Annotated in this window: 109 protein-coding genes and 4 pseudogenes (2 of these 113 only partly in view); 99 read left to right on the forward strand and 14 right to left on the reverse strand. The window is 41.1% G+C overall.

All coding sequences use genetic code 11. The features are described 5' to 3' along the window. Positions 1-637, forward strand: the 3' portion of a protein-coding gene (locus NMM13_RS04280; RefSeq protein WP_254727929.1) for an Rpn family recombination-promoting nuclease/putative transposase. Its footprint begins 434 nt before the window's first position; only the last 637 of its 1,071 coding nucleotides appear in the window; its start codon lies off the left edge, out of view; its stop codon occupies positions 635-637. Positions 638-953: 316 nt separating this feature from the next. Next, positions 954-1,493: an NADPH-dependent FMN reductase gene (locus NMM13_RS04285; RefSeq protein WP_254727928.1), complete on the forward strand. Its 540-nt coding sequence runs from the start codon at positions 954-956 to the stop codon at positions 1,491-1,493. Positions 1,494-1,523: 30 nt separating this feature from the next. Here the strand turns inward: NMM13_RS04285 and NMM13_RS04290 are convergent, their stop codons facing one another. Then, complete coding sequence (locus NMM13_RS04290) at positions 1,524-2,219, reverse strand: VIT family protein (RefSeq protein ID WP_254727926.1); 696 nt, start codon at positions 2,217-2,219, stop codon at positions 1,524-1,526. A gap of 558 nt (positions 2,220-2,777) precedes the next feature. Next, a complete protein-coding gene (locus tag NMM13_RS04295) occupies positions 2,778-4,172 on the reverse strand; it encodes an MFS transporter (RefSeq protein ID WP_254727924.1) in 1,395 nt (464 codons plus the stop codon). Positions 4,173-4,502: 330 nt separating this feature from the next. Here NMM13_RS04295 and NMM13_RS04300 point away from each other — a divergent pair, with 330 nt between their 5' ends. The 6 genes from NMM13_RS04300 (at position 4,503) to NMM13_RS04325 (ending at position 11,563) form a co-directional block, all read left to right on the forward strand. Next, a complete protein-coding gene (locus tag NMM13_RS04300) occupies positions 4,503-5,795 on the forward strand; it encodes a PTS transporter subunit EIIC (RefSeq protein ID WP_201089387.1) in 1,293 nt (430 codons plus the stop codon). After that, positions 5,782-6,639, forward strand: a complete 858-nt coding sequence (locus tag NMM13_RS04305; RefSeq protein ID WP_251458062.1) for an alpha/beta hydrolase — start codon at positions 5,782-5,784, stop codon at positions 6,637-6,639. The genes NMM13_RS04300 and NMM13_RS04305 overlap by 14 nt, the downstream gene beginning before the upstream one ends. A gap of 83 nt (positions 6,640-6,722) precedes the next feature. After that, positions 6,723-7,841, forward strand: coding sequence for a DUF4767 domain-containing protein (locus tag NMM13_RS04310; RefSeq protein WP_254727922.1), 1,119 nt, complete (start codon positions 6,723-6,725; stop codon positions 7,839-7,841). A 213-nt stretch (positions 7,842-8,054) separates the two neighbouring features. After that, positions 8,055-8,618: a hypothetical protein gene (locus tag NMM13_RS04315; RefSeq protein WP_254727920.1), complete on the forward strand. Its 564-nt coding sequence runs from the start codon at positions 8,055-8,057 to the stop codon at positions 8,616-8,618. 175 nt (positions 8,619-8,793) lie between these two features. Continuing rightward, positions 8,794-9,561 (forward strand): ABC transporter ATP-binding protein, encoded by a 768-nt coding sequence (locus tag NMM13_RS04320; protein ID WP_254727917.1) that lies wholly within the window; start codon positions 8,794-8,796, stop codon positions 9,559-9,561. Further along, the gene (locus NMM13_RS04325) at positions 9,554-11,563 is read left to right on the forward strand and encodes an FtsX-like permease family protein (RefSeq protein WP_254727915.1); all 2,010 of its coding nucleotides are present in this window, start codon (positions 9,554-9,556) and stop codon (positions 11,561-11,563) included. The genes NMM13_RS04320 and NMM13_RS04325 overlap by 8 nt, the downstream gene beginning before the upstream one ends. A gap of 96 nt (positions 11,564-11,659) precedes the next feature. On the opposite strand, the gene NMM13_RS04330 is transcribed toward NMM13_RS04325, so the two are convergent. Beyond that, complete coding sequence (locus NMM13_RS04330; RefSeq protein WP_254727914.1) at positions 11,660-13,624, reverse strand: peptide ABC transporter substrate-binding protein; 1,965 nt, start codon at positions 13,622-13,624, stop codon at positions 11,660-11,662. A 258-nt stretch (positions 13,625-13,882) separates the two neighbouring features. On the opposite strand from NMM13_RS04330, the gene NMM13_RS04335 reads away from it, so the two are divergent. The 38 genes and pseudogenes from NMM13_RS04335 to NMM13_RS04525 all read left to right on the forward strand — a co-directional run. Further along, the gene (locus tag NMM13_RS04335) at positions 13,883-14,212 is read left to right on the forward strand and encodes a PadR family transcriptional regulator (RefSeq protein WP_045759205.1); all 330 of its coding nucleotides are present in this window, start codon (positions 13,883-13,885) and stop codon (positions 14,210-14,212) included. Further along, positions 14,206-15,006, forward strand: a complete 801-nt coding sequence (locus NMM13_RS04340; protein WP_254727912.1) for a hypothetical protein — start codon at positions 14,206-14,208, stop codon at positions 15,004-15,006. Before NMM13_RS04335 ends, NMM13_RS04340 begins: the two co-directional genes overlap by 7 nt. Further along, positions 15,003-15,833 (forward strand): annotated as a pseudogene (locus NMM13_RS04350) (hypothetical protein). Before NMM13_RS04340 ends, NMM13_RS04350 begins: the two are co-directional and overlap by 4 nt. Positions 15,834-15,910: 77 nt before the next feature. After that, positions 15,911-17,302 (forward strand): APC family permease, encoded by a 1,392-nt coding sequence (locus tag NMM13_RS04355; protein ID WP_254727906.1) that lies wholly within the window; start codon positions 15,911-15,913, stop codon positions 17,300-17,302. 104 nt (positions 17,303-17,406) lie between these two features. Next, a complete protein-coding gene (locus tag NMM13_RS04360) occupies positions 17,407-17,643 on the forward strand; it encodes a DUF2829 domain-containing protein (protein WP_000141913.1) in 237 nt (78 codons plus the stop codon). Further along, a complete protein-coding gene (locus NMM13_RS04365) occupies positions 17,636-18,334 on the forward strand; it encodes a 3-oxoacyl-ACP reductase (protein WP_003006171.1) in 699 nt (232 codons plus the stop codon). Before NMM13_RS04360 ends, NMM13_RS04365 begins: the two co-directional genes overlap by 8 nt. Before the next feature lie 27 nt (positions 18,335-18,361). Further along, positions 18,362-18,694: a hypothetical protein gene (locus NMM13_RS04370; protein WP_003006173.1), complete on the forward strand. Its 333-nt coding sequence runs from the start codon at positions 18,362-18,364 to the stop codon at positions 18,692-18,694. 178 nt (positions 18,695-18,872) lie between these two features. Then, positions 18,873-19,442, forward strand: a complete 570-nt coding sequence (locus tag NMM13_RS04375; protein ID WP_003006179.1) for a PepSY domain-containing protein — start codon at positions 18,873-18,875, stop codon at positions 19,440-19,442. A gap of 89 nt (positions 19,443-19,531) precedes the next feature. Next, positions 19,532-20,206 carry a response regulator transcription factor gene (locus tag NMM13_RS04380; protein WP_003006182.1) on the forward strand — a complete coding sequence of 225 codons (675 nt, stop codon included), beginning with the start codon at positions 19,532-19,534 and terminating at the stop codon, positions 20,204-20,206. Further along, entirely contained in the window at positions 20,178-21,536 is a 1,359-nt protein-coding gene (locus NMM13_RS04385; RefSeq protein ID WP_003006185.1) for a cell wall metabolism sensor histidine kinase WalK, read from the forward strand. Before NMM13_RS04380 ends, NMM13_RS04385 begins: the two co-directional genes overlap by 29 nt. 211 nt (positions 21,537-21,747) lie before the next feature. Further along, positions 21,748-22,167 carry an SMI1/KNR4 family protein gene (locus tag NMM13_RS04390; protein WP_254727904.1) on the forward strand — a complete coding sequence of 140 codons (420 nt, stop codon included), beginning with the start codon at positions 21,748-21,750 and terminating at the stop codon, positions 22,165-22,167. 18 nt (positions 22,168-22,185) lie between these two features. Further along, complete coding sequence (locus tag NMM13_RS04395) at positions 22,186-22,524, forward strand: hypothetical protein (protein ID WP_254727902.1); 339 nt, start codon at positions 22,186-22,188, stop codon at positions 22,522-22,524. 45 nt (positions 22,525-22,569) lie between these two features. After that, entirely contained in the window at positions 22,570-22,956 is a 387-nt protein-coding gene (locus NMM13_RS04400) for a hypothetical protein (protein ID WP_254727900.1), read from the forward strand. 43 nt (positions 22,957-22,999) lie between these two features. Next, positions 23,000-23,407: a hypothetical protein gene (locus tag NMM13_RS04405; protein ID WP_254727898.1), complete on the forward strand. Its 408-nt coding sequence runs from the start codon at positions 23,000-23,002 to the stop codon at positions 23,405-23,407. Then, positions 23,404-23,964, forward strand: a complete 561-nt coding sequence (locus NMM13_RS04410) for an immunity protein (RefSeq protein WP_254727897.1) — start codon at positions 23,404-23,406, stop codon at positions 23,962-23,964. The genes NMM13_RS04405 and NMM13_RS04410 overlap by 4 nt, the downstream gene beginning before the upstream one ends. A gap of 31 nt (positions 23,965-23,995) precedes the next feature. Beyond that, on the forward strand, positions 23,996-24,622 hold the full coding sequence (locus tag NMM13_RS04415; RefSeq protein ID WP_254727895.1) for a hypothetical protein: 627 nt from the start codon (positions 23,996-23,998) through the stop codon (positions 24,620-24,622). A gap of 542 nt (positions 24,623-25,164) precedes the next feature. Beyond that, positions 25,165-25,704: a hypothetical protein gene (locus tag NMM13_RS04420; RefSeq protein WP_254727893.1), complete on the forward strand. Its 540-nt coding sequence runs from the start codon at positions 25,165-25,167 to the stop codon at positions 25,702-25,704. A 13-nt stretch (positions 25,705-25,717) separates the two neighbouring features. After that, entirely contained in the window at positions 25,718-26,158 is a 441-nt protein-coding gene (locus NMM13_RS04425; RefSeq protein WP_049491595.1) for a hypothetical protein, read from the forward strand. Between the two features lie 85 nt (positions 26,159-26,243). Continuing rightward, on the forward strand, positions 26,244-26,528 hold the full coding sequence (locus NMM13_RS04430; protein ID WP_023917559.1) for a hypothetical protein: 285 nt from the start codon (positions 26,244-26,246) through the stop codon (positions 26,526-26,528). Positions 26,529-26,582: 54 nt separating this feature from the next. Then, the gene (locus NMM13_RS04435) at positions 26,583-27,146 is read left to right on the forward strand and encodes a hypothetical protein (RefSeq protein ID WP_049514868.1); all 564 of its coding nucleotides are present in this window, start codon (positions 26,583-26,585) and stop codon (positions 27,144-27,146) included. A gap of 33 nt (positions 27,147-27,179) precedes the next feature. Further along, entirely contained in the window at positions 27,180-27,869 is a 690-nt protein-coding gene (locus NMM13_RS04440; RefSeq protein WP_254727891.1) for an SMI1/KNR4 family protein, read from the forward strand. A 162-nt stretch (positions 27,870-28,031) separates the two neighbouring features. Beyond that, the gene (locus tag NMM13_RS04445; RefSeq protein ID WP_254727889.1) at positions 28,032-28,772 is read left to right on the forward strand and encodes a hypothetical protein; all 741 of its coding nucleotides are present in this window, start codon (positions 28,032-28,034) and stop codon (positions 28,770-28,772) included. 83 nt (positions 28,773-28,855) lie between these two features. Continuing rightward, positions 28,856-29,254 carry an NTF2 fold immunity protein gene (locus tag NMM13_RS04450; RefSeq protein ID WP_254727887.1) on the forward strand — a complete coding sequence of 133 codons (399 nt, stop codon included), beginning with the start codon at positions 28,856-28,858 and terminating at the stop codon, positions 29,252-29,254. A gap of 89 nt (positions 29,255-29,343) precedes the next feature. Continuing rightward, positions 29,344-30,273: a hypothetical protein gene (locus NMM13_RS04455; protein ID WP_254727885.1), complete on the forward strand. Its 930-nt coding sequence runs from the start codon at positions 29,344-29,346 to the stop codon at positions 30,271-30,273. A gap of 134 nt (positions 30,274-30,407) precedes the next feature. Then, positions 30,408-30,587, forward strand: a complete 180-nt coding sequence (locus NMM13_RS04460; RefSeq protein WP_254727883.1) for a DUF4304 domain-containing protein — start codon at positions 30,408-30,410, stop codon at positions 30,585-30,587. Positions 30,588-31,022: 435 nt separating this feature from the next. Next, positions 31,023-31,628, forward strand: coding sequence for a DUF6707 family protein (locus NMM13_RS04465; RefSeq protein WP_049491603.1), 606 nt, complete (start codon positions 31,023-31,025; stop codon positions 31,626-31,628). A gap of 40 nt (positions 31,629-31,668) precedes the next feature. Beyond that, positions 31,669-32,148: an NUDIX hydrolase gene (locus NMM13_RS04470; RefSeq protein WP_254727880.1), complete on the forward strand. Its 480-nt coding sequence runs from the start codon at positions 31,669-31,671 to the stop codon at positions 32,146-32,148. A gap of 7 nt (positions 32,149-32,155) precedes the next feature. Beyond that, positions 32,156-32,884 (forward strand): GNAT family N-acetyltransferase, encoded by a 729-nt coding sequence (locus NMM13_RS04475; RefSeq protein WP_037599263.1) that lies wholly within the window; start codon positions 32,156-32,158, stop codon positions 32,882-32,884. A 41-nt stretch (positions 32,885-32,925) separates the two neighbouring features. Next, the gene (locus NMM13_RS04480) at positions 32,926-33,828 is read left to right on the forward strand and encodes a putative PEP-binding protein (protein WP_023917579.1); all 903 of its coding nucleotides are present in this window, start codon (positions 32,926-32,928) and stop codon (positions 33,826-33,828) included. Continuing rightward, complete coding sequence (locus tag NMM13_RS04485; RefSeq protein WP_023917581.1) at positions 33,770-34,210, forward strand: ASCH domain-containing protein; 441 nt, start codon at positions 33,770-33,772, stop codon at positions 34,208-34,210. The genes NMM13_RS04480 and NMM13_RS04485 overlap by 59 nt, the downstream gene beginning before the upstream one ends. Before the next feature lie 381 nt (positions 34,211-34,591). After that, on the forward strand, positions 34,592-35,971 hold the full coding sequence (gene glmU / locus NMM13_RS04490) for a bifunctional UDP-N-acetylglucosamine diphosphorylase/glucosamine-1-phosphate N-acetyltransferase GlmU (protein WP_254727878.1): 1,380 nt from the start codon (positions 34,592-34,594) through the stop codon (positions 35,969-35,971). Between the two features lie 9 nt (positions 35,972-35,980). After that, the gene (locus tag NMM13_RS04495; protein WP_031574455.1) at positions 35,981-36,526 is read left to right on the forward strand and encodes an NUDIX hydrolase; all 546 of its coding nucleotides are present in this window, start codon (positions 35,981-35,983) and stop codon (positions 36,524-36,526) included. A gap of 11 nt (positions 36,527-36,537) precedes the next feature. Then, a complete protein-coding gene (gene macP, locus NMM13_RS04500; RefSeq protein ID WP_003006241.1) occupies positions 36,538-36,873 on the forward strand; it encodes a cell wall synthase accessory phosphoprotein MacP in 336 nt (111 codons plus the stop codon). 24 nt (positions 36,874-36,897) lie between these two features. Then, a complete protein-coding gene (locus tag NMM13_RS04505; RefSeq protein WP_254727876.1) occupies positions 36,898-37,590 on the forward strand; it encodes a 5'-methylthioadenosine/adenosylhomocysteine nucleosidase in 693 nt (230 codons plus the stop codon). A gap of 22 nt (positions 37,591-37,612) precedes the next feature. Beyond that, complete coding sequence (locus NMM13_RS04510; protein ID WP_049483430.1) at positions 37,613-37,921, forward strand: hypothetical protein; 309 nt, start codon at positions 37,613-37,615, stop codon at positions 37,919-37,921. A gap of 104 nt (positions 37,922-38,025) precedes the next feature. After that, on the forward strand, positions 38,026-38,649 hold the full coding sequence (gene nth / locus NMM13_RS04515; RefSeq protein WP_003006251.1) for an endonuclease III: 624 nt from the start codon (positions 38,026-38,028) through the stop codon (positions 38,647-38,649). Between the two features lie 265 nt (positions 38,650-38,914). Continuing rightward, positions 38,915-40,882 (forward strand): peptide ABC transporter substrate-binding protein, encoded by a 1,968-nt coding sequence (locus NMM13_RS04520; protein ID WP_254727873.1) that lies wholly within the window; start codon positions 38,915-38,917, stop codon positions 40,880-40,882. Between the two features lie 169 nt (positions 40,883-41,051). Continuing rightward, positions 41,052-41,255, forward strand: a pseudogene (locus tag NMM13_RS04525) (PaaI family thioesterase); the annotation flags it as partial. A 106-nt stretch (positions 41,256-41,361) separates the two neighbouring features. Here NMM13_RS04525 and NMM13_RS04530 read toward each other — a convergent pair. The 3 genes from NMM13_RS04530 to NMM13_RS04540 all read right to left on the reverse strand — a co-directional run bounded on the left by NMM13_RS04530 (position 41,362) and on the right by NMM13_RS04540 (position 43,351). Continuing rightward, a complete protein-coding gene (locus NMM13_RS04530) occupies positions 41,362-41,955 on the reverse strand; it encodes a helix-turn-helix domain-containing protein (RefSeq protein ID WP_031577145.1) in 594 nt (197 codons plus the stop codon). A 170-nt stretch (positions 41,956-42,125) separates the two neighbouring features. After that, positions 42,126-42,512, reverse strand: a complete 387-nt coding sequence (locus NMM13_RS04535) for a VOC family protein (protein ID WP_254727871.1) — start codon at positions 42,510-42,512, stop codon at positions 42,126-42,128. Between the two features lie 11 nt (positions 42,513-42,523). Beyond that, the gene (locus NMM13_RS04540) at positions 42,524-43,351 is read right to left on the reverse strand and encodes an exodeoxyribonuclease III (RefSeq protein ID WP_254727869.1); all 828 of its coding nucleotides are present in this window, start codon (positions 43,349-43,351) and stop codon (positions 42,524-42,526) included. 135 nt (positions 43,352-43,486) lie between these two features. Here NMM13_RS04540 and NMM13_RS04545 point away from each other — a divergent pair, with 135 nt between their 5' ends. The 15 genes from NMM13_RS04545 (at position 43,487) to NMM13_RS04615 (ending at position 59,642) form a co-directional block, all read left to right on the forward strand. After that, entirely contained in the window at positions 43,487-43,939 is a 453-nt protein-coding gene (locus tag NMM13_RS04545) for a DUF3290 family protein (protein ID WP_049486395.1), read from the forward strand. Next, positions 43,936-44,568, forward strand: coding sequence for a DUF421 domain-containing protein (locus NMM13_RS04550; RefSeq protein WP_134974714.1), 633 nt, complete (start codon positions 43,936-43,938; stop codon positions 44,566-44,568). Before NMM13_RS04545 ends, NMM13_RS04550 begins: the two co-directional genes overlap by 4 nt. A 140-nt stretch (positions 44,569-44,708) precedes the next feature. Continuing rightward, positions 44,709-46,760, forward strand: a complete 2,052-nt coding sequence (pbp2b, locus tag NMM13_RS04555; RefSeq protein WP_254727867.1) for a penicillin-binding protein PBP2B — start codon at positions 44,709-44,711, stop codon at positions 46,758-46,760. Between the two features lie 10 nt (positions 46,761-46,770). Beyond that, on the forward strand, positions 46,771-47,367 hold the full coding sequence (gene recR, locus NMM13_RS04560) for a recombination mediator RecR (RefSeq protein ID WP_021152853.1): 597 nt from the start codon (positions 46,771-46,773) through the stop codon (positions 47,365-47,367). 76 nt (positions 47,368-47,443) lie between these two features. Then, complete coding sequence (locus NMM13_RS04565) at positions 47,444-48,490, forward strand: D-alanine--D-alanine ligase (RefSeq protein ID WP_254727865.1); 1,047 nt, start codon at positions 47,444-47,446, stop codon at positions 48,488-48,490. A 277-nt stretch (positions 48,491-48,767) separates the two neighbouring features. After that, entirely contained in the window at positions 48,768-50,138 is a 1,371-nt protein-coding gene (gene murF / locus NMM13_RS04570; protein ID WP_254727863.1) for a UDP-N-acetylmuramoyl-tripeptide--D-alanyl-D-alanine ligase, read from the forward strand. Beyond that, entirely contained in the window at positions 50,128-50,739 is a 612-nt protein-coding gene (locus NMM13_RS04575) for an NUDIX hydrolase N-terminal domain-containing protein (RefSeq protein ID WP_254727861.1), read from the forward strand. The genes murF and NMM13_RS04575 overlap by 11 nt, the downstream gene beginning before the upstream one ends. Before the next feature lie 30 nt (positions 50,740-50,769). Next, positions 50,770-51,471 (forward strand): TIGR02206 family membrane protein, encoded by a 702-nt coding sequence (locus tag NMM13_RS04580; RefSeq protein WP_214255112.1) that lies wholly within the window; start codon positions 50,770-50,772, stop codon positions 51,469-51,471. A gap of 25 nt (positions 51,472-51,496) precedes the next feature. Next, a complete protein-coding gene (locus tag NMM13_RS04585; protein ID WP_254727859.1) occupies positions 51,497-52,183 on the forward strand; it encodes a TIGR02206 family membrane protein in 687 nt (228 codons plus the stop codon). 13 nt (positions 52,184-52,196) lie between these two features. Continuing rightward, on the forward strand, positions 52,197-52,877 hold the full coding sequence (locus NMM13_RS04590; RefSeq protein ID WP_254727857.1) for a TIGR02206 family membrane protein: 681 nt from the start codon (positions 52,197-52,199) through the stop codon (positions 52,875-52,877). A gap of 184 nt (positions 52,878-53,061) precedes the next feature. Beyond that, positions 53,062-54,609, forward strand: coding sequence for a peptide chain release factor 3 (locus NMM13_RS04595; protein WP_254727855.1), 1,548 nt, complete (start codon positions 53,062-53,064; stop codon positions 54,607-54,609). 78 nt (positions 54,610-54,687) lie between these two features. After that, positions 54,688-55,068: a PH domain-containing protein gene (locus NMM13_RS04600; protein ID WP_003015210.1), complete on the forward strand. Its 381-nt coding sequence runs from the start codon at positions 54,688-54,690 to the stop codon at positions 55,066-55,068. Between the two features lie 40 nt (positions 55,069-55,108). Continuing rightward, positions 55,109-56,017 (forward strand): magnesium transporter CorA family protein, encoded by a 909-nt coding sequence (locus tag NMM13_RS04605; RefSeq protein ID WP_070666301.1) that lies wholly within the window; start codon positions 55,109-55,111, stop codon positions 56,015-56,017. 804 nt (positions 56,018-56,821) lie between these two features. Continuing rightward, positions 56,822-58,393: a DEAD/DEAH box helicase gene (locus NMM13_RS04610; RefSeq protein WP_254727853.1), complete on the forward strand. Its 1,572-nt coding sequence runs from the start codon at positions 56,822-56,824 to the stop codon at positions 58,391-58,393. A gap of 355 nt (positions 58,394-58,748) precedes the next feature. Further along, entirely contained in the window at positions 58,749-59,642 is an 894-nt protein-coding gene (locus NMM13_RS04615) for an aldose 1-epimerase family protein (protein ID WP_254727851.1), read from the forward strand. Between the two features lie 16 nt (positions 59,643-59,658). Here the strand turns inward: NMM13_RS04615 and NMM13_RS04620 are convergent, their stop codons facing one another. The 3 genes from NMM13_RS04620 to NMM13_RS04630 all read right to left on the reverse strand — a co-directional run bounded on the left by NMM13_RS04620 (position 59,659) and on the right by NMM13_RS04630 (position 63,079). After that, positions 59,659-59,922: a GIY-YIG nuclease family protein gene (locus NMM13_RS04620; RefSeq protein ID WP_049472126.1), complete on the reverse strand. Its 264-nt coding sequence runs from the start codon at positions 59,920-59,922 to the stop codon at positions 59,659-59,661. Beyond that, positions 59,912-60,658: a tRNA1(Val) (adenine(37)-N6)-methyltransferase gene (locus NMM13_RS04625; RefSeq protein WP_254727849.1), complete on the reverse strand. Its 747-nt coding sequence runs from the start codon at positions 60,656-60,658 to the stop codon at positions 59,912-59,914. The genes NMM13_RS04620 and NMM13_RS04625 overlap by 11 nt, the downstream gene beginning before the upstream one ends. An 81-nt stretch (positions 60,659-60,739) precedes the next feature. Beyond that, positions 60,740-63,079: a cation-translocating P-type ATPase gene (locus NMM13_RS04630; RefSeq protein WP_254727847.1), complete on the reverse strand. Its 2,340-nt coding sequence runs from the start codon at positions 63,077-63,079 to the stop codon at positions 60,740-60,742. Between the two features lie 173 nt (positions 63,080-63,252). On the opposite strand from NMM13_RS04630, the gene NMM13_RS04635 reads away from it, so the two are divergent. The 14 genes from NMM13_RS04635 (at position 63,253) to NMM13_RS04700 (ending at position 79,674) form a co-directional block, all read left to right on the forward strand. Continuing rightward, positions 63,253-63,999 (forward strand): 1-acyl-sn-glycerol-3-phosphate acyltransferase, encoded by a 747-nt coding sequence (locus NMM13_RS04635; RefSeq protein ID WP_003006324.1) that lies wholly within the window; start codon positions 63,253-63,255, stop codon positions 63,997-63,999. A 65-nt stretch (positions 64,000-64,064) separates the two neighbouring features. Continuing rightward, positions 64,065-64,733: a helix-hairpin-helix domain-containing protein gene (locus NMM13_RS04640; RefSeq protein WP_254727845.1), complete on the forward strand. Its 669-nt coding sequence runs from the start codon at positions 64,065-64,067 to the stop codon at positions 64,731-64,733. After that, a complete protein-coding gene (locus NMM13_RS04645; RefSeq protein WP_070595127.1) occupies positions 64,714-66,960 on the forward strand; it encodes a DNA internalization-related competence protein ComEC/Rec2 in 2,247 nt (748 codons plus the stop codon). Before NMM13_RS04640 ends, NMM13_RS04645 begins: the two co-directional genes overlap by 20 nt. 75 nt (positions 66,961-67,035) lie before the next feature. Beyond that, the gene (locus tag NMM13_RS04650) at positions 67,036-67,638 is read left to right on the forward strand and encodes a DUF805 domain-containing protein (RefSeq protein WP_070595129.1); all 603 of its coding nucleotides are present in this window, start codon (positions 67,036-67,038) and stop codon (positions 67,636-67,638) included. Positions 67,639-67,661: 23 nt separating this feature from the next. Continuing rightward, the gene (gene holA, locus NMM13_RS04655; protein ID WP_070595131.1) at positions 67,662-68,696 is read left to right on the forward strand and encodes a DNA polymerase III subunit delta; all 1,035 of its coding nucleotides are present in this window, start codon (positions 67,662-67,664) and stop codon (positions 68,694-68,696) included. Between the two features lie 88 nt (positions 68,697-68,784). After that, on the forward strand, positions 68,785-69,390 hold the full coding sequence (gene sodA, locus NMM13_RS04660; RefSeq protein ID WP_061455362.1) for a superoxide dismutase SodA: 606 nt from the start codon (positions 68,785-68,787) through the stop codon (positions 69,388-69,390). A gap of 210 nt (positions 69,391-69,600) precedes the next feature. Continuing rightward, complete coding sequence (locus NMM13_RS04665) at positions 69,601-71,073, forward strand: helicase HerA-like domain-containing protein (RefSeq protein ID WP_254727843.1); 1,473 nt, start codon at positions 69,601-69,603, stop codon at positions 71,071-71,073. Between the two features lie 98 nt (positions 71,074-71,171). Beyond that, the gene (locus tag NMM13_RS04670) at positions 71,172-72,239 is read left to right on the forward strand and encodes a serine hydrolase (RefSeq protein ID WP_037599267.1); all 1,068 of its coding nucleotides are present in this window, start codon (positions 71,172-71,174) and stop codon (positions 72,237-72,239) included. Positions 72,240-72,398: 159 nt separating this feature from the next. After that, positions 72,399-73,088, forward strand: coding sequence for a Crp/Fnr family transcriptional regulator (locus NMM13_RS04675; protein ID WP_254727841.1), 690 nt, complete (start codon positions 72,399-72,401; stop codon positions 73,086-73,088). Positions 73,089-73,325: 237 nt separating this feature from the next. Beyond that, complete coding sequence (arcA, locus tag NMM13_RS04680; RefSeq protein WP_254727839.1) at positions 73,326-74,555, forward strand: arginine deiminase; 1,230 nt, start codon at positions 73,326-73,328, stop codon at positions 74,553-74,555. An 84-nt stretch (positions 74,556-74,639) separates the two neighbouring features. Beyond that, a complete protein-coding gene (gene argF / locus NMM13_RS04685) occupies positions 74,640-75,656 on the forward strand; it encodes an ornithine carbamoyltransferase (protein ID WP_003006350.1) in 1,017 nt (338 codons plus the stop codon). Between the two features lie 85 nt (positions 75,657-75,741). Beyond that, positions 75,742-76,686: a carbamate kinase gene (gene arcC, locus NMM13_RS04690; RefSeq protein WP_049490504.1), complete on the forward strand. Its 945-nt coding sequence runs from the start codon at positions 75,742-75,744 to the stop codon at positions 76,684-76,686. 124 nt (positions 76,687-76,810) lie between these two features. Continuing rightward, on the forward strand, positions 76,811-78,322 hold the full coding sequence (locus NMM13_RS04695; RefSeq protein ID WP_254727837.1) for a YfcC family protein: 1,512 nt from the start codon (positions 76,811-76,813) through the stop codon (positions 78,320-78,322). A gap of 17 nt (positions 78,323-78,339) precedes the next feature. Continuing rightward, the gene (locus tag NMM13_RS04700) at positions 78,340-79,674 is read left to right on the forward strand and encodes a dipeptidase (protein WP_254727835.1); all 1,335 of its coding nucleotides are present in this window, start codon (positions 78,340-78,342) and stop codon (positions 79,672-79,674) included. 29 nt (positions 79,675-79,703) lie between these two features. Here NMM13_RS04700 and NMM13_RS04705 read toward each other — a convergent pair whose 3' ends face one another. Beyond that, positions 79,704-80,174 carry an arginine repressor gene (locus tag NMM13_RS04705; protein ID WP_003006364.1) on the reverse strand — a complete coding sequence of 157 codons (471 nt, stop codon included), beginning with the start codon at positions 80,172-80,174 and terminating at the stop codon, positions 79,704-79,706. Positions 80,175-80,185: 11 nt separating this feature from the next. Next, on the reverse strand, positions 80,186-81,214 hold the full coding sequence (gene queA / locus NMM13_RS04710; protein ID WP_003006367.1) for a tRNA preQ1(34) S-adenosylmethionine ribosyltransferase-isomerase QueA: 1,029 nt from the start codon (positions 81,212-81,214) through the stop codon (positions 80,186-80,188). A 306-nt stretch (positions 81,215-81,520) separates the two neighbouring features. Between queA and NMM13_RS04715 the strand changes: the two genes are divergently transcribed. The 17 genes and pseudogenes from NMM13_RS04715 to NMM13_RS04795 form a co-directional block, all read left to right on the forward strand. Further along, positions 81,521-82,228: a glucosamine-6-phosphate deaminase gene (locus NMM13_RS04715; protein ID WP_195311302.1), complete on the forward strand. Its 708-nt coding sequence runs from the start codon at positions 81,521-81,523 to the stop codon at positions 82,226-82,228. 188 nt (positions 82,229-82,416) lie between these two features. Further along, the gene (locus NMM13_RS04720; RefSeq protein ID WP_254727833.1) at positions 82,417-83,763 is read left to right on the forward strand and encodes a DUF1958 domain-containing protein; all 1,347 of its coding nucleotides are present in this window, start codon (positions 82,417-82,419) and stop codon (positions 83,761-83,763) included. 70 nt (positions 83,764-83,833) lie between these two features. Next, positions 83,834-85,006, forward strand: coding sequence for an MFS transporter (locus NMM13_RS04725; protein WP_254727831.1), 1,173 nt, complete (start codon positions 83,834-83,836; stop codon positions 85,004-85,006). A 167-nt stretch (positions 85,007-85,173) separates the two neighbouring features. Next, positions 85,174-85,755 carry a lipoprotein gene (locus NMM13_RS04730; protein WP_254727829.1) on the forward strand — a complete coding sequence of 194 codons (582 nt, stop codon included), beginning with the start codon at positions 85,174-85,176 and terminating at the stop codon, positions 85,753-85,755. A 74-nt stretch (positions 85,756-85,829) separates the two neighbouring features. After that, positions 85,830-86,780: a competence protein CoiA gene (locus NMM13_RS04735; protein WP_254727826.1), complete on the forward strand. Its 951-nt coding sequence runs from the start codon at positions 85,830-85,832 to the stop codon at positions 86,778-86,780. Positions 86,781-86,852: 72 nt separating this feature from the next. After that, positions 86,853-88,655 (forward strand): oligoendopeptidase F, encoded by a 1,803-nt coding sequence (pepF, locus tag NMM13_RS04740; RefSeq protein WP_254727824.1) that lies wholly within the window; start codon positions 86,853-86,855, stop codon positions 88,653-88,655. A gap of 1 nt (position 88,656) precedes the next feature. After that, positions 88,657-89,376: an O-methyltransferase gene (locus NMM13_RS04745; RefSeq protein ID WP_118228360.1), complete on the forward strand. Its 720-nt coding sequence runs from the start codon at positions 88,657-88,659 to the stop codon at positions 89,374-89,376. A 72-nt stretch (positions 89,377-89,448) separates the two neighbouring features. Further along, positions 89,449-90,390, forward strand: coding sequence for a peptidylprolyl isomerase PrsA (gene prsA, locus NMM13_RS04750; RefSeq protein WP_254727822.1), 942 nt, complete (start codon positions 89,449-89,451; stop codon positions 90,388-90,390). Next, a pseudogene (locus tag NMM13_RS04755) lies at positions 90,389-90,514 on the forward strand (spermidine/putrescine ABC transporter substrate-binding protein); the annotation flags it as partial. The gene prsA and the pseudogene NMM13_RS04755, both read left to right, overlap by 2 nt. Before the next feature lie 243 nt (positions 90,515-90,757). Further along, a complete protein-coding gene (locus NMM13_RS04760; RefSeq protein ID WP_254727820.1) occupies positions 90,758-93,526 on the forward strand; it encodes a DNA methyltransferase in 2,769 nt (922 codons plus the stop codon). After that, complete coding sequence (locus NMM13_RS04765; protein WP_151191479.1) at positions 93,523-95,448, forward strand: DEAD/DEAH box helicase; 1,926 nt, start codon at positions 93,523-93,525, stop codon at positions 95,446-95,448. The genes NMM13_RS04760 and NMM13_RS04765 overlap by 4 nt, the downstream gene beginning before the upstream one ends. Further along, positions 95,441-96,595 (forward strand): GIY-YIG nuclease family protein, encoded by a 1,155-nt coding sequence (locus NMM13_RS04770; protein WP_151191480.1) that lies wholly within the window; start codon positions 95,441-95,443, stop codon positions 96,593-96,595. Before NMM13_RS04765 ends, NMM13_RS04770 begins: the two co-directional genes overlap by 8 nt. 288 nt (positions 96,596-96,883) lie before the next feature. Next, positions 96,884-97,369, forward strand: a complete 486-nt coding sequence (locus NMM13_RS04775; protein WP_223141211.1) for an LURP-one-related/scramblase family protein — start codon at positions 96,884-96,886, stop codon at positions 97,367-97,369. 24 nt (positions 97,370-97,393) lie between these two features. Then, positions 97,394-100,012 (forward strand): alanine--tRNA ligase, encoded by a 2,619-nt coding sequence (gene alaS, locus NMM13_RS04780; protein ID WP_151191481.1) that lies wholly within the window; start codon positions 97,394-97,396, stop codon positions 100,010-100,012. A 456-nt stretch (positions 100,013-100,468) separates the two neighbouring features. Next, positions 100,469-100,642: a CRISPR-associated endonuclease Cas2 gene (locus NMM13_RS04785; protein WP_254727818.1), complete on the forward strand. Its 174-nt coding sequence runs from the start codon at positions 100,469-100,471 to the stop codon at positions 100,640-100,642. Between the two features lie 531 nt (positions 100,643-101,173). After that, positions 101,174-101,500, forward strand: coding sequence for a hypothetical protein (locus NMM13_RS04790; RefSeq protein WP_151191482.1), 327 nt, complete (start codon positions 101,174-101,176; stop codon positions 101,498-101,500). A 148-nt stretch (positions 101,501-101,648) separates the two neighbouring features. Next, positions 101,649-102,080 (forward strand): annotated as a pseudogene (locus NMM13_RS04795) (DHHA1 domain-containing protein); the annotation flags it as partial. Positions 102,081-102,190: 110 nt separating this feature from the next. Here NMM13_RS04795 and nrdF read toward each other — a convergent pair. The 3 genes from nrdF to nrdH form a co-directional block, all read right to left on the reverse strand. Continuing rightward, complete coding sequence (nrdF, locus tag NMM13_RS04800) at positions 102,191-103,150, reverse strand: class 1b ribonucleoside-diphosphate reductase subunit beta (RefSeq protein ID WP_003011591.1); 960 nt, start codon at positions 103,148-103,150, stop codon at positions 102,191-102,193. A gap of 123 nt (positions 103,151-103,273) precedes the next feature. Beyond that, positions 103,274-105,433 (reverse strand): class 1b ribonucleoside-diphosphate reductase subunit alpha, encoded by a 2,160-nt coding sequence (nrdE, locus tag NMM13_RS04805; protein ID WP_254727816.1) that lies wholly within the window; start codon positions 105,431-105,433, stop codon positions 103,274-103,276. Positions 105,434-105,554: 121 nt separating this feature from the next. Next, positions 105,555-105,773: a glutaredoxin-like protein NrdH gene (gene nrdH / locus NMM13_RS04810; RefSeq protein ID WP_155125655.1), complete on the reverse strand. Its 219-nt coding sequence runs from the start codon at positions 105,771-105,773 to the stop codon at positions 105,555-105,557. A gap of 476 nt (positions 105,774-106,249) precedes the next feature. Here nrdH and NMM13_RS04815 point away from each other — a divergent pair, with 476 nt between their 5' ends. From NMM13_RS04815 to NMM13_RS04845, 7 genes are all read left to right on the forward strand, one after another. Then, on the forward strand, positions 106,250-106,513 hold the full coding sequence (locus NMM13_RS04815) for a phosphocarrier protein HPr (RefSeq protein ID WP_003006411.1): 264 nt from the start codon (positions 106,250-106,252) through the stop codon (positions 106,511-106,513). Positions 106,514-106,517: 4 nt separating this feature from the next. Beyond that, the gene (ptsP, locus tag NMM13_RS04820; protein ID WP_003006414.1) at positions 106,518-108,251 is read left to right on the forward strand and encodes a phosphoenolpyruvate--protein phosphotransferase; all 1,734 of its coding nucleotides are present in this window, start codon (positions 106,518-106,520) and stop codon (positions 108,249-108,251) included. Between the two features lie 329 nt (positions 108,252-108,580). Continuing rightward, a complete protein-coding gene (glgB, locus tag NMM13_RS04825) occupies positions 108,581-110,488 on the forward strand; it encodes a 1,4-alpha-glucan branching protein GlgB (protein ID WP_254727814.1) in 1,908 nt (635 codons plus the stop codon). Between the two features lie 50 nt (positions 110,489-110,538). Continuing rightward, positions 110,539-111,681: a glucose-1-phosphate adenylyltransferase gene (locus NMM13_RS04830; protein ID WP_070586547.1), complete on the forward strand. Its 1,143-nt coding sequence runs from the start codon at positions 110,539-110,541 to the stop codon at positions 111,679-111,681. Further along, complete coding sequence (gene glgD / locus NMM13_RS04835; RefSeq protein WP_223325358.1) at positions 111,671-112,807, forward strand: glucose-1-phosphate adenylyltransferase subunit GlgD; 1,137 nt, start codon at positions 111,671-111,673, stop codon at positions 112,805-112,807. Before NMM13_RS04830 ends, glgD begins: the two co-directional genes overlap by 11 nt. Next, positions 112,807-114,234 carry a glycogen synthase GlgA gene (glgA, locus tag NMM13_RS04840; protein WP_003006424.1) on the forward strand — a complete coding sequence of 476 codons (1,428 nt, stop codon included), beginning with the start codon at positions 112,807-112,809 and terminating at the stop codon, positions 114,232-114,234. Before glgD ends, glgA begins: the two co-directional genes overlap by 1 nt. Before the next feature lie 233 nt (positions 114,235-114,467). Further along, a protein-coding gene (locus NMM13_RS04845; RefSeq protein ID WP_254727812.1) for a ZmpA/ZmpB/ZmpC family metallo-endopeptidase crosses the window boundary here: on the forward strand, positions 114,468-115,343 show its 5' end (the start). The gene runs 5,079 nt beyond the window's last position; only the first 876 of its 5,955 coding nucleotides appear in the window; it begins with the start codon at positions 114,468-114,470; the stop codon falls past the right edge of the window.

A 115,343-nucleotide genomic window follows, 5' to 3' on the forward strand; every position in this document is an offset into this window, starting at 1 on the left:
AATGCGTCATACGGTAGATGGGACACCTCTTTATAGCTCTCGAAAGGATGGAGTAGCGCACAATATGTTAAAGGTTGCCTTTTTAGAGTTGGATAAGTATAATGAAAGTAGAGATACGGAGTTGAATGCTCACTGGAGACAATGGCTTGAATTTTTTGGCAATCGCCCATTCAGTCATCAACCAGACCAAGTGATCGAGCAGGCAGAATCACTCCTGATCCCATCAAACTGGACAAGGGAGGAAAAAGAAATGATTGATGAACGGATTCGTATCAGAGAAAATTGGGAAATGAGCATGGATACCTTTCGGAAAGAACAACTGGAAGCCGGATTTCAGAAAGGGTTGAAAAAAGGTCTTGAACAGGGACTCGAACAAGGTCTCGAACAAGGTCTTGAACAGGGACTCGAACAGGGACTCGAGCGTGGTCTTGAACAAGGTCTCGAGCGTGGTCTTGAACAGGGATTGGAACAAGGCAGACAAGAAGGCATGGAGTTGGGAGTTCAAGCTGGTCAGCAGTCTCTGATTCAAAAACTATCTTTGAAGGGGATGAGTATCGAGATGATTGCTGAAATGACGGATTTATCCAGCGAATCCATCAAAAAAATGTTGGCTACGGATTCGTCTGACGAGGAGTAGTAGCGTGAACAGAATTTTGGGAACAATGAAACTTCGAGAATTACCTTGCTGAGAAAAAAGTAGTTCTAAAATGGATTGTAAAGATCGTCAGGAGTTCGTTATTTTTGGATCTTGATCCTCTACAGATTTATACGGTTATGATTTATTGAAGGTTGGAAACTTTTATCCAACCTTTTTTTCTCACTCCTCTTGCCCCTCCCTTAGTGAAATGGAATAAAAGTTTAAAATGTCCGAGTTGTAACCCTTGACATTACATTATGATCGTGTATAATAGCTATTGTAACAAAAAATCTTACAACAGAAAGAGGAAACAACTATGAAAAACATTTTATTTATCGTCGGATCTCTTCGTCAAGGATCTTTTAACCACCAAATGGCTAAGAAAGCAGAAAGCCTTCTGGAAGGAAAAGCAACGGTGACTTACTTGGACTACAAGGACATTCCAATGATGAACCAAGATTTGGAAACACCAACCCTGCCTGCTGTGCAGGCAGCGCGTGATGCGGTTCTTGCTGCGGATGCCATCTGGATCTTCTCGCCAGTCTATAACTTTGCTATTCCAGGTGTAGTGAAAAACCTGATCGACTGGCTGAGCCGTGCCCTTGACCTGTCAGAAACTCGTGGTCCATCTGCCCTTCAAGATAAGATCGTAACGGTTTCTTCAGTAGCCAATGCCGGACACGAACCAATGTTTGCGGCATACCAAGCGCTTTTGCCATTCGTTCGAACTCAAGTAGTTGGAGAGTTCACTGGAACAACCGTAAACCCAGAAGCCTGGGGAACAGGCGAATTAATCTTGACAGATGAAGCGGTCGCAGGACTGAAAAAACAAGCACAAGATCTATTAGAAGCATAAGAAAAAGCTGAGACAAAATTCTCAGCTTTTTTAGATACTAAAGAGTTGTCCGAAGAAGTAAGTCACACCCATGGTGAGAAGTCCAATGATGAGGTTGCGAAGCATGGCTGGCTTGGTTGGTGCTTTTCCCAGTTTTGCACTGGTATAGCCAGTGAAGATCAAGGATAGTCCAACAACGAAGACTGTCACCGGAATGCGATAGGCAGCTGGAAAGAGAATGATAGAGAGCATTGGAGGAAGGGAACCAACCGAAAAAGCAAGGAAGCTAGATGCAGCAGCATGCCAAGGATTGGTAAACTCCTCGTATTCAATACCATATTTCTCTTCGACCAGGGCTTTGAGGGGATGTTTCAGAAAGGCTCGTTCTGTCAAAATCTTTGCGGAAGTTTCGCATTCTCCATTTTGAAGATAAGCGTGGTAGAGAGATTCTCTCGCTAACTTGGGATCGCGATCCAACAAGGCTTGTTCGCGGTTCACAGCGGCTTCTTCCGTGTCTTTTTGTGTGGAAACAGAGACATACTCACCGCCCGCCATCGAAAAGGCACCTGCCAGAATCGCCGATAAGCCAGATAGGAAAATGATCCAGATGTTTGGTGTAGCACTGGCTACCCCAATCACCACCCCAGCAATAGAAATAATCCCATCATTGGCCCCGAGAACAGCGGCTCTCAAGATATTCAATCGATCGCTAAATGATTCATCTACTCCATGTTTCATTTCAGTCATACAATGTCTCCTTTATCTTATTTAGAATGATTATAAATAAAATACAAAAAGAAAGCAAGGATTTTAACTCAAATGATAAAAGTTCGACAATTTAATGAAATTTAAGTTATAATCTTTGGCATTGCAAGCAAAAAAGAAAGAATAGGGCATACGCCTATTCTAGCAAGGTTTATTTAGCGGAAGTGACTTTACCTTTGAAGATCCTGATGGCATTGTCACACGGGTCAGAAAAGGATAATAAAAAGGGAATGGGAAAGAACTCCTAAAATTAAAAAGTTTGAAAAGGTTCCCCAAACCTTTTCAATTTTCCCTCCCCCGCATAGCTTCAACAGTCTGGGAGACTGTTGAAGGTTGTAGATAAAGGAAACTTTGTTTCCATCATTAGGTCTTCTTTGGAGCTTAATCAAGCGAACAAATACTTAGGAAACTTGCTTCGCAAGTCCTATCTACCACCTCAAAGCAGTGCTTTGAGCAATCAACCACTGCGTCATACAGTTATTTCTATCAAAGATCGAAGGTTGGACAGTTTTTTGCCCAACCCTTTTTTAATGAGATAAATTAGTTGGTTTCATTTTCTTTTCCGACAACCCAAAATAAGAGAAGGAGTTGGAAGATGCCTAAGGCAAATAGGACCATAAAACCGTTGCGACTTCCTTTAGCAGTGGCTTGGGTGAAGTCCATCTTTTGATTAGCTTGGCTCATGGCAACGATCAAGGAAGCCAGGGTTGTTCCGACAGCGCCTGCAAATTGTTGCAGGGTGTTAAAGATCGCGTTCGCATCGGGTTGCTCTTCCAGAGAGAGTTGTTTTTGTCCGTTGGTCATGATATTGCCAAAGGCAAGTCCCATACCGGTCATGAAGATCATGTAAAAGATGAGAATCAAGCCATTTGTCAGCTTCAGGGCAAAAAGGGTGAAGTGGAAATGGGCTAGAAGGATTAAAGCAGCTCCAAGGAGAATCGGTTTGCGGGCGCCTAGTTTATCTAGAATGAGACCGGAGAAAGGAGCAAAGCCAGCTCCGATGATGGCTCCTGGAAGCAGCATCAAAGCTGCAAGTGTGGTGTTAGAGTGGTTGACCAACTGGATATAATTGGGCAAGAGGAAACTCATGGCCAGAGAACCTAGTTGGAAAGTGAAAAAGGCAAGAACATGGCCAGTGAGGAGATGGTTCTTTAAGATGGAAAGGTTGATAATGGGAGTCTCCAACTGATTGGACCGCCAGACTAAGAGAACCAGTCCCAAGATTCCGATCATCAGCCAGCCAAGGACAGAAAAACTAAAGAAAGCATGGTCAGAGAGACCGTGAATGCCTAGAATCAAGCCTAAAAATGAAGCAATAATGGCGAGAAGGCTCATGATATCAAGCGTTTCCCGCTTGACTGTACTGATTTGCTCAATGGAGCGAAGCCCTGCAACCAGTGAAGCCAAAAGGATCGGGAATTGCACTAAAAAGATGGACCGCCAACCGAAGTTAGCCGTCAAGAGACCACCGACAGTAGGTCCAATAGCGGGAGCGATAGCTGTAATCAGGGTCCCCACTCCCATCATGAGACCGATCTTGCGTTTTGGGACCTGCTCTAAAATGATATTAAACATCAGAGGAAGAGCAAAACCAACCCCCATTCCTTGAACCAATCGACCCAAAACCACAAAGCCAAAACTTGGAGCTAGAAAGTCAATGAGAACACCTAAAACAGACAGGAGATTTCCAACTAAAAAGATGGACTTCATTTTGAAGGAGCGTTTGAGGTAGGCAGATAAGGGGACTACACAGGCAACCACTAGAAGATAGATGGTGGTGACCCACTGAACGGTTGCGGTATTGATTTCAAATTCCTTCATCAATATTGGGAAGGTGATATTCATGGCAGTTTCTCCAGCCACCCCGCAAAAGGAAAGGATCCCTGTCGCAAAAATAGCGTATAGGACCTTGGCTGAAATTTTTTCTTGTGACATCGGTGTCTGATTCCTCCTAAATCTTCCTAAAGATATGGACTATGGTATAAAATCGGATGAAAATCCATGGGAACGATTTGATTTTCCGTCAGCTCCAATCGCTAGGAGCATAGCAAGACCAACGGTAACCCGATCCATCGTTTTGTTAGCTAACAAATAGTATAGAGGAAATGAAGACCCCTGTCAAAGAATTTTTGAAAAATTTTGAAAATTTTAAAAGTGTTCTCAAAAGTTGGAGCGTCTCCAAACAGAAGAGATCACTCGCCAGTATGATATAATAAGAAGAAAGTAAGCAACATGAACAAATCACTAAACACGAATGGGGGCGCCATGACCAAGTATTTAGTCCAGAAATTTTTCTGGTTACGAGAAAAAAGTTTGATTCAAATTTCCCAGAAAACGTTGGTTTCCTTATTTCCCTTTTTCCTATTTTCAGGTATTATTCGGGTGATCGCTCTATCGGTCTTCTCCGATCGAGGCTATATCCATCAGCTCTTTTCGATGGATAGTTGGTTGCCATGGGATCAGGCAATTAGCCAAGTCCTCATTAATTTTTCCAATTTTTTAGGAGGTCTAGCTGGGCCTTTAGTGACCTACTTCGCTGGAAAATATACAGCTGGGCACTATGGTAGAAGTACAGGGACAGCTGGAGTGACAGCTCTTTTGGTCAGTCTAATAGTGGGGTCTCAGGAATTGTTGGTGGGACCCCTCCATGACGGGCAACTGACGCGTATCACCTTACCTGCGACGACCAATATCGTCTTAGCGATTTTTTTAGGCTATCTAATTGGGCAGATCTTTCGTCTATCCAAGGCCAGTGACGACCAGATTGTAGACAAGGATTTCATCTATCAACCCAAGACGGTGCGTCCCATTTTCTTATCCTTAGTTCTAGGGGTCAGCCTCAATCTTCTTTTGGTTCTTGGGAACCAATTTAATATTTTTCAGACTATCCAACAGTTCTTGGCTTCTCTCACTGTAAGCAGCCATCATCTCCTGTCGACCTTTGCTATGGGATTATTTAGTGGCCTGTCTGCTTGGGTCGGCAACAGTCAAGCCTTTGCCTTGAACTCAATTGCGGATGATAGTTTTGCCCTGGAAAATCTGACCTACGCTGTGACGCATCATACGACGACAGGAATTCCTCATCTCTATACCTTGACCAATTTGTACCGCAGTTTTGGCATGGTGGCGGGAGTTGGTGCTGTCCTAGCACTTTTGGTTGCAATCTTATTGGTTTCACGAAGTCAAAAGGACAAGAAAGTCAGCCTCCTCAGTCTCTTTCCAAGTCTCTTTAACAATGGTGCTCCATTCATGGTCGGAATCCCGGTCCTTCTCAATCTGCTTTATGTGATTCCCTTTTTATTGATCCCCTTGGTGAATATGGGAATTGCAGCAGTGGCTTTGTGCTTCAAACTGATGCCAGCGGCTGTCTATCCAGTGCCAGATGGGACTCCTAGCCTTCTCTATGCCTTTATTGGAACGGGAGGAAGTCTGAGAGCCTTAGCTGTGAGTCTCCTTTGTTTTGCCGTCGATGTGCTCCTTTATCTACCATTTGTCCGTATGGGAAATCGTATTCGAAAAGATTTAAAAGTGAAAGGAGAAAGCGATGAAGCAATCTAAAAAAACAGCCATCGTCCTTACTTTGGTCAGTCTTTTCTTGATCGCTTTAGCCATTCCTTCTTATAGCTGGACTCGGACCAATGTTTCAAAAATTGAGAAATTTTATAATTCAAAATTGTCTCCCATCATCATGATTCCAGGAAGTTCCGCAACAGAGAATCGCTTTGATGGCTTGGTGACCAAGCTCAACCAAGACCGCCAAGGAACCAAACACAGCCTGCTCAAGGTCAAAGTTTGGAATGATGGGCATATCACCTATAGTGGAAGTATGGATGCCAAGGACAATGAGCCGGTAATTGTAGTTGGTTTTGAAAATAACAAAGATGGCTATAGCAACATTAAAAAGCAAGCCAAACTATTCAATCAAGCCTTCGAAGCCCTTCAAGAAAAATATAATTTTAATAATTTTAAGGGCTTGGGTCATTCCAATGGTGGCTTGATTTATACAGCCTTTATTGAAAATTATCTGGGAGATTATGATATCGATCTCAAGACCCTTATGACCATCGGAACTCCCTATAATTTCACGGAGACCAATATCAAGAATAAATCTGAGATGTTGGCCGATTTTATCAAGGGAAAAGAAGCCATCCCCAATACACTTCATATGTATTCAGTAGCAGGGACCATCACCTATGATTCAGATGAGTTGGTCCCAGATACCAGTGTTTCTGCTGGGAAATATATCTACCAAAACCAAGCAGCTAGCTACACGGAGATTACAGTGACGGGGGAAGATGCTCAGCACTCGGACCTTCCAACCAATGATGAGGTGGTTGCCTTGGTGAAAGAGCATATTGAAAGTCAAACGGATCGTAGAAAGAATCCGAATAAAGAAAACTAAGTGTGAAGAAGGGATTCCTTCCTCACTCTTTTTTTAGTATAATAAAGTTTAGTATGAAAATAGGGGAGAGTAAAGGAGATCAGATGAAAAGAAAACAATGGGTGCCCTTAGGGTTAGTGGCTTCGAGTATGGTCATGTTAACAGGATGTTACCAAAGATACCAACGTCAGTCCAGTCCTAAAAAAGAGGCTGCAACGAGCCAGACTTCAGCAAAAAAACAAGCGAAAAAAGCAGATAACAAACAATTATACCAGTCTGTTTTTTCAGACTACCAAAAGATTTTTGCCACTTCAAAAGAGTTAGATGCCATTTCCAAATTGAATGATGCATTAGCTAAAGAAGATCGGATGATCAATAGCTGGGTGATCGAGACTATCATCAATCAGCCAGAAGCTGTCCGCTATGCCTTTAAGGACTTAAATAACGATGGGGTAGATGAGATGATCATCGCCAATCAGCAGACTGATGGAAGCTACTTTGTGACAGGAGTTTATTACCTCAAGGACCAAAAACCGACTCTGCTAGCCGAAGGTTTTGTCGCTGGACACGGTGGAGCGCGCAATGCGACGACCCTCTATCAGGGAGGAGAAGTCCTAGAAGTGAGTTGGTTATCTGGTACTGGTCGAGGAGTAGCCGTGCTCTCACGGATAGAAAAGACGCCTCAAGCTGCGACCAAAGTCCAGGAAGAAGAAGTCCAAGTACCGGGGTCAGATCTGAATTCCCTCTTTGGAAAATCGGATGAGGATAAACTGGATCTCAAGAGTTTTGACTGGCAAGCTTTTGACAGCACACCATCGGCGGGAAATAGCCAAAGCCAGGAAAAAACGCCTTGGAATGCTGAAAAATCAGCAAAATTAGCAGAATTTATGAAGACCTGGGGCGAAAAGATGGGCCAACCCAACTATCAAAAAGGCATCGCTGGCGGTGATGTAGGACCAGACAACCTCTATACTCTAGGGGAAAATAGTAAGATGGATGCCATTTATACAGATACTGGTCAAGGAAATGCAAAATACCGCATCGTGGAACGCTATAGCAATTGGGACAAGTATCCAGATGTGCATAGTTATTTCTTTGCCATTACAGATACAGGAGAAGGCATTGTCTTTCATTCTCCAACGACCAATGGAGGAAAGATGTATCTAAAACCAACGGACAACAAGGAACTTCAAGAAGAATTTACACAGTTGCTTCATCAATAAAAAGAAGAATAAACCAGAAAAGGAGTGTTTTTCTGGTTTTGTTTATTCAAAGAATGAATAAAGATACAATAAAAGAAATAATTTTTAGGATATAAAATATGTTAAAAACTAGTGATAATTGGCGGTGCATAAGTATTTGAAAACAGAAAATGTTTGACAATTAAAGGAAAATCATTTAAAATATATTCATTCTTTATTTATAGGAGAAAAAATATGAAAAAACTTCTTACAGCCGGTGTGGCTCTCTTGTCCGTTGCAACGTTAGCAGCTTGTTCTGGTAAAACTGCTTCAAAATCATCAAGCAAAGATGCAAAAGCTTCTTCTAGCAAAGTAGAAAAATCATCTACTTCAGAAAGCAAATCAAGCAGTTCATCAAAATCGTCTAAATCAGCAACCTCTTCTGTTGAAATTCCAGAAATTGTCTTGTTAACTGATGAAGAAATCGACAACGCCAAAACACTTGGTGATATGAAAACCATTTATGGAAAAATGATTGACAACTACACAAAATATGTCAAAGAGATTGGTGACAAGATCCCAGCATCTGGTAAAGATGCCTATAATAAGCAAGTAGATCCTGCGATCCAATCTATGGAGACTGCAAGAAAAACATTTAACGATACACTTTCAGCTGCAGGTTCTGATGATACAGTTGTTCCTGAACAAGCTCGTAGTCAATTCGCACAACAATTGAAAAATGCTCGCGATATTGCCCAAAAAGCTCTTGAAGGTGCTTATCAATCAATTGCACCATTGCTCTCTTCATCAGCTGAATAATCAATAAAAAAATAGGTTAGGACTTGAAGTCCCAGCCTATTTTTGCTTTCTTACAAAAATGTAAGAAATAAAGGGTAAAATGTAAGGTTATGTTATGGTGAAAGCCTTTCAGTTTTAGTACAATAGATTTGTAAAAATGGATTGAAGCTTTTATCGAGCTAGAAAGGAACAGACCATGACCCTACTAGACGTTCAACATATCAAAAAGATCTACAAAACCCGCTTTCAAGGAACGCAGGTCGAAGCCCTAAAAGATATTCACTTCACTGTTGAAAAGGGCGAATACGTCGCCATCATGGGGGAATCAGGATCCGGGAAATCGACCCTCCTCAATATCCTGGCCATGCTGGACCAGCCGACGGAAGGACGGGTCTACCTCAATGGCACCGACACCTCAACCATCAAGAACAAGGATGCCTCCAGTTTCCGTCGGGAAAAACTAGGCTTTGTCTTTCAAGATTTCAACCTTCTCGATACCTTATCGGTCAAGGACAATATCCTCTTGCCTCTGGTCCTTTCTCGCAGACCAGTCAAGGAAATGATGAGCAAGGTGGATATCGTGAGTCGGGAATTGGGCATTCACCAGCTCTTAGAAAAATACCCTTACGAAATCTCTGGTGGGCAAAAACAACGGGTGGCTGTGGCACGGGCTATCATCACCTCACCTGAAATCCTCCTTGCTGATGAGCCAACAGGGGCGCTGGATTCCAAGTCTTCGGCTGCACTTCTAGATGTCTTTGAAGATATTAATAGTATGGGGCAAACCATCCTCATGGTAACCCACTCAACGGCAGCGGCAGCTCGGGCCAAGCGCGTGCTCTTTATCAAGGACGGGATCCTTTACAACCAGATATTCCGTGGGGAAAAGACAGAACGTCAGATGTTCCAAGAAATCTCGGATACTTTGACAGTCATGGCGGGTAAGGAGGATCGTGATGTTTAAATTAACAAGTAAATTAGCTCTTTCCAACCTCAAACAAAATCGCAAACTCTATTACCCCTTTGCCCTGGCTGTCATTTTAACGACCATGATCCTTTATAGTTTTATCGCCTTGTCATCTACCCCTCATTTAGAGGATTCTTACGGAGGGGGGGCGGCGAGAACTGTTCTTGGTTTTGGTAGTTTCGTCGTCCAGCTGGTCGTCATCATTTTGGTGGCTTATGCCAATGGCTTTGTCATGAAAAATCGTTCCAAAGAACTGGGCTTGTACAGTGTTCTGGGAATGGAGAAGAAGCATCTCCTCATCATGACCTTATGGGAATTGCTCTTCTTCTATGTTCTCACAGTTGGAGTAGGACTGGGTTTGGGGCTCTTATTTGATCGCCTGATTTTTGCCTTGCTCCTAAAATGTATGGGGCTACCAGTCGTCATTCAATCAACCTTCCAGATAGGGGCTGTTCTTAACACTTTACTTGGGTTAGCCTTAGCTTTTGGCCTCATTCTCTTGTTGAATTCTTTCCGCCTCTTGCGCTACAGTTCCCTCCACCTCATGCAACAGAAAAAAGCAGGAGAGAAGAAGGGACGCTTCTTGCTGGTCCAAACTCTTTTAGGACTTGGGCTCTTAGGAATTGCGTTTTATATAGCGCTAACCGTTGAGCGTCCAGTTGCAGCGGTTCAAGGATTCTTTATTGCCGTCATCTTGGTCATCCTAGCGACCTATCTCTTATTCAACGCAGGATCTATTACCTTCTTAAGATTTCTCAAAGGTCGGAAATCCTACTATTACAAGCCAGAGAATTTTATATCTGTCTCCAACTTAATAGCACGGATGCGAAAAAATGCAGCGGGTCTTGCGACCATTAGTATTCTTTCCACCATGGTCTTGGTCACCTTAACTGGGTCGCTCAATATCTTTATTGGAGGACAGAACTACCTAGATACTGTTTACCCTTCTGATTACATGATTAGTGTGGGGCATATGCCTTCAGATGCTGAGACAGAACCAGTTATCAAGGATGTTCAAGCTCAAATTAAGAAAACAGCCGATGCGACAAATCTATCAGATTATCAGGTGGCACAGACAATATACTGGTCGGCTGAAATTCGAAAGATTGATGGAAGGAGCTTAGAGGTTTATGAACAGTCCTATCAAGAAGCTGGTCAGGAGATGGAGATGAAGACAGAGGGAACAGTCTACTTTTTTGATCAGGCGACTTACGAGCAACTGACGGGTCAAAAAGTTGAGCTTGGGGAAAATGAAATCCTAGCCTATGGGTATCAGTATCCAGGAAAATTAGATTCGCAATTAGAAATCAATGGGAAGACCTTCACGATTAAACAAAAACTAGACTCCAATTTTATCCAAGGAAAACTCCCTCAATCCGACCTGTTTCAACATCAAATGGGTTTGTACCTGGTTCTTCCTGACTTGAACCAACTTGGACTAAAAGTTGATAAAAATTTGGAATTCTCTATTACTGCTAAAAATAAAGATAACCAAGATTTTATTTCTGGCTTGATCAAAGAGCTGTATTCGACAGACAAAATCAGTCAATATGGTGCGACTTATTTTGGTGGATTTGATCGATACAGTATAGAGAAAGATTGGCGTGAAACAGCAGGGACTCTTCTATTTATCGGGATTTTCCTATCGGTCATCTTTCTATTAGCTACAGTACTCGTCATTTACTACAAACAGATTTCAGAGGGTCATGAGGATCGGGATAATTTTGTGATCTTGCAACAAGTAGGATTGGACCAAAAGAAAACCGGCACCACCATTCGCAAACAGATTCTCACTGTCTTCTTCCTTCCATTATTCTTCTCCTTCCTATACCTAGGAGTGGCCTACAAGATGATTGCAAAGATCGTTGCCATCTTAGGAGCGACCAATGCGGGACTGGTCCTTCAAACAACTCTTTCCATCTGCGCTGTCTTTTTCATCTCTTATGTCCTCGTCTTTCTTCTAACTTCTAGAAGTTATCGGAAGATTGTCGTGAGGTAGGGCTGATTCTATAGGATCGAGAAAGGAAATGAAAGTGACGATAAGTTGCTGAACAAAAAACACCGAGGATTTGATCCTCGGTGTTTTCTATCGTGATTATTTCACATGTTCTGCAAGTTCTTCTTGCGCTTTTTTATTGGATTCTTCTTTTTCTTTTAACCAATTCTTATACGCTTTTTCGTAGTCAGCAGTTGTGACGGTCTTATCTTGAACTTTTTGGTATTTGAAGAAGCTTGTTTCCCCTTTAATACCAATTGCAGAATTTGCTGCTGAGAATGGTGTGACCTTGGTGATAGATGGAACGCCACCCTTAGAGTAGATTGGAAGAACCATAGCATTTTCTGTCAACCAAGCTTGGGCCGCAGCGTATTTTTCATAACGTGCATTGGTATCCAATTTTTCAGCATTGGCATCATCAAGCAAGGCTTTGTATTCGTTCAAACCAATTTTCTCGATGAGCGCTTGGTCTTTCTTAGGATCAAGTCCCATACCTGTCAAGGTTGAACCATCTGTTGGGTTCAAGATATCCAAGTAAGTAGATGGGTCTTGGAAGTCAGGTCCCCAACCAGTGATATCCATATCAAAGTCTTTTTGGTCTGGTGATTGGGCAAAGTAAGTAGCGTTATCAGCATCGTCTGTAGACAATTTTTGTACATCGATCACGACATTGTCTTTACCAAGGGCCGCTTCGATTGAGCTCTTCATAGAGTCTGCTTGTTGGACAAGAGCATTAGAAGATTGGTCTACAACATAGTCGATATGGATTGGGAATTGAACACCTTGTGATTGCAATTCAGCCTTAGCTTTTTCAAGTTCTGCTTTGGCTTTATCTACATTATGCAAGCTATCTTGAGCATCTGCGAAGCTAACACCTTTCCACTCATCTCCTGTTGCGGCAAGTTTTTCTTCAACGAGAGTACCGAAGTCTTTCCCGTCTGCTTGCACAAATGTCGGTGGAACTAGAAGGGTACGAAGAGTTTTGGTTGCTCCGTCTTTCCCGTTAACTTGAGCGCTGTAGGAAGTTCTATCTAAAGCAAAGTTCAAAGCTTGACGGAAGTTTTTGTTTTGAAGGGCTGTCTTGGTGCTGTTCTTTTGCTCATCCGATGTCTTCTTCGTATGGCCGTAGTTTTGACGGTTGACGTTGAAGTAAGCGTAGTAAACAGTAGAGTCTTGTGGGGTATAAACGATGTTATCCTTGAATTTCTTCTCAATCGTACTGTAGGTTGAGCTAGTTGGGAAGAGACGAGCAGTAGATAGGTTACCATCTGAGAAGTTACGAGCAAGATAGTCTTGGTCTGATCCATCGAAGTACGTTAATTTAACGGTATCGATGTGAACATTTTTCTTATCGTAGTATTCAGGGTTCTTTTCCAACTCGATTTGTGATTTTGAAGTGAAGGACTTCAAAATATAGGCACCGTTGTAGAGGATACCATTTGGTTTCACGCTACCAAAGTCTTTCCCAGCTGATTCCAAGAATTTTTCATTAACTGGCATCATGGTAGCAGTCGTCAATTTAGAATTCCAGAAAGATTCTGGTTGGTTCAAAGTGTATTGAAGAGTGTGATCATCAACAGCTTTTACCCCAACGGTTGAGAAGTCTTTGGTTTTCCCGTTTACATAGTCATCCAAGCCTTTGACTGAGTTTTGAACCAAGTAAAGAGCATCCGATTTTTTATCTGCTACGTATTTTAGAGATGTCACGAAATCTTGTGCAGTGACGTCAGCGTATTCATTTCCTTCTGAATCATACCACTTCGCATCTTTTCGAAGCTTGTAAGTATAAGTCAGACCATCTTTTGAAACGGACCAGTCCTCAGCAAGAGCAGGCACTAAGTTACCGTATTGATCGTTTTCAAACAAACCATCGACCAAGTTGGTTGTAATGTCGCTTGTAGTTGAACGATTTGAAGTCAAATAGTTCAAGGAATCAGGGTCTGTACCATACACGTAGTTGTAAGTAGTCCCTTTTGACGCATTAGAAGATGAGCCACATGCAGCAAGGAAAAGCGTTGAAGCCGCGGCGACACCTGCTAAAAGAGCAAGCTTCGATTTTTTCATATTCGTGTCTCCTTTTGAATAATTTTAATTATTATACTCCAATCAATCGACAAAATAAAGTGTTTTTTGAACTTTTTTTGTATATTTACACACCCGTATACAGTAAAACCCCTGAATTTAAGGGATTTTTAAGGAATAAAAATTTTTTGAAATAAGTTGCTATTTTGCTTTACATACTAGTTGAGAAAGAGTATACTGATAGTGAATAACTAGTATGTAAAACAAACTAGTGAAAATGAGAAGAAAGAGGTGAGAAGGATGAAAGAGTCCCAATTACTAAAGGGAGTCTTGGAGGGCTGTGTGCTGGAGATTATTTCTAAAAAGGCTATCTATGGCTATGAATTGATCCAAAGTCTCAAAGAGATGGGATTTGATAAGATTGTCGCTGGGACCATTTATCCCCTGCTTCAAAAATTAGAAAAACAAGGGGTTATTCATGGGGAAATGAGGCCGTCTCCAGATGGTCCCGATCGCAAGTATTTTTCACTCAGTGGTACTGGAAGAGAGCGCTTAGAGGAATTTTGGGACCAGTGGCAGGAGCTAGTCACAAAAGTAGAACGTATCAAGAAGGAGGGAGAAGAATGGTAGAAAGTTATACAGAAAAAATGTCAGATGAATTGATTCATTTAAACAAAGAGGATCAAACCTATGTGAAAAAAATGGTGGCCTATATTGGGGCCAAGTCCTATTTTTATGATGATGAAGCGCTCGGTGAACAACTCTACAATATGGTTTGCGACCTGAAAGTTGCTGAGAAAGAAGGCATTCGAGCAGTGGATTATTTTGGAAAGGATCCACGGGCGATGGTGGATCAAGTTCTTTCAGACTTGCCTAAACGTTCTTTAGGATCTTATGTGGGACTCGTCTTCCTACTTGGAGTGATCTTGGTTGGCATGCGTTATTTAATGGATTTTACCTGGATGACACCACTGAAAATCGAACCTTTGACCTATGTTGTCATTCTCCTCAATTTCTTGGCGTTCAGCCAGTTCATCACGTGGCTTTGGTCCAAACAGAGCTATGGAGAAATGAAGTGGTCTTGGGCTATTATTATCAGTGTGATCAGCCTGATGGTATTTCTGAACATCGTACGACTATTTTCGATCTATTTTGGCCACATTGGGAGTCTCTTCTTATCAGATGGTTGGGCGATTGTTCTCGCTGTCCTAGTCCTACTTGGGTTTACGGTTATGGCTTATAGAAGCAGGGAGCGTTTGATGTCGAGTCTACTAGTCCTGGGCCTGACTTTCTTAGTTACAGGATGCTGGATTCGTCTTGTGAATCAGGAAACTGCTCATTTAATAGGCTGGCTCCTTCCTCTCATGGGACTAGTCCTGACCCTTATTGTATTTTGTCTCCAAAGAAAGAAGGAAGAAGCATGAAATCAGCAATGTATTTTGAAGAAACGCAGGCCTTGATGAAAACTTTTAGCCAAGAGGATCAAGTTTATTTCCAAGATCTCTGGGATTATTTCAATCTTGCAGGTTTCTTATATGAGGAGAAAGCCTTAAGAGAGCAGGTCTATAATCTAGCACTTGACTTTTCGCAAGCAGGAGCGGATGGCCTCACGGCAAAGGATTATTTTGGCCTTGATCCAAAGGGAATGGCAGACCAAATCATCTAAAATATGCCCAAAGAATCGACACGGTCTGTTTTGAAATATGGGGCTATCTTTTCAGGTATTGTGATTTTTTATCGCCTCCTAAGTGATTTTGCTTCTCAAGCGGTCCTTGTGCTCAAGCCACTAGTCTATTTAACCGACATCATTTTGGGACTCCTAGCTGTTGGGATAATCTTCTATCTCCTTCGTCGCCTCATTTTTGCGGAAGAAAAAGCGAAAAAAGCAATTTATGTAGCATTTGTTCTAGTTCTAGGATTCTATTTTGTTGGTGAAATAGTGGGGGTCCGTTTCTTGCCAGCTCTTGCATGGTTTGTAGTCCCTAGTCCTTGGGATGCTCTTCTCATGACAGGGTCTAGCGGAGCTCTCATTCTTTGGCAATGGAAAGAAGAGTTTGGACGAGCTTTCATCTTTCCTATCGTCGCCTTTTTAGTGGTTGGATTCTTACATCGCTGGACCTTGGCACAAGGAGTTCAGAATCTTGGTATGACGGTTCTTCTGCCCACAGTGATCATCGTCTTTGGGTTGGTTATTTATTATTGGTTTACGATTCGTGCTTTGAAAAAGAATAGGACGGAAAGTGATAAATAGTAAGAAAAGGGGGAAAAAGAGTCTCCCCTTTCTTGTCCAAGTATGATAGAATAAACTCATTAGATGGGAGAATATGCATGAATCTATTTCGAAAAAAGGGACTTGGGCAAGTACACCCGGGTCTAAATCGCCATTTACGTTTATGGGATTTGATCATTTTAGGAATTGGTGCCATGGTGGGGACAGGGATCTTCACGATTACGGGAACTGCAGCAGCGAATTTAGCTGGGCCAGCCTTGATCATTTCAATTGTGATTGCGGCTTTTTGCGTTGGCTTATCTGCCCTTTTCTTTGCAGAGTTTGCTTCTCGCATCCCTTCAACTGGTGGAGCCTATAGTTACCTCTATGCCATCTTTGGAGAGTTTCCAGCCTGGATTGCAGGTTGGTTGACTGTGATGGAATTTATGACAGCTGTATCAGGGGTGGCTTCAGGTTGGGCTGCTTATTTCAAGGGCTTGTTGGCCAATCTTGGCTGGAGCCTGCCGACAGCTTTAAACGGGACTTTTGATCCAGCTAAGGGAACTTATGTGGATCTCTTGCCTATTTTGGTCATGGTCCTCGTCACAGCCTTAGTCCTTATGAATGCAAAAGCGGTTTTACGCTTTAATTCCTTGCTAGTCTTACTCAAGTTCTCCGCTCTTGCCTTGTTTATCCTTGTGGGGATTTTTCACCTAAATCCTGGCAACTGGGCAAACTTTGCTCCGTATGGATTTGGCGAAATCTATGGTGGTCAGACAGGGATTATGGCTGGAGCTTCGCTCATGTTCTTTGCCTTTCTTGGTTTTGAGTCCATTTCAATGGCGGTCGACGAAATCAAGGAACCACAAAAGAACGTCCCCCGCGGCATTGTCCTTAGTCTTTTGATCACAACGGTTCTTTATATCTTGGTCACCCTGGTTTTGACCGGTATGGTTCCTTTTAAGAACTTAAATGTAGAAGACGCGGTTGCCTTTGCCCTTCGTCAGGTCGGAGCTGGCTGGGCTGGAAATTATGTATCGCTGGTAGCGATTTTGACCCTAATCACCGTCTGCATTTCCATGACCTTTGCCCTTTCACGGATGATATACAGTTTGGCGCGGGATGGGCTTTTGCCAAAAGCTATGAAACAGCTCGATCCAAAAACCAGAATTCCCAAAAATGCAACACTAGTAGCTGGATCAATGGCTGCCATTGCTGGTGGAATATTTCCACTTGCAAGTATCGCTTCCTTCTTAAATATCTGTACCTTGGCTTACCTGGTTATGTTGGCCTTTGCCCTCTTGAAATTGCGCAAGGAACACGGGGCTCCTGGACCTGGTGAATTTAAAACACCCTTGGTTCCAGTCCTGCCAATCCTATCGATTGTGGTCTGTCTGTCCTTTATGACCCAGTATTCCCTATCGACCTGGCTGGCCTTCGGAGTTGCTCTCTTGATCGGGGTTGGAATTTATTTCGGTTATGGGTATCGCCATTCAGAAGAAAATCAATAAAACATAAAAGCTAGAGTAGAAGAACTCTGGCTTTTTGTATAGGGAAAGCTCTTTTTTTGATATAATAAAGGGAGAAAGTTAACTAGATAACAAAGGAGAAAAACATGACATTTGAAGAGATTTTACCAGGCTTAAAGGCTAAGAAAAAATATGTACGTACAGGTTGGGGTGGAGCTGAGAACTATGTGCAGCTTTTTGATACCATTGAGCAAAATGGGGTGGCTCTAGAAGTGACGCCTTATTTCCTCATCAACGTCTCTGGTGAGGGTGAAGGTTTCTCCATGTGGAGTCCAACCCCTTGTGATGTTCTAGCGACAGATTGGGTGGAAGTACATGACTAAAGGGGTCTTGATTACAGGCGTGAGCTCCGGGATTGGTCTGTCGCAAGCTCGTTTGTTTTTAGAAAAGGGCTATCAGGTTTATGGAGTGGACCAAGGAGCGGATCCTCAGTTGCCAGGCGATTTTCACTTCTTACAGCGAGACTTAATCTTGGATTTGACACCAATCTTCGACTGGTGTCCTGAGGTAGATGTCTTGTGCAATACAGCGGGAGTATTGGATGATTACAAACCGCTTCTTGAGCAAAGCGCTCAGGAGATTCAGGAAATCTTTGAGATCAACTATGTGACTCCGGTAGAGCTGACACGGCATTATCTGACTCAAATGTTGGAGAAGAAGCAAGGGATCATCATTAATATGTGCTCCATTGCTTCTAGCCTAGCAGGAGGTGGCGGTCACGCTTATACTTCCTCCAAGCATGCTCTAGCAGGCTTTACCAAACAGCTGGCGTTGGATTATGCAGAATCTGGCATTCAAGTCTTTGGCATTGCTCCTGGGGCCGTTAAAACAGGCATGACCGCAGCGGATTTTGAACCAGGAGGTTTAGCAGACTGGGTAGCCAGTGAAACGCCTATCAAACGCTGGATTGAGCCAGAGGAAGTGGCAGAAGTCAGTCTCTTTTTGGCTAGTGGGAAGGCCTCTGCCATGCAGGGACAAATCCTGACGATTGATGGTGGCTGGAGTTTGAAATAGAGAACTGAGAAAGCAGGAGGTTAAAGCATGCACGAATATGATTTTGGTTTTTCCTTGCCGAAAGGATATCAGGTATTTCTTGATGACTTAGGGGATCAGCCAGGTTATGACATTGGTGAGACAGGTATTTACCTCTATGCTAAAGAGGATCTTACCGAACGCAATCAAACCTACCAGATTGATGAGGATGAACCAGATTTCTTTATGATCGGTCAAGATGGGGATCTGGCCTATTTCCTCAAAAAGAATGGGGACGATAGCATTTATGAAAATGATCTAGGTGCGCTAGGTTCTCTCGAAATGCAAAAGGTAGCTGAATCAATTGCAGACTTTATTAATCAGATCTTGCAGGAGGAGTAAGATAGAACATAGAAAGGAGACTGAGAAATCGAGTTGCAAATAGCTAGTCGATTTACTCAGTCTTTTTTAAAAAATTTTTTAAAAAATCTTTTCTCATTCATTTTGGATTCATCTTTCTTAGATAAAATAGAATCATCAAGAAGAACTTGATAAGAAAAAAAGAAAGTTGGAAACTAACATGAAAAAATCAATTAAACAAAAAGCCGTTGCAAGTCTCGCAATCTTCTCTCTATCAACTGCCGCTCTAGGCTCTGTAGTAGCCTTTGCCAATACTGGAACAAGTAAAAAGACTACTTCTTCAACAGTGACTGCATCTGTCACCCTTGCACAAGCTCAAGAAAAAGCTCTGAAAGAAGCTAAGGGTGGAAAAGTGATTGGCTACGAGCAAGAAGAAAAACATGGAAAAGCAGTGTATGAAGTGACCATCTTGGATGGAAAAAATGAAAAAGAATATAAGATCGATGGCCAGTCTGGTGCTATCTTGAAGTCAAAAACTAAGGATCTGAGTCAGGATCGTGAAGATCAGCAATTAATCGGAGCAAGTGTTCAGTTGGACTTGGCTAAGGTAGAGAGCCAGCTGAAATCAAAATACTCGAATGCTAGTATCGAAAAAGTAGAGTTAGATGTAGAAGATGGTAAACTTGTCTATAGCGTTAGCTTGCGAGAAGGCAATCAAAAAATTGAGTTAGAGTTAGATGCCAATACAGGTACCGTATTGGAAGAAGATGTGGAGCTGGATCACGATTAACTAGAGTAAGATCTCGACTAGGCTTTTCCTAGCCGAGATTTTTTATGGAAGCATGGTATAATAAGGGAAGAAATTTGGAGTAAGTGGCTATGAAAGTATTAGTGATTGAAGACGAAGTAGATTTGAATCGTAGCATCGTTAAATTACTGAAAACCCAGCAGTATAGTGTTGATGCGGCCTATGATGGTCAGGAGGCCTTGGACTACATTCGTGTGTCCCAGTATGACGTGATTATTTCAGATATTATGATGCCGCAGCTAGATGGTTTGGGGGTATTGAGCTACTTGAGAAATCATCAGATTAAGACCCCAGTTCTGATGCTAACGGCTAAAGATAGCCTAGAAGACAAGGTAACAGGACTGGATGCTGGTGCAGACGACTACTTGGTCAAACCCTTTGAATTTGATGAATTACTGGCTCGGATTCGCGTCATGCTGAGACGAAATAATCGAGAAAACTTGACCAACCTGGTCCAATTTGGTGACTATTCCTTAGACCTGGCAAAAAAGACCATCCAACACAAGGGTGTTTTGGTTGACCTGACTTCCAAGGAGTATGAGTTACTAGAGTGTCTGGTGCGCCATCCCAATGTGGTTTTAAGTCGGGAACAGATTCGTGAGCATATTTGGGATTTTGATTATGTTGGAGAGTCTAATATCATTGATGTTTTAGTCAAGAATATCCGCAAAAAATTAGGTAATCCATCGATTATTCAGACAAAAAGGGGGATGGGCTATGTTTTCAAAAATGAAGAAGGACTCTAAGTCTCCCTCCATCGTTTCTAAGGTGACATTGTGGTATACCCTCTTTGTTTCTTTTCTCTTTGTTCTTATGTTTTGTGCTTCTTTTATCATTTCCGGAGCCTGGTCCAGCTATAGCTCACGTGGGGAACTGGAGCAGAAGACCATGGAAGTAGCTTCAGACCTTGAGGAATTTGAGCCCTTTGATGACGGCAATTATTTTGCACTCTACAATCAAAACATGAAGTTGGAGCAGGGTGCTCTGCCAAGTGGCTTTGATATCAATGCTGGCTTTGAGTCTGGGAAATTGTCGACGTATACCTCTTCCCAAGCAACCTATTATTATTTTGATGTCTATAATGAAAGTGAGGGCAAATGGATACGGGGCGTGCGCCTTGCTTCTGGTCTAGGAAGAGAATTAAGTATCTTTCTTCTTTCCTTGGCCATTCTAGCTCCTCTGTCCATCCTTGGGATGGCCTGGGGTGGACGTCGGATCCTTCGTAAGGCCTTTCTGCCGATCAGAGAGGTGACCCAAATGGCAGAGGAAATTGCAGAGAGCGGAGACTACAGTAAGCGCGTGTCGACCGAGCATCAGAAGGATTATGTAGAAACGTCTCGTCTTACCAAGGTATTTAATAATTTGATTTCTTCTGTTCAGTCGACTTTTGAGAAAGAAAAGCAATTCAACCAAAATGTATCCCATGAGTTGCGGACCCCTCTGTCAGTCATCGTTTCGGAGAGTGAGTTTGGCTCCAAATATGCAGATAACCTAGAGGAGACCAAGGAATCCTTGACGGTCATTCATCGGCAGGCTAAATTAATGAAATCGATGACCGAGCAGATCTTGGAAATATCCAAGACCCAACACCTGCAGTGGTCGGATTTAAAACCCGTTTGTCTATCAACCCTGGTGTCAGATTATTGTCAGGGACAGGAAAGAAAGTGGGGCGAAAGCCCCATAGCCTTTGAAGTGAGCATTCAGCCGGACCTCTGGATTCAGGGGGATGCTGTTTTGGTCACTCGGATGCTGGATAATCTATTGAGCAATGCAGTGAAATTTACCAAGACCAAGGTTGCCATCCACTTGGTGGCTAGTCCAGCTGGTGCTGTTCTCAAGGTAGCGGATGATGGTATTGGGATTGCGCCAGACCATTTGGGCAAGATTTGGGATCGCTTCTATCAGGTGGAGGATTCTCGGAACAAGGGCCTCAATAGTGGTATCGGACTTGGGTTGTCCTTTATTAAGGACATTGCAGACCTCCATCGAGCAGAGGTGAAAATCATCTCTGAAGAAGGAAAAGGAAGTCTCTTTCGTGTGACTTTCCCACAGATCCAGGACAAGACTTCTGTCTAAGACGGTTGATTGAGCGATCAGTATGGGTTGAAAAGGGAAAATAATAAAGTGAAATAATAAGGATAAAATGAGTCTAGTAAAACCGCTAGGCTCATTTTCTGTTTTAGCTTTATGGAAAAGGAATCTTATGGTATGATAGCCTAAAAGGGACCTGTAATATGGAGGTCAAATAAAAAAAGCCTTTGGGAAGAGAGACTCAAAAGGAGACGAGATGCTAGTATTAACAGACACAGATCCAGCTATTTCAAGCGAAGATTTTTTACAATTTGAGGAGATTCTTGGAAAGAAATTGCCAAAATCTATGATGGATTTTTATCTCAAGTACAACGGTGGCCAGCCCCAAGTAAGGGGTGTCCACGATGACCATCTTCTCTTTCCTTTCAATTCCTTTGATTCACTGGAGGAGATGAGGAAGTCTCTTACCTGGTTTGACGATGAGGTGGTTCCTGCGGGATTTAAGGCCACAGATCTTCTCCATTTTGCCTATGATCCTGGATCGGGTAACTATGCTCTTTCCCTAAGGGAAGAAGATAATGGTATGGTTTATTTCTATGTTTTAGAAGAAAAAGCAGAGATCTACGGTCAATGGGCTTCTTTTGAGGAATTTTTGAACTCTTTTGTTGAAGAGTGAGACGAAAAAGGAGACGGAATGCGAAAACACCAAGAACTTTCACTAGAGCAGATAATTGAGCAGGTGCGCGTAGATCAATTAGTATCAGATGATTTTTGCCTCTATGGCAAGGAGGATGGAGAACTGGCACTAGATAGCCTCTATTGGGTATCAGATTATCCAGAAGTCGTGGAATACCATGATGTCTACCCAGCTGATGTGACGGAGCAAGATCTGCAGCTAGTCTACTATGGAGAGCAGTTGATTGATGTCCTTGCAGTCGCACTTGAGGAAAAGCTAGATGCAAGTCACCAAGACTTGGTCGAGGCTTTGAATTATTATCAGCAGCATGATAGCTTTATGCCTTTTGATGATTAGCTAGGCCGATTAGAGAAATGGCATCCGAAAGGAGGAAAGATAGTGATGAGAGAATATAAATTTGATATCCATAACGAGATGTATATAGCAATTCCAGAGGAAAAGGAAAAGGTCTGCCTTGCTTTAAGTGATTCTTTAGAGGTTATCAATGAGGAGTTGACTCCGTCTTATAAAGCAAAACTCGATCATCTACTGGATCAATCATCAGTATGGTATCCAAAAGCTTTGGAAAAAATTCAGGAGGAATTTCCAGAACTAGCGCACACCAGACTCCTATCCATTTTTATCTTGTCTGAACAGACGGACATAGACCTGATTTTTGGTTTGGAATTTGGTCTAAGAGAGGATTCGGAGCATGGTAGAGGACTTAAATTCTCCCTCAATAGTCTTGAAATTTTAGAATATGGTTTAGGGGAAGTCGCTTATTACTAGGTGTATTCGATGATATGAGAAGTACTAGAAGATGGAGCAGGATATGGTAGAGAAAGAGTGGCGTTTTTATTCATCAGAGGATGATAGGGAGTGGGTGATTTTATCAGATCGTGATAGAGCTGAAACAAAAGAGGATATCCACTCTGTTAATCAGAAAGAATCCGTCATGCGAATGTATCGAAGACCGGGGGACTTTATCTCAGTGTCTTTGCTGTCCGCTTCTTATGAAATAGACGATGTAACAGGGAAACTTGGACAAGAGCGAGATTTCTATTTAAAAATTGAATGCCTGCAAGATGGATGGGCCAGTATTAGTTCTCAAGTCTATAAAAAAGAGGAAGCAGTAACCTTAGTAGGCCTCTTTATGGGACTCAGAAAAGATACGGCTATCAAACTTTGGAAGTTAAAAAAATTGGGTGAAAATAACCTAGGAGATCGGATAGAGAAATGACAGTTACTATCAATGAATTAGTGAAGGAGCTTGGTTTTTGTGTGGTGCCTACAAAGGAGAAACCATTTAGTCTGGATGAGGTCCGTTTCAATCTTTTGGCATATTTAGAGGATTATTCCAAAATGGGATTTTCTTTTGTCAAAGTAGCTACTGATCTGGTAAAACTAAGGAAAGAGCAAGAGAGTTATAGGCTTTTTGGCCAGTGTTTTTTAGGTGCTTTTGTAATTGGAGAAGAGGAACAAGTCTTCTTACTTTGCAATCAAGAAGGAAGAGAAGTTTTTCAAGAAGCGAGGGTTTATGTCAATTCTTCCTTACATACTTTTGTTTCCTCTTATTCACTTTTTCTATCAGGCATCTTTCTTTTGAAAGCAAAGTTTTATGAGATTGAGCAAGATGAAGTCGAAGAGATTGCAGCAAATTTGAAGAACCAAGTACTTGCCTTGGAAAAGTCCCTTGAACAAGAATTGCCCTTCTGGGAGCACATGGCCTATTTGATAGAAGACGATGGAATCGTTCTAAGAGATGATCTCTTTCATATCCTGAACAAAGAACAGTAAATTCAAATGGAAATATAAAGAGGATTTAAAAATGGACTATGTAGATGAGTTAACTTCAGGACGTACGCCCTTGGTAAAAAAAGCTGCGAAAAAAATTTTAAAGGGTAAACTAAAAGGATATGAACCATTTTTGCATCAAGCCTTGGAAGGCGAGATGGAAAAACCTAAATCATGGGAATCACAAATGTACTTACTCTACGCCATAGCCGCAACGGATTGTACAGAAGAAGTCCCCTATCTCAAGTCATTGTTGCTGAGAGATATTCCAACCCCTGTAACCTATCGCTCTCTAGCAGTAGCGATTGCTTATCTAGAAAATTTAGAAACAGAGAACTTGTCTTTCGTTTATGAGTCCTTGGAATCGAATAACTCTTTGCAAGCTGCTGGCGCTTGTGCAGCACTCTATATGAGAAAGATTGTGCTGAAAGATGATGATTTTGAAAAGATCATGACCTTTATCACCAAGGATGTTTATTTGGAAAATATAAGAGGAACAATCGCTCCTTTTATGTTCATTTTGGCTGCATCTTATCTATATCCAGAACAGAATCGCCAGAAAATTGTAGACTTTTCTCGTCAATTTAATGAAGTATATATAAATACAATCATTGATGATGTATCCAAAGGAAAGGACGGCAGGAGGGTCAGGCTATTCTAAAATCTCCTTAAAGAGCGAAACAATAACTCTTAAAAATAAGACTTTTATTCCAAAGGGATTCATCAGGTGAATGGCCAACTGGAACTGCTTTTTTTAGAGAATAAGGTTGAATTCAATTTTAAAAACCAAAATGATGTGATGTTATCAGGATCTTCTGACCTTATTAGAATTGCTGAGATTGGTCCTGTGAAGATTGATACTTAAAGATGAATTCCTAGCTTATTTGCGGAGATTCTGGATGATCAAACAATCCTCCATTGCCAGGAGGAATACCGCGACTATGGGAAAAAGTGAAGGAAGAGCACAAGCATTAGACCTTGACCTAAGGCTAAACCTTTCTACAAGAAAAAAACTACGAGACCACGAATATGAAGTTACAGTATTTTGAATTAGATAAGCCCTATATGGAAAATCAACAGAGGATTGAGGAGCTGATGGACTCAACTGCGTTAACTTACGAAGAAGCTAGAATTAAGGACTATCGACAGAATTGGAAAGACCTACGAAGAGCGTTCGTATATGAATCCAAATGTATGACCTCTATGGTAGAACGGCTTTTCAAACCAGTTATAACCCAGGATTGTTGGAAAATCAACATAGAATGTGTAGATACGATTGGTAATCCAGCTATCATGAACCTACTTGGTGTCTATACTGTTCAGGTCTTATTTGATTTTTCTAGCTATGAAAGCTCGAGTCCATTGGAACAGAAAAAGATGCTCTTAGGGGCCTTGCTAAAAGGGGTAAAGCGCGTGTTTCAGGAGCTCTCCATTCCTTGTTCCTTGATAGAGGATGTAGTCAATGAAATAGAGAAAAACGATTATGAAAATAGCTGGGAGTGGAAAAGGAAGAAGATCCAATCCACGATCTTTTCCATTCAAGTGGAGCATCAGCTTGATAAGGTGGATTTGTTTTGGAAGATAGAGCATAAGGATAAGAGCATCCGTCAGTTGATTCAATCCTACCCTGCTCACGAGATGGATTATGGGGCTAAGCTTGGTAAACTGGAAGCAAAAGGGAACTTCCTGTATCTGCTGGATAAAGAGAATGAGATTGTGAGCAAAATTTCTGTTTCAGAATGATGGAGCACAAACAATGAGTGACTTAAAAAAGAGATTATCTTTATTAAAAGTAGAAAAACGAATCAATCAGTTGAAGGGGATTAAGGATGTTCATTTTCTGACCGATAAACCTAAAGAAATTGCTTGGTATGCTGGGGAGTTGAATCCTATAGACTCTCCGCTTCCTTGTCTTTATGAGTTTCCTGTTACCCTTGAGACTAAAGATCTAAGTAGACCAATTCAAAGTCTTGTTGGCAATAGCAGTCGGTTTATCCTAGTTTTTTGGGAGTTTTCACCAGTTTACGTCTTGTTTCAAATGGAGTCTTTGGATGACTTTTTGCCCTCTTATTCTACTGAATTTTCTACCAGAGACATGACGCTTTTCTTTCGAGACCAGGAAAAAGTATTGGATCTCCATTTAGCGGAGGATAAAGTAGAAGTGAGAGTCTTGGAGAATAAGGCTAAGAACCCGTAGGTTCTAAATATAGAATTAGTCGATGAAAGAGACAGAGAGGAAAGAATGCCATTCTTGGAAAGACAAATGGTAAAGGAAGATTCTAATGTGTGAAAAAGAATATTATTATTATGGCAATAGTGAGTTTATGACAGGCCTAGGAGTTATTTATACAGAGTTTACTGGTCAGCGTGCAAGTCGACAAATTAACGTTTTGAATGGGCACTCTTATGCTTCCTCTTGCCTACAGGATTATGTTCCAGAAGTAGGGTTTCTACTCTATGATGGTCGAAAAGATGAGTTGGATCTATCAGACTCCATCAAGATTAGTCAAGAGGAATTTGAACGAATTTGGGCTCAGGCTGTCGCTAGCGGTCAGAATGATACCTAATCGTCAGTTGAAAATAGCCAAATATAATCCCAAAAATGTGAGAGGAGTCTAATAATGATGTTCAATTTGTTGAAGGAATTTGTAGAAGTCTATCATAGAAACAAGGGCTTAGGAGAGCTTGTATTTACTAGTGACTGTCTCCATGTCGAAAAGCCAGATTTGTCTGGTCAATTGAAAGAGTTCTACCAACATTTGAGCTTTGAGGAAGAAGCTTATTTTAGAGGAGCTCCCTATGATCTTGCTCTAATTCCTCTCCCTCTATGTGAAGCTGCATCAGAAGGATGGCAGGATACTAGCTGGAAAGAGAGTTATGTGGTTTTTGCTCACATGATGGGGGATGAGCCAATTTTTTGTGATCTAACTAGCGAGCTTAGTCCTGTATTTGGCAAGATTCCTGGGAATTCCAAGCTCTATTGCTTAAGCCCCTCTTTATCTACTTTCTTGTCTACTTATAGTCAGATGAAAAAGCTAGAAATCACCAAGTTTGAGAATGACATCTACATTGATGAGGACTTGTCGGACTATAAAGAAGGTTTTTTAACAGGAATCATGGCTATTATCGAGGAGCAACTTCCTGAAGCCTATCGAAAAGACTTTATTGAATTTATGCTTGGCTAAAGCCAAAGATGAAGAGATGAGAAGCAAATGAAAATGAAGAATTTTTTAAAATGTTGTGAAGATCTGGTCATACAAGAAAGTGGGGCCTCAGCTCTTGAACTAGAAAAACTCAAAGCCAGACAGTTTCCGCGAGCTCACTTGGATTTGCTCTCCATAACCAATGGCTTGGAATTTTATGGTGGCTATTATCGCTTGTTTGGGACGGATTCTACTCAAGCTATTACGCTAGATTCCTGGAATTCGGATGAGGTATGGAAAGACGTCTGGAGAGATTATGTATCAGACTACTATTTTTTTGGTATGTCTGCTATTGGAGATCAATTCGCTTATAGATTGAAGGATGGGAACATTCAAAGTCATCAAGTTTATTATTTAGATGGGATTACTATGGATGTCATCGAGATCTACGACAGTTTTGAAGCATTTTTTGAGAGGGAATTTGTTCTGAAAGCCCAAGGTGGGATGGAATCTATTTTTGTTTCTGCTAGGGAACGATTTGGAAATCTAGACCTCTCCAGAAGCTGTATTTATTCCCCTTCTTTAATGATAGTGAATGATCCAAGTGTTGAAAATCTCATGCTTTTACCGACAAAGGATGTCATGACCATCAATGGGGATTTGTTTGTTCAATTGTCTGATTCAGAGGAGTCTATTACGAAACTAGAGCAATATCTAGACGCTTCGGGTAGAGCCAGAGTCAAGGTCATTTTTGATCGAGATTGAGCAAGCAGGATATAGTTTATTTAGAAAAAATACTCTGAAGATTCGTGATTTTAACCTTTTGGCGACAATCGATGATTTAGTCTTCTAGTCAGGGTGTCATTGTAAAATGATTTAGGTTGAAAATAGAAAACGAAGCATTTTATTCATGAAAAGAGGTGAATAATGACCAGTTTAGATAAATATTTAGAGATCATTAAAAAAGGATTTTCCGAAAGAGAGAATCTAATGGCAATGGAGCCTCTGCATTCTATTGAAGAGATTGCACCATTATTGGATGAAAAATTGACTTATAATGAATTCATCGATATCAATCGCTTATTAAGACAAAAGTACATTGTCGAAAACCCAGAGGAGATGCTGAAAGATGTAGATTTTAACCAGCTTTCTTTACCTAGCAATACGAGGGTGATTTACTTGATGGGAAGTAAATCTGATGTGCTAGACTTTTCAAAATATGAACAAGTAGAAAAGATTTTAATAGTTGGGGCTAGAAAAGTAAGAAAGATCATCTTACCCCAGAATGATTGTGTGAAAGCTCTAGGGATATCTTCCATGACAAATTTGGAAACGATAGAGAACATTTCTTTTCATAAAGGCATGCGTTATCTGCACTTTGATTATGGTGTAAAGTTGCCCAACTTAAATTTTATTAGAGATTTAAATCAGTTACTCTATCTTTCATTTACGGCAAATAAAAAATTACCAGAATTGGATTTTATCCAGTCCTCTAGTGAGCTTCGTTTTTTGGATTTTGTCGATACGTCTATTTTTAACTACGCAACAACAGTTAGCTACCTGAAGGGTCTGAAACATCTCCGATTTTTAACAACGGGAAGAACAAATCAAAAGCAAAGGGAACTTCTTAGAAGAGAGTTACCACATGTTTGCATGCGTGAGGGGTAAAAAATGCCTTTAATCCAGCTTTTTATGACCGATGTCTTCATAATAAACGAACCTTTAGTCCCGTTGTTTAAGTAGGAGGAAATATGACCCATACGAATCTAGCAAAAGAAACCTTCCTCCAGTTTATGCAGGCCATGTATTCTTGGGAGAGGAAAGCCACAAGGAGCCTAAGAAACCAAGCCGATAAAGAGATGTTGAAGGATGAATTAGCTGCTATATTTGATCAGTTTTGTAGATCTAAAAAAACACTCAGAGAAAGGGAAGTATCTTTATCTGTTCGATTTCCATTTGACTATAAATTAGAAACGCATCCCATCGTCGATGAAGAGTATGACGGGAATCAAACTTATTTGTATATTAAGGAGAATCGATCTGGTTTAGAAACTCTCTATCGTTTTCGAATGGTATTTCAAAAGGGGAAATGGTGGATTGATAAGAAGGAATGGCTTGATGATGGGAAGTGGATCAATTCTTCCTTGTGATATACTGAAAAATGTAGGAAGACAGGAAGAAATGTGTTTCAAAAGACAGTGGTAGTTTAAGTGTAAGTAATGAAATGTTAGGGGTCAATATGAATAAATCACTTTCAAATCAAAAAAGAAAATTAACAACCATTAGAAATCAAGTACTAAAAGCGAGAGATTTTGATCTTGAAAAAGCACAGCTTTTTACTACTAAAGCAATTTTAGAAGCATTAAAAGCAGGCAAAAAAAGCCTTGAAATCAATTGGGAGGAAAACGGGAAAACAGAAACCTACTCCTATAAACATGTACGGATGGTTCATGCTATTCAACCATATACTTTGGTTTCTGAGTTCATTGAAAACAAGACATCTGAAACCTATCAATCTTTGCTAAATGGCTGTTTTTGTTCTGTAATGGCAGATATGGCTTCTGCTAAATACTTGGCTAAAGGGGGCTCAAACTTTGATACAGATATTTGTTTAAATATCTTATTTGCCCTTGCCTATTTGGATGATACTTATGTAGAGTTTTTAATTGATAAATTAGCCTATTTTAAAGAAGCCCAAGTTGAAAAAGGGAAAAAAATTATTCTCTTTTCAGCTAAGAGTTTATTGCCTTTAGTCGTTTTTCTTTATGGAAATGGTGAGGGTGCTCGACTTGCTAACCTACTGGAGAATGCTTGTGATGCCAAATATCAACCCTTGGACACGAATCCTTATCAGAATGTGAATGATGCCTATAAACAGGTTATGGAAACTATTTTTTCAGAGGATGATGATGTTTTTAGAGAAACAATTTTATCCATGTGTGATTATCATTTAGCGAACACCAGAGATAGTCATTTAGTAGATTTCAATACCTTACTTTGGCAATATTTCCCAATTGAAATCTTAGTTTTACTAAAAGAACGTCAGAAAAGAGGCCTCCCAATCGACGGGCTTAGCCATCCCTTGCTTGATGACTTTTTACCCTATTTCATGGATAACTTTCAGCTATCCGAGCAAAACAAGATGATTCTAGGAACGATCTTAGACTAGTTGTGTAGAATAGATGGAGACCGTCAATAACCCATGCAATCGCAAGGAATTATAGGAATCACCTATATCCATTTAGATTCCTAGTAAAGTGCAATGAGGAACTCTCCACATCCTGTTAGAAGAGAGGTAAAGAAATGAAAGAGGCCAAAGAACTCTTCGTAAAAAATGGCTTTTCGCGACTAAAGCGAACCCATAACTATTATAAAGTCGATCATGATTTTTACACAGTCATCTATTTTCAACGAAAATCAGATGGTAGTGCCTATTTTGTGAATGTTGCCTTCATCCCCTCTTTCTGGAGTCGGGACTGTTAGAAGAAGTGGATTGTGCTTTACGGACTCGATTAGGTTCTATCAATCATAAAAATGGGCCGGATCAAGCTGAATTGGAAAAAGCTAAGAGGCCATCGATTTTACTGCTCAGTATGCGTCGTATCCTACCGTATTTTCGAGCATAGATCCCGAGAAGGATCTTGATAAGGATTGGTTGTTAGAACAATTCTCTATCACCAAAGTGAACTTATGCAGATTGTATGTTGAGTATTATGATTCGATCGATTCTAAAAAGCTGGCTTTAGATTTTGCAAACTATGGCTTATCCATTACACCTAAGATTGCCTCTATTCCTAAAAACTTCTTTAAAACCTATATTTGTTCGGGAGAAATAGTCAAAACGACTTATTAGGGCGGAGTGAAAGTGCGGATTTACTGGTCAATATCCTGACGAAAGAAACCGGTAGGAGAAAAGAAATGAAAGTGAAAGAACTAATCGAAGAGATTGAAAATGATGCTGAGTTCGTCTCGTATTTAAACCAGGTTCCCAAAAAGAATAAGAAAACCCAAGCTAGCTATCTCGAATCGCTGAATCATCTGGCCTATTTACTTTATCTGGATGGTCAAGAGGAAATGGCTAAGAAATTATTAGATAGGATCATACAAGTTCCATTTGAAGGGAATTATAACACTTGGACCTTTGTTGCTAGCTCTCTGGTTTTATTGGCCTATCTGGAAAGAGAGGCAGAAAATCAGGTATTTGTCTATAAAAAACTCCTTTTATCCCCATTAGAACAAGGAGAGGAATCCACTCAAAACATAAGAAGGAGAGTTCATCAGAGATTTTTGAATGGTGATAGCTTGGAGCAAAAGCTTGTAAAAATCGAGCAAGCTTCAAGTCCTGAATCGGAAATGGAACGCCGTCTGCTATTCTTAACAGATCTACTGAAAATTTACCTCTTTATCACTGAGTCAACTTGTGAAGAGACAAATATTCAGGCAAAAATTGAAGAGAATATGGAGATACTGAAGAAGTATATCAAGGAACATGAAATCTATAGCCTCTTTCCTTTTAAGGGATAAGATGAGCTGACAATCTTTGACTTTTAGAAAAGAGTAGAATATGGAAATCAAAAATCACTTTGGCGTCTATGGAGTCTGTCTTCAAGAGGGGAAACTGCTCTGCATTGAAAAAACAAGAGGCCCTTATCAGCATCGTTTTGATCTACCGGGTGGTAGCCAGGAACTAGGAGAAGGGCTGACTGAAACCCTCAAGCGAGAAGTTCTGGAAGAGACGGGCTATACGATTAGCAGATACGCTAATCCTAGGATGTATGACGTGCTGGTTCAAGAAGAGGGGAAAGATTTTGCTGTACATCATATCATGGCCTTTTATGATGTAGTACTTGATTTAGAACGCTCTCAAAAATCCCTTCCACAAGAGGTTCTTGATGGAAGTAATGATTCAGCAAAGGCAATTTGGTTGAATTGGGAAGAAATTACCGAAGAAAATGCCTCACCCTTAGTATTAAAGGTAAAGGCAGAGTTAGGAGGATTTCCAGAATTGGACATGACAAGCTATAGAAATTGGAAGGTAAAATAGAGGGAGAATGGAACTATTTAAAACATGGAAGAAATATATGGTTCTCTATGGTCTTAAATCTCAAATTGGAACTGTTTATCGAAACAGTGATAGGACAACGAGCTTTTATGATATTGGGAATTTTCTATATCTAGCAGGGAAATTAAATTCTAGATTTTGGGAAGACTTTGTTAGGCAATATGGTTTAGATTATAAGATTATTATTTCAGAAGACACTAAGTGGCAAGATTTTCTGCATCAGCAAGTGGGGTTAATTTCTTTTACTCGCTATTCTTTTAAGGATAAGGCAAATTTTCAAGTTGAATTTCTAAATGATATAGTTACTCATTTAGAGGAAGGTTACAATATTGTACCTATTGATAATCGTATTTATAACTATCTTTCTGAGGAAGAATGGTCACAAGATTTACAGGGGGATTTTGAGTCCTACCAGGATTTTACTTTAAAAGGTGGATTTGGCTTTGTTATTCTTAAAAATAATGAACTGATTGCTGGGATTTCCTCAGGTTTAGTTTACCATGGAGCAGTTGAAGTGGAAGTTGCAACTAGACCAAACGAACAAGGAAATGGATTTGCTAAAAAGCTTGGTGCTGCAATGATTCTAGAAAGTTTAAATAGAGATATGTTTCCACTTTGGGATGCTCATAACGAGGCTTCCAAAAAAGTAGCAGAATTTTTAGGATACGAGTTAGTTGAACCTTATGAAGCTTTTGAACTAGAGGAAAGTATCATATAATGATATCTGATATTGTATCTTTTAAGACGAGGTGAATGAAAATGCAAAATCAACTAGGTCTTAGTGGCGAAAAAATTGTTGAAAAAGTTTATCCCCATTTATTGCACCACGTCGGCTTGATTCGTGGGGAATACTTGTTGAGAGAACTAAACCAAAACATACTATTACCAAATTGTCAGCAATTTGTGAAAGATTATCTAGACACTATTTGTCATTTGTACTCAGATGAAGAAGTCTGGTATCGCTTTTCAGAGTTAACAAATGCAGAAGCAAATATTCTAGACGGGACTAAAGAGTATTTTGACGAACGCCACCCCTTATTTGGATACAGAGGTATCAGGCGTTTGTTGGCGTGTCCAGATGAATTTCAGGCTGAGATAAATGTTGTTACCGAAGTTTTTCAAACCAATCCCAATCTGTCTGTTATTTTTCCTTTTGTCAATGATGCCGAACAATTAAAACAAGCTATTACAGTATTGCGTCAGTATGGTTTTACCGGGAAAGTTGGCACGATGATTGAATTACCATCAGCTTATTTCGACTTGGACAGGATACTGGAAACTGGTATTTCAAAGATTGTAGTTGGAATGAATGATTTAACTTCTTTTATTTTTGCGACTGTGAGAAACAGTCAATGGCATGATATGGAAAGTCCAATTATGTTAGATATGTTGAGACAGATGCAGGATAAAGCAAGGAAGAACAAGATTGATTTTGCTGTAGCAGGCTATCTGAATACTTCTTTCATACAAAAAATGAATCAGATGGGTATCGAATGTATTCTCCATTACAGCTCTATTCCAGAGATTTTTGATTTAGAAATTGACCATCCAGACCATCTTAAACATATAAAAGAAGAAAGTAAAAAATTACAAAGGAGAACCCATGACACCTCAAGAAATGTGGAATGCCTACAAGCAAATCAACCCCTCTATCGGAGATGAGATAGACGCCTGGGCTTTTGGAGCGGAACCAGACCTTTTAGCGGAACTGGTCTTTAAAGGCGAAAAAACAGCAACAGCCTCAGCTTACGACCTCTACGCATTAGAGGACGAACCCCTTCCCCAAGAAGGGACTTTTGATGTCATTTTAGACAGTCAAGATCAGGCTGTCTGCATTGTTGAAGTTACAAAGGTTTCTGTTCAGCCTTTCAAACAGGTTTCAGCTGACCATGCCTACAAGGAAGGTGAGGGAGACAAATCTCTAGCTTATTGGCGTCAGGTTCATGAAGACTTTTTCACAGACTGTTTAGGAGAAGCGGGACTAACTTTTACACCTGATAGCAAGGTGGTTTTAGAAGAATTTCGCAAGATTTATCCATTATAGATACGCTCTCCATTTAGGAGAGTCACATTGAAGACAAAATTAATTTGAAAACTTTCCTTAGGTGAGTACGGACGTCAGCGAACTTCCTCGAAGTTCCATGACTTAGTTTTGAGCCTAAGGTCTCAAAACTCCCGAGTGCTTGAAATGATCGTATTTCAAGCACTTTTCTCACAGCGGAAAGTTTTAGTATATTTTTGATTAATTTTTAAAATTAAAACTATTATTACTTATTTGTTGAGTAACGTTACTTATCTTACTAAAAAATAGTTTGTCTACATTCGAGCTTCCCTTATAGGAGAGTTTTTTGGTTTGGGTCTTATTTTCCAAAAGGGCTAAAAAATGGTATAATGTAAGCGATATTGTACAGAAAAGAGAAATGTTATGCCAAATTATGCCATTATTTTAGCAGCAGGGAAAGGTACCCGTATGAAATCAGATCTGCCCAAGGTTCTTCACAAGGTTGCTGGGATCTCTATGTTGGAACATGTCTTCCGTAGTGTTGGAGCTATCTCACCTGAGAAGACGGTAACGGTTGTGGGCCACAAGGCGGAATTGGTGGAGCAAGTATTAACTGGACAAACAGAGTTTGTCAAACAAACCGAACAATTGGGAACTGGTCATGCGGTCATGATGGCAGAGCCAGTCTTGGAAGGTCTTGATGGGCATACTCTTGTCATCGCAGGAGATACACCTTTGATTACGGGTGAAAGCCTCAAACACTTGATCGACTTTCATATCAACCACAAGAATGTAGCAACGATTTTGACAGCAGAAGCAGCTAATCCATTTGGCTATGGTCGGATTGTCCGTAATGACAATGCGGAAGTGCTTCGAATTGTTGAGCAAAAAGATGCGACAGATTTTGAAAAACAAATTAAAGAAATCAATACAGGAACTTATGTCTTTGACAATGCGCGCCTCTTTGAAGCTTTGAAAAATATCAATACCAACAATGCCCAAGGTGAATACTATATCACGGATGTCATCGGAATTTTCCGTGAGGCTGGTGAAAAAGTCGGGGCCTATACGCTCAAAGATTTTGATGAAAGTCTCGGGGTTAACGACCGCGTGGCCCTTGCGACAGCAGAAGGCATCATGCGTCGTCGCATTAACCAAGCCCACATGGTTAATGGGGTGAGCTTTGTCAATCCGGATGCGGCCTATATCGATATCGATGTTGAGATCGCACCAGAAGTGCAAATCGAAGCCAATGTTACCCTAAAAGGGCACACAAAAATTGGGGCTGAGACAGTTTTAACCAATGGAACCTATATCGTGGACAGTGAAATTGGTGCAGGTGCTGTCATCACCAACTCTATGATTGAAGAGAGCACGGTAGCTGATGGCGTAACGGTAGGACCCTTTGCTCATATTCGCCCAGGTTCTAGCCTCGCCAAAGATGTTCATATTGGAAATTTTGTCGAAGTCAAAGGTTCGTCTATCGGCGAAAATACCAAAGCGGGTCATTTGACCTACATTGGTAACTGTGAAGTCGGCAGCAACGTCAACTTTGGTGCAGGAACCATCACAGTGAATTATGATGGCCAACACAAGTTTAAAACGACGATTGGAAACAATGTCTTTGTCGGCTCCAATTCGACGATCATTGCGCCAGTTGAATTAGGCGACAATTCCTTAGTCGGTGCTGGATCAACCATTACCAAGGATGTACCAGCTGATGCGATTGCGATTGGCCGTGGCCGTCAAGTGAATAAAGAAGAATATGCCCTTCGCTTGCCACACCATCCTAAAAATAAATAGGAGATTCTCATGCAATTTGAAGAAAAAACCATTGAGCGCAAGGAGATTTATCAGGGACCGATTTTCCAAGTGGTCACTGATCAAGTAGAACTACCCGCTGGAAAAGGCCAAGCGCAGCGTGATTTAATCTTCCATAACGGAGCAGTAGCGGTTTTGCCGATCACAGAAGATGGGAAAACGATCTTGGTCAAGCAGTACCGCAAGGCGATTGAAAGGACCTCAGTGGAGATTCCAGCAGGGAAGTTAGAAAAGGGAGAAAATGCAGATCCTAAAGCAGCTGCTCTGCGTGAATTGGAAGAAGAAATTGGTTACACAGCGGATCTAGAGTTGTTGTATGATTTTTATTCAGCCATTGGATTTTGTAATGAGCGGATCAAACTTTATGGTGCGACCAACTTGAAAAAGGTGGAAAATCCACGTCCACAAGATGCGGATGAGACCTTAGAGTTATTAGAAGTGACCTTGCAGGAAGCGAAAGATTTAATCCAAACTGGCGAAATCTGTGATGCCAAGACCATCATGGCTATCCAATATTGGGACTTAATCAATAAATAGAGGAGGATCCGATGGGAAAACCTTTATTAACCGATGAAATGATTGAACGAGCAAGGCGAGGTGAGGACATCACCGGTCCTAAAATGGTCGATGCAGAAGAGACGAAGATTATTCGGACAGACCACAGGGGATTTGGCTATGAACGTCCTATGAGAGAGAGTCGTATGGAGCGTCCACAAGAGCGTTATTCTCAGGATACTGTGCAGATCCAAGTGGAGCCCACCGTGACCAAGAGTCGTCGCATTGAAGAACGCAAACAAAGTGTGGTCCAATCCAAACTCAATAAGATTTTGTTCTGGATCATTGTGCTCCTCATTGCCTTGATCATTGCTATTTGGCGTCTATAAGGTCGTCACAAGGAGAGAACCAACATGAAAATTGGAATTATCGCAGCCATGCCCCAGGAGTTGAAGATCTTGGTTGAAGCCCTTGAAAATGGGGAAAAGCATCTGCGTCTTGGAAAAGTCTACTATACAGGATCTATTGGACGCCATGAGGTCGTTTTGGTTGAAAGTGGTATCGGAAAAGTCATGTCTACTATGAGTGTAGCAGTCTTGGCCAATGATTTTAAAGTGGAAGCCATCATCAATACGGGTTCTGCAGGTGCCGTTGCCCCAGGGATGGCTGTTGGAGATATCGTTCTTGCGAACAAATTGGCCTATTATGATGTGGATGTGACAGCCTTTGGCTATAAGTATGGTCAAATGGCAGGTCAACCGCTTTACTTTGAATCCAGTCGCTATTTTGTATCAGAGATGAAAAAAGTTCTGGAAGAAGAAGCTGCAACCACACATGTGGGCTTGATTACAACAGGAGATAGCTTTATCGCGAGTGAAGAAAAAGTCGCAACAATTCGGGAGCATTTCCCAGAAGTATTAGCAGTTGAGATGGAAGGGGCAGCTATTGCCCAAGCTGCTCATGCAGCTGGGCGTCCTTTCATGGTCATTCGAGCTATGAGTGATACGGCAGATCACGCAGCTAATATCTCTTTTGATGAATTTATCGTAGAGGCTGGTGAACGCTCTGCTCAAACCCTGATTACTTTCTTGAAGAGATTGGTGTAAAAAAAATATAGGGAAATTGAACATGTATCGTGAATCGTATTTTGATGGAGGCCTATTTTCCTATATTGGCTATGTTTTATTAGCAACCTTCATTACAGTATTGACTTTGGGGATTTGTGCTCCTTGGGGCGTGTGCATTATGTATAACTGGAAGGTCAAGCATACCGTGATTGATGGTCGTCGTCAGTATTTTGACGGCACGGCTATGCAGTTATTTGGAAATTGGATCAAATGGTGGTTCTTTACCATCATTACATTTGGTATCTATGTGTTCTGGTTAAATATCAAGGTCACACAATGGATTACCAAGCATACTCATTTTATAGACTAATTGAAAAGGACTCGTCTAAGGACTAGTCCTTTTTTGAAGTCGAATCTTTCAGAAATAGGGAACTTTCATGCTATAATAAAGACTAGTAATGTAAAGGAGAGAATATGGTTTTATCAAAGAAACGGGCACGTCATGTGATCGAAGAAATTATCGCCCTTTTTCCAGATGCCAAGCCAAGTCTGGATTTTCGTAATCATTTTGAATTGTTAGTAGCGGTTATGCTCTCGGCTCAGACGACTGATGCGGCTGTTAACAAAGCGACACCAGGTTTGTTTGCGGCTTTTCCAACCCCGCAAGCCATGGCAGCAGCCAGTGAAGCTGATATTGCCAAGCATATTTCTAAATTAGGCCTCTATCGAAATAAGGCCAAATTTCTCAAAAAATGTGCCCAACAATTGCTAGACAACTTTGATGGGCAAGTGCCTCAGACTCGTGAAGAGTTAGAAAGCCTAGCAGGAGTAGGGCGCAAGACAGCAAATGTTGTCATGAGTGTAGGTTTTGGTATTCCAGCTTTTGCTGTCGATACCCATGTGGAGCGGATCTGTAAGCACCATGATATTGTCAAGAAATCAGCTACGCCATTGGAAGTTGAAAAGCGGGTCATGGATGTTCTGCCAAAGAGCGAATGGCTAGCGGCCCATCAAGCCATGATTTATTTTGGAAGGGCTATCTGCCACCCCAAAAATCCTGAATGCGATCAGTACCCACAACTCTATCATTTTGATTAGGAATCAGTTCCTCTGCTCGAAAGAGCAGAGGTTCTTTTTTAGGCTGAACGTATATTTATTAAAAGGATTGAAAAGTGAACTTTTGCAAAGTTGTGGTACTAGGTGTCTAGACTCGCCTATTCAGCTTATTTGAGATCGATTTCAAGATGCTTTTTCTTGACATCTTATTATATTCATTCAGAAAAAACGAACTTTTTTAAAATAAATTTGGTTTTTTTTAAGAAATAGTGTATAATGGTAGAAAATCTAACATAAGGAGATAGTGATGAAAGCAAAAAAACTGTTAGCTCTTGCAGGAGTTTCTGTTGCAGGTGCCTTTTTCTTAGCAGCGTGTGGCGGTGGTAGTAGCAATCAAGCAACTTACTCATTCGTCTATTCAGCAGATCCAAATACCTTGGATTACATCGCTGCAACTCGTACAACAACTTCAGATGTCACAAGTAACCTTGTAGATGGTCTTCTTGAAAACGACCGATACGGAAACTTTGTGCCAAGTCTAGCAGAAGATTGGACTGTCTCTGAAGATGGATTAACCTATACTTACAAACTTCGTAAGGATGCCAAATGGTATACGAGTGAAGGAGAAGAATATGGTGCTGTAACGGCTCAAGACTTTGTTACAGGGATCAAACACGCGGTTGAGTCTAAATCAGAAGGTCTCTTCTTGATTCAAAATTCGATCAAAGGTTTGGATGCCTACGTAAAAGGGGAAACCAAAGACTTTAACACGGTTGGAGTGAAAGCTTTAGATGACCACACCATCCAATATACTTTGGTTCGTCCAGAAAGCTTCTGGAACTCAAAAACAACCTCAGGTGTTCTTTTCCCAGTCAATGCGGATTTCTTGAAATCTCAAGGAAAAGATTTTGGTTCTTTGAAACCTAGCAGCATCTTATACAATGGTCCGTTCTACTTGAAATCTTTGACTTCAAAATCTGAAATTGAATTAGTCAAGAACAAAGATTATTACGATGCGAAAAATGTTCATATCGACAATGTCAAATTGACCTTTAACGATGGATCAAACCCAGATTCTATCATTAAGAACTTTGAAAAAGGTCAATATTCCTTTGCATCTGTTATGCCAAACAGTTCGACTTATAAGAGTGTCAAGAAAAACTTTGGCGACAACATTGTCTACGGTTTGCAATTAGGAACATCCTACTATCTTGGATTCAACTTGGACCGTCAAAAGTATGACCACACTGCCAAAACAACGGATGAACAAAAAGCTTCTACCAAGAAAGCAATCTTGAACAAGGACTTCCGTCAAGCGGTGAACTTTGGCTTTGACCGCAAATCATATGCGGCACAAGTATCTGGATCTGATGTGGCTGAAAATACCCTTCGTAGCACCTTGGTACCACCAACTTATGTCCAAGTCAATGGAGAAGATTTTGGTAAGGTCGTTGAAAAACAATTGGTTACCTATGGGGATCAATGGAAGGGTGTGAGCCTGGCCGATGGTCAAACTAGCCTTTACAACCCAGAAAAAGCCAAAGCTTCATTTGCGAAAGCCAAAGCTGAATTGCAAAAACAAGGCGTTCAATTCCCAATTCATTTGGACTACATTGTCAGCCAAGTGGACAACAGCATGGTCCAACAAGCTAGCTCCTTCAAACAATCTGTAGAGTCAGCGCTTGGTGCAGACAATGTCGTTGTAGACCTTCAAAAGGTTTCGGATGATGATTTCCAAAATATCACCTACTTCAGCGATACTGCTGCTGCGAGAGATTACGATATCTCAGGCGGTGGTTGGGCTCCTGACTACCAAGACCCATCGACTTACCTCGAAAGTATCAGCCCAGTAAATGGTTCTGTCTTCTACTATCTTGGTATTGATGCAGGTTCAAATAATCCAGCCATTGCAACAGTTGGTTTGGATCAATACGCTAACATGTTGAAAGATGCCGATGCTGAATTGTTGGATCAAGCAAAACGCTATGAAAAATATGCAGCAGCGCAAGCATGGTTGACAGATAGCTCGATTACGCTTCCAACTGTTTCAAATGGTGGTGCTCCAATGCTTCAACGGACCGTACCATACAGCCGTGCTGCTTCATGGGTTGGTACAAAAGGAACAGGAACCTTCTACAAATACCTTGAAATGTCCAAAGATGTTGTCACCACAAAAGACTTTAACAAGGCCAAAGAAGAATGGTTGAAGAAAAAAGCAGAATCCAATAAAAAAGCTCAAGAAGATCTTAAAGATCACATCGAAAAGAAAAAATAAAAAAATCAATCATTGTTCCATCAATGAGGATAAAAAAAGTCGAGGCTGGGACAAAAGTCCTAGCCTCTCAATTGTTTCTGGATTGTCGAGCAAGACGCAGTGGTTGAGTGGTCTCTACTACGCTGCTTTCATCAGCTTTTACAGCCCTACTCAACTGTGCGGAGGTGGGACGCTCCAGTCTTCTATCAACTATTTGAAAGCTGGAAATCTAGGGGATGTCCTAACCATCAGGGGGGAATGTGTCCATCAAGGTCGTACAACCTGTGTCGTCGATGTAGATATCACCAACCAAGATGGCCGAAATGTCTGCAAGGCAACCTTCACCATGTTTGTCACAGGCCAACGGTCTGAAGATAGACAGGTGAGGATATAGGAAAGCATGAGTAGGAAGTTACATCTCAAAAATTCTGAGTGTGATCACTATCCGCAACTCTATAACTTTAAAGACATTTGAAAAGCGAGGTCTGATGACTTCGCTTTTATTTGATAGGGAAGAAAGTCAGTAAGAGCCAAGAAAACAACAGAGCAATAGCTCCAATTCCAAGGCAAAATAGAACAGGAAGGATAATATTTTGGTAAGGAGCCTTGCCCCTTTCCTCGGCTTCTTCAATCTCGCTCAGGCTGCGTCCTTGATCATAGGCGACAATCTGGCGAAAGGTACGAAGATTATGCTGTTTCTTAAATTTCTCAATGCGTAGGGCGTAGAACATTGTGATAGCATAAATCAAGCAACTAATAGCGATACCGAACCATTCCAGATAAAGAATTAGAGGAATCATTATTATAGGACTTCCAATTAGTAAAATGGTAAAAACCACTCCATCTTTTTGATAGCGCATAAATTCTTGGTCGTGAATAATTTGTTTCATGGTTTCCACATCTCCTTTTATGAGTTGGTCCAATGACACTTCAAAGACCTTGCTCAGTAAAAGCAGGTTTTGAATATCAGGGTAGGTTGCTCCGCGTTCCCAGTTGGAAATGGATTGACGGCTGACAAAGATGATTTCAGCCAAATCATCTTGAGATAAATTTTTCTCTTTACGATAGTGCTGGATCTGCTTTCCGACTTGCATAAGATTTCCTCGCTTTCTGATTTCATTCTACTCAATTATACAAAAAATGGCTATCAAAGTTCTTTGACATGCTGATTTCATAGGCTTTAGCAAAGGTTTCTGTCACTGGATTTACAGGTCTGTCAATTTATATTTACTTACTGAAAAAGAGGCCAACAACCTCCTTTTTCTTATTCGCTAAATCTTAAAAAATAGCCATCTGGGTCTAAAACTGCAAATTCATGAGGATAGATATAATGGTCGTCAACACGAAATTTTCTTTTGGTCAGGGGACGATGGATGGGATAGTCAGCTTCCAGCAGTTTTTGGTGGAGCTGAGGAACATCCTCAATGCCAAAGGAAATATTGATACCACGCCCGAAAGGATAAGTCAGCTGAGCTAATTCTTCTGCGTCGCCTTCTTCTAACATGAGTTGGCAGTCTTCAAGGGAGAGGAAGAGAAATTTTTCCTCGGGGCGTTCGTATTCGACAGAGAAGCCCAGCAAGTCGCAGTAGAAGTAGCGCGACTTTTCGATGTTGGATACCACAAATTCGGGGATGACAGCTTGATAGTCCATTAGCTTTCTCCTTAGAGTTCAATCTCCAAGACAATCGGTGTGTGGTCTTGACGTGCTCCTGAGTCGATCATATCTGACTTAGTAACCTTATCTGCTACACGGTTACTTGTGAGCCAGTAGTCGATTCTCCAGCCTGTGTTGTTGATTTTAGATGTTTTACTGCGTTGCGCCCACCAAGTATAGCGCTCTGGCACATCGCCATGGATATGGCGGAAGGTATCTGTAAATCCTTTGGCTAAAAGGTTTGTAAATCCTTCACGTTCTTCGTCTGTGAAACCTGGTGAACGGCGGTTGCTGGCAGGGTTGGCGAGGTCGATTTCCTTGTGAGCGACATTGTAGTCACCTGTAGCAAGAACAGGCTTTTGCTTGTCTAGTTCAGTCAAGTATTCCGCATATTTGACATCCCAGACTTGACGTTCTTCCAAACGTTTGAGTCCATCACCAGCGTTAGGTGTGTATACCTGTGTAACGAAAAATTTATCAAATTCCAAGGTAATGATCCGACCTTCCAAGTCCATGGTCGAAGGGGCTCCGATCTCTGGGAAAGTCACAACTGGAGTAAGCTCTTTTTTATAGAGGAACATGGTTCCAGCGTAGCCTTTGCGAGCTGGCTCTTGAGAAGAGCGCCAAGTGTTTTCATATTGAGGGAAGAGCTCCTCAAGGATTTCGAGGTGTTTTTTAGTAGGACCTTTGGCGGATAACTTGGTTTCTTGAATGGCAATGATATCCGCATCCTCAGCAACCAAGGTTTGGAGGACTTCTTGAGAGAGTTTGGCGCGTGCTGAATCACTAGTTAATGCAGCATTAAGCGAGTCGATATTCCATGAAATGAGTTTCATTGTATTTCCTTTTCTTGACATGATAGATTACTTTATTATAACAAAAAATATATTTTTTTCTGATTAGAATGCCTTGAATTCTCTCCTGAAATACATTATAATAGCTTGAATTCATTTGGAGAAAGGGAGTTCATTATGAAATTTTACTCTTATGATTATGTATTGAGTCAGATCAGTCAGCAAAATTGGGTGACCATTGGGATCTCTGGTTTGCTCATTCTACTGACTGGTTTTTTTGCGGTGAAAGCCTATCGGGATAAGCACGATAGCAAATTCCGGGAATTATCCATTATTTCCATTTTGACTCTGGTTGCAGTGGTCTTGATCGGCATCAGCAATTTCCAAAATAGCCAAAGTAATAATGACCAATTTCAACGTTCTCTGCATTTTATTGAGGTCATCTCAAAGGAGTTGGATGTCAAAAAAGAAGACGTCTATGTCAATACTTCAGCAGCCACAGATGGGGCGATCCTGAAGGTTGGAGAGGTTTATTACCGAGCTATCGCAGGATCTGACCCAGATAGCTACCTATTAGAAAAGATGGATCTGTATAAAACAGACGTGGAACTTGTGGAGGTGAACAAATGATAGTAAATTTTTTAAACATCTTGATTAAATTAGCTTTGGGCTTGATTTCCTTGGTATTTGTCATCAATGTGACCGGGAAAGGAAACTTAGCACCAAATTCTGCAGTAGACCAGATACAGAACTTTGTTCTTGGGGGCATTATTGGTGGGGTCATCTACAATAGCTCCATTACCATTCTTCAGTACATTGTGATTCTCTTGATGTGGACCATTTTGATCTTGCTCTTAAAATGGCTCAATACCAATGTTCGTTTTATGAAGCACTTGATTGATGGAAAACCAACTGTCATCATTAAAAATGGGAAACTGGATCCGGAAGCTTGTCGTTCCAAAGGACTTTCTGCTTCAGATGTTGCCTTGAAACTACGTGGACAAGGGATTTTTCAATTAAAAGATGTGAAGCGCGCCGTTATTGAACAAAATGGTCAATTGATTATTGTCCGTGCGGGGGATGAAAATCCTAAATACCCAATCATTACGGATGGTGTGGTTCAGCTTGAAATTTTGGAAACAATTGGAAAAAGCGAAGAGTGGTTGCTAGCTGAATTGGAAAAAGAAGGCTATGACAACGTTTTGGATATTTTCATTGCTGAGTATGACAAAGGAAAAATCAATGTTGTGACTTATTAGAAAAAAAGATTGGGCGAGCATGTCCAATCTTTTTTCTTCATAAAATTCCAGGAAAGGTCCCTTACTTTTCTTGAGATACTCTTGGAAAAATAGTAAAATGGAAAGTAAGTGTTGATTAGAAAAGAAGGATAGAACATTTCATGAAGAAGAAAATACGGAAGTTTGAGAATCATTCGATCACACGCAGACTCTACCTGCTGTTTAGTTTGATTTGCCTTCTTTTTTTGGTTCTGATTGCCCGACTTGGCTATATGCAGATCTCTCACCAAGCTTACTATACGGATAAATTGGCAAAAGCTACCAAAAAGACGGTCAAACAAGGGAGTGTGCGAGGGCAAATCTATGATGCTTCTGGTAAGCCCCTGGTGGAAAATGTGGGAAAACAAGTCTTGACCTTTACGCGGGATCGTAAAATGACGGCCCAAGAAATGCGAGAGACAGCTGGAAAACTCTTGCAGTATGTTGATGTAGAAAATCCTCAAGTGACCGAACGGCAAGAAGTGGATTACTATCTAGCCAATACCAAAGTCTACCAAGAGGTCGTAGAGCACCTGCCTGAGAAAAAGAAATTTGATACTGATGGCAACCGCCTGCCGGAAGCCAAGATTTATCAAGCGGCAGTGGACAGCATTGACCCTTCAAAACTCGGTTACACGGATGATGAGAAAAAGATTATCGATCTTTATAGCCAAATGAATGCTGTGGAGAATTTTGCGACGGGGATTATTTCGACGCAAGCACTAGGAGCTGAGCAGATTGCGACCATCGCGGCTGACAGTCAGGACCTTCCGGGAATTGCCATCACGACTAGCTGGGACCGCAAGGTTTTGGATACTCCTTTAGCTTCTATTATTGGAAATGTATCAACCGAGCAGGCGGGACTTCCAGCAGAAGAGGTTGAGGACTATGTCAAAAAAGGCTATGCTCTCAATGACCGGGTTGGTACCTCTTATCTCGAAAAGGAATACGAAAATGTCCTTCAAGGAAAACGCAGTGAAAAAGAAATTCTCCTAGATAAAAATGGCAATATGGAGAAAGTGGTCGACGTTTCAAAAGGGGCCAAAGGAGAAAACCTCAAGCTCTCGATTGATTTGGATTTCCAAAAAGGAGTGGAAGATATCCTTCGCTCCGCCTTTAGCGCAGAGTTGCAAGCTGGAAATGCGACCTACTCCGAAGGTGTCTATGCTGTAGCTCTGGAGCCCGATACAGGGAAGGTCCTTGCCATGGCAGGGATTAAACACCAGGCTGGTAGTCAAGATCTATCAGCAGATGCGTTGGGAACAGTCACCAACGTCTTCGTTCCAGGATCCGTGGTCAAAGGAGCAACCTTGACTTCTGGATGGGAAAATGGAGCCATTTCTGGGAATCAGGTGCTGACCGATCAGCCGATTGTTTTTGCAGGATCAGCTCCTATCAATTCTTGGTTTACCCAATACGGTAGTCGTTCCATCAATGCGGTGGAAGCATTGGAATACTCTTCTAATACCTACATGGTCCAAATTGCCCTTAAGATGATGGGGCAACCTTACACTCCAAACATGACCTTACAAGTCGATCAGGTTGAACCTGCCATGAAAAAACTGCGCTCTACTTTTGCAGAGTATGGTCTTGGAACATCAACGGGGATTGACCTTCCCAATGAATCGACTGGTTTTATCCCGAAAGAGTATACAGTCGGCAATTATTTGACCAATGCCTTTGGTCAGTTTGACAACTATACGCCGATGCAATTGGCCCAGTATGCGGCAACCGTTGCAAATGATGGGAAGAGGGTGAGTCCTCATGTCGTCGAAGGCATCTATGACAATAATGATCAAGGGGGCCTTGGTCAGTTGAAAAAAGCGATCGAAACCAAGGAGCTCAATCAGGTCCATATCTCAGCGGAGGACATGGCTTTGATCAAGCAAGGGTTCTATCAGGTTGCCAATGGTACGAGTGGGTTGACGACAGGGAAAACTGTTGGTCAAGGTGCCAGTGTCTCCATTAGTGCCAAGACCGGTACGGCCGAAACCACAGTCGATGGAGGCAAACAAGCCATTAATACCAATGTGGTGGCTTATGCACCGTCAAACAATCCAAAGATTGCGGTAGCGGTGGTCTTTCCACATAATACCAATCTACAAGCGACAGTCAGTCATTCCATTACGCGTGACATTATTAACTTATACAATCAGAAACACCCCATGAATTAGAAAGGAAACTATGCTTTATCCAGCACCTATTGCAAAATTAATTGACAGCTATTCGAAGTTGCCAGGAATTGGGATCAAAACAGCGACTCGTCTGGCTTTTTACACCATTGGCATGTCAGATGATGATGTGAATGAATTTGCCAAGAACTTACTGAATGCCAAGCGTGAGCTAGGGTATTGCAGTATTTGTGGCAATTTAACCGATGAAGAAACCTGCGAGATTTGTCGAGATGAAACGCGGGATCCATCCCTCATTCTTGTTGTAGAAGATAGCCGGGATGTCTCTGCTATGGAAAATATCCAGGAATACCACGGTCGCTATCATGTCTTGCATGGCTTGATCTCACCTATGAATGGCGTGGGACCCGATGATATCAATCTCAAGAGTTTGCTCAGTCGCTTGATGGATGGAACAGTTACTGAGGTCATTGTTGCGACCAATGCGACGGCAGACGGGGAAGCGACATCTATGTATATCTCACGCGTCCTCAAACCTGCAGGCATCAAAGTGACCCGTTTGGCAAGGGGTCTAGCAGTTGGAGCCGATATCGAGTATGCGGACGAAGTGACCTTGCTTCGCGCGATCGAAAATCGAACAGAATTATAAGAGAAGTTCTTTCGAAAGGGCTATCATTGTGGTATACTATCAAGTAAGAAATCAAGGGAACAATTAGGGAGAAACTATGAGTAAACAAGACTTAATCCTGTTATATGGTGGACGTAGTGCAGAACGTGAAGTATCTGTTCTTTCAGCAGAAAGCGTGATGCGTGCGATTGATTACCAAGCATTTTCGGTTCAAACCTACTTTATTACGCAGTCAGGAGACTTCATCCAGACGCAAGCTTTTGAAGAGAAGCCAGAGGATGATGAGAAATTGATGACCAACGATACAGTGGACTGGTCTAAAAAAGTCGCACCATCAGCGATTTACAAGGAAGGAGCAGTGGTCTTTCCAGTGCTTCATGGACCAATGGGTGAAGATGGTTCTATTCAAGGCTTCTTAGAAGTCTTGAAAATGCCTTATGTCGGCTGTGGCATCCTGGCTTCTAGTGTTGCAATGGACAAGATCACCACCAAGCGGGTTTTGGAATCTGCAGGGATTCCACAAGTTCCTTATGTAGCTGTAGTGGAAGGCGATGACTTGGAGGAGAAAATTGCTGCAATTGAAGCCACTCTCTCTTATCCTGTCTTTACTAAACCATCCAATATGGGTTCTAGCGTAGGGATTTCGAAATCTGAAAACCAAACAGAACTTCGGACTGCTCTCGAATTGGCCTTCAAATACGATAGCCGTGTCTTGGTAGAACAAGGGGTCAATGCGCGTGAGATCGAGGTTGGGCTCCTTGGAAACTATGATGTGAAAAGTACCTTGCCAGGTGAAGTTGTCAAAGATGTTGCCTTCTATGATTATGATGCCAAATACATCGATAACAAAATTACCATGGCTATTCCAGCTCAATTGGATCCTGAGGTTGTGAAAATCATGCGAACCAACGCAGAAAAAGCCTTTCGTGCGATCGGTGGTCTAGGCTTAGCTCGTTGTGATTTCTTCTATACCGATAAAGGAGAGATCTTCTTAAATGAGCTCAATACCATGCCAGGCTTTACCCAATGGTCTATGTATCCCTTGCTTTGGGACAATATGGCACTCAACTATACAGATTTGATCACCAAGTTAGTAGAGCTTGGAAAAGAAGTCTTCCAAAAACACGAAGCGCATTTGTTGTAAGAAAAGAGAGAGTGGGACAGAAATCGGTAATTCGTTAGAATTCGATTTCGTCGTCCCACCTCCGCACAGTTGAGTAGGGCTGTAAAAGCTGATGAAATCAGCGTAGTAGAGCCCACTCAACCACTGCGTCTTGCTCGACAATCCAAAAACAATCAAGAGGCTAGGACTTCTGTCCCAGCCACTTTTTTTGTGATCTAGAATATGGTATAATGAGAAGAATTTGAAACGAGCGTTTAGACCTTTGGGGAAGACGCTACGGAGAACTGAGGAGTCGGATATGAATCTCACATTACATGAAGTTGCTCATCTAGTACATGCAAAAAATGATATCAGCCAATTTGAAGATGTGGCCCTCGTCAAGCCGGAATTTGACAGCCGTTTGATTGGGCCTGGAGACCTGTTTGTTCCTTTAAAGGGAGCGCGTGATGGTCATGACTTTATTGAGACTGCTTTTGAAAATGGAGCCGTAGCCACTTTTTCAGAGAAAGTGATCGAAGGCCACCCTTATATTTTGGTGGAAGATGTGCTGAGCGCTTTTCAAACACTAGCTGCAGCCTATCTTCAAAAGACAAAAGTAGATGTTTTTGCAGTAACGGGGTCAAATGGTAAAACCACCACAAAAGATATGTTGGCACAGCTTTTGTCCACCACCTACCTGACCTATAAAACACAAGGAAACTATAATAACGAAATTGGTCTTCCTTATACGGTTTTGCATATGCCAGAAGGGACAGACAAACTGGTCCTTGAAATGGGGCAAGACCATCTAGGAGATATCCATCTCTTGTCAGAACTGGCGCATCCAAAAGCTGCTATTGTCACCTTGATTGGGGAAGCCCATTTGGAATTCTTTAAAGATCGAAGTGAGATCGCAAAAGGAAAACTCCAGATTGCGGATGGCATGCCAGAAGGTGGTCTTCTGGTAGTTCCAGCTGATCCGATCGTCAATACTTACCTTCCTGAAAATCAAACAGTGGTCCGCTTTGGTCCAGACGAGGAGATTTTTATTACCGAGTTAATCGAGCGAAAGGATAGCTTAACTTTCCGAGCTAATTTCTTAGAAGAAGCGATTGATCTTCCGGTAACAGGAAAATACAATGCGACCAATGCTATGATCGCAGCTTATGTTGCCCTGCAAGAAGGAGTGAGTGAGGCTGCGATTCGTGATAGTTTTGAAACCTTGCAATTAACGCGCAACCGGACAGAATGGAAGAAGGCCAGTAACGGAGCGGATATCCTATCCGATGTCTACAATGCCAATCCAACGGCTATGCGCTTAATCTTAGAAACTTTCTCTACCATTCCTGCTAATCCAAATGGTCGAAAATTAGCCGTCCTGGCAGATATGAAAGAACTAGGGAAGCAATCTATTGATCTGCACAACCAAATGATTCTCAGCCTCTCGCCAGATGTCTTGGATACGGTTATTTTCTACGGCCAAGACATTGCGGGATTGGCTCAGTTAGCGAGTCAGATGTTCCCACTCGGACATGTCTATTATTTCAAGAAAACAGCTGAGGAAGACCAGTTTGAGGACATGGTCAAACAAGTCAAGGAAAGCTTGAAAGGGCAAGACCAAATCCTTATCAAGGGAAGCAATTCCATGAATCTAGCCAAATTAGTAGAGGAATTGGAGAATGGTAAGTAATAATGTACTGAAGGACATTCAGCGCTTGATTTCAATCACCAATACAGGCTTAGCCTTCTCAAAAGATCCATTTGATCAAGAGCGCTACCAGGATATTCGTGAAATTTTACAGGATCTTGTGAGAGAAATGACTGATCTGAATTCACAAGAATTATCGGATTTGTTTCGACCGACAAACTATTATGACACCCCCTTAATTGATGTTAGGGCTTGGATTGTCAAAGATAGAAAACTTTGTCTGGTGAAAGGTCAGGGAGAAGAGACCTGGGCTTTGCCGGGTGGTTTTGGTGAGGTTGGCTATTCTCCTAAAGAAAATATTTTAAAGGAAATCCAAGAAGAAACGGGCTATGTAGCACGTGTCAATCGCTTGTTGGCAGTATTTGATACCAATCGCTACCAATTGCAAAGCCGCCAATATGTGAAATTGGTATTTGAATGTGAATTGCTGGATGGAAGTTTTCAACAGAATCAGGAAATTTCTGATCTTGCATTTTTTGAGAGAGGGAAAATGCCTGCTCTTTCTACCAAGCGCAATACAGAAGAACAATTGAATTTCCTTTGGGAGGTTTATGATGGGAAACGAGATTTGTATTGTGATTAAAAACGATCTATAAATTAAAGGGATATAAAAATGACACTTTGGGATTTATTGTTTACTAACCAAAAATCAGCCCCGCCTGAGTTTGGACTCTGGTATTTTTTCCTACCAGTTTCCTTGTTGGTGGTTGGCTACTTTTCTATCAAATATGCGCAGTCAAAAAGCTACCAACGCTTTTGGTACTGGGCACAATTGATTCAAGTCCTGACCATCAATGCTTGGTATATTCTAGCCCACATGCCTTTGACAGATAATTTGCCTTTTTATCATTGTCGCTTGGCTATGCTTGCGATCCTCTTTGCACCGAGAGGGACCTATATCAAGCAATATTTTGCCTTGTTGGGAGTTCTAGGATCCATTGCGGCCTTGGTTTATCCAGCCTTTGACCCCTTCCCCTTCCCCCATATTACTGTGCTCAATCTGATTTTTAGTCACTGGGCCTTGTTTGCCAATAGTTTGATTTACCTGCAAGATTTTTATCAGTCGGAAAAGCAAGATAGCTTACGAATTGTTAAGATCACCTTTGGCATGAATGCAGTCATCTTTTTGGTCAACCTTTTGACCAGAGGAGATTACGGCTTCTTACGACGTCCACCAATCATTGGAGACCACGGTGCTCTCTTGAACTACCTCTTGGTCAGCATCGTGATGGTAGCTGGTATTTGCTTGGTCAATCAACGCTATAAATACAAATACAAGATGGTCGAAGAAAGTATCGTTTCGCGTTCAGAATAAAAAGAGCAGATAAGGGAAAGAAATCATGACACTTTGGGACTTATTTTTCACCAGTCAACCAACGGCCCCTCCTCAATTGGGGGTCTGGTATTTCTTATTACCAACCTCATTGGTGGTAGTGGGAGTTCTGTCCATTCGGTTTGCTCACTCTAAAGGCTACCAAAACTTTTGGTATTGGGGGCAGTTGATCCAGTTGCTCATCATCAACTCTTGGTATCTAGCTGCTCGCTTGCCTCTTTCAGAGAGTCTTCCCTTCTATCATAGCCGGATGGCCATGTGGATTATCCTTTTGGCCCCCAAGGGAAGCTTCAAGCAATATTTTGCACTCGTGGGAGTCTTTGGCTCCATTATGGCCTTGGTTCATCCCGTCTTTTATCCCTACCCTTTTCCTCACGTTTCCTCGATCAACAATGTCTTTGGTCACTGGGCTCTCTTGGCCAACTGTTTGATCTATCTGGTTCAATCCTACCAGGTGAAAGAAGGGTCTGTTTGGAAAATCTGTCAGATGACTTTTGGGGTCAATGCCATTATTCAGCTTGCCAATCTCGCAACAGGTGGGAACTACGGCTTTATGCGTCGCCCTCCTGTAATAGGTGACCATGGCCTTGTGCTCAACTATTTGATCGTGACAGTCCTCATGACGGGGACACTGATTTTCATCAATACGATCGTTCAGTACAGTAAGAAAAGAAGAATACCTAAATCTGTTTAAATAAGGAGATTTTATGCATCATTTTTTCACTACAGAATCAACAGCACCACCAGCAATCTCAGCACTTTGGTATAGTGTGATGGTCTTGTTCGTTGTGACAGCGATTATGATGTCACTTCGCTATTATCAGAATGAGCAATTTCGTAAATGCTTTCAATACTTACAAGGCTTCCAGTTAATTTGCTTGTATCTTTGGTATTTTGCCTACCACATTCCTTGGTCCAATAGCTTACCATTTTATCATTGCCGCTTGGCCATGTTTGCGGTCTTGTTTTTACCAGACCGCTGGAAAAGCAAACAGTTCTTTGCCTTGATGGGAGTGAGTGGAGCCATCTTTGCTTTGGGCTATCCAGTCTTTGATCCCTACACTTTCCCTCATATTACGAGCTTTTCTTTCCTCCTCGGACATTACTGTCTCCTCATCAATTCCTTGATTTATCTCTTGAGATGGTATGATCGAAACCTCTTAAAAAATAGTCAGATTATTCTCTATACCTTTGCCTTAGATTTATTCCTGGTTGGAGTCAATCAATTGACGGGAGGAAATTATGGCTTGATGGCCCGCCCTCCGATTATGAGAGGGGATAAGGTGTGGCTCAATTATCTGGTTGTATCCAGTATTTTAGCCCTTGCTTTATTACTCTTTAATCAGTTCTTCAGTCGCAGAAGTGAGCGGGTGAAAGTGAGAAAATAAATATGATTGAATTAGACTAGAATCTACGGATTTTAGTCTTTCTTTTTGCTCTCAAAGAAGAATCATCGTTGAAAAAAGTGCCTATTTTCGCTATAATAGGACAGATAGAGAAATTGAGGAGAAATCCGATGTAGAGATGAATTTGTAAATTTATCAAAAAATAAGAAGAGAAAGAATTAGGAATATGAACGTACAAGAAGAAATTAAAAAACGCCGTACCTTTGCCATCATCTCCCACCCGGATGCTGGTAAAACGACGATTACAGAGCAGTTGCTCTATTTTGGGGGAGAGATTCGGGAAGCTGGTACTGTAAAAGGAAAGAAAACAGGAAACTTTGCCAAGTCTGACTGGATGGATATCGAAAAACAACGTGGGATTTCGGTAACTTCATCTGTCATGCAGTTTGACTATGATGGAAAACGGGTCAACATCCTTGATACCCCAGGGCACGAGGACTTTTCAGAAGATACTTATCGGACCTTGATGGCAGTGGATGCTGCCGTCATGGTGGTGGACTCTGCCAAGGGTATCGAGGCCCAAACCAAGAAATTGTTTGAGGTTGTGAAACACCGTGGCATTCCAGTCTTTACCTTTATGAACAAGCTGGACCGTGACGGTCGCGAGCCACTGGATCTCTTGCAAGAATTGGAAGAGGTCTTGGGTATCGCAAGTTACCCGATGAACTGGCCGATTGGGATGGGGAAAGCCTTTGAGGGACTCTATGACCTTTATAACCAACGTTTGGAACTCTACAAAGGGAACGAGCGCTTTGCAAGTCTAGAAGACGGAGACAAGCTCTTTGCTAATAACCCCTTCTACGAACAAGTGAAAGACGATATCGAACTCTTGCAAGAAGCTGGAAATGAATTCTCAGAAGAAGCCATCCTTGCGGGTGAATTAACACCAGTCTTCTTTGGATCCGCTTTGACGAACTTTGGGGTGCAGACTTTCTTGGAGACTTTCCTCAAGTTTGCTCCAGAACCACACGGCCACAAGAAGACCGATGGAGAAATAGTGGATCCTTACGACAAGGATTTCTCAGGCTTTGTCTTTAAAATTCAAGCCAATATGGACCCTCGTCACCGTGACCGGATTGCCTTTGTGCGGATTGTATCGGGTGAGTTTGAGCGGGGCATGAGTGTTAATCTGCCTCGTACTGGTAAGGGAGCGAAACTCTCTAACGTCACTCAGTTTATGGCCGAAAGCCGTGAGAATGTCAGCAATGCCGTAGCAGGAGACATCATCGGGGTCTACGATACAGGGACTTATCAGGTTGGAGATACGCTGACAGTTGGTAAAAACAAGTTCGAATTTGAACCACTGCCAACCTTTACGCCTGAAATTTTCATGAAGGTATCTGCCAAGAACGTCATGAAGCAAAAATCCTTCCACAAAGGGATTGAGCAATTGGTGCAAGAAGGAGCTATCCAGCTCTATACCAACTACCAAACAGGTGAATACATGTTAGGTGCGGTTGGACAACTTCAGTTTGAAGTCTTCAAACACCGGATGGAAAATGAATACAATGCAGAAGTGGTCATGAGCCCAATGGGTAAAAAGACCGTTCGTTGGATCAAACCAGAAGACTTAGATGAGCGCATGTCTTCAAGCCGAAACATCTTGGCCAAGGATCGCTTTGACCAGCCAGTCTTCCTCTTTGAAAATGACTTTGCCCTCCGTTGGTTTGCGGACAAGTATCCTGACGTTGAGTTGGAAGAAAAGATGGGATAAGGAACGATTCAAAACCGATCCATAACAATAGAATAAGAAGACGAAAATCTACCCGTTTTCGCTTATAAAGGAGAAACTATGGGATTACTAAGTGGTTTGATGGGCAATGCCTCTCAAAAGAATGTTGATAAAGTAGAAAGAGATCTGGAAGATATCTTGGTGCCGGGAGAGCAAGTCACACTTGCTTTTAGCTTGATTCGTGATTTAATCGTCTTTACAGAGTTTCGTTTGATCTTGGTGGATAAGCAAGGAGTAACAGGAAAGAAAACTTCCTACAAATCCCTTCCTTATCGCTCCATCTCTCGATTTTCAGTAGAAACTTCCGGTCATTTTGATTTGGATGCTGAATTAAAAATCTGGGTCTCTTCAGCAGTGGAACCTTCAGAAGTTTTACAATTCAAGAGTGACAACAGTGTCATTGAAATCCAGCAAGCATTAGCCAGTGCGGTCTTTAAATAAAAAATCATGTTGATAGAGAACAGTTGAGAAAGGAGACGGAATGTTTATCGATAAACAATTGGGTCAAGATCGGAAATGGATCAATATCGACTCGGATTTGATTGCTGAAAATTCATATCTTTATAAAAAATACGATATTGACAAAGAAACCATTGAGTACGCGATGGATAAGAACGAACGTGCCCATATGGATTACAATCGAGAAAACGGAACGATCACCTTTATCTACAATGTATTGGATTTAGAAAAGGACAAGGAATACTACGAAACCATCCCCATGACCTTTATCGTTCAAGATACGCGACTCGTGACCATCAGTAACCAGGACAATGCCTATATCATTGAACAAATGGTTCGTTATTTGGAAAGCCATGAGGAGCTGTCGATCTATAAGTTGCTTTTTGCAGGTCTTGAAATGATCAGTAATGCTTATTATCCGATTATTGATCGCTTAGATAAGCACAAAGATGAACTCAATCGTTTGCTTCGAAAGACAACGACGACAAAGAATCTTTATGCCCTGTCTGACCTTGAGACCGGTATGGTGTATCTGGTCGCGGCAGCCAAGCAAAATCGGATGTTGCTAGAACATATCAAAGCACATGTCATTTATCGCAGGATGAATGATGTTGAAAAAGAGCAGTTTGATGATGCCATGATCGAAGCGCGTCAGTTGGTTTCAATGACCGAGTTGATTTCCAATGTCTTACAGCAGTTGTCTGGATCATACAACAATATCCTAAACAACAACTTGAATGACAACTTGACAACCCTAACCATCTTTGAAGCCTTGTTGGCGGTCTTAGCCGTTATCACCGGTTTCTTCGGAATGAATATCCCTCTTCCTATGACAGAGGATCCCAATGCTTGGATCTATGTATCCCTATGTAGCTTTATATTATGGCTCATTTTGGCAAAGGTCATGCGTTGGATTGTGAAAAAAAGATAAAAAAAAGAGGCTTGGAGAAATCCGAGCCTCTTCGTATCTAGAATAATCTGAGAAATAGGAACCATCTAGACACCTGCCCTCCTCTCCAAAGAAGGGGCAGTGTGAATAGTTCATCGACTGTACAAAATCTTCTTGGAAATAGTAGGAGTAGATTTAATAGTACTGAGTGGTTCTAAATAAATCAGAACTTAGAATAAATCGTTGAATCAGATAAAATGATCCTATTTCTTTATACAGAAATATTTTAGATACTAACTGTATTATACATATTTATTTGTAAAAACGCAAGATAAGAGTTACCAAAAAATAAAAGTTTTCCGATTTTTTTATACTCCAATGATGAAGTATATGAAATGGTCGCAAGAAGAAAACCAGTCCTGGCTAGGATTTGCGTCACTTTTCTGATTTCAAGCGATCCAGGATTTTTTCCTAAAAAATAAAATTAATCTCCTTTGACTATCATTTGCCTCTTCATTATGTTATACTAGATAAGTTGCAAACTTGTATGAGAGAAATGGTGGGGAGACTGAACAGATGGAAGGCTTCTGTTCGAAAGAAGACTCCCGCAAATAGGATCATGTTGCCTATTTGTTTGAAAAAACGATTCTAGTCAACAACATCCGTTAGGACGCAAAACATTTTTCTCTAAAGAAAATGTAGTCTTAAACAGACGGACTAGTTTTTCTTTAGATGAGTCTTGCGACAGGTAACCGGGAAGATGACTTCCTATGCAATCAGTGCGTATTCGCATTGAAAGAAGTTTGATAAAGTGGCTTCGCACCACTTTTTAGAAAGAAGAAAGAATTGAAATTCAATGAATTTAACTTATCTGCTGAATTATTAGCAGAAATCGAAAAAGCTGGCTTTGTAGAAGCAAGCCCCATCCAAGAACAAACTATTCCTTTGGCCCTTGAAGGAAAAGATGTCATCGGCCAAGCGCAAACAGGGACCGGTAAAACGGCTGCTTTTGGTCTTCCAACTTTGGAGAAGATTGATGTCGATAATACTGTGATCCAAGCTCTTGTTATTGCCCCAACGCGTGAGTTGGCGGTTCAAAGTCAGGAAGAACTCTTCCGTTTTGGACGCAGCAAGGGTGTTAAAGTCCGCTCTGTCTATGGTGGATCAAGCATTGAAAAGCAAATTAAAGCCTTGAAGTCAGGTGCTCATATCGTTGTGGGAACCCCTGGACGCTTGCTAGATTTGATCAAGCGCAAGGCCTTGAAACTTAATCATATTGAAACCTTGATCTTGGACGAAGCAGATGAAATGCTCAACATGGGCTTTTTGGAAGATATCGAAGCTATCATTAGCCGTGTTCCAGAAACACGTCAAACTCTTCTCTTTTCAGCAACGATGCCAGAAGCCATCAAACGCATTGGTGTTCAGTTTATGAAAGAACCCGAACACGTTAAGATTGCGGCCAAAGAATTGACAACTGATTTGGTCGATCAATACTATATTCGTGTCAAAGAAGGCGAAAAGTTTGATACCTTGACTCGATTGATGGATGTCGAGCAGCCTGAACTTGCCATCGTCTTTGGTCGGACCAAACGCCGGGTCGATGAATTGACGCGTGGCTTGAAGATTCGTGGCTTCCGTGCAGAAGGAATTCACGGAGATTTGGATCAAAACAAACGTCTTCGTGTACTTCGTGACTTTAAAAATGGGAACTTGGACGTCTTGGTAGCAACAGACGTTGCGGCACGTGGCTTGGATATTTCAGGTGTGACCCATGTCTACAACTACGATATTCCACAAGATCCAGAAAGCTATGTTCACCGGATCGGACGGACAGGTCGTGCTGGGAAAACAGGGCAATCCATTACCTTTGTATCGCCAAATGAAATGGGCTATTTGCAAATCATTGAGAACTTGACCAAAAAGCGGATGAAGGGAATGAAACCTGCAACAGCAGAAGAAGCCTTCCAAGCGAAAAAACAAGTAGCACTGAAGAAAATTGAGCGAGATTTTGAAGATGAAAAAATCCGGACCAACTTTGAGAAGTTTGGCAAGGATGCTCGCAAATTGGCTGCAGCATTCACTCCTGAAGAATTGGCTATGTATATTTTGAGCTTGACCGTTCAAGATCCAGACAGCCTTCCAGAAGTTGAAATTGCGCGTGAAAAACCATTGCCGTTTAAACCATCCGGTGGTGGCTTTGGTGGAAAAGGAAAAGGTGGCCGTGGAAATGGCCGTCGTGGAGACCAACGCCGTGACCGAAATCGCAGAGATGACCGTGAAGGTGGACGCCGTGATTTCAAACGCAAGTCCAATAAAAATAGCCGAGACTTTGAAGGCAAAGGCAACAAACGTCCTCATCGTACTTCCAATGAAAAGAAAAATGGATTTGTCATCCGCAATAAAGGGGATAAATAAGTCCGAAGGAACGGTCTATTGCTAGACCGTTTTTTTATATGAAAAATAAAAAATACAAGGGTTAACCAGCTGTTAACCCTTGTATATTTATAAGGAGACCTAAATGATAACTGACTCTTTTAGAAAAAATGTATCATGATAAGGAGCATCCAAAAAAGTCAGACAACAGAAAGAATGGATTCCTAAAATGGGATATTTCTGTTAACATATTAAGTCTACAATTATTTCCAAGCCTTGTCAAGGTTTTTTCTTATTTTTTTTAAAAATTTTTAACTAAAAAGATAAAAATTGACAATCTTAGCTAAAAGGTTATAATGAATATGATAACTATATTAATTATAAAGAGGTGGCGTCCATGGTGATTGCATTAAAAAATGATGATCTAGAAGTACACTTTAAGACATTTGGAGGGGAATTGAGCTCCATTCGAAGTAAAGAAGGCATAGAATATCTCTGGCAAGGGGATCCAGAGTATTGGTCAGGACAAGCGCCGGTTCTGTTTCCGATTTGCGGGAGCGTTCGTAATGGCCAAGTACAGTATCATCTAAAAGATGGAGTGAAGACAGGTCAGCTACCAAGACACGGCCTCATTCGCAAGAGAGAGTTTGAACTTAAAGAACAAACAGACCATCGTCTTGTCTTTGAAATCACCTCTAACGAAGAGAGCCTGCAAAATTATCCCTACCATTTTCGAGTTGAAATCGTTTATGAACTACAAGGGAAAGAAATCACCATCACCTATCGTGTACAAAATCTAGAGTCTGATCAAGTCATGCCTTATTTCATTGGAGGGCATCCAGCCTTTTATTGTCCCCTTTTAGCAGATGAAGACTATGAAGACTACGAGTTGATTTTTGAAAAAGAAGAAACCTGTAGCGTCCCTCTCTTGTTCACAGAAACTGGATTGGTCGATCGCCTGCAGCGGACGCCATTTTTTGATCATAAGCGTAGCCTACCTTTGCGACATGAACTATTTGAAAAAGATGCCATTATTTTAGATCAGTTAGCCTCTAAATCTGTGAAGCTTATCTCGAAAAAATCAGGTAAAGGTTTGGAATTTGATTTTGCAGATTTTGAAAATCTGGTCCTTTGGTCTACTAATAACAAGGGCCCCTTCATTGCCTTAGAGCCTTGGACAGGTATTTCCACATCTGCAGAAGAGGGCGATTTCTTCGAAGACAAAAAAGGTGTGATCCAGTTGGACCCTCAAGAGACACGGAGTCACCAGTACCGTATCACCATTTTGTAAATGAAAAACCGTTGGACTATGGAGTCCGACGGTTCTTTTTGATATAGTTTAGTTTTGCTTGGCGCGATTTCTTTTTAAAGAGAGCTTCGGCAGACATCGCAGAGGGTTTATCTGGATAGGATTCTTTGTAAAGAAGTTTAACGGGGAGGCGAGCCCGTGTGTATTTGGCTCCTTTTCCAGCATTGTGAGTCTTCAGGCGTTTTTCGACATCCGTGGTATAGCCAGTGTAGAGAGAGCCATCCGCACACTCTAAAACATACATGTAAGCCTTAGTTTCCATAGTAGATCTCATGAATCTCATCTGTATAGCTGCCATCTTCATTGTGAATAAAGAGAGGAGGCAGAATTTTTAACCCATCCAGTGAGCCATCCTTGATCGCCTCAATCAATAACATATTCGCCTCTTTGGTCACTTTTGGATAGACAAACTGGATCCGCTTAGGTGCAAGATTATAGCGCTTCATGGTTTCGATGATATCCAAAAAGCGATCTGGACGATGGACCATCGCTAAGCGACCATTTGATTTGAGAACCCGCTGGGCCACATGGCAAATCTCATCTAAATTGGTGGTAATTTCATGCCGGGCTAAGAGGTAGTGTTCACTCTCATTGAGATTGGAATGCTCATCAACCTTGAAATAAGGGGGATTGCAAAGGATGATATCCACCTTACTGCCCTTGATATGTTGAGGCAAATGCTTGAGGTCATCGGTGATCATGGACATTTGCGGGTTCAAATCATTGAGAGTAATGGAGCGGGTAGCCATATCCGCCAGACGTTCCTGAATTTCAACACCAATAATCTGAGCTTCTGTCCGAGTGCTCGCAAAGAGTCCCACAGCCCCATTTCCCGCGCAGAGATCTACGATCAAGCCCCGCTTGGGCAATTTTGGAAAGCGTGAGAGCAGGACGCTATCCACGGAGTAACTAAAAACTTCCCGATTTTGTATGATTTTTACATCACTTGAAAAGAGTTGGTTGACGCGCTCACCGTCTTTTAATTCGATATCTGTCATGGCTCTATTATAGCATGAAAAGAGGCTTGGGGAAAGATCGATAAAACATAAAAAGTTGAGAGTTTTTACTCTCAACTTTTTTTAATCAAATTCATATTTTTGGAGAATCGTAGTGAGGATAAAGACTCCTGTAAAGATAGCCATCAATGCCAGATAAACTGGGAAAGTAGTGGTTGTAAGGAGGGAAATCTCGATCAAGTTTTTCAACACGACCGCAGATGCGTAGAATCCTACTACAGAGAAGATGATGAGGAGGGCCCGCCAGATATTTAGTGGCAGGCAAGCACGGATAACGGATAGGAAACCGATGGATCCAAGTAAGTAGTAGGATACAGTAGACATATCGGCTGCAGACCAACCATGGCTTGCTCCCCAAAGGCGAATGAACAAGACGCTAAAGACGACCATCAAGGCGCTTGGTAAGGCTAACAGAAGGGAACGTCTTAAGAAGTGTTTTTCAACCGGTTTGATATTGCGTTCAAAGGTCAACACAAATGGTGGGAATCCTTCAACAAATTGGTCAATCAAGGTGATTTGAATAGGGATGAATGGAAAAATCAGCAAATAATTGACGTTGAAGAAAAGGGCACTGGCGATACAGATAATAGCCAAGAGGAAGGAATAAATCGTTTTGATGAAGAAGATCGGAGCGATTCGTCCAATGTTATTGACCACACGACGACCTTCGAATAGAATTTCTGGAACATCATTAAAGTCAGAGTTCAAAAGAACAATATTTGCAATTTGACGGGTTGCAGGATCTCCTTCAGCCATTACGATGGAGCAGTCTGCTTCACGAAGAGCAAGGATATCATTGACTCCATCTCCTGTCATAGCAGTCGTCCGACCAGCTGCTTTCAAGGTTTGGATGAGCAGTTTTTTCTGGTGAGGAGACACGCGTCCAAAGATGGCTGTTTCTTCTGCTTGATCCACTAATTGATCATCAGAAATTTTTGAACAATCGACGTAGTTCTCATAATTTTTGAAGCCAGCTTGTTGAGCGATATAAGAAACCGTTACAGGGTTGTCACCGGATATGATTTTTAGATCCACTCCTTGAGAGCGCATATACTCAAGAGTATCTGAAGCCCCTTCACGAATGGGGTCTGTAATCTCAATAACGGCAATCCCTTCAAGATTTTCAGGCAGTTTCAATTCCTGCATGCTGATTAGTTCTGAACTATGTGCCAATACGAGCACGCGCGATCCACGAGCTTGTGCTTCGACGACAGCAGCTGGATTTTCTTTAAGGAGCATTTCAGGAGCACCGAGAAAGACGGTTCCAAGGTTGGATAGGTGCATGGCTCCCCATTTTCGATCACTTGAGAAAGGAATAATGTTTTCCGCAGTATAAGCATGTTCCAACTCCCCATAAGCCTTGCGAATAGCTTGAGCAGTAGGATTGGTGTCCTCGCTATTTTGCATGTAAGCAGAGAGGATGACCTGGATCGTTTCCTCAGAAAAATGCTCGGATAAGCTATGGAGAGCTTCGACTGTCATCTTCCCTTGAGTGATGGTCCCGGTCTTATCTAGACACAAGGTATCCACACGCGCCAGGGTTTCCACTGAATACATTTCTTGAACAAGAACCTTGCGCATACCGAGCTTAATAACCGCCGTCAAAAGAGACGTAACCGTCAGTAGGGCAATTCCTTTTGGCAACATTCCCAAGAGAGCTGTGGAAGAATTCACGACAGAATCCTTGATCGGTAGCATCTTGATCAACAATGCTTCAAAGAAGAGGGCAAGGCCAAATGGGATGATAATTTTCCCAGTAAAGCTAGAGATTTTCGCTAAATTATAGAGAATACGCGAATTGATAGGCTTCAAGGTTTTGGCTTCCATCATCAGTTTGTTGGCATAGTTGTTTGCCCCAACTCGCTTGACACGGGCATAGACTTGACCACTTGCGATAAAACTTCCAGAAAGCAGTTCATCACCAACTTCTTTTAAGACCAGGTCACTCTCACCAGTCAGCATAGCCTCATTGGCTTCTGCAATACCGGACATGACTTCAGCATCACTAGGGATCTGCTCACCCGAAGACAGAAGCATTAGATCACCTAGGACAAGCTTCTCTGGTGGAATCGCATCTTTTTCCCCATCACGAATGACAGTCACTAGCTCACGACTCATGAGGTTGAGTTTATCAATCATCCGCTTGGCGCGCATCTCGGTCATGATCCCTGTAATGGCATTGAAGCAAATGACCGCGAAAAAGATCATATTGCTCCAGGCCTGTACAGCAGCCAAGGCTACGGCAATCACAAAGTTTAAGGTATTAAACAAGGTGAAGACGTTGCGCTTGATGATTTGCCAGGTACTGGTACTTGTATTCGTTGTAAAATCATTGGTTTGTCCGCGATCCATTTTCTTACGGACTTCACTGAGGGACAAGCCCTTTAAATCATTCGTTTCCATAGACAATATGATATCATTTTTTTGAGAAAAAGACTATCTAGAATCGGTCCGCTGAGTCAATTTTTATCTAAAAAAGGTTTGCGGTCAAAATCAGGATACGGTATAATAAGAAAGAACCTTTTACAGGATGGAATATCTTGTAAAGATTAATGAAATGGATTTGAGGAACAACTATGTTTTACACCTATTTACGGGGCCTTGTTGCCTTTATTCTTTGGGTTTTAAATGGGAATGCCCATTACCATCATAAGGACAATATTCCAGATCGGGAAGAGAACTACATCTTGGTATCCCCTCACCGGACTTGGTGGGATCCGGTCTATATGGCCTTCGCGACCAAGCCAAAGCAATTTATCTTTATGGCAAAAAAAGAGCTCTTTACCAATCGTATTTTTGGCTGGTGGATTCGCATGTGTGGTGCTTTTCCGATCGACCGTGAAAATCCGGGAGCAGAAGCTATTAAGTATCCTGTCAATATGCTGAAAAAGAGCAACCGTTCCTTGATTATGTTCCCAAGTGGAAGCCGTCATTCTCAAGACGTCAAAGGCGGTGTTGCTATCATTGCCAAAATGGCTAAGGTCCGTATCATGCCAGTGACTTATACTGGTCCAAGAGACTTGAAAGGGTTGGCAACGGGTGAACGTATTGATATGAACTTCGGACATCCGATTGATATTTCGGATATTAAAAAGATGAATGACGAAGGAGTGGCAGAAGTTGCCCGTCGTATTCAAGAGGAGTTTGACCGTTTGGATGCGGAAGCGCAAGCGATCAACACCCCAACAAAACCGTTTATCTTGATTCGTTTGTTAAAAATCCTTTTGATTCCTCTTGTCTTAGTCGTGGGCATCTTGACCTTGCTCTTTAGTTACCTAGCCAGCTTTGTATGGGATCCGGACAAACATCGAAAAAACAAATAAAAAACTGAGAATTTTCTCAGTTTTTTTTTATTTTTACGAATAATAATAGTGAGAGGAGGCTTTTTATGGAAGATATGATTGAAAAAATCAAAGAATATAAGCTCTTTTTAGCACTTACAGCTATCGGACTCTTACTTGGAGGGTATTTCCTTTTCCATCGACCTCAGTCGAGTACATCAACAATACCGGATCTCTATCAGACTTCCCGTTCAACTTCGAGCAAAGAAAAGACATCTGCTTCTAGTTCAAGAGAAGAAAAGCCGGCTGCTTCAGTGTCTGATGCTCCCGAGATCATTACGGTCGATGTCAAAGGGGCTGTCAAACAACCGGGTGTCTATGAGTTGCGCTCTGATAGCAGAGTCCACGATGCCATTCATAAGGCGGGTGGAATGACTGCTGAAGCCAATAGCCAATCGGTCAATTTGGCGCAAAAACTCTCTGATGAAGCAGTGATTTATGTTGCCAAAGAAGGGGAGGATGTTCCAGCACTTGGAAGTTCAGAAAGTCCTGCAACTTCGTCAGCATCAGCAGAAAAAACAGGCAAGGTCCATTTAAATCGAGCGACCGAGTCAGAGCTCCAGACGGTATCAGGCATTGGTCAGAAACGAGCCCAGGACATTATCGCCTATCGCGACGCAAATGGCCCTTTTCGATCAGTGGATGATCTTAAAAATGTTTCAGGAATCGGGGAGAAAACACTGGAGAAACTAAGAGATGCTTTCACGGTGGATTAAAGAGCTCCCTTTTTCGCTTGTACACCTCGCTTTTTTACTTCTTTGGTTGTATTTTAGTGTTTATCAACCATCTTGGCTTTCGATCAGCGGTCTAGTAGTGGTGATATGTTTAGTGGTTCATCACTATAAGGAGGATCGCTCAAGTTTGTTGCGTCTTGCTTTAGCAACTCTTTGTTTTGCGACCTTCTTTGTTTTTCAGAGAGCCCAGGATCATCCAAAACAAGTCGAAAGTCGCTCCCCAGCCCATTTACATCTGATCCCAGATACCATCAAGGTTAATGGAGATGCCCTGTCTTTTCGTGCTAAAGATCAGGGTAGTACCTACCAAGTTTTTTACACCTTGAAATCTGAGAAAGAAAAACAGCAGTGGCAAGGTCAAACTCACTTGTTGGAGTTGACGTATAAGGGTGTCATAGAAGAGCCAGAAGGGCAGCGAAATTTTAGAGGTTTTGACTATCGAGCTTATTTGAAGACTCAGGGAATATATCACCAAATTAGAATTGAAACGATCCAATCTGCGCTTCCCATCCAAACGTGGAATGTTTTCGATTGGCTATCTCAATGGAGGCGCCAAGCCATTGTTTGGAGCAAGGAGCACTTTCCACAGCCAATGAACCAGTATATGACCGGCCTTCTTTTTGGTTATTTAGATACGGATTTCGAGGAGATGGATCAGCTTTACACGAGTTTAGGAATTATTCATTTGTTTGCCTTGTCTGGGATGCAGGTCGGCTTTTTCATCAATGGGATCCGAAAAGCTCTCTTACGTCTAGGAATCTTGCAAGAAACAGTCGATATCTGGATGCTTCCAATCTCTTTGATCTATGCTGGCTTGACAGGTTTTTCTGTTTCAGTCGTTCGCAGTCTCTTACAAAAAATCCTCTCTCAAAAGGGCATCCGAGGGATGGAAAATATGGCGATGACCTTGATGCTCTTAATGATTCTCATGCCTAAGTTTCTCCTGACAGCTGGAGGCGTCTTGAGTTGTGCCTATGCCTTTATTTTGACCTTGGTAGATACTAATTCTTATTCAGGAATTAAAAAGGTGCTAGTGGAAAGTTTCTGGATTAGTCTGGGGATCTTGCCGCTTTTGACCTATTATTTTAGTGTCTTTCAACCATGGTCACTCCCATTAACCTTCCTATTTTCTTTCTTGTTTGATCTTGTTCTCCTTCCAGGGTTAACAGTGCTGTTTATCTTATCGATTCTAAAGCCGCTTACGATTTTTAATAGTTTCTTTCTACTCATAGAGGAGTGTATTCGTTGGATCTCAAAGCTCACGTCGCTACCGTTGGTATTTGGTCAACCGACGGGATTAGCTCTGATCGTCCTCTTACTTCTTTTAGGGACCTTATATGATCTTCGAAAGCAAAAGAACCTTCGTTTTCTGTTCATCGGTATGATTCTAGTCATCTTTTGTTGGACCAAGCATCCTTTAGAAAATGAGATCACCATGGTGGATATCGGTCAAGGAGACAGTATCTTTTTACGCGATTGGAAAGGAAGGACCATTTTGATTGATGTCGGAGGACGCGTCACTTTTAAAAGTGGAGACAAGTGGCAAGAGCGCAGTCAATCTGCCAATGCGGATAAAACCTTGATTCCCTATCTCAAGAGTCGAGGTGTTGGAAAACTCGATGCTTTGGTCTTGACCCATACAGATCAGGACCATATGGGCGATATGCTAGAGGTTGCCAGACAAATCCCGGTTAAAAAAGTGTATGTCAGTCCAGGCAGTCTAACTAGTTCCAAATTTCAAGAGAAATTGAAACAGCTTCATAGTCCAGTTAAAGTAGTCCAGAGAGGGGATCAACTTCCTATTTTTGATCATCATCTCGAAGTCCTATCTCCTGATGAAGTGGGGGATGGCAAAAATAATGATTCGATTGTCCTCTATGGGCAGTTTTATCAGAAACGGTTTTTGTTTACAGGTGATCTGGAAGAAGCTGGGGAGAAAAAACTATTGGGAAACTATCCCCAATTACAAGTGGATGTCTTGAAAGTAGGCCACCACGGATCGAAAGGTTCCTCTAGTGATGTATTTTTGGATCAGCTACATCCTCAATTGGCCTTAATCTCCGTTGGAAAGAAAAATCGCTACCAGCATCCTCATAAAGAATTGCTTGATCGTTTAGAGGAACGATCCATTTCTTACCTTCGTACCGATGAAAGAGGAGCGATTCGCTTGATTGGGTGGGATCATTGGAGGGTAGAAACGGTCCGCTAGAGATGAGGAGAGGTTTGCTTTCTATGCTGAAAATTGCTATTATAGAAGGTGAAATCAATGTAAAGGTAGAATCGTATGAACGCATTTAAGCAATTTTGGATACAGTATGCAGATTTTTCAAGTAAGACCAGTCGAGCTCATTTTTGGCTAGCTTTTTTCTGGAATTTCCTGATTTCTTTGCCTCTTTGGGTTTTTTACATCGTGACTTCTTTATCCCATCAAAATGCTCAAGAAATATTCAATTTTTCAACTGTTCATTCTAAAACAGGTCTATGGGCACTCGCTTTCTTAGCATTCTTTTACTTCCTCATTTTAGTACCCAGTCAAGCCATTTGTGTGCGTCGCTTACGGGATGCTGGGATCCATTGGTCTTGGATCTTTTTGAACCTTGGTCCGGTTTTACTCTATTTATTGTCAGGGCTAGATATTTTCCTATTTCTTTGGGTGATTACAGTTATTTCTCTCCTGATTCTCATGATGCTTCCAGGAAAAAATACCTTCCCACGACCAGTAGAAACTCCTATGGGAGTAACTTCTGAACCACAGGTTACAGCGACAGAAGGAAGCTTTGGAGGCAACTCGTTTGAGCAAATTCCTAATTTTGTAGCAGCTCCAGATTTGTCCGACGAAAAACCACCATTGGAACAAAAAATGGTTGCTGAACACGAAATACACTAGACTGATAGAGATAAGAGAGTTTCATGCAAGCAATTACCGACACTAAACATCTGACGGTTCAAACTCTGCCTTCTATTCTTGTCTTGACAGGCGAGGATGTAGGTCAATTTGAATGGTTAAAAAAAGACATTTTAAAAAAAATAGGCTATGATCCCTCAGATTTGAATTATTCTTATTTTGATATGAAGGAAGCCTCCTATGCTGAGGTAGAGCTGGATTTGGTCAGTCTTCCCTTTTTCGCTGATAAAAAAATTGTGATTTTGGATCACTTGTTGGATCTGACGACTACCAAAAAACGCTATTTAACCGATGAAGAACTAAAGCAATTTGAAAGTTATCTGGAAAATCCTTCTGAATCGACCCGTTTGGTGATCATTGCAGAAGGAAAATTAGATAGTAAGCGTCGCTTGGTCAAACTCCTAAAACGGGATGCCCAAATCATTGAAGCGGCGACTCCTAAAGAGCAAGAGGTAAAGCGCTATTTTGCAAGCCAAGCCCAAGAATTGGGCCTGCAATTTGTGGGCGATTCCTTGGACCAACTACTCTTAAAATCTGGCTATGATTTTGGAGAGTTACAGAAGAATCTCGCTCTTTTGCAGGCTTATAAAGAGGATGGTCAGATTACCCTCGAAGATATTGAGGAGGTTGTTCCCAAAACCTTGCAAGATAATATTTTTGATCTGACCCAAATGATTCTCAAACGCCAAATCGATCAAGCTCGGAATTTGGTGAAAGATCTCCGCTTACAAGGAGAAGATGAAATAAAATTGATTGCTATTCTTTTGGGGCAATTCCGAATGTTTTCTCAAGTAAAAATATTTTCAGAAGAAGGCCAATCCGAAAACCAAATCGTAGCGAGCTTGTCGGAGTTGTCAGGACGCAAGGTCAATCCATATCAGGTGAAGTTTGCCTTACGGGATAGCCGTAAGCTTTCCCTGTCCTTTTTGAAGCAGGCCATGATGACCTTCATCGAGACGGATTATGCAATTAAAAGTGGAACGTATGATAAAGACTACTTATTTGATTTGGCCCTGTTGAAAGTGGCAAATAGCGTCTAAACATGAATGAAATTGCAAGCAGATTAGTTGAATAATTTAGCTGTTTGCGTTATCATCAAATCAGTAATAAAGAAAAGAGGACCATAAAATGGCTATCATTTTACCAGAATTACCATATGCTTATGATGCATTGGAACCTTATATCGATGAAGAAACCATGCATTTGCACCATGATAAACACCATCAAACATATGTAAACAATGTGAATGCAGCTCTTGAAAAACATCCTGAAATTGGAGAAGACCTTGAAAGCTTGTTAGCTAATGTTGAATCCATTCCAGCTGACATTCGCCAAGCTGTGATCAACAATGGTGGTGGTCATTTGAACCACGCTCTTTTCTGGGAATTGATGACTCCAGAACAAACAGCTCCTTCAGCAGAACTTGCTGCAGCTATTGATGCCACATTTGGTTCATTTGAAGACTTCAAAGCAGCCTTCACAGCAGCAGCAACGACACGTTTTGGTTCTGGCTGGGCATGGTTGGTTGTCAACAAAGAAGGTAAACTTGAAGTCACTTCAACAGCAAACCAAGATACACCAATCTCTGAAGGAAAAACACCAATCCTTGGTTTGGATGTTTGGGAACATGCTTACTACGTGAAATACCGTAACGTACGTCCTGACTACATTAAAGCTTTCTTCTCAGTGATCAACTGGAATAAAGTTAATGACTTGTTTGCAGCAGCAAAATAATAAAATAAAGGAATCTATAAGAGCGACAATTGGCTCTTATAGATTTTTTTGTTTGTATCCGGAAAATCGGAGTATAATTTCTTGCGTTTAGACAGGAAAATGATACACTAATAGGAGTGTGTCTTACTTATCAGAAGCCCAGTTTGAAGGGCCTAGGCAAGGAAAAGATGACCGTTAAAATGAAAACTGAAACATTCAGGGAGAAACGAAATGACTAGTATTACCATTACCAAAGGAGCCGTTGAAACGCCTATCTATTTACGGATGTTGAATCGTCATGGCTTGATTGCAGGAGCAACAGGGACAGGGAAAACAGTTACCCTCAAGGTCCTCACAGAAAAATTAAGCAAAGAGGGCATTCCGGTCTTTCTAGCTGATATCAAGGGAGATTTATCTGGTTTAGCCAAAGCGGGGCAATGGACTCCAAAACTGGAAGAACGCTACAAACTGCTTGGTCTCACAGATCCGTTTGAGCCGCAAGCCTTCCCTGTTCGATTGTGGGATGTCTTTGGCCAAGCTGGTCATCCTGTTCGTGCGACTGTCGAAGGAATGGGGTCATTGCTTCTTTCTCGTCTACTTGATTTGAATGAAACTCAATCAGGAATTCTTGCAATTGTCTTTAAAGTGGCTCAAGAGAAAGATTGGCCCTTGCTTGATTTGAAGGACCTGCAAAGCCTTTTAAAGGAAGTCTATGAACACAGCTCAGACTATTCTGCCCAATATGGTAATATCACCAAACAATCTGTCGGTGCGATCCAAAGAAGCCTCTTGGTTCTTGAAGAAGAAGGAGCGGATCAGTTTTTCGGAGAGCCCGCACTTGATTTAAATGACTTTATGCAACTCGATGCATCAGGGCGTGGGTATATCAATATTCTTTCGGCTACAAAGCTCTTTCATTCACCAAAATTGTATTCAACCTTTTTAATTTGGATGTTGTCTCGTCTCTTTGAAACACTTCCCGAGGTTGGGGATCCCGAAAAGCCAAAACTGGTTTTCTTCTTTGATGAAGCCCATCTCCTCTTTAAGGATGCAAGCAAGCTCTTTCTTGAGAAGGTCGAGCAAGTCGTGCGCCTGATTCGTTCTAAGGGTGTAGGGATTTACTTTATTACCCAAAATCCTCAAGATCTACCAGAATCTGTTTTGGCACAGCTTGGAAATCGTGTACAACATGCTCTTCGAGCTTATACACCAAAAGAAATGAAGGCCATCAAGGTGGCTGCCCAAAGTTTTCGTCCGAATCCAGACTTTGATACAGAAACAGTGATCACAGAATTAGGGACAGGGGAAGCCTTGGTTTCTTTCCTGAATGAGAAGGGGCAACCTAGTGTGGTTGAGCGTGCTTATATTCTCTCTCCTCAATCGAGTTTTGACCTCTTAAATGAAAGTGAACAATTGGCCTTAATCACGACATCGCCTTTCCATCAAAAGTATGCGACGACGATTGATCGGGAATCTGCCTATGAAAAATTAGCAGCTAAAGCAAGCAAGGAAGCACAAGAAGAAGAGCAAAAAGACGCAGAAAAAGAACGAGCTGCGGCGGAAAAAGCAGAGCAAAAACGTAGTCCAGGTCGTCCAAGAAAATCTAGTCTTGAAAAGGCAAAAGATTCCTTCTTGAGTTCCTTATTCCGGACGATTGCGCGTGAGATCGCTAAGCTGATTATGGGCTCCTTTAAACGGAAATAAGCCTTTTATGAAAAGAAAAAAACTTTTTAAAAAGAAACCGTTTTCTCTTTCTGATAATTCTTGTTATTTTCAGTAGAATCTTTTATAATTAATCTCGTATGAAAAAATATTTTAATCTACGCTCGATCATGATTGCGGTCAGTATTTTATTGTGCTTAGTGGGAACAAGCGCACTGGGCTACTTGCATCTTACGCAACCGACAGCATCAGCAATTGAAAAAAAAGCAAAGAAAACAAAAGAAGCAAAAGAACAAGATATCGAAAAGTCTACCCCTGAGACGAAAAAACCGCGTGTCAAATCTCCTGAAGCTAAGCAAGCAGTAGTAGATGCAGACATGGAAACGATGAGTGCTTATGGCCTTGTCTATGATTATGCTAATAAAGGCTTGGTAGAGGTTGTTCAGGATTTCCTAGCGGAAAGTGGAATTGATCCGTCACAAGTTGCTTTCACGTATCGCAATGCCATTACTGGAGAGCAATTTGCCATGAATGATCTTCAACCAATGACGGCAGGTAGTACCTATAAGCTACCCTTGAACATGTTGGTGGTGGATGAAGTCGCAAAGGGCAAACTCAATTTAACAGACCGGTTTGACATTACCAATACCTACTATGAATATGTAGGAGAGCATGACAATTATGTTGCTGCCTTTGATGGAGCTATGTCTATCCCTGATATGCAGCGCTATTCATTGGTTTACTCTGAAAATACCCCAGCCTATGCCTTGGCAGATCGTTTAGGGGGGATGGAGCAAGCACGCAAGTTATTCAGTCGCTATGGTCAATCCCGTTCACCAGAAGTCAAAACCTTTAGCGAAGACAATAAAACGACAACGGATTATTACATCCATGTCTTAGAATATCTTTGGAATCATCAAGAAAAATATGCAGATTTACTAGAACTGATCGGGGAGTCTTTCCCAGGTGAGTACTATAAAAAATTCTTGCCAGATTTGGTGATTCAACAAAAACCAGGATATGTTGCTGAAGCACTTAATGTGGATGCGATTGTCCGTGAATCGACTCCTTATTTGGTTGCTATCTACACTGCAGGACTTGGAGGTACGACTCCAGAAAGTTCTGAAATCAGTGGCGTTGGTCTTTATCAATTGGGACAATTGGCTTATGTTATCAATGAATGGCATCGTGTCAATATGAATGAATAATCGACAAAAGGTCTGAGGGTTGCTCAGGCCTTTTCTTCTAACAAAGTATCGTGAAAATGACTTGGTGTTTCGAATTACTTTTCTGTTCTTAAGAGACTTCGTTCCCTTTTCTATAAAAAGTATGTTATACTACTAATAGTAATAAGAGGAAGTATAGACATGATTACAAAGGAAGATTACCAGTTGCTCCGCTCGCATCCAGCCTTTTCTGCGCTACCAGTGGAGCTATTTGATAAATTAGCTGTTGAAATTCATGCCAGGGATATCCCTAAGGGACAAATTTTATTTTATGCAGGAGATAAGCGGGAGCGCATTTTTCTTCTGGTAAAAGGCTTTGCCCGTATTGAGCAATTTGATTCGTCGGACCAATTCTCCTATATGGATTATATAAAGAAGGGGGCTCTGTTCCCTTATGGTGGGATGTTCCAGGATGAGCGTTACCACTATACAGCTAGTGCGGTGACGGATTTGCGTTGTTTCGTAATTCCCGTCAATCTTTATGAATTATATGCCCAAGAGAGTAAGGAGCAGTTGCTCTTTATTATGAGAAAGCTCTCCTCCATCCTAGAATTTCAAGAGTTGCGCTTGCGTAATGTCGTGACAGCTAGTGCCAGTGAGCGCGTGATTCAATCCTTAGCCATTCTGTGCAAGGACTATGAAAGCCTTGGAAATCAACTCCCATTTCCAATTAGTATGAAGGAAATGGCCAAATTAGCAGCCACAACTAGAGAAACTGTCAATCAAGTTTTAAAGAAACTCATTGATTCTCATAAGATCCAGTATGAGAGAAAACTACTAACTTTTCTAGATACAGCCTACTTTTTAAAGAGTTTTGAAGAGATCAACTAATTTGCTGATCTTTTTTTATTTTTTACAAAAAAATATATATTCATAAAAATAATATAAAAGACAAAATATGCAAAGAAAACGCTTCATATTAACTAAAAAATAGGAAAGATTCAAAAAAACGCCAAATTCTTTGCATTCAAAAAGTAGAATCCTTTGTGAAAGCGGTACCAATAAAGAATATAATAACAATTGTAATAAAGCTTATGAACAAGCTCAAAGAAAAAAGGAGGATGACAGATGTCAACTAAACCAATTCATGTTTTCTCAGAAATTGGAAAACTGAAAAAAGTAATGTTGCACCGTCCAGGTAAAGAGTTGGAAAACTTGATGCCTGACTATCTAGAGCGTCTTCTTTTTGATGATATTCCATTCTTGGAAGATGCACAAAAAGAACACGACAATTTTGCTCAAGCGCTTCGTAACGAAGGAATCGAAGTACTTTATCTTGAAAAATTGGCAGCTGAGTCATTGACTACTCCAGAAATTCGCGAACAATTCATCGAAGAATATCTTGATGAAGCAAACATTCGTGGACGCCAAACTAAAAACGCTATTCGCGAAATCCTTCGTGGTATTGAAGACAACCAAGAATTGGTTGAAAAAACAATGGCTGGTTTCCAAAAAGCTGAGCTTCCAGAAATTCCTGAAGCTGACAAAGGCTTGACAGACCTTGTTGAATCTGACTACCCATTTGCGATTGATCCAATGCCAAACTTGTACTTCACACGTGACCCATTTGCTACAATTGGGAATGCAGTATCATTGAACCACATGTATGCTGATACACGTAACCGTGAAACTTTGTATGGTAAATACATCTTCAAATACCACCCAGTTTACGGTGGAGAAGTTGAACTTGTCTACAACCGTGAAGAAGATACTCGTATCGAAGGTGGGGACGAATTGGTCCTTTCTAAAGATGTCTTGGCAGTTGGTATCTCACAACGTACAGATGCTGCATCAATTGAAAAATTGTTGGTAAACATCTTCAAGAAGAACGTTGGCTTCAAGAAAGTATTGGCCTTCGAATTTGCAAACAACCGTAAATTCATGCACTTGGATACAGTATTCACAATGGTGGACTACGATAAATTCACAATCCACCCAGAAATCCAAGGCAACCTTCGCGTCTTCTCTGTAACATATGAAAATGAAGCATTGAAGATTGTTGAAGAAAAAGGTGATTTGGCTGAATTGCTTGCTGAAAACCTTGGTGTTGAAAAAGTTACATTGATCCCTTGTGGTGATGGCAATGTGGTTGCAGCTGCTCGTGAACAATGGAACGACGGTTCAAATACTCTTACAATCGCACCTGGTGTGGTAGTTGTATATGACCGTAACACAGTCACAAACAAGAAATTAGAAGAATACGGACTTCGTTTGATTAAGATCCGCGGAAGTGAATTGGTTCGCGGTCGTGGTGGACCTCGTTGTATGTCAATGCCATTCGAACGTGAAGAAATCTAATAGAGAAGACCGGGAGCTGGTCTTTGGGGATCAGCTCTTCCTTCTTACTGATCAATACTAGAAAGAAAATAGGAGACAAATAGAATGACAAATTCAGTGTTCCAAGGACGTAGCTTCTTGGCAGAAAAAGACTTTACACGTGCAGAGTTAGAATACCTTATCGGACTTTCAGCTCACTTGAAAGACCTTAAAAAACGCAACATTGAACACCACTATCTTGCTGGTAAAAACATTGCGCTTTTGTTTGAAAAAACTTCAACTCGTACTCGTGCTGCCTTCACAACAGCAGCTATCGACCTTGGTGCTCACCCAGAATATCTAGGTGCAAACGACATCCAACTTGGTAAAAAAGAATCTACAGAAGATACTGCTAAAGTTCTTGGACGTATGTTTGACGGTATTGAATTCCGTGGTTTCAGCCAACGTATGGTTGAAGAATTGGCTGAATTCTCAGGTGTTCCAGTATGGAATGGTTTGACTGACGAATGGCACCCAACTCAAATGCTTGCAGACTACTTGACAGTTCAAGAAAACTTTGGACGCCTTGAAGGTTTGACACTTGTATACTGTGGTGATGGACGTAACAACGTTGCGAACAGCCTTCTTGTAACAGGTGCTATCCTTGGTGTGAACGTACACATCTTCTCACCAAAAGAACTCTTCCCAGAAAAAGAAATCGTTGAATTGGCAGAAGGATTTGCAAAAGAAAGTGGCGCTCATATCTTGATCACTGAAGATGCTGACGAAGCAGTGAAAGGTGCAGACGTACTTTACACTGACGTTTGGGTATCAATGGGTGAAGAAGATAAATTTGCAGAACGTGTTGCCCTTTTGAAACCTTACCAAGTAAACATGGATTTGATTAAGAAAGCTGATAACGAAGACTTGATCTTCTTGCACTGCTTGCCAGCCTTCCACGATACAAATACTGTTTACGGTAAAGATGTTGCTGAAAAATTCGGCGTAGAAGAAATGGAAGTTACTGACGAAGTGTTCCGCAGCAAATATGCTCGTCACTTTGACCAAGCTGAAAACCGTATGCACACCATCAAAGCGGTTATGGCAGCTACTCTTGGTAACTTGTACATTCCAAAAGTTTAAGACTTTATAACCGTATACCAACAGCTATAGGGGCTGGACTGCTAGCTTTAGTCCTGCCCCTATTTTTTATAGAAAGGGAAAACTTATGTCAAGAAAAATCGTCGTTGCTTTGGGAGGAAATGCTATTCTCTCATCTGATCCTTCTGCTCAAGCTCAACAAGAAGCACTTGTAGAAACAGCAAAACACTTAGTCAAATTAATCAAAAATGGGGATGACTTGATCATCACTCACGGAAATGGTCCTCAAGTAGGGAACCTCTTGCTCCAACACTTGGCAGCAAACTCTGAAAAGAACCCTGCTTTCCCACTTGATTCATTAGTTGCTATGACCGAAGGAAGTATTGGCTACTGGCTTCAAAATGCTCTTCAAAATGCTCTTCATGAAGAAGGAATCGAAAAAGACGTGGCTTCTGTTGTGACACAAGTCGTTGTTGATAAGAACGACCCCGCTTTTGTCAACCTCAGCAAACCAATCGGTCCATTCTACTCAGAAGAAGAAGCAAAAGCAGAAGCTGAAAAAACAGGAGCAACTTTCAAAGAAGATGCAGGTCGTGGCTGGCGTAAAGTCGTTGCTTCACCAAAACCAGTGGATATCAAAGAAATCAATACCATCCGTACTTTGTTGAACGATGGTCAAGTCGTTGTGGCAGCCGGTGGTGGCGGTATCCCAGTTGTGAAAGAAGCAGATGGTAGCCTATCTGGTGTTGAAGCTGTCATCGATAAAGACTTCGCCTCTCAACGTTTGGCTGAATTAGTAGAAGCAGACCTCTTCATCGTTTTGACTGGTGTCGATTATGTCTTTGTGAACTATAACAAACCAGACCAAGCAAAATTGGAACATGTGAATGTGGCTCAATTGGAAGAATACATCAAACAAGACCAATTTGCACCAGGAAGCATGCTTCCTAAGGTGGAAGCTGCCATTGCCTTTGTAAATGGTCGCCCAGAAGGAAAAGCAGTTATTACATCACTTGAAAACCTTGGAGCTTTGATTGAGTCTGAAAGTGGAACAATCATCCAAAAAGACTAATGAAAAATTAGGAAAAAACTAGTATTTTAAAGCTTATTGTGATAGAATAAGTCTATAGGTAAGCGTTTTACAAGAGACTCTTGTAAAACATCACTCACACTTTGTTGCGTTAGGAGGAAGACAAATGAGTGAAAAAACGAAAAAAGGATTTAAGATGCCTTCATCTTTTTCCGTATTGTTGATCATCATTGCCATTATGGCAGTGTTAACTTGGATCATTCCAGCTGGTCAATACAAAGTTGACGATGCAGGTGCTATCATTGCAGGTAGTTATGAATCTGTAAAAGCACATCCTCAAGGGATTTGGGATATCTTGATGGCTCCAATCAATGCGATGCTTGGTAAAGCACCAACCAGTGCAGCGATTGACGTAGCCTTCTTCATCTTGATGGTCGGTGGTTTCCTTGGAGTTGTGAACGAAACAGGTACCCTTGATGTAGGGATTGCTTCTATCGTTCGTAAATACAAAGGCCGCGAAAAAATGTTGATTTTGATCTTGATGCCATTGTTTGCCCTTGGTGGTACAACTTATGGTATGGGTGAAGAAACCATGGCCTTCTATCCACTTCTTGTACCTGTTATGATGTCCGTTGGTTTTGACAGCTTGACAGGGGTAGCCATTATCCTTTTAGGATCACAAATCGGATGTTTGGCGTCAACATTGAACCCATTTGCGACAGTTATCGCATCTGATACTGCAGGTATCTCAAGTGCTTCAGGTCTCTTACTTCGTGTGATCTTCTGGATCGTATTGACAGGACTTAGCACATACTATGTATACCGTTATGCAGATAAGGTTCAAAAAGACCCAACCAAATCTCTCACCTATGCAACTCGTGAAGAAGATTTGAAACACTTCAATGTTGATAGTGGCGAAGAAATTCCTTCACAAATGAACAAGAAACAAAAACGTGTCTTGGTCGTCTTCATCTCAACATTCGTTATCATGGTTGCTGGATTTATCCCATTCAAAGATTTGGGTATTACATTCTTTAACAACTTTAACGAATCTCTCCATAAAATTCCAGTACTTGGTCAATTGATCGGTAACACAGATGCTCTTGGTACATGGTACTTCCCACAAACAGCTATGCTCTTTGCCTTCATGGGAATCCTCGTTGGTATCATTTATGGCTTGAAAGAAGATAAAATCATTTCATCTTTCATGAATGGTGCAGCTGACCTCTTGAGTGTTGCTCTTATCGTAGCGGTAGCACGTGGTATCCAAGTCATCATGAACGACGGTATGATCACTGCGACAATTCTTCACTGGGGTGAAGAAGGACTGAAAGGTCTTTCATCTCAATTGTTCATCGTCTTGACTTACATTTTCTACTTGCCAATGTCATTCTTGATCCCATCATCATCTGGTCTTGCCAGTGCAACAATGGGTATCATGGCACCTCTTGGTAAATTCGTCAATGTACCAGGTAGCTTGATTGTCACAGCTTACCAATCTGCATCTGGTGTCTTGAACTTGATCGCACCAACTTCAGGTATCGTAATGGGAGCTCTTGCTCTTGGACGTGTTGACTTGAGTGCATGGTGGAAATTCATGGGTAAATTGGTCGTAGCGATTGTTGTGATCACCATTGCCCTTCTTCTACTAGGAACTGTGGTTCCATTCTTGCAATAGAATAAAGTAGGTGTTTCATGAAAAATAGAATAAAGAACGATGTAAAAGAGCAGTATTTAAACTCGCTTCAAACCATCATTTCTTACTCCTCAGTATTAAACGAAGGGGAAAATGGAACACCGTTTGGACAAGCTATCCAAGATGTCCTAGAAAAAACCTTAGAGCTTGCTCGAGAATTAGGTTTTCAAACATATATAGATCCTGAAGGATACTATGGATATGCAGAGATCGGTCAGGGGGAAGAACTCCTGGCCGTTCTTTGTCACTTGGATGTTGTTCCAGCCGGTGATTTACAAGATTGGCAAACGCCACCTTTTGAAGCGACTATTGTCGGTGATTATTTAGTAGGTCGTGGTGTGCAGGATGATAAGGGGCCGTCCCTCGCTGCCCTCTATGCAGTTAAGAGTTTGTTAGATGATGGCATCCAGTTTACCAAACGAATCCGCTTTATCTTTGGGACGGATGAAGAAACCTTGTGGCGCTGTATGAACCGCTACAACCAAATCGAAGAGCAAGCAGATCTTGGATTTGCACCGGATTCTTCTTTCCCATTAACCTATGCTGAAAAAGGCTTATTACAAGTGAAATTGCATGGTCCAGGTTGGGATGATCTTCCCTTACAGGCTGGTCAGGCCCTCAATGTTGTTCCAGACAAGGCGACCTATGCTGGTCATCGTTTGGAAGAGTTGCTTCCTGTTTTGGATCAAAGTGGGGTTCAGTATAGCCAAACAGAAGATTCTGTAACTGTTTTGGGTGTTTCCAAGCACTCTAAAGATGCAGCTGAAGGAGTGAATGCTATTGTCGGTTTAGCGGAAAGTTTATCCCTCATCCAACCCCATCCAGCTTTGCTCTTTATCGCAGATGCAGTTGGTGAGGATGCAACTGGTGAGGCTCTATTTGGCCCTATTTCAGATGAACCAAGTGGCGATCTTTCCTTTAATCTTGCGACCCTTGTGATCGATCAAGAACAATCGGAAATCGGTATTGATATCCGGATCCCCGTCTTAGCAGATAAGGATGCCTTGGTAGCACGTTTGCAAGAAATTGCAGCTAGCTATCAGTTGGAATATGAAGAGTTTGATTATCTGGCTCCTTTATATGTTCCTTTGGATAGTCCTTTAGTCAGCTCTTTGATGGCCGTCTATCAGGAAGAAACTGGTGATAAGACACCAGCTATGTCTTCTGGTGGTGCGACATTTGCGCGGACCATGGAAAATTGTGTTGCCTTTGGGGCTCTTTTCCCAGGTGCAGAACAGACCGAGCACCAAGCCAATGAACGTGCAAAAATTGACGATCTATACGCTGCGATGGAAATCTATCGAGAAGCCATTCAACGCTTAGCCACAACATAAAAAGTTTGGAAACTTGGTTTCCAAACTTTTTATTTACTAAAGAAGAAGGGGGGCGTGAATTCTTTTAATTTTTCAAAGCAATCCAAAGCTCCTTGGTTGTCTTCGCAGATAACCAAACAGACATCGTCTCCACAGATGGTGGCTACAATTTCTTGGAGTTCCAATGCATCTAAGATAGCTCCAAAGGATTGGGCAAGACCTGGAAGAGTTTTTACAACGACCTGGTTTTGAACCGGCCGCAACATGACTAAGGCATCTTCCATATACATCCGCAGGCGCTTTTCCCAACGGGAAGGAGCAATCGTATTCATGGCATAGTAGGAACTATCCCCCTCGTTAATTTTTACTAGATTCAAGGATTTGACATCCCGTGAAAGGGTGGACTGGGTAACGAGAACGCCATTGGCTTCTAAGGCTTCTTGGAGTTCTTGTTGGGTATGAATCCTACGCTCAGAAATGATCGAGCGGATCAAGCGGTGGCGGCTTTCAATTTTATTCATGAGAGACTCCTTTACTTGATGAACATGGCATCCCCAAAGCTGAAGAAACGGTAGCGTTCTTGAATCGCATGGTGGTATGCTTCGAGGGTTAATTCACGGCCAGCAAAGGCAGAAACCAACATGACCAGAGTTGATTTTGGAAGGTGGAAGTTAGTTGAAAAGGCATCGACGACTTTCCATTCGTAACCTGGTTTGATAAAGATATTGGTCCAGCCGGAATCGGCTTGGATATCACCATCAAATTTGTTTCCAATCGTTTCAAGAGTTCGAATAGAAGTCGTTCCGACGGCTACGATGCGTTTCCCTGCAGCTTTTACCTGACGAAGGGTAGCAGCAGCCTCTTCAGAAAGTTGGTAGAATTCAGAGTGCATCTCATGGTCTTCAAGATTGTCCACAGATACTGGACGGAAGGTTCCTAGGCCCACATGAAGGGTCAAATAGACCAGGTGAACCCCTTTTGCTTCAATCTTTTGGAGCAATTCTTGGGTGAAATGAAGACCTGCCGTTGGAGCTGCAGCAGAACCATTTTCTTTGGCGTAAACGGTTTGGTAGCGCTCGCGGTCAGCAAGTTTTTCGTGAATATAGGGAGGAAGTGGCATTTCACCAAGGCTTTCCAAGACTTCTAAAAAGATCCCTTGATAGTGGAAGCGAACGATGCGGCCTCCGTGCTCCAATTCTTCCTCAACGGTTGCGGTCAAACGACCATCTCCGAAGCTGACTGTGGCCCCTACCTTTAAGCGTTTTGCAGGTTTTGCCAAGACTTCCCAACAGTCATCTTGAGTATTTTTAAGGAGAAGGAATTCGACGTGACCACCTGTTTCTGGTTTGACTCCATGAAGACGGGCAGGCAGCACGCGCGTATTGTTCATGACAAGAGCATCTCCTGGCTCCAATTCATCCAAAATGGCATCAAAATGACGGTCTTGGAATTGCCCTGTTTTTCGATCGAGGATCAAGAGTTTAGAGGCATCTCGTTTTTCAAGAGGGGTTTGGGCAATCAGTTCTTCAGGCAAATCAAAGTCAAAATCGTTGGTATTCATTTGCGCTCCTTTTATAATAAATTTGTGAGTAGATAGATGGCAGTCCCGACAGCTAAGAGCATCAGGCAGATTCCCATCAAAAAGATCAGGACCTTGAGAATCTTTCTCTGATGAATCAAGAAAGATAGGAGAAAGACAAGGAGTCCGATCAAAAAAATGATGAATAATAGTGATACAATCATACCTTTCATTATATCACGAATCGACTTGAAAATGAAAAAAATGCCAGAAAAGATAGCGGTTTCACTTGACAAAAATTGGTCTATACCATATAATAAAAGCATAGAGAAATAGGAGGTCTATCCAATGAACATTATTGAAGTAAAGGACCAAATTGAGGGTGGAAAAGTTGCCTTTGATATATTGAAAGAAACTTTAAAGGAAGGTGCTCAAACCTTAGGTCTTGCGACTGGAAGCAGTCCCCTTGAGTTTTATAAACAAATTCGTGAAAGTGATTTGGATCTGTCTAATCTAATCAGTGTGAACTTAGATGAATACGTAGGGTTGACGGGAGATGATCCTCAATCTTATCGGTATTTCATGGAGAAAAACCTCTTTGATGCCAAACCATTCAAAGAAAGTTATCTCCCATCAGGTGTAGAAGAATCTGCCGATCAAGAAGTGATCCGTTATAACAAAATACTCGAAGACCATCCAGTGGACCTTCAAATCTTGGGAATCGGACGCAATGGGCATATCGGTTTTAATGAGCCAGGGACATCCTTTAATAGTCAGACCCACTTAGTTCAGTTGGATGACTCTACCATTGAGGCCAATTCTCGTTTCTTTGATAAGATCGAAGACGTACCAACTCAAGCTATTTCTATGGGGATTGCCAATATCTTAGCTGCGAAATCAATTGTCTTGTTTGCTTATGGGGAATCAAAAGCCCAAGCAATCAAAGGTACAGTAGAGGGTGAAAGGACAGAAAAAGTGCCAGCTAGTGCCCTTCAAGGACATCCAAATGTGACCATTATTGCGGATAAGGAAGCCTTGAGCTTGTTAAGTCGATAAAAAACAGGACCTATCGCCGATTTATTCGGGCCAGATAGGTTTTTTTCTGCTTCAAAATATGGTACAATACAAGTAATTATCTGCTGTGATTAGCTCTTTTCATCTACTGGGAGACAAGAGGAAAGGGCATGAGGGCTAGAAGCTTATTTTAGCCTCCAGCTGATTAGTCTGTTATAAAGGAAAAGTTTATGATAAAAAAATATTTGATCCATATTTGCCTCCTTCTGAGTCTCTTATGCCAGCCAATTCTAGCGAGTGCGGATGAATTGGTGGATATGGCGCAAAAGATGTATCCAAATGACAATGTCCAAGCCATTAACCGTCCACATTCTTCGCTTATTATTGACGGAAATACGGGAAATGTTCTTTGGAAGGACAATATCGATGAAGTCAGAGATCCGGCCAGCATGAGTAAGCTCATGACGCTCTATCTCTTGTTTGAAGATATGTCAAATGGCAAGATTAGTAAGGATACAGTGATCAAGGCGACCGCTTCAGACCAAGCGATCGGAAAGATCTATGAGATCTCCAACAATAATATTGTTGCTGGAGTAGACTACACCATTCCTGAGTTGATTACCATGACAGTGGTTCCATCCTCAAATGTATCGACCCTCATGTTGGCCAATCTTATGTCCAACAATGATCCAGATGCCTTTATCGAGCGCATGAATGCCAAGGCTAAGGAATTAGGGATGACTAATACGGTCTGGAATAACCCGAGCGGGGCGGCTATCTCCACTTTGCAAGGCTACTATCAGGTAAACAATTATCCAAATGATGCGGCCAACCAGACAACTGCGCGTGATTTAGGGATTCTGGTCTATCATTTTATCAATCAATACCCAGATATTTTAAACTATACCAATCAAGCACAAGTCACGGTCAAAAAAGGGACTCCGTATGAGGAAACCTTTGATACCTACAATTATTCATTGCCAGGAGCCAAGTATGCTTTGAAAGGTGTGGATGGTTTAAAAACTGGATCAAGTCCTCGTGGAGCTTTCAACTATATCGCGACCATCAAACGGGGCAATCAGCGCTTAATTGCTGTCATTATGGGCGTAGGAGATTGGGCAGACCAAGATGGAGAATATTACCGCCATCCGTTTGGCAATGCCTTGATCGAAAAAGCCTATAAAGATTTTGGCTATAAAAAATTGTTAGACGCGGGTGTCCAGCAGATTGACGGCAAGACCTATACACTCGAAAAACCCTTCTATGCAACGGTTAAAAAAGGTGCTAAAGAACCGACCCTTGCGGTAAAAGATGGCTATCTGACAGTAGATAATGATCTCTACACGTTGTCTGAAGGTATCCGAGATGATATGAAGGTGGAAGAAGGAGCCAAGCCAGAGCTTGTCAAAGAAACAGCAAGTGGGAAAAAGACAACGGCTAAGCACAGTAAATGGCTTTTGCTGGATCACTTCCTGATCTTGATTCCAATTCTTATTCTTATCATCATTCTCTCGATTGAAAAACAGAGTCGTGAGAGACGCAAAAAAGATGCTCAAAAGCGCTATAATAAAGAATAAAATAAAACCTAACTGATTGTCAGTTGGGTTTTGTCATTGTCCCATTCCGATATTTTTAGAAAGGATTTATATGAAAAAATTCCGAAATTCTTATGCAGCGTATATGCTACTCTATAGTTTTTATTTTATGTCCACATCTCTCTTTACGACCCTCATTTCCGTCTATTTGATGGGAAAGCACTATAGTGCAACTCAAGTGTCGACCTTGGTATCGGTTGCCTTTTTCTTATCCATGGTAGCCCAACCCTTCTTTGGGTATATCAATGAGCGATTTGGAATCGTAAAAATGACGACCCTCAGTCTGAGTGTGATCATTGGTGGTGTCTTCGGTTTTCTTTGGGCCCCCAATCTCTTTTGGCTGACCGTTTTTTATGGAATTGTTCTAGTCTGTTTGAATGGGACAGCTCCCATGATGGAAGTATTTGCAACGCAAAGTCCATACGCTTTTGGGAAGATTCGCGTTTGGGGAACCATTGGCTACTCGGTCGGTGTTCAAATAGCCGGCTGGGTCTATCATCAGTTTAGCCCCCAAGCTGTCTATTATACGGTTTTGATCACTATTGTACTCAGCATTTTCTGTCTAAGTGCCGTTCGGATGAAGACAAGAGAGAAAAAAGAAGAAAAGGTTAAAGAGCCAGTCTCTATTCGTCCTCTTCTTCACAATGGACCTTATCTCTTCTTTATCATTTTGATTGGCTTGGCTTCGGGGGTTGGAAATATTGGTCATACCTATATTCCTGAGTTGCTCATGGATAGTGGTCTACCAGTCCATATTGCCTCTACGGTTGTAGCTATCTCAGTCGTAGTGGAAGCTCCCTTGATCTTTTTCTCTGATCGATTCATGGACCACTGGCCTTTACGGGTTTTGATCGCTCTTCCAATCGGGATTATTTTTGCTCAATATGTTGTCTACGCTCTTCCAAGTCCTGTCTTCTTAAAAGTGCTTTTGACTCTTTTAGCCAAGCATACAACAGGGATGGTGTTGATTATGGTCTCCTTACGGTTTATCGCCCAACAGGTGAATGGCAAAGACTTGGTTCTTGCCATGGCCATTGTTCAAGGAGCTCGTTATTTAGGAACCATTATTTTACAACCTCTCGCAGCCCTCTGTATTGAAAGAGGCGGTTACCAAGTCATGAGTTTCTTTTTAGCAGGGGTTGTAGGGATCGTCTTTTTGCTGAGCTTTGCCTTAAAAATGCCCCAAGGGAAGGCTCACGGCCTTTTTGGTGGCAAAGTAGACTAATGAAATTGTTACAATTGTATGACTAATCATCGAGGAGTTGGACAGAAACATTGATTTCACAGTGTTTTGTCCAACTTTTTTGCTATTATTAAGAACTAGTGATTAATTTGACAGTCAAAGTATTCGATGATAGAATGAGGTAAAATAAATATAAAGGAGACCATTTTATGAAAAAAATGATCTTATCGACAGCTGCTCTTTTGACGATTGTTTCCCTAGCTGCTTGTTCAAACAAACAAGACACAAAGAAGGAAACTTCAAACAGTCAATCAACGACTAAAGTGACGAGCAAATCTGCCAACACTTCAAAAAGTAAGGATACTTCAACAGATTCAGAAGATACGTCATCTTCTAGCCTCTTAACAGATGCTGAAATCAACAAGGCTAAAACAGTTGGAGACTTCAAAAAGTTGTTTGCAAAATTAATGGATCAATCTGTTTCTATTACTGAAGAAGCAGGGACTTCTGTGACAGGTTCTGCAAAAGAACAATACGATGCAACGATTAGTGCCTTGAAGCAAGAATTGGAAAACCAAAAAGACATCTTTAATGAAGGCTTGGAAAGCATCGGTTCAGATAGTACTGTCGTTCCTAAAGAAGACCGTGAAGCTCTGATCGAAAGCTTGAAAGATGCTCGAGAAGAGTTGGAAAGTACTCGTAAAGAGATGAAAGATATGCAGAAAGAATTGAGTAAATCTCCTGTTGCTGATGATTCTAGTGACGATTCAGACTCAGATTCTGAAGAATAAATAGAAGAAAAGGTTGGAATTTCCAGCCTTTTTCTTATTTTTTTTTCGAATGATATAGATGAGGAGGTGGGGAAATGTTTATTGCCATGGATAACAATCAAAAGCGGTGGAACTGTATGGAAGAGATCCCAGCTGTGACAGAAGGTCCCTTCTATTGCTTGGCTTGTCATAGTCCAGTGCGTCTAAAAAATGGCTCGGTTCTACGGGCTCATTTTGCTCATGTAAAATTACAGCATTGTCCCTACCATCACGAAGCTGAGAGTTTTGAACATTTGGAATTGAAAGCCAGTCTTTATGACTGGGCCTCCAAGGAAACTAGAACAGAAGTCGAAAGTTATTTAGCAGATTTTCAACAAATTGCCGATCTTTTGGTGGTAGACAAGAACTTAGCTTTAGAAGTGCAGTGCAGCCCCCTGTCTTTAGAACGCTTGAAGGAGAGAAGCGATGCGTATCGATCCCATGGTTACCAGGTCTATTGGTTACTTGGTGAAAAGTTGTGGCTCAAGGAAAGGTTAACAAAATTGCAGGCTGGCTTTCTTTATTTTAGTCAGAATCGCGGGTTCCATCTTTGGGAATTGGATCTGACAAAGAAAGAGCTACGCTTGCAATACCTCATCCATGAGGATTTACGAGGGCGATTGCATTATCAAACAGAAATTTTCCCTTTTGGTCAAAGGTCTTTACTGGAAGTTTTACGGACCCCTTATCTTTCGCAACCCATGCAGCAAATGGCAGTCGAGCTTGATCGTACATTTTTAACCTATATACAGCAGCAACTCTTTTATCGTCATCCAAAGTGGCTGAAGCTTCAGGAAGAACTCTATTTGCAGGGAAACCATCTGATGGAACTGGGGCTGGATTTCTTTTATCCTCTTTGTCGTCCGATCCTTTCACAGAACTTGCTTCAAATTGAAGAGGATGTAGAAGATTACTACCAGCAGTTTATGACCTATTATCAGTCGCAAGGGATCCAACCTGTTCAGATCCTCTATCCCCCACGTTTTTATGCTCAACAGAAAAGCTAACTTTCTAAGATAGAAATCCTCCCGAAATGTTCATTTTTATGCTAAAATAGTACCATTGGAGGATTAATCGAAATGGTAAAACAACGTAATGAAATTGATGAAAAATACCAATGGGATTTGTCGACAATTTTTGCGACAGATCAAGCTTGGGAAGAAGAAGCAGCTAGCTTAGCTGCAGATATTAAAGCAGCAAGCCACTATGCTGGTCATTTGTTGGATTCGGCGCAAACACTGTTGGATACAACCAATGCATATTTGGAATTGAGCCGTCGCTTAGAAAAGGTCTACGTCTATGCTCATATGAAAAATGACCAAGACACACGAGTGGCTAAATACCAAGAGTACCAATCAAAAGGGATGTCTCTTTATAGCTTGTTGGGTGAAACCTTTGCCTTCTATGAGCCTGAATTCATGGCCATTACGGATGAGCAGTACAAGGCCTTTGTGAGTGAAGTTTCAGCCTTGGAACAATATGGTCATTATTTTGATCGTTTGCTAGAGAAAAAAGAACATGTCTTGTCTCAAAAAGAAGAGGAATTACTTGCAGGAGCTGGTGAGATCTTTGCGGCTGGTGGTGAAACCTTTGAAATCTTGGACAATGCAGATATTGTTTTCCCAACTGTACATGATGACAAGGGCGAAGAGGTTCAATTAACCCATGGAAACTATATTTCTTTGGTAGAGTCAAAAGATCGTGCCGTTCGTAAAGAAGCTTATGAAGGTCTCTACAAGGTCTATGAACAGTACCAACATACCTATGCAAAAACCTTGCAAACCAATGTAAAAGTTCACAACTTCAATGCCAAAGTTCGCAAATTCTCATCTGCCCGTGAAGCAGCCCTTTCTGATAACTTTGTACCAGAAAGTGTTTATGATAGCTTGGTAGCAGCTGTGAACAAACACTTGCCACTCTTGCAACGTTATGTGCAATTGCGCTCAAGAATTCTAGGAATCTCAGACTTGAAGATGTACGATATGTATACGCCATTATCCGATACAGACTACAAGTTTACTTATGAAGAATCATTGGCCAAAGCAGAAGAAGTCTTGGCTGTTTTGGGTGAGGATTATCTTTCTCGTGTGAAACGTGCCTTTAGCGAACGGTGGATCGACGTGCATGTCAACCAAGGAAAACGCTCAGGTGCCTATTCAGGTGGTTCTTATGATACCAATGCCTTTATGTTGTTGAACTGGCAAGATACATTGGATAACCTCTTCACCTTGGTACATGAAACTGGTCACAGTATGCATTCTAGCTATACCCGTGAAACCCAGCCGTATGTCTATGGAGATTACTCTATTTTCCTTGCTGAAATTGCCTCTACAACCAATGAAAATATCTTGACAGAACGTGTCCTAGAAGAAGTAGAAGACGATGCAACTCGTTTTGCTATTTTGAATCACTTCTTGGATGGCTTCCGTGGAACCGTCTTCCGTCAAACTCAGTTTGCCGAATTTGAGCATGCTATCCATAAAGCAGACCAAGAAGGTACCGTTTTGACTAGTGAATTCTTGAACAACCTCTATGCAGAACTCAATGAGAAATACTACGGTCTTTCAAAAGAAGACAACCCTGAAATCCAATATGAATGGGCTCGGATTCCTCACTTCTACTATAACTACTACGTTTTCCAATATTCAACAGGTTTTGCAGCAGCTTCAGCCTTAGCTGAAAAGATTGTTCATGGAACACAAGAAGATCGTGATAAATATATCGACTACTTGAAGGCTGGAAATTCTGATTATCCACTCAACGTCATCCGCAAAGCAGGTGTGGATATGGAAAAAGAAGACTACTTGGACGCTGCCTTTGCGGTCTTCGAACGTCGTTTGAATGAATTTGAAGCCCTAGTAGAAAAATTAGGACTCGCATAAGATGGTAGAGTCTTATAGTAAAAATGCCAACCACAATATGCGCCGGCCAGTGGTTAAAGATGAGATCGTTGACTTTATGCGCACGCGTCAAAAACCGGTAGCAGGTGCCTTGGAGGAGTTAGAAGCATTCGCCCGCAAGGAAAATATTCCGATTATTCCGCATGAAACGGTAGCTTACTTTAGACTACTCCTGCAAGCCCTACAACCAAAGAAAATCCTGGAAATTGGGACAGCAATTGGATTTTCAGCGCTCTTAATGGCTGAAAATGCTCCCGATGCACAAATTACCACTATTGATCGGAATGAAGAGATGATTGGCTTTGCTAAGGAAAATCTGGCTAAATACGATCAGAGAAAGCAAATCACCTTGCTTGAAGGAGATGCGGTAGATGTCTTGCAGGATTTAACAGAGACCTATGACTTTGTCTTTATGGACTCTGCTAAGTCTAAGTACATCGTCTTTTTACCACGGATTCTCGAACTCTTAGAAGTTGGGGGAGTCGTGGTATTGGATGATATTTTCCAAGGAGGAGATGTTGCTAAGGACATCATGGAAGTGCGTCGTGGGCAACGAACCATTTACCGGGGGCTTCAGAACCTCTTTAACGCGACTCTCAACCATCCAGATTTGACCGCTAGTTTGGTGCCACTTGGAGATGGTATTTTGATGATTCGGAAAAATGCAGAGACGGTAACCTTGCCAGATCCTAGCTCTTTTTAGGTAAATTTAAGGTATTCTCTCTAATTTGTGGTAAAATAGAAGAAGTTTAAAAAGGAACGGAGAATAATTTTCATGAAGAAAAAACTTGTAGCGGGTGCTGTGACCTTGCTATCAGTCGTAACACTAGCAGCGTGTGCCAATGGCACAAACAAAGATATCGTGACCATGAAAGGGGACACGATTACAGTTTCTGATTTCTATAATGAAATCAAAACCAACCAAGGTGCTCAACAAGTTCTTTTCCAAATGACCATCAATAAAGTCTTTGAAAAAGAATATGGATCAAAAGTTTCTGATAAAGAAGTCGATAAAGAATTGGCTAAACAAAAGAAACAATTAGGCAAGCAATTCGATGCATACTTGGCGCAACAAGGCTTGACGGAAGAAACAGCGAAGAAACAAATCCGTAGCAATATGTTGTTGGAATATGCAGTCAACCAAGCTGCTAAGAAAGATATCAAAGAGTCTGACTACAAGGCAGCTTTTGAATCTTACACACCAGAAGTAACAGCACAAATTATCAAGTTGGATTCAGAAGACAAAGCAAAAGAAGTGTTGGAAGCAGCTAAAGCGGAAGGTGCAGATTTTGCCCAAATCGCCAAAGACAATTCGACAGATACTGCTACAAAAGACAAAGGTGGCGAAGTCAAGTTCGATTCAGGAACAGCAGATATCCCATCTCAAGTCAAAGAAGCAGCCTTTAAGTTGGATGAGAACGGCATTTCAGATGTGATCACAGTTTCAGCAGGTCAAAACTATTCTGCTAGCTACTATATTGTCAAATTGAATAAGAAGACAGAAAAAGGTTCTGACTGGAAGAAATACGAAAAACGTTTGAAAGAGATCATTGTTGATGGTCGTAAGCAAGATACCAACTACATCCGTAGCATTATTGCAAAAGCGATGACCAATGCCAATATCAAGGTCAAAGATGATGCTTTCAAATCAACATTTAACCAATATTTGCAAAATATCGGTGTTCAAACGAGCGATAGCAGTTCATCATCTAAATAAGGATAATTCCTTCTATCCAGACGCAGACACTATGAAGTATCTAGAGGTTCTTGAGAAATTTACCTATAAATGGACAGGAATCAACGGTGACTATTTCCAACAGTTTAAGATGTACCGGAACTAGAGACACATAAAAAGAAACGAATCAGTAAATGCTGGTTCGTTTTTTTGAAAAAAAAGAAATCATGGTATAATAATTTTAAGTTGAGATTGTTAATATTATTTTTAGCATCTCTGAAATTAAAAGCCGAGGACGTCAAAATGAACCAGAATACGCATATATATATACAGATAAAAAAATATAAAAATTATAGATGTAATCCTACTGTAAATCCCTTAGGCTTTTTGCGTCTCTTGGAGGTGTCGAATGGCTAAGAAGTTATTAAATATTACTGAGATTGAGGATAGAACAAAGGTTCTAGTAGAAAATCTTAATGAATCGATATTTATTGTTGATTTTGTTTCATTGTTTGATATTACAAAAACGACCATAACAAGAGCAAGTAAAACCGCTTCTAATGATTTTATAATAAAAAACAAATTGTATTTTCGTAAAGTTGAAAGCCAACCTTTGCTTGCGTTAACCGAGATTGATAAAGAGACGTCGGGACAGGCTCGTAAACCTCGATTTATTATTACAACAGATTTTCAAGAATTATATGCAAAAGATACACAGACAGAGTTAACATTAGCAATTACTTTTGATGATTTACCAGCCTATTGTGATTTCTTCTTGCCTTGGAATGGTATTGAAAAGATTGATTATGAGAAGGAAAATCCTGCCGATGTAAAAGCGGCAGAACGTTTTACCAAACTTTATGATGAGCTAATTTCTATCAATCCTGAACTAGCAATCATTGAAACGGATGGTAAATCATTTAATCTATTTTTGATTCGTGTTCTTTTTCTATTATTTGCAGAAGATACAAATATTATCTCTAAGGGAGCTTTCACAAATGTTATTAAGATGAGAACATCCGAAGATGGTTCTGACTTGAATGAGTGTATTAGAAAGCTATTTACTGTTTTAGATATGCCTGACTTTAATCGTCAGGATTTAGAGTCGTGGTTATCAGATTTTCCCTATGTAAATGGTAAGCTTTTTTCGGAGCCACATAATGACCTTATTTTTAATAAAAAAACTCGTCAATTACTCATTGAAGCAGGGGAATTGCTAAACTGGAATGAAATCAATCCAGATATTTTGGGCTCAATGATTCAAACGGTGGCAAATGCAGAAGCAAGATCAACATCGGGTATGCACTATACTAGCGTGCCCAATATTATGAAGGTCATTAAACCACTGTTTTTAGATAATTTACGAGCAGCATTTACGGAATTAGAAGAACGAGCTGACTACTATATAGGAGGTGGTGACTTTAGCGAGGACCATCGTCGCAAGGAATTGCGACAACTCTTACCCAAGCTAGATGATTTGCTTACTCGTATGGCATCTATCAAATTTTTAGACCCTGCCTGTGGTTCTGGAAATTTCCTCATCATTACCTATAAAGAGCTTCGTCGTTTAGAGATTAATATCTTAGTCAAACAGCGAGAAATTCGTGAAGCCTTAAATGAAAAAGCTGTTTATCAAGGAGAATTGATTGCTGATGCCTCTAAGATTTCTCTATCCCAGTTTTCAGGAATTGAATTGGATGATTTCGCTCATGAAGTAGCAAGGCTATCCTTGTATATAGCGGAACACCAGATGAATGTGGAGATGGAAGAAGCACTTGCTGATGTCCATCCAAGACTACTCCCCTTAAGAGAAGCTGGAAATATCGTTTGTGGGAATGCCTTAAGAATTGACTGGGAAACTGTTTTGAATGCTAAGGCAGATGACGAAGTTTATATATTTGGGAATCCGCCGTATATAGGTACTAAAGGAAGAAATCATCAAAATGACGAACAAAAAGATGATTTAGCTTATTCAATTTATCCTGTAGAATCTAGAATTCTTGATTACATATTCGGTTGGTTCTACAAAGCGAGTAAATTTATTAAAGGCAAAAATTCAAAGTATGCATTTGTGTCTACTAATTCATTGTTTCAAGGTGAACAAGCTCCTCTATTTCAAAACCATATTTTAGATAACTTAGAAATTAGTTTTGCATATCCTTCGTTTAAGTGGAGTAATAGTGCTAAAAAGAATGCAGGTGTAATAGTTTCTATTGTCGGAATACAAAATATAAGTTCTGAAAAGAAATTATTGTTTGAAAAAGACAATACGATGCTAGTGGAAAATATTAGTGCATTCTTAAAAAATGGAGAAACTGTTGTTGTTTCAAAAAGACGAAATCCTAGTGAAGCATTACCATATGAAATGACTATTGGAAGTGCAGAGTACGGAGAAAATAATTTAATACTGACACAAAATGAGAAGGATGAAATTTTAAATAGATTCCCTAACTCAAGAAAGTTTATTAGAAGATGTTTGAACGCAACTTCATATATGAATGATAAGAAAATGTATGCTTTATGGATAGAGAATCAACAAAGCTCTGAAGCTTTATCAATTCTACCAATAAAAAATCGTATTGAAAAAGTTAGAGAATTTAGAGAAGTTAGTAAAAGAGAAGGGACTCGAAAGGCTCGAGAAATTCCATGGGCATTTGCGGAAAAACGCTTTGTCCAAGCTGAAAGTATCGTATTACCTGTTGTTAATTCTCAGGATAGGATATATTTACCTGTAAGCTATTTAGAGGAAGGTATAGTTGCTACTAATGCATTGTGTATTGTATATAATGCACCGATATGGCTAATAGGGATTATTTCATCAAAGATGCATATAGAATGGCTAAAAGAAGTTGGTGGTAGATTAAAAAATGATTACCGATACGCTCCTGGACTAGTCTATAATACATTCCCAATTCCAGAACTTTCAGATGCTCGAAAAAATATGCTTGAAGAAGCTGTTTTTGAAATGCTGGATGTTCGAGAAGAAGAAGGTGGAACATTGGCTGAGTTGTACGGTGGTGCCAATAAACCAATGAATGACCGTCTTCGTCAAGCACATGAAAAAATTGATGGTATCGTAGAACGTGCCTACCAGCAAAAGCCTTTCGAATCAGATGAAGAACGACTCAGTGTTTTATTGAAACTGTATAAAGAAATGGCAGAAAAGGAAGCGAAATGACCTCAAATATATTTGAAATTAATTATAATGGTACAGGTGCTAGTCAATCAAATAATGCACTTGGTATGCGTGAAATGCAGGCGCGCGTATATGCTAAGAGGACTTCTCAACACTTACTGATTAAGGCGCCTCCTGCCTCTGGTAAGTCAAGAGCTCTGATGTTTATTGCTCTTGATAAACTACATGCTCAAGGCCTGAAAAAAGCTATTATAGCTGTTCCAGAAAGATCTATCGGAAAATCGTTTCGTTCAACTAAATTGACAGAATATGGTTTTTACTGGGATTGGGAAGTATTTCCAAAAAATAATTTGACTGACCAAGGGACCAGTAAAAGTAAGGTGAAGCAGTTTGTAGACTTTGTGCATTCAGAGTCACTTGATGATAGAGTTCTAATCTGTACGCATGCCACCCTGCGTTTTGCCTTTGAACAGCTAGCTGATAGCGATTTTAATGACGTTCTTTTAGCTATTGATGAATTTCATCATGTATCTCAAGATGATAATTCAGTTTTAGGAAATGCCTTGAGAAACATATTAGCCAATTCAACGGCTCATGTAGTAGCTATGACTGGTTCTTACTTTCGTGGAGATTCTGTACCAATTTTGGCACCTGAAGATGAGCAAAAATTTGATAAGGTATCCTATACTTATTATGAACAATTGGAGGGATATCAATATCTGAAAAGTTTTGCCATGGGTTATAAATTTTATCGTGGTCGTTATACGGATGCTTTGCACGAAGTACTTGATACAAGTAAGAAAACCATTATTCATATTCCCAATGTTAATTCAGGTGAGTCAACTAAGGATAAGTATGATGAAGTTGACCGAATTTTAGACGAATTAGGGCAAGCAGTCCCAGATCCTAAGACTGGATTATGGTTGGTAACTGAGGAAACAGGTCGTGTATTGAAGGTTGCAGACCTTGTCACAGAAGAAGGTCGTGAAAAAGTCCAGGATTACCTAAACAAGATGACTAGTTTAGATGATCTCGATATCATTATTGCACTTGGTATGGCTAAAGAAGGTTTTGACTGGCCTTATGCTGAGTATGCTTTAACGATTGGTTATCGTCAGTCTCTAACGGAAATTGTTCAGATTATAGGTCGAATAACACGCGATTGTTCTAATAAGACACATGCCCAATTTACTAACCTCATTGCTCAACCAGATGCTCAAGATGATGAAGTTTTCTTTGCTGTAAATAATGTTATGAAGGCTATTACAGCTAGTTTATTAATGGAATCTGTTTTAGCACCAAATTTCAAGTTCAAGCGCAAAGACCGAGAAGATCAGAAATTTTCTGGTGCAGAAATCTTTGTGAAAGGTTTAAAAGACCCTAGTACACAAAGAACAAAGGGGATCATAGAAAATGATATGAATGATTTACGTGCTAGCATACTTCAAGAGCCTCGTATTCAAACTGCGATTGCTGCAGGTACAGATGCAGACGTGATTAATAAGCAGATGATTCCGGCAATCATTAAACAAATTTATCCTGACTTAAGTGGTGAGGAAGTTGAAGAGGTTCGTCAACAATTTATTACCCAATCTGTAGTCCAATCAGCTGAACGGAAAGTGGGAGTAGGACAAACGGATTTTCTAAAAATGGCAGATAAATTTGTGAATATTGATGAATTATCTATTGATTTGATTGATAGTGTCAATCCTTTCCAAAGAGCATATGAAGTTATTTCACGCGAAATCGATGCTCCAACTTTGAGACTGATTCAAGATTATATGGATGGTAAAAAAATGGAGTTTTCTGAAGAAGAGCTTTTGATTCTTTATCCTCAAATTAAGCAATTTCATAGAGAAAATAATCGCTATCCTGATAAATCAAGTAATGATATGTACGAACAGAGACTTGCTTATGCATTGCTCCAGTTAGCTCGGATGAAGAGGGAGAGTGATAATGACTGATTTTAAAAATTTAGAAGATATTTTTAATGATTCTGATTTTGAAAAATTAGTATCTCCTTTAAAACCTAAGGAAAAAAAAGTTGCGGACCGTGAAGTTGAAAAATTTATAGAAATTGTTGATTGGGTGAGAGAAAATAATGGGCATGAACCGCAAAAGTCCAGAGATATTAAAGAACGTAGTTTGTATTCACGATTGTACGGTATTAGAAAATCTCCTGATAGTATCCGAAAATTAGAACCTTATGATGAATTTGGACTACTAAAAATAGATGTAGTTGAGTCTGATACTCCTATTTCAAGTCCTACTAGTTTAAAAGAAATTTTATCAGATGAATTGTTTGAGTCAGTGAATAGTGCTGAAAAATCTTTATTTGATGTTTCACGTTATAAACGAACGATTCAAGCGCGTGATAAAACACGAACACGTAAACGTATGGGCAATTTTGAAGATTATCAAGGATTATTTACTCGTGTTCATGATGAAATTAGTGAAGGTTGTCGTCAAGTCAGAAAGTCTGATGTGATAAAAGAAAAAGAAATTAAACCTGGTATGTTCTATGTGGATAATGGAGTAATGGTTTATGTTGTTTCTAAGGGGGAATACTTCATTGATAAGAACGGATACACTAATGCTGAACTTCATCTCGTATATGAAAATGGTACGGAGAATAAGAATGCTTTACTTCGTTCGTTTGTATCTAATTTGCATGATAGAACGAGACATGGACGAATGGTAACTGAGTTGATAGAAGATGTGATGGGTGGTGTTAGTCCGAGTGAACGAATAACAACCGGATATATTTATGTAGTGAAATCCTTGAGTACTAATCCTCAAATTGCTGGTATTAGTAACCTTTATAAAATTGGATTTACACAAGAAAAAATTGAAAAACGCTTAGCAAATGCAGAAAAAGAAGGGACCTATCTTTATGCTCCTGTACATTTAGTAGCTAGTTTTGAGGTTCAGAATTTTAGCGCTAGAAAACTAGAAACTACTCTTCATCATTATTTTTCAGATAAACAATTAGAGGTGGAACTAACCGCACCAAATGGAGAGAATTTTGTTCCGAAAGAATGGTTCCTTGTATCACTTGATGAAATTCAGGAAGCAATTTATAAAATTGGACTTGAAATTAGTGTCCGATAAAGTATGGACCTTATTATAGTTTTATATTTTTCGGTTGACTCAAACTCAAAAAAAAAGTATAATAGGAATGTTGAGAATTGATTTTCAGTTATCTTAGTTCAGAGAAATGGCGGTGCTGCGAGCCATCTAAGCTAGGAAGTCATGCTACTCGGCTGAGACAATTGCATACAAAATGAAGAATGACAAGTTCATTGAATGAAGGTGGTACCGCGGTTTTTCGCCCTTCGTTTAGTGGCTTGTCTTTTGTTTGTGAATCGTTCTCTGAAGCTTTTCAAAGGAGATCAAAAGATGAGAACCTATCAAGTGAAACAAAAATTTCGATTGGGTGGCGAGCGGTTCGATATCAAAGATGAGTTGGGAAATGTCCAATACCAGGTTGAGGGCTCCTTTCTTAAGGTTCCCAAGACCTTTACCATCTATGATCAAAATGGAGAAAAAGTCAGCCTTATCACCAAAAAAACAATCAGCCTACTTCCAAAATTTGTGGTTGAGTTGATGAATGGGGATCGCTTTTATATCCATAAAAAGCTGACGCTCTTTAGGGACAAATACGATATCGAAGATTTGGGGCTTCGGGTGCAGGGAAATATCTGGGACCTGGAATTCAAATTGTTCGATGATCGGGATCAAATCGTCGCTGAGATTAGCAAAGAACTCTTTCATCTAACCTCTACCTATCAAGTATCGGTGTATGAGGATGAATACGCTGATTTAGTCATCTCACTGTGTGTCGCCATCGATTATGTCGAAATGTTAGAAGCAGGCGCCAACTAATCTTATAAAAATTAGGAGAAAAATATGAAACAATTATCTAGTGCACAAGTCCGCCAAATGTGGCTTGATTTCTGGGCAAGCAAAGGCCACTCTGTAGAACCATCTGTTAGCTTGGTTCCCGTAAATGACCCAACCCTTTTGTGGATCAACTCAGGGGTTGCCACTCTTAAGAAATACTTTGATGGAACCATCAAACCTGAAAATCCACGGATTACCAATGCTCAAAAGGCTATTCGTACCAATGATATCGAAAACGTAGGGAAGACGGCTCGTCACCATACTATGTTTGAAATGTTGGGGAACTTCTCCATCGGGGATTACTTCCGTGACGAAGCCATCACTTGGGCTTATGAGCTTTTGACAAGTCCTGAATGGTTTGACTTCCCAAAAGACAAACTTTATATGACTTATTATCCAGATGATAAAGATTCATACAACCGTTGGATCGCTGTTGGTGTAGATTCAAGTCACTTGATCCCAATCGAAGACAACTTCTGGGAAATCGGTGCGGGCCCTTCTGGACCAGATACAGAAATCTTCTTTGACCGTGGAGAAGCTTTTGACCCAGAAAATATCGGTCTTCGTCTTCTTGCAGAAGATATCGAAAACGACCGTTACATCGAAATCTGGAACATTGTCTTGTCACAATTTAACGCTGACCCAGCTGTTCCTCGTAGCGAATACAAGGAATTGCCACACAAGAACATTGATACGGGCGCTGGTTTAGAGCGTTTGGTAGCCGTTATCCAAGGGGCTAAGACCAACTTTGAAACAGACCTCTTCATGCCAATCATTCGTGAAGTTGAAAAGATGTCTGGTAAAACATATGATCCAGATGGCGACAACATGAGTTTCAAGGTCATTGCTGACCACATCCGTTCGCTTTCATTTGCGATTGGAGATGGGGCTCTTCCTGGTAATGAAGGACGAGGTTACGTTCTTCGTCGTCTCCTCCGTCGTGCCTCTATGCATGGTCAAAAATTGGGGATCGAAGGAACTTTCTTGTATAAATTGGTTCCAACCGTTGGGAAGATCATGGAAAGCTACTACCCAGAAGTACTTGAAAAACAAGATTTCATCGAAAAAATCATCAAGAGTGAAGAAGAATCATTTGCTCGTACCTTGAACTCTGGTCAACACTTTGCCCAAACCATCGTTGAAGACTTGAAAGCCAAAGGCCAAACAGTGATTGCTGGTCAAGACGTCTTCAAACTCTATGATACATACGGATTCCCAGTAGAATTGACAGAAGAAATCGCCGAAGAAGCTGGAATGACGGTCGATCGTGAAGGCTTTGAAGCAGCCATGAAGGAACAACAAGAGCGTGCGCGTGCATCAGCTGTCAAAGGCGGATCTATGGGTATGCAAAATGAAACCCTTCAAAACATCACAGTTGAAAGTGTCTTTAACTATAATGCTAGTCAATTGCCTTCTAAGTTGGTGGCTATCGTAGCAGACAATGCTGAAGTAGAAGCTGTTTCAGAGGGAACTGCATCACTGATCTTTGCAGAAACTCCATTCTACGCTGAAATGGGTGGACAAGTTGCGGACCATGGTCAAATCTTAGATGCTCAAGGAAACGTCGTAGCGACTGTGACAGACGTTCAAAAAGCACCAAATGGACAAGCACTTCATACGGTTGAAGTTCTTGCTCCTCTTGCCTTGAACCAAGAATACACCTTGGCTATCGATACCAATCGTCGTCACCGTGTTATGAAGAACCACACAGCAACTCACTTGCTCCATGCGGCTCTTCACAATATTCTTGGTAACCACGCAACCCAAGCTGGATCTCTCAATGAAGTAGAATTCCTTCGCTTTGACTTTACCCACTTCCAAGCCGTAACTCCTGAAGAATTACGCGCTATTGAGCAACAAGTCAATGAAAAGATCTGGGAAGCAATCGCAGTAGAAACAATTGAAACAGATATCGATACTGCTAAAGAAATGGGAGCCATGGCCCTCTTTGGTGAGAAATACGGTAAAGAAGTCCGTGTTGTCACTATCGGAGACTACTCAGTGGAACTCTGTGGTGGTACCCATGTAGGCAATACTTCTGAAATCGGTCTCTTCAAGATTGTAAAAGAGGAAGGAATTGGATCAGGAACTCGTCGTATCTTGGCAGTGACTGGTAAGGAAGCCTTTGAAGCTTATCGTGAACAAGAGGATGCACTGAAAGCCGTCGCAGCAACCTTGAAAGCACCTCAACTCAAAGAAGTCCCTCACAAGGTGGAAGGTCTTCAAGAGCAACTCCGTCAATTGCAAAAAGAAAATGAAGAATTGAAGGAAAAAGCAGCAGCAGCGGCGGCAGGCGATGTCTTCAAAGATGTTCAAGAAGCAAACGGTCACCGTTACATTGCAAGCCAAGTTTCTGTTTCAGATGCAGGTGCCCTTCGTACCTTCGCGGATAACTGGAAACAAAAAGACTACTCTGATGTGCTTGTTCTTGTCGCAGCAATCGGTGACAAGGTCAACCTTCTCGTAGCTAGCAAGTCTAAAGACATCCACTCAGGTAACTTGGTTAAAGAATTGGCTCCAATCGTCGATGGACGTGGTGGTGGAAAACCAGACATGGCCATGGCAGGAGGAAGCAACCAAGCGAAAATCCAAGAATTGTTGGATGCAGTAGCAGGTAAATTGTAATCTAGAGAAGATCTACCCTCGGGTAGGTCTTTTTGTTTGTGTATTTTTTTATATATGGCTTGACTATTTTTGAAAATGTGATAAACTGATATCCTTTATCCATTGAGGAAGTGTCAGGACATGAGTGGTTTATTCGTACAAAAGTCGGACTATGCTTTAGGTCTATCTGAATACAGAATTATCGTGAAAAATGGGAATGGTGAAATTTTCAGGGAGAGCTAGAAAAGGAGCTATTTGAAAAAGAGGAGGATGATGCTGTCATATGAACAGATGAGGGAAGTGAAATCTTTATCCGAGGTATGAGGGAAAGGATGCTGGAAAATCATCCATATGTTCAAGGTATAGCAAACGTTACAGTTTTTTCTATACTGCTGATCAGCAAATCAAAAGCTTGATCAGATCGTTTGAGGAGCTAGGTCCTCAATCTTATCGAACATGTGATACAGGAGATAACTAATGGGATTATTCTATCGTTTATCAGGAGATGAGAAAGAGTTCGCCAAGAAAAAGTCTCTCTTTTGCTCGATTATCTACGATATCACCAGCATTAAACGGAGCTTGAAATTGGCTAAACTTCTAGAGGTATTTGATATTCGAGTGCAACGCTCTTGTTTTGAGGTTGATTTATAGTTAGAGGTCTCTAGTTATCAGATTTTACTTGGTGCTCGTCAAAATTCTTATGATGCCAAGCAAGAGGACAACAATATCATCTATGTCGGTAGTTTGGAGGAAACCGTTCGTTTGAATGGGGTGAGAGATCAATAGAACGTGAAGATTGTTTGTTCTTCTAGCTGAAAGCTCTAGTAAAATATGGTATACTTAGGATTGTTTCCAGGTAGGAACTATACTGTGTGTTGATTCCCTTTTTGGGATGCAGCATATGAAGTAGGCCCCCCTAACCCTTGATAGTGGATTGAAAGAGCTCAAATTCCTTCTACGTTTGATGAAAGTTATGGAGGGCGTAAAGGTTCAAAATACAGCTTAATGACTGATGTTATACGCTTGCAATACATTCAATGTATCTATTATTCTGATATTGTCAGAGAAGCATCAGGGAGCTATAGGAAACAAGTTAATTCTAAGTTTTCATCTGATACAGAAGAGAAAATTATTGGTGAAATTATTAAATATTTAGACGATGAGTTATAAGAAAGGAATAAAATGGGAAGATTTAATAGAGCATTACTCAATTTACTATGTTTTGGGATTTTCTTTAGTACAATAGTCATTATGTTCATTTTCAAGGCTGGAAATGACCTATCTAATATCTATGATAGATTAGAGAAAGAGAAACAAGAGCAGATAGTGAAAAACCCTAATCCACAAGATCGTGAAATTGTTGGAAAAACTGATGATGGTGAATACTTACAATTCATCTTGTGGGATGAATACAACCAAAAAGAACACAAAATACACGTTCACCCCAGTGACTATGATATTTATAAAATAGGGGATATCTATTATACTGATAAAAACACAATTAATTAAAATCAAGGAGAAACTAAAAATGAAAAACACTAAAAAACGTAAGATTATTTTTAAGTAGGAAGCCACCAAACCCTCGAGAGGAGATGGAAACAGTCTTACAAATCTCATAAAAGCTGTACAAGTTCCAACTCCAGTAAATGATTCAAATAAGGAAGTTCCTCACAAGGTGGAAGGTCTTCAAGAGCAACTCCGTCAATTGTAAAAAGAAAATGCAAAATTGAAGGAAAAAGCAGCGGCTGCAGCAGCAGGTGATGTCTTCAAGGATGTTCAAGAAGCAAACGGTCACCGTTACATTGCTAGCCAAGTTTCTGTATCAGATGCAGGTGCTCTTCGTACCTTTGCGGATAACTGGAAACAAAAAGATTACTCTGACGTCCTTGTTCTTGTCGCAGCTATCGGTGACAAGGTCAATGTCCTTGTAGCCAGCAAGACAAAAGAGGTCCATGCAGGAAATGTGATCAAAGAATTGGCTCCAATCGTCGATGGACGTGGTGGTGGTAAACCAGACATGGCCATGGCAGGAGGAAGCAACCAAGCGAAAATCCAAGAATTGTTGGATGCTGTAGCAGGTAAATTGTAATCATCGGAGAGGTTGGATCTTTGTCCAACCTCTTTTTTCAAAAAAGAAGTAAATCCAATTAGAAAAAGATTGCAACAAAAAAACCTTTCCGTCTGGAAAGGTTTTTCTTCTTATAGTCCGTAATTGTAATCGTCATCCTGCATGGCTTCTACTTCACCGAGAAGGTAACCATTTCCGACTTGAGAGAAGAAGTCGTGGTTAGAGGTACCGGTTGAAATTCCGTTCATGACGATTGGGTTAACGTCATCTGCTGAGTCTGGGAAGAGCGGGTCTTGTCCCAAGTTCATGAGGGCTTTATTGGCGTTGTAGCGAAGGAAGGTCTTGACTTCCTCTGTCCAGCCCACACCGTCATAGAGGCTCTCTGTGTAGCCTTCTTCATTCTCATAGAGGGTGTAGAGAAGATCATACATCCACTCTTTGAGTTTCTCTTGTTCTTCTTCTGGTAATTCGTTAAATCCAAGTTGGAACTTGTAGCCGATATAGGTTCCGTGAACAGATTCGTCCCGAATGATCAACTTGATGATCTCAGCTACGTTGGCCAACTTGTTGTTTCCAAGATAGTAGAGAGGTGTGAAGAAACCAGAGTAGAAGAGGAAGGTTTCAAGGAAAACGCTGGCGACTTTCTTTTCAAGAGGGGTCCCATTGAGATAGATTTCGTTGATGATTTCTGCCTTCTTTTGAAGGAAAGGATTGGTGTTGGTCCATTCGAAAATCTCTTCGATTTCTGACTTGGTATTCAAGGTCGAAAAGATAGAAGAGTAAGACTTAGCGTGGACAGATTCCATAAATTGGATGTTGTTAAAGACGGCTTCTTCATGAGGCGTACGAATATCTGCACGAAGAGCTTGCACACCCGTTTCAGACTGCATGGTATCCAAGAGCGTCAATCCACCAAAGACTTTACCAACTAGGTCTTTTTCTTTATTAGACAACTTTCTCCAGTCATCCAAGTCGTTTGACAAAGGAATACGTGTATCCAACCAAAATTGTTCGGTTAGCTTTTCCCAAGTAGATTTATCGATGACATCCTCGATGGCATTCCAGTTAATGGCTTTGTAGTAAGTTTCCATTTGAAATCTCTTTCTTTTTCTAATTCATTCGATCATACAATCATTATTATTTTAACACAATTGTTAGAATACCGCACAAAAAGTCGGCGAACCGACTTTTTGGTAGCAATGGATCTGAGTGTCTTAGATGACACAGCTTTCACATTGGTTGGCACCAACTTCTCCACCATCATCTGTAAAGGTACGGACATAGTAGATAGACTTGATACCCTTGTTAAAGGCGTAGTTACGAAGGATAGATAAGTCACGAGTGGTTTGTTTGTTTTCAGTTTTCCATTCGTAAAGACCTTTTGGAATGTCACTGCGCATAAAGAGGGTCAGTGAAAGACCTTGGTCTACGTGCTCAGTTGCAGCCGCATAAACATCAATCACCTTACGCATATCCATGTCGTAGGCAGAAGTGTAGTATGGAATGGTATCTGTTGACAATCCAGCTGCAGGGTAGTAGATCTTCCCGATTTTCTTCTCTTGGCGTTCTTCAATCCGTTGTGTGATTGGGTGGATAGAAGCAGATACGTCATTGATGTAGCTGATAGATCCATTTGGTGCAACAGCCAAGCGATTTTGGTGGTAAAGACCATCTGCTTGAACCTTCGCACGCAATTCTGCCCAGTCTTCTGCACTAGGGATGAAGATATCTTTAAAGAGTTCTTTGACGCGATCAGATTTTGGTACAAATTCTCCAGTCGTGTACTTATCAAAGTAGCTACCGTTGGCATAGTCTGATTTTTCAAAGTTGTGGAAGGTAATGCCTCGTTCACGTGCGATATTGTTTGATTCTACGAGAGTCCAGTAGTTCATGAGCATGAAGTAGATGCTCGTAAACTCAACAGATTCAGGTGATCCATATTCAATCAATTGTTGGGCAAGGTAGCTATGAAGTCCCATGGCTCCAAGACCAAAGGTATGCGCAAGGCTATTTCCGTGGTCGATAGTAGGAACAGCGACGATATGAGAACTATCAGTGACGAAGGTCAAGGCACGGACCATGGCACGAATAGAACGTCCAAAATCAGGTGAAGTCATCATGTTAACCACGTTGGTGGAACCAAGGTTACAGGAGACGTCTGTTCCCATTTGGACAAATTCTTGGGCATCGTTGATCAAGCTTGGCTCTTGAACCTGGAGGATCTCTGAACACAAGTTACTCATGATGATTTTCCCATCAACTGGATTTGCCCGGTTAGCAGTATCGATGTTAACTACATATGGGTAGCCAGATTCTTGTTGCAATTTTGAAATTTCAGTTTCCAAATCACGGGCCTTGATTTTTGTCTTGCGGATGTTTGGATTAGCAACCAACTCATCGTATTTTTCAGTGATATCGATGTAGTTGAATGGCACTCCGTATTCACGCTCTACAGAGTATGGGCTGAAGAGATACATTTCTTCATTCTTACGAGCCAACTCGTAGAACTTGTCTGGTACGACGACGCCAAGTGAAAGAGTCTTAACCCGAACTTTTTCATCGGCGTTTTCTTTCTTAGTTGAAAGGAAGGCGATGATATCTGGGTGGAAGACATTGAGGTAAACCACCCCAGCCCCTTGGCGTTGTCCCAATTGGTTCGAGTAAGAGAAGCTATCTTCAAACAGTTTCATAACAGGTACGACCCCAGAAGCAGCTCCTTCATAGCCCTTGATCGGTGCTCCAGCTTCGCGAAGATTGCTGAGGGAGATTCCAACCCCACCACCGATACGTGAAAGTTGGAGGGCAGAGTTGATAGAACGTCCGATCGCATTCATGTCATCGGTTACTTGGATCAAGAAACAAGAAACTAATTCTCCGCGGCGGGCACGACCAGCGTTTAAGAAAGAAGGAGTAGCTGGTTGGTAGCGTTGGTGGATAATTTCGTTTGCGATATCTCGCGCGATAGCTTCATTTCCATCTGCAAAGTAGAGAGCATTGAAGAAGACACGGTCTTCCATACTTTCAAGATAATATTCTCCATCGTTTGTTTTCAGAGCGTATTGGTTATAGAATTTATAAGCCGCCATGAAGGACTTGAATTGGAAGTTTTGGTCTTTGATAAATTGGGCCAATTCCTCTAAAAATTCAGGACGATATTTCTCGATAAAAGCTCTCTCAATGTAATTGTGCTCGAGAAGGTACTGAATCTTGTCTGTAATCGAGTCAAAGGCTTTAGTATTTGGTACAACATTTTCTTTAAAGAAAGCATCTAAAGCTTCTTTATCTTTATGAAGCATGATTTGGCCGTTTACTGGACGGTTGATTTCATTGTTAAGACGAAAATACGTCACATCTTCAAGAGATTTTAATCCCATAATAATCCTTTTCTAGTTCTAGTTCAAAAAAATGAAGAGGAGAAGTCCTCTCTTTACAAGTAAAAGGTCTAGTGTTAGGTTGCTAACGCTAGACCCCTATTTAAGCAAAATACTGTGTTTATTAAGAAAGTTTCTTCAACTTAGCTGGTTGAAAACCAGAAAATACTTCATCCTGTGTTTGAATAACTGGAGCAGCATTGAAGCCAAGGTTTTTAACATGTTCTACAAATTCTGGCTGTTCATCTAAGTTAATTTCGCGGTATTCCACGTGATTGCTATCGAGGAATCGTTTTGTCATTTTGCACTGAACACAATTATTTTTTGAATAAATGGTTACCATTTCTTTTTCGTTCTCCTATCGAAATATAAATCTGTAAACAGTATAAACAAAATCCAGCAACTTGTCAACAAAATAAAACTAAATATTGTGCAAAGATATGAAATGGGGTTTTTAAAACACAATATATTGTGGTGAACAGAAATTGAGAAATTCCAAGAAATGGGATAGGAATAGGCTTTAAAGCATCTTTAATTAGTTATAATTTTTTGGTGAATCAATATCCTGTGGTACACTTGCTTCTTTTTATTTGAAAGCGGAGGAAAATGTTACTTATAATATAGTAGAAAATTGAAAAGATTTGTTCTCCATTCTTCAGTAGCTTCTTAGAATGTATCTAAATTGGGATTTTTCGCAGTCTTTTTCTGTAAGTCAGTGATAAAAATCTTGAAAAAAATTTCAAAAGATGATATAATACCAAATTGTAAGGGTTATCAAAAGGTAACTCAAAAACTATTTTTTAAAAGGAGAGTCCAATTATGGCTTCTAAAGATTTCCACATCGTGGCAGAAACAGGTATCCACGCACGTCCAGCAACTTTGTTGGTTCAAACTGCTAGCAAATTTGCATCAGACATCACTCTTGAATACAAAGGTAAATCAGTTAACTTGAAATCAATCATGGGTGTTATGAGCCTTGGTGTTGGTCAAGGTGCTGACGTTGTAATTTCTGCTGAAGGTGCTGACGCTGATGATGCGATCGCAGCTATCTCAGAAACAATGACTAAAGAAGGATTGGCTTAAAAATATGACAAAAATGCTAAAAGGAATTGCAGCATCTGACGGTGTTGCCGTTGCTAAGGCATATTTGCTCATTCAACCAGACTTATCATTTGAGACTGTTTCAGTCGAAGATACAAGTGCAGAAGAAGCTCGTTTGGATGCAGCTCTTGAAGCTTCACAAAACGAGCTTTCTCTTATTCGGGAGAATGCAGTAGCAAGCCTTGGTGAAGAAGCAGCGCAAGTTTTTGATGCGCATATGATGGTTCTCGCTGACCCTGAAATGATTGGTCAGATCAAAGAAACGATTCGTACGAAAAAAATCAATGCAGAAGCTGGCTTGAAAGAAGTCACTGACATGTTCATTGCGATCTTTGAAGGAATGGAAGACAATCCTTACATGCAAGAACGTGCAGCAGATATTCGTGACGTTACCAAACGTGTCCTTGCCAACTTGCTTGGTAAGAAATTGCCAAACCCTGCTTCTATCAATGAAGAAGCAATCGTGGTTGCGCATGACTTGACTCCATCTGATACAGCACAGTTGAACAAAAAGTATGTAAAAGCTTTTGTTACGAATATCGGTGGACGTACCAGTCACTCAGCTATCATGGCTCGTACACTTGAAATCGCAGCTGTTCTTGGTACAAATAACATCACAGAACTTGTCAAAGATGGCGATGTTTTGGCTGTTTCAGGGATCACTGGTGAAGTGGTGATCAACCCTACTGAAGAACAAATTGCAGAGTTCAAAGCAGCTGGTGAAGCTTATGCCAAACAAAAAGCTGAATGGGCTCTCCTTAAAGATGCGAAAACAGTGACTGCTGATGGAAAACACTTCGAATTGGCTGCTAACATCGGCACACCTAAAGACGTTGAAGGTGTAAACGATAATGGTGCAGAAGCTGTTGGTCTCTATCGTACAGAATTCTTGTACATGGATTCTCAAGACTTCCCAACGGAAGATGACCAATACGAAGCTTACAAAGCTGTTCTTGAAGGTATGAATGGTAAACCTGTGGTTGTTCGTACAATGGATATCGGTGGGGATAAAGAACTTCCTTACTTCGACCTTCCTAAAGAAATGAACCCATTCTTAGGTTTCCGTGCTTTGCGTATTTCTATCTCTGAAACTGGTAATCAAATGTTCCGTACACAATTGCGTGCATTGCTTCGTGCATCTGTTCACGGTAAATTGCGGATCATGTTCCCAATGGTTGCTTTGTTGACTGAGTTCCGTACAGCTAAAGGTATTCTTGAAGAAGAAAAGGCTAAATTGCTTGCGGAAGGTGTTGCTGTGGCAGATGATATCCAAGTAGGTATCATGATTGAAATCCCAGCTGCTGCGATGCTTGCGGACCAATTTGCTAAAGAAGTTGATTTCTTCTCAATTGGTACAAACGACTTGATCCAATACACAATGGCTGCTGACCGTATGAACGAACAAGTTTCATACCTTTACCAACCATATAACCCATCTATCCTTCGTTTGATCAACAACGTGATCAAAGCGGCGCACGCTGAAGGCAAATGGGCAGGTATGTGTGGTGAAATGGCCGGTGATCAAACTGCTGTTCCACTTCTTGTCGGAATGGGCTTGGATGAGTTCTCTATGTCAGCGACATCTGTCCTTCGTACACGTAGCTTGATGAAGAAACTCGACACAGCTAAAATGCAAGAATACGCTAACCGTGCTCTGACTGAATGTTCAACAATGGAAGAAGTTCTTGAACTTTCAAAAGAATACGTGAACGTAGACTAAGAGTCGATCAAGACTAAGACAAATCTGTCTTAGTCTTTTTTTACATTGTTCATAAAAATGTTCATTTTATTCGTAATAAACTAGTTAGTAATAAAAATAGTGATTTGAATGTTCGGTTTTTTGTTTAATTTTTCTCGTATATATAGTATAATCGTAAGTAAGATTAGGAGGAAAGCGAAGGAATGAAGTAAAAGGTTCGGGAAAGAAAATGGAAAAACTTTTCCTGATAATTTTACATGATTTTACAGGAATCAACTTGAAAATTAAGTGATTTTATAGTAAAATAAAAACAATTAGAAAACGCTTTCAAAAAATAAAGAGGTGAGTATATGGATAGAAGCACAGATTTATGGACATTTGGAAGAGGGGATAATTTCCATCTTCAAGAGTACTTAGGAGCTCACAAGGAAACAAGAGGAGAACAAGAAGGTTTTACCTTCCGTGTTTGGGCTCCCAATGCTCAGGCTGTGGATCTGATTGGTGATTTCACTGATTGGGAAGACCGTAAAATTCCAATGGTTCGTAATGAAGGAGGCGTCTGGGAAGTCTTCTGTTCCGATGCAAAAGAGGGAGATATTTACAAGTATTTGGTGACTCGACAAAATGGTCATCAGGTGCAAAAAATCGATCCTCTAGCGTTATGGATGGAAAAGAGACCCAATACAGGATCTATTATTAAGACCATTCCAGAGAAAAACTGGAAAGATGGTCTTTGGAGAGCACGCCGCAAAAAACTTGGTTTTAAGGAACGACCTGTTAATATTTATGAGGTTCACGCAGGATCGTGGAAACGTAATGAGGATCACAGTTCCTATACCTTCAAACAACTAAAAGAAGAATTGATTCCGTATTTAGTGGAGATGAACTACACCCACGTGGAATTTATGCCAGTGATGGCCCATCCATTGGGCTTGAGTTGGGGCTATCAGCTCATGGGATATTTTGCACTTGAGCAGACTTATGGTAGTCCAGAAGAGTTTCAAGACTTCGTGGAAGAATGCCACCTCAACAATATCGGAGTGATCGTGGATTGGGTACCAGGACATTTCATTATCAATGATGATGCCTTGGCGTATTATGATGGAACACCAACCTTTGAATACCAGGATGAACATCGTGCCCATAACTACGGATGGGGAGCTTTGAACTTCGACTTAGGAAAGAATCAAGTCCAGTCATTCTTGATTTCTAGTTTGAAGTTTTGGATTGATACCTATCATTTAGATGGGATTCGGGTCGATGCTGTGAGCAATATGCTCTATCTGGACTACGATAGTGGTCCATGGACACCAAATATTGATGGTGGAAACCTCAACTACGAAGGCGTTCATTTCCTTAGACGGTTGAATGCGATTATCAAGAACGAACACCCAGATGTCATGATGATTGCAGAAGAAAGTTCTGCTGGTCAAAAGATCACGGGTTCTGAAGAAGAAGGTGGACTTGGCTTTGACTATAAATGGAATATGGGTTGGATGAATGATATCCTTCGATTCTACGAAGAAGATCCCATCTACCGGAAATTTGACTTTAACCTGGTAACCTTTAGTTTCATGTATGCATTTTCTGAAAACTTCTTACTACCATTCTCACACGATGAAGTGGTGCATGGTAAGAAGAGTTTGATGCATAAGATGTGGGGAGATCGTTACAATCAATTTGCTGGACTCCGTAACCTCTTGACCTATCAGATTTGCCATCCAGGTAAGAAATTACTCTTTATGGGTTCAGAATTTGGTCAATTTTTAGAATGGAAGTCAGAAGAGCAACTGGAATGGGGCAATCTAGAGGATGAAATGAATGCGAAGATGCGTCGTTTCACTTCTCAGCTCAATCATTTCTACAAAGAACACAAGGAATTGTGGGAGATTGATGATAGCTTTGATGGCTTAGAGATTATTGATGCAGATAACCGGGATCAGAGCGTCTTGTCTATGATCCGGAAAAATCGTAAAGGCGATCTTTTGGTGTGCGTCTTCAATATGGCACCAGTGGAACGCAAGGACTTTACGATTGGTGTGCCTGTATCAGCGGTCTATGAAGAAATTTGGAATACAGAATTAGAAGAATGGGGAGGTGTCTGGAAAGAGCACAATCCGACAGTTCAGTCTCAAGATGGACTGTGGAAGGATTATGAACAAACTTTGACCTTTACTTTGCCGGCTTTAGGGGCTAGCATTTGGAAGGTGAAACGGAAGGTTCGCAAAACGAAATCTAAAACATCAGATAAAAAATGATGATCGGTTGACTCTAAGGGAGTCCAAGCTTTAAAAAGAGGAAGTAGTCAATGAAGAATGAAATGCTCGCTTTAATTCTTGCCGGTGGGCAAGGAACACGTCTTGGAAAATTAACCAAAAACATCGCGAAACCTGCGGTTCAATTTGGTGGGCGCTATCGGATTATCGATTTTGCTCTCTCAAACTGTGCCAACTCAGGAATTCACAATGTTGGTGTGATTACACAGTACCAACCCCTTGCACTTAACAGCCATATTGGAAATGGTTCCAGCTGGGGCTTGGATGGAATCAATACAGGTGTGTCTATTCTCCAACCTTATTCAGCTAGTGAAGGAAATCGGTGGTTCGAAGGAACTAGTCATGCGATTCTTCAAAACATCGACTATATCGATAGCATCAATCCGGAATATGTCTTGATTCTATCTGGGGACCACATCTACAAGATGGATTACGATGACATGCTTCAAGCGCACAAGGATAATAACGCAAGCTTGACTGTTGCCGTCCTAGATGTCCCTTTGAAGGAAGCAAGCCGTTTTGGAATCATGAATACAGATGCCAATAATCGGATTGTCGAATTTGAAGAAAAACCAGCTGAACCAAAATCTACCAAGGCTTCCATGGGAATTTACATCTTTGACTGGGCTCGTCTGCGCAATATGTTGGTTGCTGCTGAAAAGAGTGATATCGATATGTCAGACTTCGGTAAAAATGTCATTCCAACGTATCTAGAATCAGGCGAAAGTGTTTATGCTTATGAATTCAATGGTTATTGGAAAGACGTTGGTACGATTGAGTCTCTTTGGGAAGCCAATATGGAATATATCGATCCAAATAATGCCTTGGATAGTCGCGATCGTCACTGGAAAATCTATTCACGCAACCTCATTTCTCCACCGAACTTCTTTGGGGAAAATGGCCACATCGAAGATTCTCTTGTCGTCGATGGTTGTTCGGTAGACGGTACAGTCAAACACTCCATCTTATCAACAGAAGCTCAAGTTCGTGAAGGAGCAGTTGTCGAAGATGCTGTCGTGATGAGCAATGCCATTATCGGTAAAGGAGCTGTTGTGAAACGCGCGATTATTGGAGAAGGCGCAGTCATTGCAGAAGGTGTCGTGATTGATGGAACAGAGGAAGTACAAGTTGTCGGTTACAATGAAAAAGTGGGGGTAGCAACAGATGAAGATTGATAAATATTCAGCCATTTTAGGAAATACAGTTGGGTATCATGATATGTCCACTTTGACCAGCCATCGTCCGGTAGCCTCCCTACCGTTTGATGGGAAATACCGCTTGATTGACTTCCCATTGTCTAGCCTTGCGAATGCTGGTATTCGTAGTGTTTTTGGGATTTTCCAACAAGAAAATATTAGTTCGGTCTTTGACCATATTCGTTCAGGTCGTGAGTGGGGCTTGTCTACTTTATTGAGCCACTATTACCTCGGAATCTATAATACTCCAGTTGAAAATACAACGGTAGGGCCAGAATACTACCAACAATTATTGACCTATTTGAAACGGTCTGGTTCCAACCAAACAGTTGCTTTAAACTGTGATGTTTTGATGAATATTGACCTCAATCAAGTTTTCCACTTGCATAATAGCGTTGACCGTCCGATTACAGTTGTTTACAAAAAGTTGCATCTTCAAAATATCTCTGAAGTCAATGCTGTCTTGAAAATTGATGAAACAGACCATGTTACAGAGCAAAGACTTTTTGATGGCAAGGATCCTGACGAAGTCTACAACATGTCAACAGATGTCTTTATTGTGGACACTCCTTGGTTGATTGAAAAAATTGAAGAAGAAGCCAAGAAAGAATACCCACAAAAATTGCGCTATATCTTGCGTGATTTGGCGGTGGAATACAATGCTTTTGCCTTTGAATATACAGGTTACTTAGCCAATATTCATTCAGTTGAATCATACTACCATGCAAACTTGGATATGTTGGAAAACCAAAAATTCATGAAGCTCTTTTCACCAAACCAAAAGGTGTATACGAAAGTGAAGAATGAAGAACCAACGTATTATTCCAAGACTTCACATATTAAAACGTCTCAATTTGCTTCGGGTAGTATTGTAGAAGGAACCGTTGAACGTTCCATTGTTTCACGTCGGGTACGCCTTTATGAAGGTTCAGAAGTACGCAGTAGCCTTCTCTTCCCTGGTGTTGTGATTCATGAAAATGCAATCGTCGAACATGCCATTCTGGATAAGGGTGTTGAAGTGGCTGCTGGTGTGACGATTCGTGGGACAGAAGAAGCACCTGTCGTGGTTAAAAAAGGAACGATTGTTACAGAGGATATTGTCTAATGAAACTATTATTTGTTGCAGCTGAAGGAGCACCGTTTTCTAAAACAGGTGGTTTGGGAGACGTTATTGGCGCTCTTCCTAAATCCTTAGCGAAAAGTGGTCATGATGTGCGCGTGATCCTCCCTTACTATGATATGGTAGAGGCTAAGTTTGGAGATCAAATCGAAGATGTCTTGCATTTTGAGACCAAGGTTGGCTGGAGAAGTCAATATGTTGGTGTGAAACGCATTGTGCGCGATGGAGTCACCTTTTACTTTATTGATAACCAACATTATTTCTTTAGAGGTCATGTGTATGGTGACTTCGATGATGGCGAACGCTTTGCCTTCTTCCAGCTCGCGGCCTTAGAAACGATGGAACGAGTTGACTTCATTCCAGATGTTCTTCATGCCCATGATTACCATACGGCGATGATTCCTTTCTTGCTGAAGGAAAAATACCGTTGGATTCAAGCTTATCATGGAATTAAGACAGTATTGACCATCCATAATTTGGAATTCCAAGGTCAGTTCGACCCAGGAATGTTGTGGGATCTTTTCGGAGTTGGATTTGAACGCTATGCAGATGGAACACTTCGATGGAATGATTGCCTGAACTGGATGAAAGCCGGCATTCTATATGCTGACCGTGTGACAACTGTTTCTCCTAGCTATGCGCATGAGATTATGACTGCTGAATATGGTTGTGGCTTGGATCAGATCCTTCGGATGGAGTCTGGCAAGGTGACCGGAATTGTTAACGGGATTGATGCAGATCTGTATAATCCTGAAACGGATCCACTCTTGACGTATCACTTCAGTCTCTCAGATCTTTCAGGTAAAGCAGCTAGTAAACGAGCTCTTCAAGAACGTGTCGGTCTACCTGTTCGCGATGATGTTCCTTTGTTTGGGATCGTCTCTCGTTTGACACGTCAAAAAGGCTTTGACGTGGTGGTAGAAGAGTTGCATCAACTCTTGCAAAAGGATATTCAGATTGTCTTGCTCGGTACAGGAGATCCTGGATTTGAAAATGCCTTTGCTTGGTTTGGTCAAGCCTACCCAGATAAACTTTCAGCGAATATCACATTTGATGTCCAATTGGCCCAAGAAATCTATGCAGCGTCGGATGTCTTCTTGATGCCAAGCCGTTTTGAACCGTGTGGTCTTTCTCAAATGATGGCCATGCGTTATGGAACCCTTCCTTTAGTGCATGAAGTCGGCGGACTTCGAGATACGGTCCAACCGTATAATGCTGTTGATGGAAGTGGAACAGGCTTTAGTTTCAATAATTTGTCTGGCTATTGGTTTAACTGGGCAGTTGATGAAGCCTTGGCTGTCTACTACAATGACAAACAGGCTTGGTATGGTCTCCAAGAGCAAGCTATGACGCGTGACTTCTCATGGGATACGGCTAGTCAACGATACAATGATTTGTACCAATCCTTATAAATAGATCTATAATACAAACGCCTTTCGAGGCGTTTTTTGTGTTGCTTTCTTCCTATAAAGAAAACGGTTTATTTTTTTGAGTTTTAGAGCTTGCTAAAATAGAAGAAAAAAGATAAGATAGGTAAAGGTAAAAAATCCCGGGAAGGTTCTTATTTCTGGAAAGGATCCCATCCTCTCTAAAAATAATCAGGTCCCTGCTCGAGGGTTAAATATTACTATATAGGAATTTTAGGATGAAAAAAGCGAAACAAACGTTTGAAAAAATGACCAAATATTCGATTCGGAAATTAACTGTCGGTGTTGGTCCGGTGGCCATTGGAGCCTTTTTATTAGGAGGAAGCTTGTTAGGAGCTCGTCCTGTCAAAGCAGATCAGATGACTCTACCTGCTCATGTTCACTTAGGATATGTGACAGAAGAAGAGCTGACTGCTGAAGAAAAAGCACAGGTGATTCATGCAATCCCTGAAGAGTATCAAAATGAAGATACTTTCTATCTCGTCTATAAGAAGAAGGAAGCAATTCAGTCGGTTCTTCCTCAAACAGGAAGTCAGGAAGTCGCCCTTTTTGGGCTAAGTCTAGCCACAGCTTCCTTTGCGGTCCTCTTACTCTCTAAAAAGCACCGGAAGAAGGTCATGGGCGTCCTTTTGATTGGAGCCATGGGACAAAGTCTTCTACTTCCAGTTGAAGTCGCAGCCCTACAAAATCAAGTTTTGCGCGCCTATAATCAGGATCTTGCGATCGCATCGAGCAAAGATCTTGCAAATGGCGTGATTCAAATTGACGGTTATGACTATATTGGTTATCTGCGCTACCCGTCAGTCCAAAAGACGAGCTTACGAGAGCCAAAGGCTATGCAGGAAACGAAACCTTCTGTAGAAGGAACGATCAAAACAAGTACAGGTATTCCACAAGTGGAAGCACAAGCTCGTGTGACCCCAGAAGTCTCTCCAGCCTTTCCTCAAGTTGAAAAACCAAGCCTGGAAGTCTCTACTGAGCCTGTGCCATTTGAAACTGTCAAACAAGCTGATCCTACATTACCTAAAGGGCAAACCAAGGTGCTGACTGCTGGTCAAAATGGGGAGCGGACCCTATTGACAGAAGTGAGTGTG

Source organism: Streptococcus sp. CF8_St5-11, from assembly GCF_024295625.1.
Taxonomy (GTDB): domain Bacteria; phylum Bacillota; class Bacilli; order Lactobacillales; family Streptococcaceae; genus Streptococcus.

Bases quoted from the DNA above. Each gene is read 5' to 3' on its own strand.
- NMM13_RS04285 (WP_254727928.1), top strand. From the start codon at position 954: ATGAAAAACATTTTATTTATCGTCGGATCTCTTCGTCAAGGATCTTTT.
- NMM13_RS04290 (WP_254727926.1), bottom strand. From the start codon at position 2,219: ATGACTGAAATGAAACATGGAGTAGATGAATCATTTAGCGATCGATTG.
- NMM13_RS04295 (WP_254727924.1), bottom strand. From the start codon at position 4,172: ATGTCACAAGAAAAAATTTCAGCCAAGGTCCTATACGCTATTTTTGCG.
- NMM13_RS04300 (WP_201089387.1), top strand. From the start codon at position 4,503: ATGACCAAGTATTTAGTCCAGAAATTTTTCTGGTTACGAGAAAAAAGT.
- NMM13_RS04305 (WP_251458062.1), top strand. From the start codon at position 5,782: ATGAAGCAATCTAAAAAAACAGCCATCGTCCTTACTTTGGTCAGTCTT.
- NMM13_RS04310 (WP_254727922.1), top strand. From the start codon at position 6,723: ATGAAAAGAAAACAATGGGTGCCCTTAGGGTTAGTGGCTTCGAGTATG.
- NMM13_RS04315 (WP_254727920.1), top strand. From the start codon at position 8,055: ATGAAAAAACTTCTTACAGCCGGTGTGGCTCTCTTGTCCGTTGCAACG.
- NMM13_RS04320 (WP_254727917.1), top strand. From the start codon at position 8,794: ATGACCCTACTAGACGTTCAACATATCAAAAAGATCTACAAAACCCGC.
- NMM13_RS04325 (WP_254727915.1), top strand. From the start codon at position 9,554: ATGTTTAAATTAACAAGTAAATTAGCTCTTTCCAACCTCAAACAAAAT.
- NMM13_RS04330 (WP_254727914.1), bottom strand. From the start codon at position 13,624: ATGAAAAAATCGAAGCTTGCTCTTTTAGCAGGTGTCGCCGCGGCTTCA.
- NMM13_RS04335 (WP_045759205.1), top strand. From the start codon at position 13,883: ATGAAAGAGTCCCAATTACTAAAGGGAGTCTTGGAGGGCTGTGTGCTG.
- NMM13_RS04340 (WP_254727912.1), top strand. From the start codon at position 14,206: ATGGTAGAAAGTTATACAGAAAAAATGTCAGATGAATTGATTCATTTA.
- NMM13_RS04355 (WP_254727906.1), top strand. From the start codon at position 15,911: ATGAATCTATTTCGAAAAAAGGGACTTGGGCAAGTACACCCGGGTCTA.
- NMM13_RS04360 (WP_000141913.1), top strand. From the start codon at position 17,407: ATGACATTTGAAGAGATTTTACCAGGCTTAAAGGCTAAGAAAAAATAT.
- NMM13_RS04365 (WP_003006171.1), top strand. From the start codon at position 17,636: ATGACTAAAGGGGTCTTGATTACAGGCGTGAGCTCCGGGATTGGTCTG.
- NMM13_RS04370 (WP_003006173.1), top strand. From the start codon at position 18,362: ATGCACGAATATGATTTTGGTTTTTCCTTGCCGAAAGGATATCAGGTA.
- NMM13_RS04375 (WP_003006179.1), top strand. From the start codon at position 18,873: ATGAAAAAATCAATTAAACAAAAAGCCGTTGCAAGTCTCGCAATCTTC.
- NMM13_RS04380 (WP_003006182.1), top strand. From the start codon at position 19,532: ATGAAAGTATTAGTGATTGAAGACGAAGTAGATTTGAATCGTAGCATC.
- NMM13_RS04385 (WP_003006185.1), top strand. From the start codon at position 20,178: ATGTTTTCAAAAATGAAGAAGGACTCTAAGTCTCCCTCCATCGTTTCT.
- NMM13_RS04390 (WP_254727904.1), top strand. From the start codon at position 21,748: ATGCTAGTATTAACAGACACAGATCCAGCTATTTCAAGCGAAGATTTT.
- NMM13_RS04395 (WP_254727902.1), top strand. From the start codon at position 22,186: ATGCGAAAACACCAAGAACTTTCACTAGAGCAGATAATTGAGCAGGTG.
- NMM13_RS04400 (WP_254727900.1), top strand. From the start codon at position 22,570: ATGAGAGAATATAAATTTGATATCCATAACGAGATGTATATAGCAATT.
- NMM13_RS04405 (WP_254727898.1), top strand. From the start codon at position 23,000: ATGGTAGAGAAAGAGTGGCGTTTTTATTCATCAGAGGATGATAGGGAG.
- NMM13_RS04410 (WP_254727897.1), top strand. From the start codon at position 23,404: ATGACAGTTACTATCAATGAATTAGTGAAGGAGCTTGGTTTTTGTGTG.
- NMM13_RS04415 (WP_254727895.1), top strand. From the start codon at position 23,996: ATGGACTATGTAGATGAGTTAACTTCAGGACGTACGCCCTTGGTAAAA.
- NMM13_RS04420 (WP_254727893.1), top strand. From the start codon at position 25,165: ATGGTAGAACGGCTTTTCAAACCAGTTATAACCCAGGATTGTTGGAAA.
- NMM13_RS04425 (WP_049491595.1), top strand. From the start codon at position 25,718: ATGAGTGACTTAAAAAAGAGATTATCTTTATTAAAAGTAGAAAAACGA.
- NMM13_RS04430 (WP_023917559.1), top strand. From the start codon at position 26,244: ATGTGTGAAAAAGAATATTATTATTATGGCAATAGTGAGTTTATGACA.
- NMM13_RS04435 (WP_049514868.1), top strand. From the start codon at position 26,583: ATGATGTTCAATTTGTTGAAGGAATTTGTAGAAGTCTATCATAGAAAC.
- NMM13_RS04440 (WP_254727891.1), top strand. From the start codon at position 27,180: ATGAAGAATTTTTTAAAATGTTGTGAAGATCTGGTCATACAAGAAAGT.
- NMM13_RS04445 (WP_254727889.1), top strand. From the start codon at position 28,032: ATGACCAGTTTAGATAAATATTTAGAGATCATTAAAAAAGGATTTTCC.
- NMM13_RS04450 (WP_254727887.1), top strand. From the start codon at position 28,856: ATGACCCATACGAATCTAGCAAAAGAAACCTTCCTCCAGTTTATGCAG.
- NMM13_RS04455 (WP_254727885.1), top strand. From the start codon at position 29,344: ATGAATAAATCACTTTCAAATCAAAAAAGAAAATTAACAACCATTAGA.
- NMM13_RS04460 (WP_254727883.1), top strand. From the start codon at position 30,408: ATGAAAGAGGCCAAAGAACTCTTCGTAAAAAATGGCTTTTCGCGACTA.
- NMM13_RS04465 (WP_049491603.1), top strand. From the start codon at position 31,023: ATGAAAGTGAAAGAACTAATCGAAGAGATTGAAAATGATGCTGAGTTC.
- NMM13_RS04470 (WP_254727880.1), top strand. From the start codon at position 31,669: ATGGAAATCAAAAATCACTTTGGCGTCTATGGAGTCTGTCTTCAAGAG.
- NMM13_RS04475 (WP_037599263.1), top strand. From the start codon at position 32,156: ATGGAACTATTTAAAACATGGAAGAAATATATGGTTCTCTATGGTCTT.
- NMM13_RS04480 (WP_023917579.1), top strand. From the start codon at position 32,926: ATGCAAAATCAACTAGGTCTTAGTGGCGAAAAAATTGTTGAAAAAGTT.
- NMM13_RS04485 (WP_023917581.1), top strand. From the start codon at position 33,770: ATGACACCTCAAGAAATGTGGAATGCCTACAAGCAAATCAACCCCTCT.
- glmU (WP_254727878.1), top strand. From the start codon at position 34,592: ATGCCAAATTATGCCATTATTTTAGCAGCAGGGAAAGGTACCCGTATG.
- NMM13_RS04495 (WP_031574455.1), top strand. From the start codon at position 35,981: ATGCAATTTGAAGAAAAAACCATTGAGCGCAAGGAGATTTATCAGGGA.
- macP (WP_003006241.1), top strand. From the start codon at position 36,538: ATGGGAAAACCTTTATTAACCGATGAAATGATTGAACGAGCAAGGCGA.
- NMM13_RS04505 (WP_254727876.1), top strand. From the start codon at position 36,898: ATGAAAATTGGAATTATCGCAGCCATGCCCCAGGAGTTGAAGATCTTG.
- NMM13_RS04510 (WP_049483430.1), top strand. From the start codon at position 37,613: ATGTATCGTGAATCGTATTTTGATGGAGGCCTATTTTCCTATATTGGC.
- nth (WP_003006251.1), top strand. From the start codon at position 38,026: ATGGTTTTATCAAAGAAACGGGCACGTCATGTGATCGAAGAAATTATC.
- NMM13_RS04520 (WP_254727873.1), top strand. From the start codon at position 38,915: ATGAAAGCAAAAAAACTGTTAGCTCTTGCAGGAGTTTCTGTTGCAGGT.
- NMM13_RS04530 (WP_031577145.1), bottom strand. From the start codon at position 41,955: ATGCAAGTCGGAAAGCAGATCCAGCACTATCGTAAAGAGAAAAATTTA.
- NMM13_RS04535 (WP_254727871.1), bottom strand. From the start codon at position 42,512: ATGGACTATCAAGCTGTCATCCCCGAATTTGTGGTATCCAACATCGAA.
- NMM13_RS04540 (WP_254727869.1), bottom strand. From the start codon at position 43,351: ATGAAACTCATTTCATGGAATATCGACTCGCTTAATGCTGCATTAACT.
- NMM13_RS04545 (WP_049486395.1), top strand. From the start codon at position 43,487: ATGAAATTTTACTCTTATGATTATGTATTGAGTCAGATCAGTCAGCAA.
- NMM13_RS04550 (WP_134974714.1), top strand. From the start codon at position 43,936: ATGATAGTAAATTTTTTAAACATCTTGATTAAATTAGCTTTGGGCTTG.
- pbp2b (WP_254727867.1), top strand. From the start codon at position 44,709: ATGAAGAAGAAAATACGGAAGTTTGAGAATCATTCGATCACACGCAGA.
- recR (WP_021152853.1), top strand. From the start codon at position 46,771: ATGCTTTATCCAGCACCTATTGCAAAATTAATTGACAGCTATTCGAAG.
- NMM13_RS04565 (WP_254727865.1), top strand. From the start codon at position 47,444: ATGAGTAAACAAGACTTAATCCTGTTATATGGTGGACGTAGTGCAGAA.
- murF (WP_254727863.1), top strand. From the start codon at position 48,768: ATGAATCTCACATTACATGAAGTTGCTCATCTAGTACATGCAAAAAAT.
- NMM13_RS04575 (WP_254727861.1), top strand. From the start codon at position 50,128: ATGGTAAGTAATAATGTACTGAAGGACATTCAGCGCTTGATTTCAATC.
- NMM13_RS04580 (WP_214255112.1), top strand. From the start codon at position 50,770: ATGACACTTTGGGATTTATTGTTTACTAACCAAAAATCAGCCCCGCCT.
- NMM13_RS04585 (WP_254727859.1), top strand. From the start codon at position 51,497: ATGACACTTTGGGACTTATTTTTCACCAGTCAACCAACGGCCCCTCCT.
- NMM13_RS04590 (WP_254727857.1), top strand. From the start codon at position 52,197: ATGCATCATTTTTTCACTACAGAATCAACAGCACCACCAGCAATCTCA.
- NMM13_RS04595 (WP_254727855.1), top strand. From the start codon at position 53,062: ATGAACGTACAAGAAGAAATTAAAAAACGCCGTACCTTTGCCATCATC.
- NMM13_RS04600 (WP_003015210.1), top strand. From the start codon at position 54,688: ATGGGATTACTAAGTGGTTTGATGGGCAATGCCTCTCAAAAGAATGTT.
- NMM13_RS04605 (WP_070666301.1), top strand. From the start codon at position 55,109: ATGTTTATCGATAAACAATTGGGTCAAGATCGGAAATGGATCAATATC.
- NMM13_RS04615 (WP_254727851.1), top strand. From the start codon at position 58,749: ATGGTGATTGCATTAAAAAATGATGATCTAGAAGTACACTTTAAGACA.
- NMM13_RS04620 (WP_049472126.1), bottom strand. From the start codon at position 59,922: ATGGAAACTAAGGCTTACATGTATGTTTTAGAGTGTGCGGATGGCTCT.
- NMM13_RS04625 (WP_254727849.1), bottom strand. From the start codon at position 60,658: ATGACAGATATCGAATTAAAAGACGGTGAGCGCGTCAACCAACTCTTT.
- NMM13_RS04630 (WP_254727847.1), bottom strand. From the start codon at position 63,079: ATGGAAACGAATGATTTAAAGGGCTTGTCCCTCAGTGAAGTCCGTAAG.
- NMM13_RS04635 (WP_003006324.1), top strand. From the start codon at position 63,253: ATGTTTTACACCTATTTACGGGGCCTTGTTGCCTTTATTCTTTGGGTT.
- NMM13_RS04640 (WP_254727845.1), top strand. From the start codon at position 64,065: ATGGAAGATATGATTGAAAAAATCAAAGAATATAAGCTCTTTTTAGCA.
- NMM13_RS04645 (WP_070595127.1), top strand. From the start codon at position 64,714: ATGCTTTCACGGTGGATTAAAGAGCTCCCTTTTTCGCTTGTACACCTC.
- NMM13_RS04650 (WP_070595129.1), top strand. From the start codon at position 67,036: ATGAACGCATTTAAGCAATTTTGGATACAGTATGCAGATTTTTCAAGT.
- holA (WP_070595131.1), top strand. From the start codon at position 67,662: ATGCAAGCAATTACCGACACTAAACATCTGACGGTTCAAACTCTGCCT.
- sodA (WP_061455362.1), top strand. From the start codon at position 68,785: ATGGCTATCATTTTACCAGAATTACCATATGCTTATGATGCATTGGAA.
- NMM13_RS04665 (WP_254727843.1), top strand. From the start codon at position 69,601: ATGACTAGTATTACCATTACCAAAGGAGCCGTTGAAACGCCTATCTAT.
- NMM13_RS04670 (WP_037599267.1), top strand. From the start codon at position 71,172: ATGAAAAAATATTTTAATCTACGCTCGATCATGATTGCGGTCAGTATT.
- NMM13_RS04675 (WP_254727841.1), top strand. From the start codon at position 72,399: ATGATTACAAAGGAAGATTACCAGTTGCTCCGCTCGCATCCAGCCTTT.
- arcA (WP_254727839.1), top strand. From the start codon at position 73,326: ATGTCAACTAAACCAATTCATGTTTTCTCAGAAATTGGAAAACTGAAA.
- argF (WP_003006350.1), top strand. From the start codon at position 74,640: ATGACAAATTCAGTGTTCCAAGGACGTAGCTTCTTGGCAGAAAAAGAC.
- arcC (WP_049490504.1), top strand. From the start codon at position 75,742: ATGTCAAGAAAAATCGTCGTTGCTTTGGGAGGAAATGCTATTCTCTCA.
- NMM13_RS04695 (WP_254727837.1), top strand. From the start codon at position 76,811: ATGAGTGAAAAAACGAAAAAAGGATTTAAGATGCCTTCATCTTTTTCC.
- NMM13_RS04700 (WP_254727835.1), top strand. From the start codon at position 78,340: ATGAAAAATAGAATAAAGAACGATGTAAAAGAGCAGTATTTAAACTCG.
- NMM13_RS04705 (WP_003006364.1), bottom strand. From the start codon at position 80,174: ATGAATAAAATTGAAAGCCGCCACCGCTTGATCCGCTCGATCATTTCT.
- queA (WP_003006367.1), bottom strand. From the start codon at position 81,214: ATGAATACCAACGATTTTGACTTTGATTTGCCTGAAGAACTGATTGCC.
- NMM13_RS04715 (WP_195311302.1), top strand. From the start codon at position 81,521: ATGAACATTATTGAAGTAAAGGACCAAATTGAGGGTGGAAAAGTTGCC.
- NMM13_RS04720 (WP_254727833.1), top strand. From the start codon at position 82,417: ATGATAAAAAAATATTTGATCCATATTTGCCTCCTTCTGAGTCTCTTA.
- NMM13_RS04725 (WP_254727831.1), top strand. From the start codon at position 83,834: ATGAAAAAATTCCGAAATTCTTATGCAGCGTATATGCTACTCTATAGT.
- NMM13_RS04730 (WP_254727829.1), top strand. From the start codon at position 85,174: ATGAAAAAAATGATCTTATCGACAGCTGCTCTTTTGACGATTGTTTCC.
- NMM13_RS04735 (WP_254727826.1), top strand. From the start codon at position 85,830: ATGTTTATTGCCATGGATAACAATCAAAAGCGGTGGAACTGTATGGAA.
- pepF (WP_254727824.1), top strand. From the start codon at position 86,853: ATGGTAAAACAACGTAATGAAATTGATGAAAAATACCAATGGGATTTG.
- NMM13_RS04745 (WP_118228360.1), top strand. From the start codon at position 88,657: ATGGTAGAGTCTTATAGTAAAAATGCCAACCACAATATGCGCCGGCCA.
- prsA (WP_254727822.1), top strand. From the start codon at position 89,449: ATGAAGAAAAAACTTGTAGCGGGTGCTGTGACCTTGCTATCAGTCGTA.
- NMM13_RS04760 (WP_254727820.1), top strand. From the start codon at position 90,758: ATGGCTAAGAAGTTATTAAATATTACTGAGATTGAGGATAGAACAAAG.
- NMM13_RS04765 (WP_151191479.1), top strand. From the start codon at position 93,523: ATGACCTCAAATATATTTGAAATTAATTATAATGGTACAGGTGCTAGT.
- NMM13_RS04770 (WP_151191480.1), top strand. From the start codon at position 95,441: ATGACTGATTTTAAAAATTTAGAAGATATTTTTAATGATTCTGATTTT.
- NMM13_RS04775 (WP_223141211.1), top strand. From the start codon at position 96,884: ATGAGAACCTATCAAGTGAAACAAAAATTTCGATTGGGTGGCGAGCGG.
- alaS (WP_151191481.1), top strand. From the start codon at position 97,394: ATGAAACAATTATCTAGTGCACAAGTCCGCCAAATGTGGCTTGATTTC.
- NMM13_RS04785 (WP_254727818.1), top strand. From the start codon at position 100,469: ATGGGATTATTCTATCGTTTATCAGGAGATGAGAAAGAGTTCGCCAAG.
- NMM13_RS04790 (WP_151191482.1), top strand. From the start codon at position 101,174: ATGGGAAGATTTAATAGAGCATTACTCAATTTACTATGTTTTGGGATT.
- nrdF (WP_003011591.1), bottom strand. From the start codon at position 103,150: ATGGAAACTTACTACAAAGCCATTAACTGGAATGCCATCGAGGATGTC.
- nrdE (WP_254727816.1), bottom strand. From the start codon at position 105,433: ATGGGATTAAAATCTCTTGAAGATGTGACGTATTTTCGTCTTAACAAT.
- nrdH (WP_155125655.1), bottom strand. From the start codon at position 105,773: ATGGTAACCATTTATTCAAAAAATAATTGTGTTCAGTGCAAAATGACA.
- NMM13_RS04815 (WP_003006411.1), top strand. From the start codon at position 106,250: ATGGCTTCTAAAGATTTCCACATCGTGGCAGAAACAGGTATCCACGCA.
- ptsP (WP_003006414.1), top strand. From the start codon at position 106,518: ATGACAAAAATGCTAAAAGGAATTGCAGCATCTGACGGTGTTGCCGTT.
- glgB (WP_254727814.1), top strand. From the start codon at position 108,581: ATGGATAGAAGCACAGATTTATGGACATTTGGAAGAGGGGATAATTTC.
- NMM13_RS04830 (WP_070586547.1), top strand. From the start codon at position 110,539: ATGAAGAATGAAATGCTCGCTTTAATTCTTGCCGGTGGGCAAGGAACA.
- glgD (WP_223325358.1), top strand. From the start codon at position 111,671: ATGAAGATTGATAAATATTCAGCCATTTTAGGAAATACAGTTGGGTAT.
- glgA (WP_003006424.1), top strand. From the start codon at position 112,807: ATGAAACTATTATTTGTTGCAGCTGAAGGAGCACCGTTTTCTAAAACA.